Source organism: Rubrivivax sp. JA1026, assembly GCF_011065555.1.
Classification (GTDB): Bacteria; Pseudomonadota; Gammaproteobacteria; order Burkholderiales; family Burkholderiaceae_C; genus Rubrivivax; species Rubrivivax benzoatilyticus.
Genome location: NZ_JAALCQ010000010.1, coordinates 1 through 112,832, shown reverse-complemented (window position 1 = coordinate 112,832; position 112,832 = coordinate 1). Strand labels below are relative to the sequence as shown.

The following is a 112,832-nucleotide window of genomic DNA, read 5'->3' as shown; positions in this document are numbered from 1 at the left end:
GCAAGACCGACATCTCGTTCGACATCATCCGCTGACGGCCACGGCGGGCCGGTTCGCCCCGGCCCGCCGCCCTCACGAGGAGAACCCGCGATGACCGACCCCGACCGCGACAGCCCCGTGCTCGTGCGCCTCACGCGCGACGGCCGCCGCGTCGAGGTCATCGCCGGCGCCGTCTGCCTGGACGGCCGCCCCGAGGCGCACGAGCTCGTGCCCCTCTCAGAACATCCCAACCGCAGCGCGGTGCTCGCGCTGTGCCCCGACGCCAGCCACATGGCCGGCCGGCTGGCGCTGACGCTGGCCGAGGCCTCGGTCGCGCAGGCCGCGCTGCGCCGCGCCCGGGACGGCTTCGACGGCAGCGAGGCCGCGGTGCGCGAGCGCCTGCGCCAGGCCGTCTGGCAGCGCAGCATCGTCGGCCAGGGCGTCGACGAATGATCTACGTGCTCGAGTGCCCGCCCGCCGGCACGGCACGCGCCTGGTTCGCCTACGACGCCGAGGACCTGGTCGAGCGCGTCGCCGACCGCCGCGGACTGGCCGCCTGGGAGGTCTGGGACCGGCGCAGCCCGCGCGAACTGCTCGCGATGTGCGGCGAGCACCCCGAGGCCCCCGGCGTCGCCCAACGCCTGCCGGCGCTGTGCGCGCTCGGCGCCGAACACGGCTGGGACACGCCGCTGCACCGTGCCGACGCGCTGCTCGGCCGCGGCGTGATGACCGCCGTGGCGGTCGACACGCTGGAGGCCTGCGCCGCGACGCTGGACGCCGGCGGCTCGCCGGCCGTGATCTGGCCCGACGACACGAGCGCGATCCTGGCGTTCGAGGACGACACGCTGGTGCTGTGGCAAGGCGCCGGCTGGCGCGCACGCCACGCGCTGCGCGAACAGCTCGTCGCCACCGAGGCGCTGGCCGACGCGTGACAAAGTCCTGACGCGGTAACGGCGCTTGACGCCGGCCGCGAGCCGCGCATCATCGTTCCGAACGGGACGCCTGTCGGTCCGGTGCACCCGCCCGGGTGCAGCCGACGGCCCCCGCCGGGAAGGCGAAGACAAGGCATGCGTTTGCCATGGCGGTTCCTGATCGGGCTGCTGTGGGCCGCGGGCGCCCAGGCCCAGGGGCAGGTTTACGGGCTGGCCGGCAAGAGCACCGACGACCCCAACTACGTCGCCGCCTGGCGCGGCTGTGCCGCCGAGGCCCAGACCTGGGGCGACCGCTGCATCGCGCTCGGCGTGCGCGGCCCGGCCCGCGCACGCGCCCAGGACGCGGCCATCGTCGCCGGCCTGCAGCGCGGGCTCTCGGGCCTGGCCGTCGCGGTGACCAACTCGCGTTATCTCGGCGAGTCGGCCCTCGCGCTGGCGGCCGAACGCGGCGTGCCGGTCGTCACCTTCGAGACCGACGTCGACCCGGCGCAGCGCGCGCTGCGCCGCGTGCACATCGGCGCCGACAACGCCGACATCGGCCGCCAGCTCGCGGCCCTGGTCGCCGCGCGCCGCCCGGCAGGCGGCCAGCTCTGCCTGCTCGCCGGCGACTCGCACGACGCCGCCACGGCCGCCCGCGTGACGGCGCTGCGGCGCACGCTGGCGCAGGACCCGAAACTCGCCGAAGGCGCCCGCCTGTCAGGCGAACGCGGCTGGCGAGAGGTCGCGCGCTGCCCGTGGTTCAACGGCGACGACGCGCGGCGTGCGCTGCGCCAGCTCGCCACCGCGTTCCGCGACGAGGACACCGACGCCGTCGTGGCGCTCGGCGCCTGGCCCTTCGCCGACCCGGGCGCCTACCGCGCCGCCGTGCAGCCGCTGGCCGCGCAGGACCGGCAGCGTGTCGTCGTCGCGGCCACCGGCGCGCTCACGGCCGGGCAGAAGGCCCTGCTGGCCGACGGGCTGGTGCAGGGCTACGTGTCGGTCGACTACGAGCAGATGGGCCGCTACGCCTACCGGGCGATGAAGCGGCTGGCCACCGGCCACCCGGTGGAGCCGTCGATCCGGATCGGCGCGGTGGTGCGCCACGCGCTGTGAGCCGGCCCGCCGCGATGCCGCCGGCGATGCGCCGCCTGTCGCGTGAACTGCTGCTGCGCGTGGCCGCGGCCAGCGTCGTGCTGGTGCTGCTGGCGACGCTGGCCAACGCCTGGATCAGCCATCGCGACGAACGCGGCCGCCAGCGCGAGCAGGTGCAGGCGGTGCTCGGCGCCTACGGGCCGGCGCTCGCCAAGGCGGTCTGGGAACTCGACGACGCCTCGGTCCAGGTGCAGCTGCAGGGGCTGCGCAGCTTTCCGGCGCTGCTGTCGGCCGAGGTGCGCGGGCGCGGCATCGACGAACGCTACGCCAAGCCCGGCGCGAACCCGGTGCACGCCGGCGAGACGCTGCGCCACCCGCTGCCGGCCCCGGACGGCCAGGGCACGGTCGCGGTGCTCGAGCTGCGCCTGGACGAGGACTGGCTGAACGGCCAGGTCTGGCAGGCCTCGCGCCAGTTCGCGGCCGCGGCGCTGGTCGAGATGCTGCTGCTCGCGGCGCTGGTGTACGCGCTGGTCGCGCGCAGCGTCTCGCGGCCGCTGGAGCGGCTGCACGCCCACGTGCGCGCGCTGGACCTCAGCCGGCTGGGCGAACCGGCGCCCCGGCCGCCGGGCCCGGCCAACGAACTGCACGCACTTGCCGACGGCATCACCGGCCTGCAGCGCGCCCTGCAGCACCAGCTGGCGCTGCAGACGCGGCAGTTCGACGAAGTGCTGCGCCGCATGGCCGACGGCGCCGGCGTCGTCGACGCCGATGGCCGCATCGTCGTCTGCAACCCAGCCTGGGCGGCGATGCTCGGCGCCGCAGGGCCCGCGCAGGCGCTCGGGCTGCCGGCCACGGCCTGGCTCGCCGAACCGTCGTGGGACACGCTCGCTGCGCGGCTGGCGCAGGCGGGCACGCTGCCCGCCGAAGACCTGTCGCTGCGCCGCGCCGACGGCGGCACGCTGGCCACCGAGGCCAGCTTCGCGGTCTTCGCACGCGCCGACGCCGGCGCGCCGGTGCGCGTGCAGCTGGTGCTGCGCGACGTCAGCGCCCGGCGCGAGACCGAACGCACGCTGGTCGCCGCACGCGAGGCCGCCGAGGCGGCGACGCGCGCCAAGAGCGACTTCCTGGCCAACATGAGCCACGAGATCCGCACGCCGATGAACGCGATCCTCGGCATGACGGCGCTGGCGCTGCGCACCGAACTCGACCCGCGCCAGCGCGACTACCTCGAGAAGACCCGCGCCGCGGCGCAGTCGCTGCTGGGCATCGTCAACGTCATCCTCGACTTCTCGAAGATCGAGGCCGGCCGGCTGGAGCTCGAGCACGACGAGTTCGAGCTCGACGCGGTGCTCGACGGCGTCGCGGCCATCGTCGCGCTGCAGGCGCACGACCGCGGCCTGGGCTTCCTGCTCGACGTGTCCGAGCAGGTGCCGCGGCGGCTGGTCGGCGACGCGCTGCGGCTGTCGCAGGTGCTGGTCAACCTGTGCGGCAACGCGGTCAAGTTCAGCGAACGCGGCGAGGTGCTCGTGCGCGTCGAGGCGCTGGACGCCGCCGACCCGCACCTGCAGCGCCTGCGTTTCGTCGTGCACGACGAAGGCATCGGCCTGTCGCCGCAGGATCTGGAGCGCCTGTTCCGGCCGTTCAGCCAGGTCGACGCCTCGACGACGCGGCGCTACGGCGGCACCGGCCTGGGCCTGGCGATCAGCCGCCAGCTGGTGCAGGCGATGGGCGGGGACATCGCGGTGCGCAGCAGCCCGGGACGCGGCAGCGAGTTCGCCTTCGACGCGGTTTTCGGCCGCAGCGACCGGCCCGCCGCCGCGGCCCGGCGGGCGCCGCGTGAAGGCCTGCGCCTGCTGGCGGCCCACGCCAGTGCGCGCGCACGCACGATCCTGGCCGCCCGGGCGGCCGAGATCGGCTGCAGCGCAGCCGCGGCGAGCTCGGGCGACGAAGCCGCCGCCGCCCTGGCCGCCAGCGCCGTCGACCTGGTGCTGCTCGACGCGGCGCTGATCGCGGCGGACGCCGGCCTGCCCGCAAGGCTGCGGGCGCTGGCCGGCCCCGCCGCGCGGCTGGTGGCGCTGGTGCCCTACGGTGCCGACGACGCCGCGCGCCCGCTGCCGGCGGGTGTCGACACGCTGCTGGCCGCGCCGGTGACGACGGCGACGCTGCTCGCGCTGCTGGAGTCGCTGTTCGGTCGCGATGCGCCGGCCCCCGGCGAGCCGCTGCCGCGGCCGCCGGCGCCGCGCCGCCTCGAAGGCCTGCGCGTGCTGCTCGCCGAGGACAACCCGGTGAACCAGGAGCTGACGCTGGAGCTGCTGCGCCAGGCCGGCGCCAGCACGGCACTGGCCGGCGACGGCCTGGAGGCCCTGGCCTGGCTGGCGCGCGAACGTTTCGACGCCGTGCTGATGGACGTGCAGATGCCGGTGCTCGACGGCCTGGAGGCTACGCGCCGGCTGCGCCGACTGCCCGGGCTGGAGGCGCTGCCGGTGATCGCGATGACCGCGCACGCGATGGCCAGCGACCGCGAGGCCTGCCTGGCCGCCGGCATGAACGACCACCTGGCCAAACCCTTCGAGCCCGACGTGCTGATCGAGCGGCTGCGGCACTGGACCGGCATCGACGCCGCGCCCGCCGTCGCGCCGGCCGCTGCGCCAGCGGCGGCAGGGGCGCACGCCGTGCTGCCGCCCACGCTGCCGGGCCTGGACAGGGCCACCGGCCTGCGTTTTGCCGCCGGCCAGCCCGCGCTGTACCGGCGCGTGCTGGAACTCTTCGCGCAGTCGCGCGCCGGCATGCCGGCGACGATCGTCGAACAGTGTCGCGGCGGCGATCTGGCCGCCGCGGCTTCGGCGCTGCACATGCTGAAGTCGGAGTCGGCGACGATCGGTGCCACCGCGCTGCGCGAGGCCACCCGCACGCTGGAAGCCGCGGTGCGCTCGGGCGAACGCGCCGCGATCGACGCCGCGCTACCGGTCTTCGACGCCGAGCTGCGGCAGGTGCTGGACGGCCTGGCGGCGGCCTTCGGCACGCCGGCGGCCGAAACCCAGGCGTCGCGTTTGTCGTGATCCCGCCAACGCCGGCAACGCCGGCGCAGATCGCCAAGTCCTTGTCGGCGAAGGAGAAAACGCGCGGCGCACGACTGGCACCGATCGTGCAACACGGCATGGGCCGCCCACAGGAGCCCGCCGCATGTCCGCATCGCTCAACGCCAGGATCGCCCAGGTCTTCGACGAGCCCGGCTGCGACGTCAACCAGGCCAAGGGCGAGAAGGCGCGCAAGAAGGGCTGCACCAAGCAGCTGACGCCCGGTGCCGCCGCCGGCGGCTGCGCCTTCGACGGCGCCAAGATCGCGCTGCAGCCGATCGCCGACGTCGCCCACCTCGTGCACGGCCCGATCGCCTGCGAAGGCAACAGCTGGGACAACCGCCACAGCGCGAGTTCCGGCCCGAAGATCTACCGCACCGGCTTCACCACCGACATCGACGAGTTCGACGTCGTCTACGGCGGCGAGAAGCGGCTGTTCAAGGCCATCCGCGAGATCGCCGAGACCGTGCGCCCGCCGGCGATCTTCGTCTACCAGACCTGCGTGCCGGCGATGATCGGCGACGACATCGAGGCCGTCTGCAAACGCGCCAGCGAACGTTTCGGCCTGCCGGTCGTGCCGGTCGACGTGCCGGGTTTCGCCGGCCCGAAGAACCTGGGCAACAAGCTCGGCGCCGAGGCGCTGCTCGACTACGTGATCGGCACCGTCGAGCCCGACGTCAGCACGCCCTACGACATCAACATCATCGGCGAGTACAACCTGTCGGGCGAGCTCTGGCAGGTCAAGCCGCTGCTGGACGCGCTGGGCGTGCGCGTGCTGGCCTGCATCACCGGCGACGGCCGCTACCGCGAGATCGCGTCGGCGCACCGGGCCAAGGCCAACATGATGGTCTGCTCGAAGTCGATGATCAACGTCGCCACGCGCATGCAGCAGCGCTGGGGCATCCCGTACTTCGAAGGCTCGTTCTACGGCATCGCCGACATGAGCCGGACGCTGCGCGACATCGCCCGGCTGCTGGTGCAGACCGGCGCGCCGGCCGACATCGTCGACCGCGCCGAGGCCCTGATCGCCGCCGAGGAGCCGCGCGCCTACGAGCGCCTGCGCGCCTACCGCGAGCGCCTGGCCGGCAAGCGTGTGCTGCTGATCACCGGCGGCGTCAAGAGCTGGTCGGTGGTCTCGGCGCTGCAGGAAGCCGGGCTGGAGATCGTCGGCACCAGCGTCAAGAAGAGCACCAAGGAAGACAAGCAGCGCATCCAGGAGATCATGGGCGACGACGCCCACATGATCGAGGACCTCGCGCCGCGCGAGATGTACCGCATGCTGCGCGAGGCGCGCGCCGACATCATGCTGTCCGGCGGCCGCAGCCAGTTCGTCGCGCTGAAGGCGCGCATGCCCTGGATGGACATCAACCAGGAGCGCCACCACGCCTTCGCCGGCTACGAGGGCATCGTGACCATGGTCGCCGAGATCGACAAGGCGATCTTCAACCCGGTCTGGCAGCAGGTGCGGGCGCCCGCGCCCTGGGAAGCCCCGGCCGTGGCGCTGGCGGCCTGAACGGGAGCAGACGATGGCCCTCGTCACCGAAAGCAAGAAGTCCTGCAGCGTCAACCCGCTGAAGATGAGCGCACCGCTGGGCGCCAGCTTCGCCTTCATGGGGCTGGAGTCCTGCATGCCGCTGATGCACGGCTCGCAGGGCTGCACCTCCTTCGGCCTGGTGCTGCTGGTGCGCCACTTCAAGGAGGCGATCCCGCTGCAGACGACGGCGATGAACGAGGCGACGACCATCATGGGCGGCGACGACAACCTCGTGAAGGCGCTGCTCAACATCCGCCAGCGCGCCCAGCCGAAGATCATCGGCATCTGCTCGACCGGGCTCACCGAGACCAAGGGCGACGACGTCGACGGCACGATCCGCCTCGCGCGCCAGCAGCACCCCGAGCTGGCCGACACGGCCGTCGTCTACGCCTCGACACCCGACTACGTCGGCGCCTTCCAGGACGGCTGGGCGGCCGCCGTCACGGCGCTGGTCTCGACGCTGCCGCGCGTCGGCGAGCCGCGCCGCGACGGCGTCGTCGCGCTGCTGCCCGGCTTCCACCTGACGCCGGCCGACCTGGAGGAGCTGCGCGAGACGATCGAGGCCTTCGGCCTGCAGGCCGTCGTCGTGCCCGACATCTCGGGCTCGCTCGACGGCCACATCCCCGACACCTGGCAGGGCACGACGATCGGCGGCACGCCGCGCGCCGACATCGAGGCCCTGGGCGGCGTCATCGAGGTGCTGGCCGTCGGCGAGCAGATGCGCCCGGCCGCCGAGGCGCTGCAATCGCGCTGCGGCGTGCCCTACACGCTGTTCGACCGCCTGACCGGCCTGGCCGCCAGCGACGCCTTCGTGCGCCGCCTGGCCGAGCTGTCGGGCCGCGAGGTGCCGGCCAAGCTGCGCCGCCAGCGCAGCCAGCTGGTCGACGCGATGCTCGACGCCCACTTCCACACCGGCAACGCGAAGATCGCGCTCGCCGCCGAGCCCGACCTGCTGTGGGCCGCCGGCAGCTTTCTCGCCGAGATGGGCGCCGAACTCGCGACCTGCGTGACGACGACGCGCTCACCGCTGCTCGAACGCCTGCCGACCAGCGAAGTGCTGATCGGCGACCTGGAGGACTTCGAACGTTCGGCCGAAGCCACCGGCGCCGAGCTGCTGATGACGCATTCGCACGGCCGCCAGGCCGCCGAGCGCCTGGGGCGGCCGCTGTTCCGCCTGGGCATCCCGATGTTCGACCGCATCGGCAACGCCCACGTGCGCATGGTCGGCTACCGCGGCACACGCGACTTCGTCAACGCCGTCGGCAACGCGCTGATCGAGTGCATCGCTCACCACGGCCCTGACGACTGGCCGCTGCCGGCCGCCAGCCTGGCCGCCGTCGAAGCCGTGCCGCCGGCCGTGGCCCACGTCAGCGCCGTCATCCCGCGCCGCCGCCCGGCGGCCACCGATCCCGTCACTTCCCGGAGCGAACCATGAAAGTCGCCTTCGCCACACAGGACCAGCAGCGCGTGGACGCGCACTTCGGCTGGGCCCCGCATCTGGCGGTCTACGACGTCACCCCCGAGGGCTATGCCTTCGTGCAGGACTTCGCCTTCGGCGACGGCCTGGACGAGGACGGCGACGAGGACAAGCTGACACCGAAGCTGGCCGCGATCGGCGACTGCGCCATCGTCTACGTCGCCGCGATCGGCGGCTCGGCGGCGGCGCGTGTCGTCGCCAGCCGCATCCACCCGGTCAAGGTGACGCAGCCCGAACCGATCCTGGACATCCTCGACAAGCTGCAGAACGTGCTGCGCGGCACGCCGCCTCCGTGGCTGCGCAAGGCGCTGATGAAGGGCCAGGAACGCTCCTTCGACTTCGAGGACGATGCCGAGGTGAAGCGATGAGCGCCGCCGTCGAGAGCCCGGCGGCCGACGAGGCCGCGCTGCAGGACGGCTTCGTGCGCGAGCTGATCAAGCAGATCCGCGCCCAGGACACGCACGGCACCTGGGACGGCAAGAGCGACACGACGCTGCTCGAGCCCTTCATCCTGAGCGCCGAGCAGCGCCGCGCGCTGCCGATCATGGGCGACCCCGACCCCGACACGCTGTGGCGGCTGGACCTGTTCCACAACGCCGTCGGCCTGGCGATCGAACGTGCCACCGGGATCATGGTCAGCCCGATGACGAAGATGAGCCACGAAGGTTTCGGCCGCACGGTGCTGACCGCCGGCCGGCTGGTCGTCGTCAACCGCCATCTGCGCGACGTGCACCGCTTCGGCTACCCGAGCCTCGCCAAGCTGGCCGAAGCCGGCAGCAAGCTGGTCGCCGAAGGCGTGTCGATGATCAACGCCCACCGCGACGTCGCCACCTGGGGAGCATGAGATGGCCGACCTCGAAACCCTGAAGGCCGAGATCAAGAAGCTCAACGCCCGCGCGACGCAGGCCAAGATGGACCTGCACGACCTGTCGGAGGAACTGCCGACGAACTGGGAGCGCATCCCCGAGGTCGCCCGGGTCGCCCACGAGGCGCATGCGGCGCTGGTCGCCGCACGCGCGCAGCTCGCCGCGGCCCAGGCCGCCTGACGGAGAACACCGTGTCCGACTTCAGCATCACCCTGCCCTCGGGCGCCACCTGGACGCCCTCCTTCGTGCAGAAGATCGACGAAGGCAAGTGCATCGGCTGCGGCCGCTGCTTCCGTGTCTGCCCGCGCGGCGTGCTCGAACTGATCGGCCTCGACGAGGACGGCGAGCGGGTCTCGCTGGACCCGGACGGCGACGACGACGAGGAGTACGAGAAGAAGGTCATGACGATCGCGCACGGCGAGCTGTGCATCGGCTGCACCGCGTGCTCGAAGATCTGCCCGAAGAAGTGCTACTCGCACGCCCCGGTGGCCGCCTGATGGAGCCGCGGCCGGTGCCCGAGGCGCTGGCGCGGCGCGCGGCGCGTGCCGACGAGGTCGAGGACCTGGTCGCGCTGCTGCTCGACCACGCCGAGGGCCCGCGCGAAGCCGCGGCCGCCATCGCCGAGACGCTGGCCGTCGCCTGCCTGGGCGACAACCACCTCTGGCAGGACCTGCAGCTGGGCTCGCGCGCCGAGCTGTCGGCGCTGATGACCTGGTGGTTCCCGGCGCTGGTGCGCAAGAACAGCGCCGACATGAAGTGGAAGAAGTTCCTCTACAAGCAGCTGTGCGAGCGCGAGCAGCTCTTCGTCTGCAAGGCGCCGAGCTGCGCCGTCTGCTGCGACCACGCGCTGTGTTTCGGCCCCGAGGACGGCGCGCGCCGCGCCGTGGCCGTGGCCGCCTGAGCACGCCGGCACGATGTTCACCGCCGCGCTGCTGGACCTGGTGCAGCAGTCCGGGGACGGTGTGCTGATCCTCGTCGACGGCATCGACGAGTCCGACTTCCGCCATTCGCGGCTGACACGCGCCGAGGTGCGCCGGCTGCTGCTCGTCGTCGCACGCACGCTCGACGCGCTGCCGCCCGAGGCGCGGCGCACGATGCCCGAGATCGACCTCGACGGCTGGCGTGTCATCGGCAGCGCGCTGATCGACGACGGCCCCGGCGCCGACGACGCCGCCTGGTTCGCCGCCAGCTCGCTGCTGCCGGCGACGCTGGGCTGGCTGAAGCTGTACCGGCGCGAGGCGCCGCAACTCTTCGACTACCGGCCCTGAGGCGGGCGCGCCTGACGGATCACTCGTCGGGCGTCGCGCGCAGCAGCGCGCTGACGACCTCGTCGCCCAGGCGCGCGTGCGGGGCCACCCGCTCGATCAGCTCCAGCCGCTCGCGCGCCGTGTCCAGGTCGCCGGCTCGCAAGGCGATGAAGGCCAGCGCCTTGTGCATGAAGAGCCAGAAACGCGCCGGGCCGTCGGCGTTGAAGTCGGGTGCCGGCGCACCGTCGAGTGCACGGCCGTCGTCGTCCAGCCCGGCGGCGCGGCCGGCTTCGAGCAGGCCGCGCGCCGCGGCGCGTTCGGCGAGCTCGAACTCGCGCCGCTGCGCGTGGTGCTTGGCCAGCGCGAAGTACAGCACCAGGGCCTGCGGCGCGATGGCCTGCGCCGTCCACAGCAGCGCGCCCCGTTGCGCGGGGCCGGCCACCGCGGCCTGGCGCAGCAGGCCGTGCACGGCGGCCGGCACCGGGCCGCCGAAGAAGGCGTCGGACGCGACACCGGTGAACAGGTTCATCTGCGCTCCCCTTGTCTGCCCGTGGGCACGGGCCTGCATCCGGGCAAGCACGGCAGGTGCCAGACCGCCCGCGTCGCAATGGCGACAAAAGCGACAGGCCCGGCCGTGCCGACGGCACCACCGACGATCCGGCCGAGGCCAGGCAAGTGTCTGATCCAGATCAGATTTTTCCTGCGGCACGGGTTGGCACGGTCCCTGCGTTATGGGGATGCCTCGCCACTTCCGCCGGAGCCTCGTGATGGATCCCAGCGCCAAGCCGATCTACCTGGACTACGCGGCCACGACGCCGGTCGACCCGCGTGTCGTGCAGGCGATGCTGCCCTATCTGTATGAACAGTTCGGGAACCCCGCGTCGCGCAGCCACGCTTTCGGCTGGGCGGCAGAGGAGGCGGTGGAGATCGCCCGCGAACACGTTGCCGCGCTCGTCGGCGCCGACCCGCGCGAGATCGTCTGGACCTCCGGCGCCACCGAGAGCAACAACCTCGCGATCAAGGGCGCGGCGCAGTTCAACCGCTCGCGCGGCCGCCACCTCGTCACCGTGAAGACCGAGCACAAGGCGGTGCTGGACACGATGCGCGAGCTCGAACGCGCCGGCTGGGAGGTGACCTACCTCGACGTCGGCGCCGACGGCCTCGTCGACCCGGCGGCCTTCGAGGCCGCGCTGCGGCCCGACACCGTGCTCGCCTCGGTGATGCTGGTTAACAACGAGATCGGCGTCGTGCAGGACGTCGTCGCGCTGGGCCGCATCTGCCGCGCCTGCGGCGTGCTGCTGCACGTCGACGCCGCCCAGGCCACCGGCAAGGTGGCGATCGACTTCGCGTCCTGGCCGGTGGACCTGATGAGCCTGTCGGCGCACAAGACCTACGGCCCCAAAGGCATCGGCGCGCTGGTCGTGCGGCGCAAGCCGCGTGTGCGCATCGAGGCCCAGACGCACGGTGGCGGCCACGAGCGCGGCATGCGCTCGGGCACGCTGCCCACGCACCAGATCGTCGGCATGGGCGAGGCCTACCGGCTGGCGCGCGTGTCGATGGCCGCCGAGAACGAACGCATCCGCACGCTGCGCGACCGGCTGCTCGCCGGGCTGTCGGACATCCCCGAGATCCGCGTCAACGGCTCGCTCGACGCACGCGTGCCGCACAACCTCAACGTCAGCTTCCAGTTCGTCGAAGGCGAGTCGCTGCTGATGGGCCTGAAGGGCATCGCCGTCTCGTCGGGCTCGGCCTGCACCTCGGCCAGCCTGGAGCCCAGCTACGTGCTGCGGGCGCTGGGCCTGTCCGACGAGGTCGCGCACAGCTCGATCCGCTTTTCCGTCGGCCGCTTCACGACCGAGGCCGAGATCGACGCCGCCGTCGAGCAGACGCGCCGCACCGTCGAGCGCCTGCGCGAGCTGAGCCCGCTGTGGGACCTGCACTGCGCCGGCGTCGACCTCGCCGCCGTGCAGTGGGCGGCGCACTGATTCCTTTGCACACCCGGAGGCCGACATGGCGTACAGCGAAAAGGTCATCGACCACTACGAGAACCCGCGCAACGTCGGCGGCTTCGCGGCCGGCGACGACACGGTGGCCACCGGCATGGTCGGCGCGCCGGCCTGCGGCGACGTGATGAAGCTGCAGATCAAGGTCGACCCGAGCACCGGCGTCATCGAGGACGCACGCTTCAAGACCTACGGCTGCGGCTCGGCGATCGCGTCGAGCTCGCTGGTCACCGAGTGGGTCAAGGGCAAGACGCTGGAGCAGGCGCTGGCGATCAAGAACACCGCCATCGCCGAGGAGCTGGCGCTGCCGCCGGTGAAGATCCACTGCTCCATCCTCGCCGAGGACGCGATCAAGGCCGCGGTGGCCGACTACCGCCAGCGCCACGCCGGCCCGGGCGGGCTGATCGAGGAGCGCGCCTGCTCGCCCTCGTCGCCCGATCAACAGCACAGCGAAGCGGCCTGAAGCGCCGCGCCGACCACCAGGAGTCCACGATGGCCTGCCAGTCTCAAGGAAACGCCGCCGCGCCCGCCGAACTCGTGCCGCGCGCCGACCCGCCGCTGCTGCCCGAAGGCGAGCAGCCGATCCGCATCAGCGACGCCGTCGTCGCCAAGGTCAGCGAGCTGCTGGCCGAGGAAGGCGACCCCAGCCTGCAGCTGCGCATCTACGTCACTGGCGGCGGCTGCTCGGGCTTCCAGTACGGCTTCGCCTTCGACGACGAGGTCAAGGAAGACGACGTGCGCGTCGCGCGCGAGCCGATCACCGTCGTCGTCGACGCGATGAGCCTGCAGTACCTCGTCGGCGCCGAGATCGACTACGAGGACCGCCTGGACGGTGCGCGCTTCGTCATCCGCAACCCGAACGCGACCAGCACCTGCGGTTGCGGCTCGTCCTTCTCGGTGTGACGCCATGGCCATCAGCGTCACCCCCAAGGCCGCGGCCCAGATCCGCAAGGCGCTGGCCAAACGCGGCAGCGGCGTCGGCCTGCGGCTGGACGTCAAGACCAGCGGCTGCTCGGGCTACGCCTACGCGCTGGAGTTCGCCGACGCCGCCGCGCCCGAGGACCTGGCCTTCGAGTCCGAAGGCGTGCAGCTCTTCGTCGCCGCCAACAGCCTGCCGCTGCTCGACGGCACGCGGCTGGACTGGGTGCGCGAAGGGCTGAACGAAGGCTTCAAGTTCGACAACCCGAACGCCGCCGCCACCTGTGGCTGCGGCGAGTCGTTCGCCGTCTGAGAACGCCATGGCGCTGCTGCAGATCGCCGAACCGGGCCGCGCCGCCGCGCCGCACCAGCACCGGCTGGCCGTCGGCATCGACCTGGGCACGACGAACTCGCTGGTCGCCACGGTGCGCAGCGGCCAGGCCGTCGTGCTGCCCGACGGCGACGGCCGGCGCCTCGTGCCCTCGGTCGTGCACTACGGCGAGGACGGCGTGCTGACCGTCGGCGCCGCGGCCACGGCCTTCGCCGCCGCCGACCCGCAGAACACGATCGCCTCGGCCAAGCGCCTGATCGGCCGCGCGCTGGAAGACATCGCCGCCGGCAGCCTGCCCTATGCGCTGGAGCGCCTGAGCGACAGCGCCGTCGGCGTGCGCACGCGCGCCGGCGTCAAGAGCCCGGTCGACGTCGGCGGCGAGGTGCTGCAGGTGCTGAAGGAACGCGCCGAGGCTTCGCTGGGCGGCGAGCTGGTCGGCGCGGTGATCACCGTGCCGGCCTACTTCGACGACGCCCAGCGCCAGGCGACCAAGGACGCCGCGGCGCTGGCCGGCCTCAACGTGCTGCGCCTGCTGAACGAACCCACCGCTGCGGCCATCGCCTACGGCCTGGAGTCGGCCAGCGAAGGCGTCTACGTCGTCTACGACCTGGGCGGCGGCACCTTCGACGTCAGCATCCTGCGGCTGTCGCGCGGCGTCTTCGAGGTCGTCGCGACCGCCGGCGACGCGGTGCTCGGCGGCGACGACTTCGACCACGCGCTGGCGCAGTGGTTCGCCGGCGAGACCGGCGGCTGGCACCCGGCCGACCTGGCGCGGCTGCACGCCGCGGCGCGCCACGCCAAGGAGACGCTGAGCGGGCTGGACCGCGTCGTCATGCACTGCCTGCGCGCCGACGGCACGCCGGCGACGGCGACGATCACGCGCAGCCAGTTCGAGACGCTGACGCGGCCGCTCGTCGAGCGCACGCTGGGCCCGGTCAAACGCGCGCTGCGCGACGCGAAGCTCAAGCCCGCCGAGGTCGACGGCGTCGTGCTGGTCGGCGGCGCGACGCGCATGCCGGCGGTGCGCGCCGCCGTGGGCGCGCTGTTCGGCCGCGAGCCGTACACCGGCATCGACCCCGACGAGGCGGTGGCGCTGGGCGCGGCGATCCAGGCCGACCAGCTGGCCGGCAACCGCGGCGCAGACGGCCTGCTGCTGCTGGACGTGAACCCGCTGTCGCTGGGCCTGGAGACGATGGGCGGGCTGGTCGAGAAGATCATCCCGCGCAACAGCACCGTGCCGACGGCGCGCGCCCAGGACTTCACGACCTTCAAGGACGGCCAGACGGCGATGGTGCTGCACGTCGTGCAGGGCGAACGCGAGCTGGTCAGCGAGTGCCGCTCGCTGGCGCGCTTCACGCTGCGCGGCATCCCGGCGATGGTCGCCGGCGCGGCGCGCATCCGCGTCACCTTCCAGATCGACGCCGACGGGCTGCTGTCGGTCAGCGCCGTCGAGCAGACCTCGGGCGCGCGCGCCCAGGTCGAGGTCAAGCCGAGCTACGGCCTGGGCACCGAGCAGGTGGCCGGCATGCTGCAGCAGGCGCTGGGCCACGCCGCCGAGGACGCCGCGGCACGCGCGCTGCGCGAAGCCGAGATCGACGCCCGCCGCCTGCTCGACGCCACCGAGGCCGCGCTGCACGAAGACGGCGAGCGCCTGCTGTCCAGCCCCGAGCTGTTCCAGATCCTGCGTGCGATGCAGGACGTCATCGACGCGCTGGCAGAATGCGCCGAGGGTGAAGGCACGACGCCGGAAGCCCACCGGGCGCTGCGAGAGCGCCTGCGTCGTGCGGGCGACGAGCTCAACCGGATCACGACGCCGTTCGCGGCGCGCCGAATGGACGAGCGCGTGCGCAGTGCGCTGTCCGGTCGCACGCTCGAACAGATGGCTGCATGAGCGACGACACCCCCACCCGCATCACCGTCCTGCCGCACGCCCAGCTCTGCCCCGACGGCCTCGTCTTCGAGGCCGGGGCCGGCAACTCGCTGGTCGACGAGCTGCTGATGAACGGCATCGCGATCGAGCACGCCTGCGACAAGGTCGGCGCCTGCGCCACCTGCCACGTCTACGTGCGCCAGGGCGCCGAACACGTGAACCCGGTCGACGACGACGAGGACGAGCAGCTCTCCGACGCCTGGGGGCTGGAAGCCGATTCGCGGCTGTCGTGCTGCGTGAAGGTTGGCGGGCCGGAGCTGGTGATCGAGCTGCCGCGCTACTCCAAGAACCACGCCAGAGAAAGGTGAGCCCCCAAGCTCGCTGGCGCTCGCTACCCCCGAGGGGGCTGAGCACGGACGGAGCCAGTCCGGTGGACTGGCCCCGCCATGCGAAGAGCCGGGCCATTGGCCCGGCGCGGCCTGCAAGGCCGTCCGCCAACGAACCGGCAAAGCCGGCCCGAGGCGGGAAGCTTGATCGCGCCGCACCACTTGTCCGCGATCGCACGCCGCTGAACATCGAGGCGCCCCGGCCCCTGGCCGCGGGCGCTTCGTCGTTTCGGGCGTCGCCGGAAGTCCGGGAAGTCCGGGGTCAGGTCTTGCGCGGAAGTCCGGGGTCAGGTCTCGTGAGACCTGACCCCGCACGCATGACCCCGCACGCAGAGACCTGACCCCGCACGCTGTCACCGGCCACGCGCAACTGTCGCCAACCGCACAAACGGCACAGCCCGAAGCGCAAGCCCAAAACCCTTCAAAAACAGTCACTTGCGCGCGACACACGGGTGGCACGCGGCTTGCGAAACCCTGCTCACAGCAGCAGGAGTCCGCCCGTGTCCCTGGCCTCGTTACCGCACCGACTGACGATCAACGACACGACGCTGCGCGACGGCGAACAGACCGCCGGCGTCGCGTTCACCGACGACGAGAAGCTGGCGATCGCAGGCGCGCTCGACGCCGCCGGCGTGCCGGAGATGGAGATCGGCATCCCGGCGATGGGCGCGCACGAGGTCGAGCTGATCCAGGCGATCACGCGCCGCGTGCGCCAGGCGCGCACGATGGTCTGGGCACGCATGGCCGACAGCGACATCGCAGCCGCGCTGCGCTGCGGCGCCGACATCGTGCACGTCTCGGTGCCGGTGTCCGACGTGCAGATCGAACGCAAGCTGGCACGCGACCGCGCCTGGGTGCTGCAGACCATCCGCCACCACGTCGCGCGGCTGGCCGACGGCGGCGTCTCGGTCAGCGTCGGCTTCGAGGACGCCTCGCGCGCCGACGGCGGCTTCCTCGCCGCCGCCGCCGCGGCGGCCCAGGACAGCGGCGCGCGCCGCGTGCGCTACGCCGACACGCTGGGCCTGCTCGACCCCTTCCAGACGCGCGAGCGCATCGCCGCGCTGCGCGCCGAGGTCGACCTCGAGATCGAGATCCACGCCCACGACGACCTGGGCCTGGCCACCGCCAACACGCTGGCCGCGGCGATGGCCGGCGCCACGCACGCCAGCACCACCGTCAACGGCCTCGGCGAACGTGCCGGCAACGCGGCGATGGAAGAGGTGGTGATGGCGCTGCGCCACGTGCACGGCATCGAGTGCGGCATCCGCACCGAGACGCTGCCGGCGATCAGCGCGCTGGTCGCGCACGCCTCCGGCCGGCCGGTGGCGCCGGGCAAGTCCATCGTCGGCGACGCGGTGTTCAGCCACGAGAGCGGCATCCACGTCGACGGCCTGCTGAAGGACCGCCGCAACTACGAGGCCTTCGCGCCCGAGGAGCTGGGCCGCACGCACCGGCTGGTGCTGGGCAAGCACTCCGGCAGCGCCGCGGTCATCGAACGCTACGCGCGCCTGGGCCTGCCGGTGGCGCCGCGCCAGGTGCCGCGGCTGCTGGCGCGCATCCGCGCCCACGTCGCCGACACCAAGCTCGAACCCAGCGCCGACGACCTGGCGCGCTTCTACCTCGACCTGTGCGAGGACACGCCGGCCCGCGCCCATGCCTGACCGTTCCGAGGAGACGCCGATGACCAGCCTCACCCACCGCCTGCAGGGTCTGTCCAGCGCCGAGGACTTCCTGCGCTTCTTCGGCGTCGCCTACGAGGAGCGCGTCGTGCAGGTCAACCGCCTGCACATCCTCAAGCGCTTCCACCAGTACCTGAACGCCGCGCCCGGGCTCGGAGGGCTCGACGAGGTCGAGACCTTCCGCCGCTACCGCGTGCTGCTGACGCAGGCCTACAACGACTTCGTCGCCTCCAGCGCCCAGCGCGAGAAGGTGTTCAAGGTCTTCCAGGACGCCGAGGGCGTGCGCGCGGTGCCGCTGGCCTCGCTGCGCCAGAGCCTGGCCGAGCGCCGCAACGCCGGCGTCTGAACGTTCACGCGAGGAACCCCATGCACATCGTCGTCTGCATCAAGCAGGTGCCGGACTCGGCGCAGATCCGCGTCCATCCGGTGACCAACACCATCATGCGCCAGGGCGTGCCGGCGATCGTCAACCCGTACGACCTGTTCGCGCTCGAAGAGGCGCTGCGCCTGAAGGACCAGTTCGGCGGCCGCGTCACCGTGCTCTGCATGGGCCCGCCGCAGGCCGAGGACGCGCTGCGCAAGTGCATCAGCTTCGGCGCCACCGACGCGATCCTCGTCACCGACCGATCCTTCGCCGGCGCCGACACGCTGGCCACCAGCTACGCGCTGGCCGCGGCGATCCGCAAGATCGGCCAGGAGCAGGCCGTCGACCTGATCTTCACCGGCAAGCAGACGATCGACGGCGACACCGCGCAGGTCGGCCCCGGCATCGCCAAGCGCCTGGGCGTGAACCTGCTGACCTACGTCAGCCGCATCGTCGAGGTCGACCTCGACGGCCGCCGCATCCGCGTCGAGCGCCGCGCCGAAGGCGGCGTGCAGCTGCTGGAGACGACGCTGCCCTCGCTGATCACGATGCTCGAAGGCACCAACGAGATGCGCTTCGCGACGATGGCCGACATGCTGCGCGCCGGCCGCTGCCCGGTGCGGCGCTGGAACAAGGACGACGCCGGCATCGAGGACGTCTCCAAGATCGGCCTGAAGGGCTCGCCGACCGTCGTCAGCAAGGTCTTCGGCCCGACGCCGCGCGCGACCAAGGCCGAAATGCAGGTCGTCGCCGACTCCAGCGTCAACGACGTCTGCCTGAACCTGCTGCAGAAGATCTTCACCACCCACCCGACTCTGGAAGAAGAGACGGTGGAGCGCCTGAGCGCCTGAAGGAGTCGAGATGAGCGAAGCCGCCAAGCCCGCGCCCGCCAAACCGGCCGGTCGCGCCGGGCGCAACACCGAACTGCCCGAACACCTGAAGGCCTACAAAGGCGTCTGGGTCTTCATCGAGCACGACCGCGGCCACGTGCACAGCGTCAGCTGGGAGCTGATGGGCGAGGCGCGCAAGCTCGCCGACACGCTGGGCGTGACCGTCAGCGGCGTGCTGATGGGCGGCCCGGGCGACGACCTGGATCGCTACGCGAAAGAGGCCTACGCCTACGGCGCCGACCGCTGCTACCTGGTGCGCGACCCGGTGCTGCAGGGCTATCGCAACGAGCCCTTCACCAAGGGCCTGACCGACCTCGTCAACACCTACCAGCCCGAGATCCTGCTGCTGGGCGCGACGACGATGGGCCGCGACCTCGCCGGCAGTGTCGCGACGACGCTGGGCACGGGGCTCACCGCCGACTGCACCGAACTGCGCATCGACGGCCGCGCTCTGGCCGCGACGCGGCCGACCTTCGGCGGCTCGCTGCTGTGCACGATCATGACGCTGGCCTACCGCCCGCAGATGGCGACCGTGCGCCCGCGCGTGATGGCCATGCCGCGCCGCGACGACACACGCAGCGGCGACATCGTCGAGATGGCGCTGGGCATGGTCGAGACCGACATCGTCACCAAGCTGCTCGACTTCATCCCCGACGCCAGCCGCAACACCGTCAACCTGGCCTACGCCGACATCATCGTCACCGGCGGCAAGGGGCTGAAGACGGCCGAGAACTTCAAGCTCGTCTGGGAGCTGGCGCGCGTGCTCGGCGCCGAGGTCGGCGCCACGCGCGCCGTCACCCAGGCCGGCTGGACCGAGACCGAGCGCCAGGTCGGCCAGACCGGCAAGACCGTGCGGCCCAAGCTCTACATCGCCGCCGGTGTCTCCGGCGCGATCCAGCACCGCGTCGGCATGGAGAGCTCGGACTGCATCGTCGCGATCAACACCGACCCCAATGCACCGATCTTCGACTTCGCCCACCACGGCATCGTCGGCAACGCGATGCAGGTGCTGCCGGTGCTGACCCAGACCTTCCGCAACCACCTGGCCAAGCGCGTCCGCAAGGTCGCCTGAAGGAGCCCACGATGTCCCACGAGAAGTTCGACGCCATCGTCGTCGGCGCCGGCCCGTCCGGCAACGCGGCCGCGCTGACGATGGCCAAGGCCGGGCTGAAGGTGCTGCAGATCGAGCGCGGCGAGTACCCCGGCAGCAAGAACGTGCAGGGCGCGATCCTCTACGCCGACGCGCTGGAGAAGCTGGTCCCCGACTTCCGCGACGACGCGCCGCTGGAGCGCCACATCATCGAGCAGCGCATGTGGGTGCTCGACGACAACAGCTTCGTCGGCAGCCACTACCGCAGCGACGACTACAACAAGCCGCCCTACAACCGCTACACGATCATCCGCGCGCAGTTCGACAAGTGGTTCAGCTCCAAGGTGCGCGAAGCCGGCGCGCTGGTGATCTGCGAGACCACCGTCGAGGAGTTGCTGATGGACGGCGAGCGCTGCGTCGGCGTGCGCTGCGACCGCATCGGCGGCGAGGTCTTCGCCGACGTCGTCGTGCTCGCCGACGGCGTCAACTCGGTGCTGGCGCGCAAGGCCGGGCTGCACGGCGAGATCCAGGCCAAGAACGTCGCGCTGGCGGTCAAGGAGATCCTCTTCATGCCCGAGGAGGTGATCCAGCAGCGCTTCAACGTCAAGGAGGAGGAAGGCGTCGTCATCGAGATGGTCGGCAGCGTCACCGAAGGCATGGTCGGCACCGGCTTCCTCTACACGAACAAGGACTCGCTGACGATCGGCGTCGGCTGCCTGCTGTCGGACTTCAAGGCCAACGAGAAGCGCACCTCGCCGTACGCGCTGCTGGAGAAGCTGAAGAAGCACCCGAGCATCGCGCCGATGCTCGAAGGCGGCGAGATGAAGGAATACGCCGCGCACCTGATCCCCGAAGGCGGGCTGCGCGCCGTGCCGCAGCTCTACGGCCACGGCTGGCTCATCGTCGGCGACTCGGCCGGCTTCGTGAACGCCGTGCACCGCGAAGGCTCCAACCTGGCGATGACCAGCGGCCGCCTCGCCGGCGAGACCGTCGCCGCGGCCAAGGCCGCCGGCAAGGCGATGACGGCGCAGACGCTGGCGGCCTACAAAGCGGCGCTGGACGCCAGCTTCGTGATGAAGGACCTGAAGAAGTACAAGCACCTGCCCGAGGTGCTGGAGCGCAGCCCGCACTTCTTCGACACCTACCCCGCGCTGGTCAACCGCGCCGCCAAGACCTACTTCACGGTCGACGGCGTCGACAAGACGACCAAGCAGCGCGAGATCCTGGGCAGCTTCAAGGCCGCCCGCCGCGTCACCGGGCTGGTCGGCGACGCGTTCAAGCTGTGGAGGGCGATGCGATGAGCACGACGGTCGTCAACGTCGAGGAGAAGCTGTTCCAGAACCGGTACAAGGTCGACCACGGCCGGCCGCACATCCGGATCCGGAAGCCCGAGGTCTGCGCCAACAGCTGCCAGTCGCAGGCCTGCACCTACGTCTGCCCGGCCAGCTGCTACAAGGCCGAGGGCAACGGCACGGTGACGCTGATCACCGACGGCTGCCTGGAATGCGGCAGCTGCCGCGTGATCTGCACCGAGCACGCCAACGTCGAGTGGGACTGGCCGCGTGGCGGCTACGGCATCCTTTTCAAATTCGGCTAGAGCGGCGATGAACGACGTCGAGAAATTCCTCGCCCACGCCGTCGCGCTGGAGCGCGACGCGGCCCGGCGCTACGAAGACCTGGCGGCTTCGATGGCCACCGACGGCAACGCCGAGCTGCGCGCCTTCTTCGCCCGCATGGCGCACTTCTCGCGCCTGCACCTGGCCGAGGCCCAGGCACGCGCCGGCTGGCGCACGCTGCCCGAGTTGTCGGCCGACGAGTTCGAGTGGCCCGACGGCATCCCGCCGGAAACCGCCGAATGGGCCGGCGTCGACCCGATGATGGCCCCCACCGACGCGCTGGCGCTGGCGCTGGAAAGCGAGCGCCGCGGCCACGCCTTCTACGCCGCGATCGCGGCGATCAGCCCCGACGCCGAGGTGCGTGCGCTCGCCGGCGACTTCGCCGCCGAGGAAGCGCAGCACGTCGCCGAGCTCGAGAAGCTCGCCGCCGCCGCGGCCCGCTGACCCGCCCCCCGCGCTCTGCAGGCAGGCCCTTTGCGCTGCCTCAAGCCGCCGTCGGCCTCCCTCGACTGTCGGCGCGATTCGGCGTGCTTCTTGCACTGACACCATAGACCGGCGGCGGCAAGGCGGGCGATGCCCGCCAACGATGCGCCGGGCGCCCCGAGGTGGCCCGCCGCACCGTCTCGCCCGCCGGTCAGACGCAGGAGGTGCGTGATGTCGAGTCGCACGGCGCTGAGCGAGCGCTATCAGGTTCAGCTCAGCACGGTTTACGAGGTCTGCCGCGTTCTGGGAGCGTCGCTCGACATCGAGCGCACCTTCCGCGTGGCCTTGAACACGCTGTCGGCGCAGCTCGGGCTGCAGCGCGCGATGGTCGTGATGCCGGCCGAGGACGGCGGCCATCTGCTGCGCATCCACAGCTGGGTCGGGCTGGACCGCGACCAGGCGGCGCGTGGCCACTGGCGCAGCGGCGAAGGTGTCATCGGCCGGGTCTACGCCAGCGGCATGGCCGCCGTCGTGCCCGACGTGCAGGACTCGCCCGAGTTCCTCGACCGCACCGGCGCCTTCGGCGCGCGCGACGACCGCCGCCTGGCCTTCATCGTCGTGCCGATGAAGACCGAGCGCGCGACCGTCGGCGTGCTCGCCGCGCAGCGCGAGATGGAAGACGGCGCGCGCCTCACCGACGACCAGCGCCTGCTGACGATGGTCGCGACGCTGCTGGCGCAGTCGGCGGCGCTGCACCTGGCGGTGGCCGAGGAGCATTCGCGCCTGCTGCAGGAGACGACGCGGCTGCAGAAGGCGCTGGCGCGCGAGCCGCGCGGCCGGCTGGCGCTGGACAACGTCATCGGCGAATCGCGTGCGATGCAGCAGGTGTTCACCGAGGTGCACCAGGCCGCGCCGTCGCGTGCCACGGTGCTGCTGCGCGGCGAGAGCGGCACCGGCAAGGAGGCGATCGCCCGCGCGATCCACTTCCTGTCGCCGCGCAAGGACGCGCCGTTCATCAAGGTCAACTGCGCGGCGCTGACCGAGTCGCTGCTGGAAAGCGAGCTCTTCGGCCACGAACGCGGCGCCTTCACCGGCGCCGTCGGCGAGCGCAAGGGCCGTTTCGAGCTGGCCCACGGCGGCACGCTGTTCCTCGACGAGATCGGCGACGTCTCGCCCGGCTTCCAGGCCAAGCTGCTGCGCGTGCTGCAGGAGCGCGAGTTCGAGCGTGTCGGCGGCAGCAAGCCGGTGAAGGTCGACGTGCGCCTGATCTGCGCCACCAACCGCGACCTCGAGAAGATGGTGCAGCGCGGCGAGTACCGCGCCGACCTGTACTACCGCATCAACGTCGTCTCGATCTTCCTGCCGCCGCTGCGCGAGCGCCGCAGCGACATCCCGCCGCTGGTCACGCACTTCATCGACCGTTTCAACAAGGAGAACCGGCGCCAGCTGAAGGTCACGCCGGAGGCGATGAAGGTGCTGACCGCCTGCTACTGGCCGGGCAACGTGCGCGAGCTGGAGAACTGCATCGAACGCACCGCGACGATGGTCCAGGGCGACCTGATCCGCGACCTCGCCTTCCCCTGCCGCAACAACCGCTGCCTGACGCAGACGCTGCACTTCCTCGACAAGGCCGACGCCGTGGCGGCCGTGGCCGGCGCCCACGGCTTCAACGGCCACGCGGCGCCACCGGCGAACGGCCACGCGCCCTCGCCGGCGGCGGCCGACGCGTCGTCGTGGTCGATGCCGGCCCCCGCGCCGGCCCCGCCGCTGGCCGAGGCCGGCGCGGCGGAGACGGCGGCCGACGGCGTCACGCGCATCGGCCCGACGCAGCAGCTGCCGCCGCCGGTCTCGCGCCAGGCCGGCCCGGCGCCCGACGGCGAGCGTGACCGCCTGATCTGGGCCATGGAGCAGTGCGGCTGGGTGCAGGCCAAGGCCGCGCGGCTGCTGCGCATCACGCCGCGCCAGCTCGGCTACGCGCTGCAGAAGCACCGCATCGAGGTGCGCAAGCTCTGAGCCGCACCGCCGCGCACGGGCCGGCGGCCGGTGCCGCGCCGCGGGCCGCCGGCCACGGCATAGGGAGATGCCCGGCCGGCTCTTGAAGCCCGGGAACCGACCCCTATAATCCGTTTGCTAGCACTCGCCACGGGTGAGTGCTAACGACCGAGGCAGATTCGCTGCCCCCCGGTTGCCGCATGTCAGCGAGCGCTGCCTGCGCGGCGCTCCAGTGCCATAACGTGACTCCCAAGGAGATGTGAATGAAGCTTCGTCCGCTGCACGATCGCGTGATCGTCAAGCGTCTCGAGAACGAGACCAAGACCGCCTCCGGCATCGTCATCCCCGACAACGCGGCCGAGAAGCCCGATCAGGGTGAAGTCCTGGCGGTCGGCCCGGGCAAGCGCAACGACAAGGGCGACTTCGTCGCGCTGAACATCAAGGTCGGCGACCGCGTGCTGTTCGGCAAGTACAGCGGCCAGACCGTCAAGGTCGACGGCGACGAGCTGCTGGTGATGCGCGAAGAAGACCTCTTCGCCGTCGTCGAGAAGTAATCCCCCTCCCCCCAGATTTCGAAGAGGTAGCACATGGCTGCTAAGGACGTGGTTTTCGGCGCTGACGCGCGCCACCGCATGGTCGAAGGCGTGAACGTTCTCGCCAACGCCGTCAAGGTCACCCTGGGCCCGAAGGGCCGCAACGTGGTGCTCGAGCGCTCGTTCGGCGCCCCCACCGTCACCAAGGACGGTGTCTCGGTCGCCAAGGAGATCGAGCTCAAGGACAAGCTCCAGAACATGGGCGCGCAGATGGTCAAGGAAGTCGCTTCCAAGACCAGCGACAACGCCGGTGACGGCACCACGACCGCGACCGTGCTGGCGCAGTCGATCGTGCGCGAAGGCATGAAGTTCGTCGCCGCGGGCATGAACCCGATGGACCTGAAGCGCGGCATCGACAAGGCCGTCGCCGCCCTGACGGACGAGCTGAAGAAGGCCTCCAAGCCGACGACGACGAGCAAGGAAATCGGCCAAGTCGGCTCGATCTCCGCCAACAGCGACGAGTCGATCGGCAAGATCATCGCCGACGCGATGGACAAGGTCGGCAAGGAAGGCGTCATCACCGTCGAAGACGGCAAGAGCCTGAACAACGAACTCGACGTCGTCGAGGGCATGCAGTTCGACCGCGGCTACCTGTCGCCGTACTTCATCAACAACCCGGAAAAGCAGGTTGCCGTCCTCGACAACCCGTTCGTGCTGCTGTTCGACAAGAAGATCAGCAACATCCGTGACCTGCTGCCGATCCTCGAGCAAGTCGCCAAGGCGGGCCGCCCGCTGCTGATCATCGCCGAGGAAGTCGAAGGCGAAGCGCTGGCCACCCTGGTGGTCAACACGATCCGCGGCATCCTGAAGGTCGTCGCCGTCAAGGCCCCGGGCTTCGGTGACCGCCGCAAGGCCATGCTCGAGGACATCGCCATCCTGACGGGCGGCAAGGTCATCGCCGAGGAAGTCGGCCTGACGCTCGAGAAGGCCACGCTGGCCGACCTGGGCCAAGCCAAGCGCGTCGAAGTCGCCAAGGAAAACACCACGATCATCGACGGCGCCGGCAAGGCCGCCGACATCGAGGCGCGTGTCAAGCAGATCCGCGTCCAGATCGAGGAAGCGACCTCCGACTACGACCGCGAGAAGCTGCAAGAGCGCGTGGCCAAGCTGGCCGGCGGCGTGGCCGTCATCAAGGTCGGTGCCGCCACCGAAGTCGAGATGAAGGAAAAGAAGGCCCGTGTCGAAGACGCGCTGCACGCCACCCGTGCCGCCGTCGAGGAAGGCATCGTGGCCGGTGGTGGTGTCGCGCTGCTGCGCGCCCGCGCCGCCGTGGCCGCTGGCCTGAAGGGCGACAACCACGACCAGGACGCCGGCATCAAGATCGTGCTGCGCGCCGTCGAGCAGCCGCTGCGCGAGATCGTGGCCAACGCCGGTGGCGAGCCCAGCGTCGTGATCAACAAGGTCCTCGAAGGCGCCGGCAACTTCGGCTACAACGCCGCCAACGACACCTACGGCGACATGATCGAGATGGGCATCCTGGACCCGACCAAGGTGACCCGCACCGCGCTGCAGAACGCCGCCTCCGTCGCCAGCCTGATGCTGACGACCGAGTGCATGGTCGCCGAGGCGCCGAAGGAAGAAGCCCCGATGCCCGCCGGCGGCGGCATGGGTGGCATGGGCGGCATGGGCATGGACATGTAAGTCCGGCCCGGCACGCCTGCCGAGCGAAAACCCGCCTCCGCCGGAGGCGGGTTTTTTTCGTTTTGAACCGCATCCCGGGCGCTTTACCGGCCTTCCGCCGGCGCTGCGGCGTCCGATAATCAGTGCTGATGTCCTCCGCCACGACCGTTTCGGCAGCGCTGCGGCAGTTCGTCGACGACGAACTTCTGCGCATGCCCATGCTCGTCGATCAGCTGGTCGACGGCACGGTCGACCGCATGCGCCAGAGCCTGCCGACGCTGGCGCCGCAGCCGCGCGCCTCGGCGGCCGACGTGCTGCATGCGCTCGGCACGCAGCGCGAGCTGATCAGCGACTACTACGTGCGCTCGCTGCGGCGCCAGATCGCCGAACGCGGGCCGGGTGCCCAGGGCGGCGGCCTGCCGACGACGCTGTCGCTGGTCGACGAGGACTCGGTGGCGATCGACGTCGAGATCTCGCACGTCATCGAGCTGATCCGCAGCACCGCCGAGTACGAGCTGCGCGAGCTGCAGACCTTCACCGCGGCGCTGGTCGGCGACATGGACCTGGCGCACGACCACAACCCCTTCGGCCCGGCCCAGCACGCGCGTGCGCTGTGGGCCGCCGCGCAGGCGCTGCCGCTGTCGCGCGGCCACCATCTGCTGTTCACGCGCAACGCCGCACCGGCGCTGGCGAGCGCGCTGCGGCGCGCCTATGCGGCCTCGTCGTCGCGCCTGGAAAGCCAGGGCGTCACGCCGGCGGCCTACCGCACGATGATCCTGCCGTCGGGCGCGCGGCGCACGCGCGGGCCGGAGATCAGCCACGGAGCCGGCCTCGACCTCGTCCGTTCGGCGATCGCCCCGACCAGCGAACTCGGTTTCAGCCTGGAAGGCAACGACTTCCCGACGCTGGCGATCGAACCCGCCGTGACGCCGACACGTGCCGACGCCGGCGCATCACCGGCCGACCACCGTGCGGTCGAGCTGCTGACCGGCCTGTTCGACGCGATGCTGTCCGACCGCCGGCTGTCGCAGGACATCGCGCTGATGCTCTCGCGGCTGCAGTCGGTGGCCACGCGGCTGGTGCTGCGTGAACCGCGCACGCTGGAAGACGAGACGCACGCGCTGTGGCGCTTCGTCGACGGCCTGGCTTTCCTCGGCGACGTGCTCCCGCCCCAGGGCGACCCCGAGCGCACGCAGACCCTGCGTTTCGCCCAGGGCCTGGTCGAGCACCTGGCCGCCGACCCGGCGCCGCAGGCGCCGCTGTTCGAGTGGGCGAGCGAGCGCCTGCAGCATCAGGCGCAGCACCGCTTCGCGCACCGCTGCACCGAGGCTGCGGCGCAGATCGCCGAGCTGCAGCGGCTGGAGGAGCGGCTGTGCTCGTCGATGGCGCCGCCGTCGACGCTGGGCGGCACCCTGGACATCGCCCAGCTCGATACCGTGCCCGCCGAGCTGATGCCGGCCGACGGCCCCGGCGAGCCGCAGGACGCGCAAGCCTGGCTGCTGGCGCGCCGCCCAGGCGAGTGGCTCAACATCTTTCTGCAGGGGCGCTGGGTCAAGGCCCAGATCCTGTGGCCCGGCGAACTGGGCGAGCTCTGGCTGCTCGGCGACGCCGGCAGCAGCGAGACCTGGGCCGTGCGCCGGCGCGCGATGCAGACGCTGCATGCCGAGCGCCTGCTCGGCACGCTGAAGCCGCGATCACTGGTGCGCTCGGCCGCCAAGCGCGTGATGCGCCGGACGATCAACCTCGGCTAGGCCGCAGGCGCGAGCCAGCCGCGCAGCGTCGTCGCGACATCGCCCAGGCCGCGACGCGACAGCGCCGAGAACTGCGCGACGCCGATCTCGGCGCTCTCGGTGGCGATCTCGGCCAGCACCTGCTGCGCCCCGGCGAGCGCGGCGTCGGCCTCGCGCCGGTTCAGCTTGTCGCACTTGGTCAGCACCGCCAGCAGCCGCACCTCGCCGTTGGCCACCCGCGGCGCGATCAGCGCCAGCAGCCGGCGGTCGAGGTCGGTGAAGCCCAGCCGCGAGTCGATCATCAGCACCACGCCGTGCAGCGCACGCCGCAGTTCGAGGTACTGCGCCATCACCTCCTGCCAACGCAGCTTGGCGCTGCGCTCGACGGCGGCGTAGCCGTAGCCGGGCAGGTCGGCGAACAAGGCATCCGGCGCGTCCTTCGGCCCGACCTCGAAGAGGTTGATGTGCTGCGTGCGCCCCGGCGTTCGCGACGCGAAGGCCAGGCGCCGTTGCTGCGCGAGCGTGTTGATCGCCGTGGACTTGCCGGCATTGCTGCGTCCGACGAAGGCGATCTCCGGCAGTTCGCCCTGCGGCAACTGGTCCAGGCGGCTCGCGGTCGTGAGGAATCGCGCCGTGTGCGCCCAGGCCAAAGCCGACTTTTCGGCATCGCTGGGCACATCTCGAAAGGTAGACGTCATGGGGCATTGTAAAATCCTGCGGTTTGACACCCGAACACCTGCCGACCGAGGCCCCCGCCGCATGAAGTTCGCCGTCGCCCTGACCATCGCCGCGCTCGCTGCCGGCACCGCCTTCGCCCAGGAAGCGAAGCCCGCCAAGCCGGATCTCGCCAAGGGCCAGATCACGGCGGCCACCTGCATGGCCTGCCACTCGGCAGACGGCACGCGCGGGATCCCGATCTACCCGATCCTGCAGGGCCAGCATCAGGCCTACATCGTCAAGCAGCTCACCGAGTTCAAGGCCGGCAAGCGCATGAACCCGATCATGATGGGCATGGCCGCGCCGCTGAGCCCGGAAGACATGGTCAACGTCGCCGCGTTCTTCGCCTCGAAGCCGCCGGTCAAGGGTGAAGCGACCTCCAAGGAGACGATCGCCCTGGGTCAGGCCATCTTCCGCGGCGGCATCGCCTCGAAGAAGGTCCCGGCCTGCTCGGGCTGCCACAGCCCGAACGGCGCCGGCATCCCGGCGCAGTACCCGCGCCTGGGCGGCCAGCACGTCGAGTACACGACGGCGCAGCTCAACACCTTCCGTTCCGGCGAACGCAACAACAGCGCCCAGATGACGGCCATCGCCGCCAAGCTGAGCGACGCCGAGATCAAGGCCGTGGCCGACTACATCGCCGGCCTGCACTGACCGCACGCAGCACCCATCACGACGGGCCGGCCATTCGCCGGCCCGTTTTGTTTGGTGTGCGCCATGCCCCACGGCAGACCCGTGATCTGCGGGCACGGCCGACGCGCCGAAGCGCTTTGCGCTACCTTGCGCCGTCGTCTTTCCCCGAGTTCCCGATGCTGTACCTGAAGGACCGCGGCCACGTGCACCCGCTGGCCAGCGAGATCACCCCGCGCGAAGTCTGGCGCCAGCGGCGCACGCTGATCCAGGGCCTGGCCGCAGGTGCGGCGGCCGCGGCGCTGCCGGCGCTGGCCGCGACCGCGCGGCCGGGCCAACGCGACGCACTGCCCGGCGCACGCAGCGCGGTGCCGGGCGCGGCGACGATGGAAGCGCCGACGACCTACGGCGACGTCACGAGCTACAACAACTTCTACGAGTTCGGCACCGACAAGGCCGACCCCGCGCAGCGCGCGCAGAAGCTGCAGACCCGGCCCTGGACCGTCGTCGTCGACGGCCTCGTGAAGAAACCCGGCCGCTGGGACCTGGACACGCTGCTGAAGCTCGCGCCGATGGAAGAACGCATCTACCGCCTGCGCTGCGTCGAAGGCTGGTCGATGGTCATCCCCTGGGTCGGCTATTCGCTGGTCGAGCTGATCCGCCGCGTCGAGCCGCTGGGCAGCGCACGCTACGTGCAGTTCGAGACGCTGGCGGACGCGAGACAGATGCCCGGGCTGCGTTCGAACATCATCCCCTGGCCCTATGTCGAGGGGCTGCGTCTGGACGAGGCGATGCACCCGCTGGCGCTGCTCGCCTTCGGCCTCTACGGCGAGCTGCTGCCGCCGCAGAACGGCGCGCCGCTGCGCCTGGTCGTGCCCTGGAAGTACGGCTTCAAGTCGGCCAAGAGCCTGGTCGCGATCCGCTTCGTCGAGCAGCCGCCGCGCAGCGCCTGGCAGCGCACGGCGCCGCAGGAGTACGGCTTCTACGCCAACGTCAACCCGACGGTCGACCATCCGCGCTGGAGCCAGGCCACCGAGCGCCGCATCGGCGAAGGCCTGTTCGCCAAGCGTAGGCCGACGCTGATGTTCAACGGCTACGAGCCGCAGGTCGGCCAGCTCTACGCCGGGCTGGACCTGAAGAAGAACTACTGAGCGTGTCCGCGCCGAACCAGCTGCTGGCCTCGCCGGCGGCCAAGCCGATCGTCTTCGTGCTCGCGCTGCTGCCGGCGGCGTGGCTGGTCTGGGGCGCCGTCGCGGACACGCTGGGCGCCAACCCGGCCGAGGCACTGATCCGCGCCACAGGCGACTGGACACTGCGTTTCCTGTGCCTGACGCTGGCCGTGACGCCGCTGCGCCAGGCCACCGGCTGGCACGCGCTGGCGCGGCTGCGGCGTTTGCTGGGGCTTTTCACCTTCTTCTACGGCGTCGTGCACTTCCTGTGCTTCGCCTGGCTGGACATGGGCCTCGACGTCGGCGCCATCGTGCAGGACATCGCCAAACGCCCGTTCATCCTCGTCGGCACGGCGGCGCTGCTGACGATGCTGCCACTGGCCGCGACCTCGTTCAATGCGGCGATCAAGGCGCTGGGCGGGCGGCGCTGGCAGTTGCTGCACCGCGCCGTCTACGCGACCGCCGGGCTGGCGCTGCTGCACTTCTTCTGGATGCGCTCGGGCAAACACGATTACGCCGAGGTCGCGGTCTATGCCGCGATCCTCGGCGTGCTGCTCGGCTGGCGTGTCTGGCGCCGGCTGCGGCCGGCGCCGCGCCCGGCGCTGCCTTAGCGCGCCAGCACCGGCGCCAGCGCGCGCCCGGTGTGCGTGCCGGCGGCCACCACCTGCTCCGGCGTGCCGGCGGCCACCACGCGGCCGCCCTCGCCGCCGCCTTCGGGGCCGAGGTCGAGGATCCAGTCGGCCTCGGCGATGACGTCGAGGTCGTGCTCGATGACGACGACGCTGTGGCCGGCGTCGACCAGCCGGTGCAGCACACGCGCCAGGCGTTCGACGTCGGCCATGTGCAGGCCGACCGTCGGCTCGTCGAGCACGTACAGCGTGTGCGGCAATCGGTTGCCGCGCCGCGTGACGTCGTCGCGCACCTTGGACAGCTCGGTGACGAGCTTGATGCGCTGCGCCTCGCCGCCGGACAGCGTCGGGCTCGGCTGGCCCAGCGTCAGATAGCCCAGGCCGACGTCCTTCAGCAGCTGCAGCGGGTGCGCGATCGCCGGCATGCTGGCGAAGAAGCCGACGGCCTCGTCGACCTCCATGCGCAGCACGTCGCCGATGCTCTTGCCGCGCCAGGTGACGGCCAGCGTCTCGGCGTTGAAGCGGGCGCCGTGGCAGACGTCGCAGGGCACCTTCACGTCGGGCAGGAAGCTCATCTCGATCGTGCGCATGCCCTGGCCTTCGCAGGCCGGGCAGCGCCCGTCGCCGGTGTTGAAGCTGAAGCGGTTGGCGGCGTAGCCGCGCGCCTTGGCTTCCAGCGTCTCGGCGAAGAGCTTGCGGATCGCGTCCCAGAAGCCGATGTAGGTCGCCGGGCAGGAGCGCGGCGTCTTGCCGATCGGCGTCTGGTCGACCTCGAGCACGCGGTCGACCGGCTCGAAACCGGTCAGCCCGCTGCAGCCGACGAGGCCGTGGAAGCCGTTGGCGATGATCGCGTCGCGTCCGGCCCGGGTCGACTTCTGCGTCACCGCGGCCTGCACGCTGGCCAGCAGCACGTCGCGCGCCAGCGTGCTCTTGCCCGAGCCGCTGACGCCGGTGACGGCGACCAGGCGCTTCAGCGGCACCGTGACGTCGACGTTCTTCAGGTTGTGCAGCGACGCGCCGCTGAGCGTCAGCGCCGGGGCGTCGGCCTCGACCGGGCGGCGCGGCTGCAGCGGGTGTCTCGGCGGCGTGGCGAGGAAACGCCCGGTCAGCGACTCGGGCGCCGCCGACAGGTCGGCCACCGTGCCCTGGGCAACGAGGCGGCCGCCGCGCACGCCGGCGCTCGGGCCGATGTCGATGATGTGCTCGGCGCGCCGGATCGTGTCCTCGTCGTGCTCGACGACGACCAGCGTGTTGCCCTGGTCGCCGAGCTTGTGCAGCGCGTCGAGCAGGATGCGGTTGTCGCGCGGGTGCAGGCCGATCGTCGGCTCGTCGAGCACGTAGCAGACGCCCTGCAGGTTGCTGCCGAGCTGCGCCGCCAGGCCGATGCGCTGCGCCTCGCCGCCCGACAGCGTCGGCGCCGCACGGTCCAGCGTCAGGTAGCCCAGGCCGACGTCCTCGAGGAACTGCAGCCGGCTGCGGATCTCGGTGACGATGTCGCGCGCGATCTCGGCGTCGCGGCCGGTGAGATCCAGCGCCTCGACCCAGGCGCGCGTCTCGCGCACCGACAGCCGGGCGATGGCGCCGATCGACTCGTCGTCGAAGGTCACCGCCAGCGCCGCCGGGTTCAGGCGCGCGCCGTGGCATTCCGGGCAGGGCTGGTCGGCCAGGCCCTCGACCTCGGGCTCCTCGGACGGGAAACTCTGCTCGCGGCCCTTGTCACTGTCGTCGCGCACCGAGTCGTCGAAGGCCTTGCGCTGCTCGCGTGTCAGCGCCAGGCCGGTGCCGACGCAGTGCGTGCACCAGCCGTGCTTGCTGTTGTAGCTGAACATGCGCGGGTCCAGCTCGGGGTAGCTGGTGCCGCAGACCGGGCAGGCGCGTTTGGTCGAGAAGACCTTCAGCTCGCCGATGCCGCGGCCATTGCCGCCGCCGTCCATCGCCGCGGCCAGGCCATCCAGCGGGTGCAGCAGGTGCAGCACGCCCTTGCCCAGCTCCAGCGCCTTGGCCAGCAGCGTGCGCAGCTCGGCTTCGCCGGCCGGGTCGACGACCAGATCGCCGACCGGCAGCTCGATCGTGTGCTCCTTGAAGCGGTCCAGGCGCGGGAACGGCGACACCGGCACGAACTCGCCGTCGACACGCAGATGCGTGTGGCCACGCGCCGAGGCCCACTTCGCGAGGTCGGTGTAGAGGCCCTTGCGGTTGACGACCAGCGGCGCCAGCAGCCCGACGTGCTGGCCGCGGTGGTCGCGCAGCAGCTGCGCGGCGATGCTCTCGGTGCTCTGCGCGCGCACCGGCGCGCCGTCCTTGACGCAGTGCTGCAGCCCCAGCTTCACCCACAGCAGGCGCAGGAAGTGCCACAGCTCGGTGGTCGTCGCCACCGTGCTCTTGCGGCCGCCGCGCGACAGGCGCTGCTCGATGGCCACCGTCGGCGGGATGCCCCAGACGGCGTCGACCTCGGGCCGTCCGGCCGGCTGCACGATGCTGCGCGCGTAGGCATTCAGGCTCTCCAGGTAACGCCGCTGGCCTTCGTTGAACAGGATGTCGAAGGCCAGCGTGCTCTTGCCCGAGCCGCTGACGCCGGTGACGACGTTGAACTTGCCGCGCGGGATGTCCACCGACAGGTTCTTGAGGTTGTGCTCCTTGGCGTTGACGATGCGGATCGTGTCGTCGTCGGCCTGGCGCTCGCGGCGGCGGGCGCGCACCAGCGTCTGCAGCGGCGTGCCGTCCGGGCCCTCGGCCGTGCGTTCGGCGGCCCGCGCGACACCCAGGCCCAGCGCGGCCTCGTACTCGCGCAGCGCGACGCCGGTGTGCGAGCGCGGGTGCGCCTTCAGGTCCTCGGGCGTGCCGGCGCAGACCAGCTCGCCGCCGGCTTCGCCGCCGTCGGGGCCGAGGTCGACGATCCAGTCGGCGGCGCGGATGACGTCGAGGTTGTGCTCGATGACGAGCAGCGAGTGCCCCGCCTCCAGCAGCTTGCGCATCGCGCGCATCAGCTTGGCGATGTCGTCGAAGTGCAGGCCGGTGGTCGGCTCGTCGAACAGGAACAGCGTGCCGCGGCGCAGCGCCAGGCGGGTGTCGCGGTCGGCGAAGGCACCGGCCCAGGCCGCGCTGCCGCCGCCGGCCGGCACCGCCGGGCGCTTGCCGGCCGCGGCCTCGGCGAGGAAACCGGCGAGCTTGAGCCGCTGCGCCTCGCCGCCCGACAGCGTCGGCACCGGCTGGCCCAGGCGCACGTAGTCCAGGCCGACGTCGACGATGGGCTGCAGGCGCTGCACCACGTCGCGGTCCTGCTGGAACCAGTGCACGGCCTCGGCGACGGTCAGGTCCAGCACGTCGGCGATCGACAACTGCATGGGCCCGCGCACCAGCTTCACGTCGAGGATCTCGGCGCGGTAGCGGCGGCCGTCGCAGTCGGGGCAGCGCAGGTAGACGTCGGACAGGAACTGCATCTCGACGTGCTCGAAACCCGAGCCGCCGCAGGTCGGGCAGCGGCCGTCGCCGGCGTTGAAGCTGAAGGTGCCGGCGGTGTAGCCGCGCTCGCGCGCCAGCGGTGCGTCGGCGAACAGCTTGCGCAGCTCGTCGAAGGCGCCGACGTAGCTCGCCGGGTTGCTGCGTGCGGTCTTGCCGATCGGGCTCTGGTCGACGAACACGGCGTCGCTGAGCCAGTCGGCGCCGAGCAGCCGGTCGTGCTCGCCGGGGGTCTCGGTGGCCTTGCCGAAATGGCGCGCCAGCGCCGGGTGCAGCACGTCCTGGACCAGCGTGCTCTTGCCCGAGCCGCTGACGCCGGTGACGACGACCAGGCGCTGCAGCGGCAGCTCGACGCTGACGTTCTTCAGGTTGTGCTGGCGCGCGCCTTCGAGGATCAGCTTCGGCGTGCTGGCGCCGACCGCGCGCCGGATGCCCATGCCGACCTGGCGCCGGCCGCCGAGGTAGGCGCCGGTCAGCGTGTCGGCCTCGCGCGCGGCGTCGGGCGTGCCGTCGAAGACGATGCGGCCGCCACGTTCGCCGGGGCCGGGCCCCATGTCGATCAGGCGGTCGGCGGCCAGCATCACCGCCGGGTCGTGCTCGACGACGACCAGCGTGTTGCCGGCGTCGCGCAGCCGGTGCATCGCGGTGACGATGCGCCCCATGTCGCGCGGGTGCAGGCCGATCGACGGCTCGTCGAGCACGAACATCGTGTTGACGAGCGAGGTGCCCAGCGCCGTCGTCAGGTTGATGCGCTGGACTTCGCCGCCCGACAGCGTGCGGCTCTGGCGGTCCAGCGTCAGATAACCCAAGCCGACGTCGACGAGGTACTTCAGCCGCGTGCGCACTTCGTCGAGCAGCAGCTTCAGCGCCTCGTCGAGCATCGTGCCGGGCAGCGTCAGGCCGTCGAAGAAACGCCGCAGACGCTCGATCGACAGCTGCATCAGGTCGTGCAGGCCCAGGCCCGGCAGCGCTTCGAGCTGCTCGCGGCTCCAGCCGACGCCGACGGGCAGGTAACGCTGCGACGGCGGCAGCACCGCGTCGGCGTCGGCCTTCGTGCCCAGGCGCCACAGCAGCGGCTCGAGCTTCAGCCGCGCGCCGCCGCAGGCCGTGCACGGCGTGTAGCTGCGGTACTTGGACAAGAGCACGCGGATGTGCATCTTGTACGCCTTGCTCTCCAGGTAGCCGAAGAAGCGGCGGATGCCGTACCACTGCTTGTTCCAGTTGCCGGTCCAGTTCGGCGAGCCTTCGATGACCCAGTCGCGCTGGGCCGGGGTCAGCTGGTTCCAGGCGGTGTCGCGCGGGATGCCGGCCTCGCCGGCGTACTGGATCAGGTCGTCCTGGCACTCGGCCCAGGCCGGGGTCTGCAGCGGCTTGATGGCGCCGTTGCGCAGCGTCTTGCGCCCGTCGGGGATGACGAGGCCGAAGTCGACGCCGATGACACGCCCGAAACCGCGGCAGGTGTCGCAGGCGCCGTAGGCCGAGTTGAAGCTGAACATCGCCGGCTGCGGCTCGGCGTAGCGGATGTCGCTCTCGGGGCAGTGCAGTCCGGTGCTGTACTTCCAGGCCGTGCCGTCGTCGCCGACGTGCACCGTGAGCCGGCCGCCGCCGCGCTTGAGCGCGAGCTCGATGGCCTCCATCACGCGCGCGCGCTCGGCGCCGGCGAAACGGAAGCGGTCGGCGACGACGTCGAGGATCTTGCGGTCGCCCGCGACCCGTTCGCCCTGAACGCGCGTGAAGCCGGCGGCCGACAGCCACTGCTCCTGCTGCTCGGGCGTGGTGTCGGCCGGCAGCTCGACCGGGAAGCTGAACACGAGGCGCGGGTCGCCGGCGGCGGCGGCGCGTGCCGCCAGGTCGTCGTGGATCGTCTCCGGCGTGTCGTGGCGCACCGGCAGCGCGGTCTGGCGGTCGAAGAGCTGGGCCGCGCGTGCGTACAGCAGCTTCAGGTGGTCGTTCAGCTCGGTCATCGTGCCGACCGTGCTGCGGCTGGTGCGCACCGGGTTGGTCTGGTCGATGGCGATCGCCGGCGGCACGCCGTCGACGCGGTCGACCGCCGGGCGGTCCATGCGGTCCAGGAACTGGCGCGCGTAGGCGCTGAAGGTCTCGACGTAGCGGCGCTGGCCTTCGGCGTACAGCGTGTCGAAGACCAGGCTGGACTTGCCCGAGCCGCTGGGGCCGGTCACCACCGTCAACTCGCCGGTGTGGATGTCCAGGTCGAGGTTCTTGAGGTTGTGCTGGCGGGCGCCGCGGATGCGGATGGAGCCGGACGACATCTTGGAGGGCTCGGCGGAAAGGCGAACCGGTCATTCTAGGAGTCGACCGCGACGCCTGCCGGACACCCCCGCCTTGCACGAGAGCGCGCCGGGTGTGAACTGTTGGGGCCGCGGCGCCCCCCTAGAACGAAGACGCTTCGCTATCCTCGACGGCTTCGCAACCTCCAGCGCCGTCCGTCATGCGTGAACTCCGGCGACTCGCCGCCGTCCTCTGCCTCGGCATCGTGACGAGCACCGCCGCCATGGCGCAGATCGTGGTGGGGCAGACGACCGGCCTCACCGGCCCGGCCGCCGCCGGCTCGAACGAGAACATGGTCGGCGCCCGGCTCTGGTTCGACCGCGTCAACGCCACCGGCGGCATCGGCGGCAAGCGCATCGAGCTGGTCACGCTGGACGACCGCTTCGAGCCCGCCCGCGCGGCCGAGAACGCGCTGCGGCTGATCATGGTGCGCCAGGTGATGGCGCTGTTCATGACCCGCGGCACGCCGCACACCGAGGCGCTGCGCCACATGCTGGCGCAGTACGAGGTGCCGCTGGTCGCGCCGTCGACCGGCGCGATGCTGCTGCACAAGCCGGTGGACCCGTGGATCTTCAACGTGCGCGCGCCCTATCAGCGCGAGGCCGAGAAGCTGGTGCAGCACCTGGCGACGATCGGCATGCGCCGCATCGGCCTCGTGCACGTCGCCGACTCGTTCGGCGAGGACGGCGCCGCCGGCGCGCTGCGCGGCTTCGAGAACACGAAGATCAAGCCGCTGTTCGTCGAGAGCTACGACCGCGCCAAGCCGGTGTTCACCTCGGTCGTGCAGAAGGCCAAGGCGGGCGACGCGCAGGCGGTGGTCTTCATCGGCACCGCCGACGCCGTCGTCGAGGGCACCCAGGCGCTGCGCGCCGCCGGCTCGCTGGCGCAGATCGGCACGCTGTCGAACAACGCCTCCAGCGGCTTCATCAAGGCGCTGGGCGAACACGCCAACGGCACGATCGTGACCCAGGTCTTCCCCAGCGAGCGGGCGCTGTCGACGACGCTGGTGCGCGAGGCCAGCGAGCTGGCGCGCGCCGCCGGCATCGCCGAGCTGACGCCGGCGATGATCGAGGGCTTCGCCGGCGCCAAGGTGCTGGTCGAGGGCCTGCGCCGCGCCGGGCCGAACCCGACGCGCCAGACGCTGCGCCAGGCCCTGGAGGGCCTGCGCAACGTCGACCTCGGCGGCCTGGAGCTGAGCTACGGCCCGAACGACCACTCGGGGCTGAACTTCACCGAACTGTCGATCATCAGCGGCGGCTACTACCGCCGCTGAGGCCGGTTCAGCGCGGCACCACCAGCGTGCCGTCGCCGAAGACGATGCGGTCGCCCGCGGCCGGCTCGGCCAGGATCGGCGGCACATTGCCCGCCGCCAGCGCCGGCGCGGCGCCGGGGCTGCCGCCGCGCGGCAGCGTGCGCACCACCTGGCTGGGCGGCAGCGGCGCGCCCTGCGTCAGGTGGGCCCACATCAGGTCCATCGCGCGGTTGAAATAGACGTGCAGTGGGACGAAGCGCGTGTCGTAGCCGAGCAAGGCGCCGAGCGCGATGAAGCCGTCGAAGTGCTGCGCGTTCGTCACCTCGACGTAGCGAACGCCGTCGGCGCCGCCGTGGGCCTGGGTGCGCGCGTAGAAGGCCCGCGCGGTGTGGTTGACCGGCAGCAGCGCGTCGCTGCGGCCGGCGACGATCAGCACCGGCTTGCCGCGCAGGCGGCCATCCAGCCGCACCTCGGCGACGCCGCGGCGCACACGCTGCGAGGCCTCGCGCATCGCGCCGCCGAGCAGCCGGCCGGCGGTGTCGCGGCCGGTGAGCAGCGAACGCTGGCACAGCGCACCGTCGAGCGCGAAATCGGCCAGCCCGCTGCCCGGCGACACGGCGAGGAAGTCCAGCTTCGCACCGCCCGACGAGGCGTCGTAGACGATGTTGACGCCGGTCGTCGGCGGCACGCCGTTGCCGGTCGAGAAGATCGACGCGACGCCGGCCGCCGACGGTGCGGCCGGCGCGCCCGACGAGTCGGTGTTGGCGAACGTGAAGCCGCAGAGCCGGTCCTCGACGCCGAAGCGGCCGTAGGCGTTGGTGTAGGTCGTCGCGATCGAGTTGGTGGCGAAGCGGTAGTGCGACTGGTGCAGGAAGTCGGCCTCCGCCGTCCAGCCGTAGGCCCGCAGCCGGGCGAGCGCGTCGGCGGCCTGCTCGGCGGTCGTCGCGCCGGCGACCAGCCCCCGGGCGGCCAGCGCGCTGCAGCGGTTCTGCGCCGCGGCGGTGAAGGCCGCGGGCCAGAAGGCCGGCGCCACCGCGGTGCCGCCGCCGGCGGCCGGCGCCAGCAGCGCGCAGGGCTGGTAGAGGTTGGCGAACGTGAAGTAGTCGGCCAGCGGCCGGCCGATCGTCGCCACCGGCGTGTCGCCTTCGCGGATCGACAGACCGTGCATCCAGCGCGGCTGGGCATTGGGCTCGCTGACCGCGACGCCGTCGATCAGGCCCTCGCGGTCCTGCTCGGCGGCGGCGAGCGCGGCGCCGCCGCCATTGGAGACGCTGCTGGCGATGACGAGGGTGTTGCGGGCGTTCAGCGTCGCCTCGCGGCGGCCGTCCCGGCCGAGCTTGCCGTAACGCTCGTTGAGCACCCAGAACGCGAAACGCACCGCCTGCAGCGTGTGCCGGCCCCAGTCGGCCTCGGGGTTCTGCCCCGAATGCGCGTGCTTGTAGGCCACGCGGTGCGGCGCCTGGGCCAGCAGGGCCTGGCGCTCGGTGTCGGCCAGCGGCGCGCGGAACAGCGCCTCGGCGCCGGCGGCGGCGGCATCGACGACACGGCCGTCGCGCAGCGTCACCCGGTCGGCACCCAGCTCGTGCAGGCCGTTGCCGCTGCCCTTGTCGGTGTAGGCGACGGCGCAGCCGCGCTTGAGCCCCCACTCGCCGGCGGTGCCGATGGCGCCGTAGATGCCGCGCGAGCCCGAGGAGGTGGCGGTGACGATGCACGGCCGCGCCAGGTCGAAACGCTCGGGCACCTGCACCATCAGCGTGACGTTCTCGCGGCCGCTGCCGTCGTCGAGCCAGGCGAAGGTCTCGCGCCCGGCGACCTTGCCTTCGCCCAGCGTGTCGCGGCCGTCGGCGTCGATGTTGGGGCCGTAGAACACGCCCATGCCGCCGGCGGCGGTGTAGTCGACCAGCGCGCGATAGTTCACGTAGATCGCGTTGCGGCGCAGTTCGGCGGGTGTCGGCGCCAGCGGGTCGGCGAAGGCCGGCGTCGCGCCCATCAGCCCGGTCTTGCCGAGGCCGGCGGTCAGCAGGTCGTCGGCGACACCGTCGTAGACGGCCTCGGTGACCGGCCCGCGCACGCCGGCCGGCAGGGTGTTGGCCGGGGCGGCCCAGGCGGCGGCGCCGGACAGCAGGCAGGCGGCCGCGGCGGCCGTCCAGGTCGGGGTGTGCTTCACGGTCGGTTCTCCTGACGGGGGAGCGGGCCGTCGCCTCGCCCGGCGCTGGAGGCGCCGGCGCGCAGGATGCCCCGTGGCCGGCAGCCGGCGGCAGCGGGCAAACCCGCCGCCCGGAACGCGGGGGGCTCCGCTGCGGGTATGCCCCCGGGCTTCACCCGGGCGTCATCGGCACCGGCCGATGGCAGCATGGCCCGGCCCGCAGTCCGCGGGACACATGAGGAGGAGACAGATGCCGCCTTGGTCCCGCCGCCGGCTGCTGGCCGTCGGTTCCGTCCTGCTCGCGCCGGCCTGGGCGCGTGCGCAGTCCGCGGGCACCCGCCCGGTGACCATCGTCGTGCCCTTCCCGCCCGGCGGCGGCACCGACGCCTTCGCCCGCCCGCTGTTCGGCGCGATGACCCGCGCCGCCGGCCGCCAGTACCTGATCGACAACCGCGGCGGCGCCGGCGGCAATCTCGGCGCCGGCCTCGCCGCCAAGGCCGCGCCGGACGGCAGCAACTTCTTCATGGGCGCGGTGCACCACGCGATCGCGCCGGCGATGTACCCCAAGCTGGACTACAGCCTGGAGGGCGACTTCGTGCCGGTGACGCTGGTGGCCAGCGTGCCGCAGGTCATCGTCGTCAACCCGCAGCGTGTCGCGGCGCGCACGCTGCCGCAGCTGCTGGCGCTGCTGCGCGCCAAACCCGGCGGGCTGAACTACGGCTCGGCCGGCAACGGCACCTCGCACCACCTGGCCGGCGAGCTGTTCAAGCAGCAGTCCGGGACCTTCATCACCCACATCCCCTACCGGGGCGCGGGGCCGGCGCTGCAGGACCTGATCGCCGGCCAGGTCGACCTGATGTTCGACGGCCTGGCCTCGTCGGCGGCGCACATCAAGTCGGGCAAGCTGCACCCGATCGCCGTCGCCGGCACACGCCGCGCACCCGGTTTCCCCGACGTGCCGACGGCACGCGAGCAGGGCCTGCCCGACTACGTGGTCTCGACCTGGTACGCGTTGTTCGCGCCCAAGGCGACACCGCGTGACGCGGTCGAGCGTTTCGGCGCCGACGTCAGGCGCGCCATCGCCAGCGACGAGCTGCGCACCACCTGGACCGGGCTGGGCGCCGAGCCGCCGGACCTGCAGGGCGAGGCGCTGGGCAAGTTCGTCGCCGCCGAGACGCGGCGCTGGGCCGAGGTCGTCAAGCGTTCCGGCGCCAAGCTCGACTGAACACGCTGGGAACGTCGGCCCGGAAAGCCTAGGATCGGCGAGCCCTCCGCTCCCGACTGGATGACGATGTCCGACCAGAACCTGTTCGCCGCGCTGCGCGCCGCGTTCCCCGACGACCTGGACTCGATCGCGATCGACTGCGGCGACAGCCCGCAGCCGCTGGCCTACACCTGGCGCGACCTGGACCGCGGCACCGCGATGCTGGCCAACCTGCTGGCCTCGCTGGACCTGCCGCCGGCCTCGCGCGTGCTGATGCACGTCGACAAGAGCGTCGAGGCGCTGATGCTGCACCTGGCGGTGCTGCGTGCCGGCCACGTCGTCGTGCCGCTGAACATCGCCTACCAGGCCGCCGAGATCGAGTACTTCATCGGCGACGCCGAGCCGGCGGTCGTGGTCTGCGCGCCGCGCCACTTCGGCTGGACCAGCCGCATCGCCTTCCAGGCCGGCACCAAGCACGTCTACACGCTGGGCGACGACCGCAGCGGCACGCTGCTGGACCGCGCCGCGTTCCAGCCCGACGTGCATGAGACGGTGGCACGCGCCGCCAGCGATCTGGCGGCCATCGTCTACACCAGCGGCACCACCGGGCGCAGCAAGGGCGCGATGCTCTCGCACGGCAACCTGCTGAGCAACGCGCGCGTGCTGCACGAAGCCTGGGCCTGGCAGCGCGACGACGTGCTGATCCACGCGCTGCCGATCTTCCACGTGCACGGGCTGTTCGTCGCCTCGCACGGTGCGCTGCTGGCCGGGGCGCGCATGATCTGGTTCTCGCGTTTCGACGCCCGAGCCGTCGTCGAGCGCCTGCCCGAGGCCACGGTCTTCATGGGCGTGCCGACGCTGTACGTGCGCATGCTGGCCGAGCCGGCGCTGGACCGCGAACGCTGCGCGGGCATGCGCCTCTTCGTCAGCGGCTCGGCGCCGCTGCTCGTCGACACCTTCCGCGCCTGGCGCAACCGCACCGGCCACGTCATCCTCGAGCGCTACGGCATGAGCGAGACCGTCATGCTGACCTCCAACCCCTACCGCCCCGAGGACGCGCGGCGCGCCGGCACCGTGGGCCCGGCGCTGCCGGGTGTCGAGCTGCGGGCGCGCGGCGAGGACGGCGAGCTGGTGCCGCCGGGCGAGATCGGCGGCATCGAGGTGCGCGGGCCCAACGTCTTCTCGGGCTACTGGCGTTTGCCGGAGAAGACCGCCGAGGAGTTCAGCGCCGACGGCTGGTTCAAGACCGGCGACGTCGGCCGCGTCGACGCCGACGGCTGGGTGACGATCGTCGGGCGCAGCAAGGACCTGGTCATCACCGGCGGCTTCAACGTCTACCCGGCCGAGGTCGAGGCGCTGATCGACGACCTGCCGGGCGTCGTCGAGTCGGCGGTCGTCGGCGTGCCGCACCCGGACTTCGGCGAGGCCGTCGTCGCCGCCGTCGTCGCACAGCCGGGCGCGACGCTGGACGGCGAGGCGCTGATCGCGGCACTGAAGGACCGCATCGCGCACTTCAAGGTGCCCAAGCGGGTCTTCGTCGTCGAGGAGCTGCCGCGCAACACGATGGGCAAGGTGCAGAAGAACCTGCTGCGCCAGACCTTCCAGCGCAGCTTCTCCGGCTGAGGCGCCGCATCGGCGGCCCCAGACCACCACGATGCGGGATCGCGCCGCACACGACGGGAATCCGGGATCGCCTGGCTTTGTCCATGACAAAGCCGAGAGCAAATTTCCGAGTGTCCTGGTTGATTGGGGTCATGTCCCCGCCATAATCACGGAAATGAACAAGACACAGCCGATCCGTCTGTTGCCTGAACCGGGCTGTGGCGGCTGCATGCCCAGCCATGCCGGCTGCGGCGGCGGCTTCGGCCGCCCGTGTCCCGCGCCCGAACTGCGTGGCAACCCGGCGCTGGTGCAAGGCGTGCTGGAGTCGCTGCGCGGCGTCGTCGCCGCCGACGGCGGCAACATCGTCGACCGCCAGCTCGTCAAGGCGCTGCACATCGGCGCCGATGAGGCCGAGCTGACCGTCAGCTTCCCGCCGAGCTGCGGCATCGGCCGCGACCTCGCCGAAGGCGCCTTCCAGGCCCTGCGCCGCGCGCTGCCCGACACCGACGTCTACGTCCGCCACGCGGTCTGAGGTTTCCGCTCCCCCAGACAAAAGCCGGGCATCGCCCGGCTTTTTGCATTCCATCCGGCGGCCCGTGCGGGCCGCCGGCGCGACGGAGGTGGTCGTCAGTCCGCGGCGTAGATGTCGCGGTCCTTGGTCTCGCGGATGAACAGCAGGCCGATGACGAAGCACACCGACGCGATGACGATCGGGTACCAGAGGCCGTGGTACATGTTGCCGTTGGCCGCCACCATGGCGAAGGTGATCGACGGCAGCAGGCCGCCGAACCAGCCGTTGCCGATGTGGTACGGCAGGCTCATCGAGGTGTAGCGGATGCGCGTCGGGAACAGCTCGACCAGCATCGCCGCGATCGGGCCGTAGACCATCGTCACGTAGATCACGAGGATGGTCAGGATGCCGACGATGGTCCACCACTGGCCGCCCATGAACTCGATCGGCTTGGCCTTGGCCGGGTAGCCGGCCTCGTTCAGCGTGTCACCCAGCGACTTCTTGAAGTCGGCGATGGCCTTGGTCGATTCCTCCGAGAACTTGTGGCCACCGGCGATCGTCGTCGCCGTCGGCGGCGTGATCGGCGTCTGGCCGATCATCACCACGGTCGGCGAGCCGGCCGGCAGGGCCTCGTTGACGTAGCTGGCCGAACGTTGCGTCAGCGCGCGCTTGGCGATGTCGCAGGCCGAGGTGAAGTCGACCTCGCGCGCGATCGGGCTGCCCTGGAACGAACAGGTGGCCGGGTCGGCCCGCACGACGATCTCCGAGCGTGCCTGCGCGGCGGCCAGTTCCGGGTTGGCGGTGTTGGTCAGCGCCTTGAACAGCGGGAAGTAGGTCAGCACCGCCAGCGCCATGCCGGCCAGGATGATCGGCTTGCGGCCGATCTTGTCCGACAGCGTGCCGAAGACGACGAAGAATGGCGTGCCGATCAGCAGCGAGGCGGCGATCATGATGTTCGCCGTCGCCGGGTCGACCTTCAGCGAGCTGGTCAGGAAGAACAGCGCGTAGAACTGGCCCGAGTACCAGACCACGCCCTGGCCCATCACCAGGCCGAACAACGCCAGCAGCACGATCTTCAGGTTCTTCCACTGGCCGAAGCTCTCGGTCAGCGGCGCCTTCGAGGTCTTGCCCTCTTCCTTCATCTTGCGGAACGCGGGCGACTCGTTCATCGACAGGCGGATCCAGACGCTGATCGCCAGCAGCAGGATCGAGACGATGAACGGGATGCGCCAGCCCCAGGCGGCGAAGGCCTCCTCGCCCATCAGCGTGCGCGTGCCGAGGATGACCAGCAGGCTCATGAACAGGCCCATCGTCGCCGTGGTCTGGATCCACGACGTGTAGGCGCCACGCTTGCCTTGCGGCGCGTGCTCGGCGACGTAGGTCGCGGCACCGCCGTACTCGCCGCCCAGCGCCAGGCCCTGCAGGATGCGCAGCAGGATCAGGATGATCGGCGCGGCGATGCCGATCGAGGCGTAGGTGGGCAGGATGCCGACGATGAAGGTCGACAGGCCCATGATCAGGATCGTCACCAGGAAGGTGTACTTGCGGCCGATCATGTCGCCCAGGCGGCCGAAGACCAGCGCTCCGAAGGGCCGCACGATGAAGCCGGCGGCGAACGCCAGCAGCGAGGCGATGAACTGCGCCGTGGGGTCCAGCGCGGCGAAGAAGTGCTTGCCGATGAAGACGGCGAGCGAGCCGTACAGGTAGAAGTCGTACCACTCGAAGACCGTGCCCAGCGAGGAGGCGAAGATGACTTTCTTCTCCTCGCGGGTCATCGGCGCTTTCGACGGCATCGCGGCGGTCGTGGCTGCCATGGGGGGTTGTCTCCTGTTGATTTCACGGTGCCGCACGCCCGACGGCGGCACGTGCGGCGCAATGTCGAATCGACCTCTGACCGCTTTCTGACGCCAAACTGAACGTTCGCTGACGATTTCCGGCCTTACCCGCAGCTTTCTTTTCGCATTGCAGAATTTCGGCCGCGGATTCGGGAAATTCCCCAGCGTTTTGCAGCGGTATCAAGAGGCAGTGGATTCCCTCGGTTTTGCACTCCAGCCACGCCCGCGAGGGCCGGAGATCCCGCACCAACCAAACGGTCACTTTGCGACCGTTAAGTAGTTCACGAAAACCTTTCGGTAACTTCCGGCCGCGAGCGATTGAGCTCGATCAAGGAGCACCGATGACCCGCTGGCTGAAGACCCTCATCGCCACGTCCTCCGTCGCCTTGCTCGCCGCCTGTGGCGGCGACGGCGGCGACGACCATCCCGGCACCATCGCCGAGGTGGCGACCGAACGGAACCTGAGCGCGCTCGTCGCCGCGGCCGACAAGGCCGGGCTGGTCGACGAGCTGAGCGCCGAAGACGCGGCGCTGACCGTCTTCGCGCCGACCGACGCGGCCTTCGACGCGCTGGCCACGACACTCGGCTTCGCCGACGCCGGCGCGATGGTCGCCGCGCTCGACGCCGAGACCCTGGGCCGCATCCTCGCCTACCACGTGCTGCCGGCGCGCCGCACCGCCGCCGAGCTCGCCGCAGGCGACGAGCCGACGCTGTACGAGTTCGAAGGCGCGCCGGCGACGCTGGACGTGGCGACCGCCGACGGCGTGACGCTCGGCGACGAGGTGCTGACCCGGGCCCGCGTGACGACGGCCGACGTCGCGGCGCGCAACGGCGTCGTTCACGTCATCGACAAGGTGCTGGTGCCGCCGGGCGTGCTCGACCTCGTGCAGATGGCCAGGCTGAACCCGGCGTTCTCGACGCTGGTGGCGGCGGTCGCCGCCGCCGGGCTGGACGACGACCTGGCCGGCACCGGCCCGTTCACGGTCTTCGCGCCGACCGACGACGCCTTCTCGGCGCTGCTCACGCGCACCGGCCTGAGCGCCGAGCAGCTGCTCGCCTCGCCCGGCCTCGCCGACACGCTGCTCTACCACGTCGTCGCCGGCGACGTGCGCGCCGCCGACGTGCTGGCGCTGCCGAACCCGGCCTTCGTCGACACCCTGCTCGCCGGCAACGACCTGGAGCTGCGCAACGACACGCTGACGCTGGTCGACGACGACGTCGACAGCCCCGACGCGACGATCGCCGCGACCGACGTCATCGCGCGCAACGGCGTCATCCACGTCATCACGCAGGTGCTGATCCCGGCGCCGAACTGAGCGCCGGCGCCGCCGCCCAGTGCGCTAGTAGGCGAGCCGGGCGAGCGCGCTGCGCCGCGAGGCCTCGAGCGCCTCGCCCAGCGTGCGGATGCCCGCGACCTGCAGCAGCGGGATCATCTTCAGGAAGACCTCGGCGGTGACGATCGCGTCGCCGAGCGCCGTGTGCCGGCCGAGCACCGGCACGCCCAGGCGTTCGGCGATGGCCTCCAGCGAGTGCCGCTCCTGGTTCGGGTGCAGCACCTGCGACAGCAGCAGCGTGTCGAGCACCGGCATGTCGAAACGCACGCCGGCGGCACGCTCCTTCAGCTCGAGGAAACGCAGGTCGAAGGCGGCGTTGTGGGCGACGAGCACGGTGTCGTGGGCGAAGGCGTGCAGCGCCGGCAGCACCTCGCGGATCGTCGGCTGGCCGGCGACCATCGCCGGCGTGATGCCGTGGATCGCGACGGTGCGTTCGGGGATCGCGCGCTGCGGGTCGACGAGCTGCTCGAAGCTCTCGTGGCGGCGCAGCTTGCCGGCGACGATGCGTGTCGCGCCGATCTGGATGATCTCGTCGCCGGCCGAGGGCTCCAGCCCGGTGGTCTCGGTGTCGAACACCGTGTAGGCGAGTTCGGCCAGCGTGCGGTCGGCCAGTTCCAGCGCCATCTCGCGGGTCTGGAACAGGTCGAAGTCGTAGAACTCCGGCCGGCTCTCGCGGCGCGCCAGCAGCCCGCTGTCCAGCGGCTCGGCGGCGTCGGCCAGCGGCAGCAGGAAACGGAAGAACGCCTCGGCACGCACCCGCTCGCGCTCGAACCAGAACGTGCCGCCGTGGCGCTGCACGACGTCGCGCACGGTCAGCGCGCTGGCTTCGCCGCCGACACGCATCGCCTCGGTCTCCCAGGCGACCGCGGTCTCGGTGCTGACGCCGGGGCCGATCCAGGCCAGGTCGAGCTGGGCGCGCGTGCCGGCACGCTGCAGCCGGATCTGCACGACCTTGACGCCGTATTCCTCGACGACGCGCCCGGCGAGGAAGACCAGCGCCTGGATCAGCGAGAAGCTGTCGAGCTTGAGCCACAGCGACGGGTCGACCTCGGTGCCGGCGGTGCGGCAGCGGTGCTCGGCCTCGATGCGGCGCAGCGCCGCGGTGACGAAGTCGGCGCCCTGCATGTCCTCCAGCGGCCAGCGCGTGCGCATCGTCTCGGTCGTGTAGTGCGCCAGCTCGCCGATGCGGTGGCCCAGCGCACGCACCTCGTCGCGGATCACGCCCTGCAGCCGCGCCGCGGTGGCCGCGTCCAGCGCCGGATCGTCGATCAGCTCGACGGCCGCCTGCAGGTTGGCCAGCGACGCGCGCCCGGCCTCGGTGTGCTCGTGCAGCCGGCGGTCGCGTTCGGACTCCTCGGCGAAGTCGCGCGTGATGTTGTCCAGCATCAGCACGAAGCCGGCGAGCGGGCCGCCGTCGTGCTCGCGCACCGGCGCCAGCTGCACACGCAGCAGCTGGCCGCCGCGTGTCGCGGTGACGAACTGCGCCGACGGGTGCGCGACACCGCGCTGCAGCCGCTGCTGCACCATCTCCAGCGCATGGGCGACGAGCGCGCGGTCGAAGACGGCGTAGATCGAGCGGCCGATGCCCAGGTACTCGGCGCCGCCGATCGCCGGCGCCGGCGACAGCGCGCGGAACTGCAGCCGCGCGCGGCCGTTGTAGAGCAGGATGCGGCCGTCGAGGTTGCAGACGACGACGCTCTGCGCCAGCTCGGACATCAGCGCCGCCAGCCGGCTCTTCTCCTGCTCGACCTGGCGGCTGGCCTCGCGCACCCGCGCCTCGACGTCGGCGCGCCAGGCGGCGCGCTCGCGCAGCAGGCGGTTGACGGTGTCGACCAGCGCGCGGCTGCCGGCGCTGCCGCGCGGCTCCAGCTCGCGCCCCGGCGCACCGGCCAGCAGCACCTGCAGCAGCTCGGCGATGCGCCCCGGCGCGGCGCCGAAGTGGTGCCAGGCCCAGCGCATCCCGACGCCGGCGGCGATGGCGACGACGACCAGCGCCAGCACCAGCAGCGCCGCGCGCGGCTCGAGCAGCGCGCCCAGCGCCGCGGCCTCGGCCGGCGCCAGCGTCAGCAGCAGCAGCGCCGCCACCGCCGCCGCCGCCAGCAGCAGGATCGCCGCCGGCGCCAGCGCGGCCAGCCACTCGTGGCGGTCGGGTTTCATGAAAGCAGCTGGCGCACCCGCTCGGCGAGCTCACGCGTGGAGAACGGCTTGGCGACGTAGGCGTCGGCGCCCAGCCCCAGGCCCTGCGCGACGTCGGTCTCGCCGCAGCGGGCGCTGAGCAGCAGGCACTTGGTCGTGGCGCAGGCCTCGTCGGCGCGCAGCGCCTGCAGCACCTCGAAGCCGCTGCGGCCGGGCATCACGACGTCCATCAGCAGCAGGTCGGGATGTTCGCGGCGCGCCGTGTCCAGCGCCTCGATGCCGTCGCGCGCGACCAGCACGCGCCAGCCTTCGCGCTTCATCAGGAACTCGAGCGGGATGACGCTGTTGGCCTCGGCGTCGGCCAGGAGCACGGTCTTCATCGGGAGTCTCCTCTCGTCGCGGCGCAGGCGGCCGGCGGGCGCGTCGTCGCGGCGCCCGGCGCGATGCTGCGCGATCCGGGCGCGCCGCGCCAGTGGCGGCGAACCCGCGGAGCCGGGACGACGGATTGCCGCGCCATCGTTCAGAGCTTGTCGAAGCGGAAGTGCTGGCGCAGGTAGGCGCGCAGGCGCTTGACGACGGCCAGCGAGTCGCGCAGCGGCTCGCGCTCGAGCAGGCCCAGCGACGCGGGCTGGATCTCGTTGCCGGCCACGCGCCCGGCGGCCTGCGCCTGCAGCTGGTGCTGCAGGCGCAGCGTCATCAAGAGGTGCAGCGCGTCCTCGAGGTCGCGTGCCAGCGTCGTGTCCAGCGCACCGGCGGCGACCAGCGCGTGCAGCCGCGCGACGGTGCCGGTCTCGCGCAGGTGGCGCTGCAGTGCCAGCGCGCGCACGCCCTGCACGATCGGGAACAGGCCCAGCTTCTTCAGGTCGAGCGCCGCCTCGTCGCGCCGGCCGGGCAGCCAGCCCAGCCAGTGGTGCGGCTCCTGGAACTGGTCGGCGGCGGCGGCGAAACGCGCGAGGTAGGCGTCGTGGTCGCCGAACAGGCGGTGCAGGTGCTCGCGCAGGCCGTCGAGCAGCGTCGCGTCGCCGGCCACCGCGACGGCGTCGCAGAAGATCGCCAGCCGCATCGGGCCCTCGGCGTCGCGACCCATCACCCAGTCGCGCAGCTGCTCGCGCCACTCGGCGACCGGGCGCCGCCACAGCGGGTTGGTGACCATGATGCCGCCGGGGCACGGCGGGTAGCCGAAGTCCGCCAGCGCGGCGCTGAAGCGCCGCACCGCGGCCTCGGTCTCGGGGTGCTCGAAACCGTCGCGCAGGATCAGCGCATTGTCCTGGTCGGTCTTCAGCACCTGCTCGCCGCGGCCTTCGCTGCCCATCACGACGAGGCAGCTCGCGGCCACCAGCTCGGCCGGCGCGACCAGCGACCAAAGGCGCTGGAACAGCCGCGCGTGCAGCTCGCCAACGAGGTGCGCGATGCGTTCGACGTGCACGCCGCTGGCGGCGAACAGGCCGACCATGCGGTCGATCTGCAGCGCCGCGGCCTTCAGCTCGTCGACCGAACCGGCCTCGTCGATCTGCAGCGCCGCCAGGTGCGAGTGGTTGGCGACGAAGCTCACCAGGTCGAGCTGGCCGAGCAGGCCGACGAGGCGTTCGCCGTCGCGCACCAGCACGCGGTGCACGCGATGCCGCACCATCAGCCACAGCGCCTCGAAGACCTCGGCGTCGGCCTGGACGGCGATCACCGGGAAACGCGCGACCTCGCGCACCGCCAGCGCCGCCGGCGGCTCGGACCGCAGCAGCGCGTCGCGCAGGTCGGTGGTGGTGAAGATGCCCAGGCGTTCGCCGTCCTGCACCAGCGCGTGGGTCAGACCGCGCTCGGACAGCTGGCGGCACAGCGACACGAGGTCGGTGCCGCCATCGACGACGAAAGCCTTGCGGACGTAGGCGTCGCGCACCCGCGCCGTGACCAGCGACAGCACTTCCTGCCGGGGGTCGGACACGGGTGCGGGCCTCGCGTCAGTGGCCGCTGGCCGCGGCGGCGCCGATGCCGGTCTCCGACCGCACCTGCTGCGCCAGGAAGCCGGCGCGGTCGGCCTTGGCGCGGGCGCTCTTGTCGAGCACCGAGAACAGCCAGATGCCGACGAAGCCGATGGTCATCGAGAACAGCGCCGGGCTGGTGTACGGGAACAGCGCCGAGCCCTTGGGGTTGCCCAGCGTCGCTTCCCACACCGACGGCGAGACGATGGTCAGGCCGACCGAGGAGATCAGGCCGAGGAAACCGCCGATCACCGCGCCCTTGGTCGTGCAGTCCTTCCACAGCACGCTCATGAAGAGCACCGGGAAGTTGGCCGACGCCGCGATCGCGAAGGCCAGCGAGACCATGAAGGCGATGTTCTGCTTCTCGAAGGCGATGCCGAGCACGACGGCGACGATGCCCAGGCAGACGGTCGTGATGCGCGACACCTTCAGCTCGGCGGCGCTGTCAGCCTTGCCCTTCTTGATGACCGTGGCGTAGAGGTCGTGCGAGACCGCCGAGGCACCCGACAGCGTCAGGCCGGCGACCACCGCGAGGATGGTCGCGAAGGCCACCGCCGAGATGAAGCCGAGGAAGACGTTGCCGCCGACCGCGTTGGCCAGGTGCACCGCGGCCATGTTGTTGCCGCCCAGCAGCCCGCCCTTGGCGTCGAGGAAGCCGGGGTTGGTCAGCACGAAGGTGATCGCGCCGAAGCCGATGATGAAGGTCAGCAGGTAGAAGTAGCCGATCCAGCCGGTGGCCCACATCACCGACTTGCGCGCTTCCTTGGCGTTGGGCACGGTGAAGAAGCGCATCAGGATGTGCGGCAGGCCGGCGGTGCCGAACATCAGCGCCATGCCGAAGCTGATCGCCGAGATCGGGTCCTTCACGAAGTTGCCCGGGCCCATGATCGACTGGCCCGCGGCCGCCGCCTCCTCGGCCGTCTTGCCGCCGCTGGCGGCCAGGTCAGCCTTGACGCGCACCGCGTCGGCGAACATCGCCTCCGGCGAGAAGCCGTAGTGCAGCATCACCATGAAGGCCATGAACGACGCGCCGCCCAGCAGCAGGCAGGCCTTGATGATCTGCACCCAGGTGGTGGCCGTCATGCCGCCGAAGAGCACGTAGACCATCATCAGCGCGCCGACGATGACCACCGCGATCCAGTACTCCAGGCCGAACAGCAGCTTGATCAGCTGGCCGGCGCCGACCATCTGCGCGATCAGGTAGAACGCGACGACGACCAGCGTGCCCGAGGCCGCGAACACGCGCACCGGCGTCTGCTCGAAGCGGAACGCGGCGACGTCGGCGAAGGTGAACTTGCCCAGGTTGCGCAGGCGTTCGGCCATCAGGAAGGTGATGACCGGCCAGCCGACGAGAAAGCCGATCGAGTAGATCAGGCCGTCGAAGCCGGAGGCCATCACCGCCGCCGAGATGCCGAGGAACGAGGCCGCCGACATGTAGTCGCCGGCGATCGCCAGGCCGTTCTGGAAGCCGGTGATGCCGCCGCCGGCGGTGTAGAAGTCGGCGGCGCTCTTGGTCTTGGACGCGGCCCACTTCGTGATGTAGAGCGTGGCGACGACGAACAGGCCGAACATGCCGATGGCCGTCCAGTTGGTCGCCTGCTTGGCGGCCTGGCCGAGGTCGGCCCCGGCGGCCCAGACCGCGGCGGAGACGCCGCCGAGCGCGGCCAGCGTGAGCAGACGGCGCAGATGGGTGGAGAGAGAGTTTGAACGCATCGTGTCAGCCCTCGATGGCGCCAAACGCCACTTCTTTTGCATGAATCTGGATCATCGAGCGGACGCCGCGGACGGGCTCCGACCGGCCGCTGGCGGCGCCCCCTTGAGGGGGAGCGCCGAAGGCGCTGCGGGGGTGGGTCATTTCAGCACCGCCTTGGCGACTTCGTCGGCCAGATCGTCGTAGGTCTTGTTGGCACGCTGCACGTAGATCGCCGTGATGACGATCGTGAAGACGATGACGCCGAAGCCGATGGGAATGCCCAGCGTCATCACGCCGTCGCCCAGGCGCTGGGCGAGAAACTGCTTGTCGAAGGCGACGAGCAGGATGAAGCCGTAGTAGACGACCATCATCGCCGCCGTCAGCCACCAGCCGAAGCTCGAGCGCTTGGACTTCAGTTCCTGGTACTTCGGGTGGCTCGCGATACGTCGTGCGAGTTCTGCGTCCATGGGTTGTCTCCGGAATTTGAGGACTTGGCACCCATGGTTCGTGCGCGGACTGACCGAGTTCTGACGGTTCGCCAACAGGGCCTGACGCCGAACTGAACGTTCGCTTACAAGAGCGCCGGCTCTCCTGGGAGCGTGGCCCCTGGGGATCACCTCTCCCGATTTGCCCTATCAGGGATAGTCCCGACCGGGGTTCCGACGCTGGTCAACCAGTGGCTCCGGGATGTCCCGGAGTGCGTTCAGCGCGTGGGGTTGCGCAGGCGGTCGGCGAGCATCGGCAGGCCGTCCAGGCCCCAGAACTGCTCGCCGTCGAACTCGACGGTCGGCACGCCGAAGACGCCGCGTGCGGCGGCCTCCTCGGTGTGGGCCCGCAGCGCGGCTTTCACGGCGTCGCCGGCCGGGTCGGCCGCCGGCGCCAGCGTCGCGGCCAGCGCCGCCAGGCGCGCCGGGTCGTGCGGGTCGCCGCCTTCGGCCCAGACATGGCGCAGCACGGCCTCGACGACACGCCGGTTGGGCCCGCAGGCGATGATCAGCCGCAGCAGCGCCAGCGAGCTGAACGGGTGCGGCTGCGGCATCTCGAACGGCAGCCCGTGCTGCGCCGCCAGCCAGCGCGTGTGGCGGTAGATCCAGTCGCGTTTGGGCGCCACGTCGACCGGCGCCTTCTGGCCCCAGTGCTGCAGCAGCGCGCCCAGCAGCACCGGGCGGTACTCGACCTCGACGTCCAGGCCTTCGAGCACGTCGGGCAGGCGCTCGAACGCCAGGTAGGCGTACGGCGAGACGACGTCGAAACGGAAGACCAGGCGGTTCATCGTGGTGCTGCGGGGCGCTGCTGCCAGACGACGCGGCGTTCGGCCAGGCGATCGAGCACGGCGCGGCGCTCGTCGTCGGCCATCGTCGACCAGGCGGCGATCTCGTCGAGCGTGCGCAGGCAGCCTTCGCACCAGCCGCTGGCGGCGTCCATGCGGCAGACGTCGATGCAGGGCGAGGGCACGCCGGAGCCGAAACGTGTGCTCATGGCTGCTGCACCACGTCGGCGACCGGCGCGCCGGTCAGGCGCTCCAGCTCGGCCGGCGACAGCTTGAAGACGCCGTGCGGATGCCCGGCGGCGGCCCAGATGACGTCGAAGCGGAACAGGTCGCGGTCGATCAGCGTGAAGGCCGGCGTCGCATGCGCCAGCGGCGAGACGCCGCCGATCGAGAAGCCGGTGCGTGCCTTGACGAAGTCGGCGTCGGCGCGGCCCAGCGCGCCGGTGATCGCCGCGACGCGCTTCTCGCAGACGCGCCGGTCGCCCGAGGTGACGACCAGCACCGCGCTGTCGTCGGCCTTGCGGCGGAAGATGACGCTCTTGGCGATCTGGCCGACCTCGACGCCCAGCGCCGCAGCGGCTTCGGCCGAGGTGCGCGCCGGCGTTTCCAGCCACAGCGGCGCATGCGGGTGGCCACGTTCGGCCAGGGCGCGCGTGACGCGCTGGAAACCTTCGGGACGGTCGAGCAGGGAATCGATGGCGTTCATGGTTCAGCAAGAAGCGGCAGCGGCGCGCCGCGCCAGCAGCGCCCGCGCGGCGCGCGAGGCCGTGGGCCGGCCGACGACGCCCGAGATGTAGGCGCCGGCGTCGACGAGTCGGTCCAGGTCCAGCCCGGTGTCGATGCCCAGGCCGTGCAGCAGGTAGACCACGTCCTCGGTGGCGACGTTGCCGGTCGCGCCCTTTGCGTAGGGGCAGCCGCCGAGGCCGGCGATGCTGGTGTCGAAGACGTGCACGCCGAGGTCCAGGCAGGCCAGGATGTTGGCCAGGGCCTGGCCGTAGGTGTCGTGGAAATGGCCGCTGACCTCGGCCAGCGGGTAGTGCTTCAGCGCGCGCTCCAGCGCCCGCTGCGCCGCCAGCGGCGTGCCGACGCCGATCGTGTCGGCGATGCCGACGTGGTCGACGCCGATGGCCTTCATGCCGACGACGACACGTTCGACCTCGTCCGGCGTGACCTCGCCCTGGTAGGGGCAGCCGAGCGCGCAGGACACGGCGCCGCGCACCTTGACGCCGGCGGCGTGCGCCGCCGCTACGACCGGCGCGAAACGCTCCAGGCTCTCGGCGATCGAGCAGTTGATGTTGCGCCGGCTGAAGGCCTCGCTGGCGGCGCCGAAGACGACGACCTCGTCGGGGCGCGTGGCCAGCGCCGCTTCCAGTCCCTTCAGGTTGGGCGTCAGCACCGAGTAGCGCACGCCGGCGCGGCGTTCGATGCCGGCCATGACCTGCGCCGCGTCGGCCATCTGCGGCACCCATTTCGGGCTGACGAAGCTGGTGACCTCGATCTCGCGGCAGCCGGCGTCCTGCAGTCGGCGCACGAGCTCGATCTTCTCGGCGGCGCCGACCGGCGCGGCCTCGTTCTGCAGGCCGTCGCGCGGGCCGACCTCGACCAGGGTGACACGGTCCGGTTTCATCGCCGGGCACTATAGCGAGCGGGCCATCGCCTCGACGGCCGCCGGGTCCGGACAGCGCTCATTCGTCCCCCGACAGGCGCAGCAGCTCGGTGCCTTCGGCCACCGTGTCGCCGGCGCGCACCAGCAGCGCCTCGACGACGCCGTCGCGCGGCGCGGCGATCGTGTGCTCCATCTTCATCGCCTCCAGCACCGCCAGCGCCTGGCCGCGGCGCACCGTCTGGCCGGTCTCGACGGCGACGGCGACGATCTTGCCGGGCATCGGCGCCGTCAGCCGGCCGGCTTCGCCGGCGTGGTCGCCGGCATGGGCGATCGGATCGTGCAGCGTGACGATCAGCTGGCCGGCCGGCGCGAAGACGGCGCGCCTGTCGCCGTCGCGGTGCACGGCCAGCAGCACCCGCTCGTCGCCCAGGCGCACTTCGTGGCGGCCGTCGCCCAGCGCACGCAGCGCCAGCGGCCAGCGGCGCTCGCCGAGTTCGAGCACGGCCTCGCCGTCGTGGCGGCGCTGCACGACTGCGACCTGGCGCTCGCCGCCGATCTCGAGCTCGAAGCGCCGGCGTGCGCCGCCGTGCAGGCGCCAGCCGTCGCGCCGCGACCAGGGGTCGGCGTCGACCGTCGCCGCCTCGGCGGCCCAGGCGTCGGCGACGACGGCGGCCGCGGCCCACTCGGGCGCCAGCCCCGGCGCGTCGAACAGCGCCGCGTGCTCGCGTTCGATCAGCGCCGTGTCCAGGTCGGCCTGGGCGAAGGCGCGGCTGGCGACGACGCGGCGCAGGAAGGCGACGTTGGTGGCGGGGCCGACCAGCTGCGTCGCCGCCAGCGCCGCGTCCAGCCGCGCCAGCGCCTGGGCGCGGTCCTCGCCCCAGACGATCAGCTTGGCGATCATCGAGTCGTACCAGGGCGTGATCGCGTCGCCTTCGCCGAAACCGCCGTCCAGGCGCGGCAGGTGTTCGTCGCGGCGGAAGGCCACGTGTTCGGGCCATCGCGCGACGACCAAGCGCCCGGTCGCCGGCAGGAAACCGGCCTCGGGGTTCTCGGCGCAGATGCGGGCCTCGATCGCGTGGCCACGCTGCACGATGTCGGCCTGGCGCGCCGGCAGCGGCTCGCCGGCGGCCACCCGCAGCTGCCACTCGACGAGGTCCAGCCCGGTCACGGCCTCGGTCACCGGGTGCTCGACCTGCAGCCGCGTGTTCATCTCCATGAAATAGAAACGCAGGTCGCCGTCGTCGCGCTCCTCGGCGATGAACTCGACGGTGCCGGCGCCGACGTAGCCGACGGCCTGCGCCGCGGCCACCGCGGCGGCGCCCATCTCGGCGCGGCGCGCGGCCGTCAGCCCGGGCGCCGGCGACTCCTCCAGCACCTTCTGGTGGCGGCGCTGCACCGAGCAGTCGCGTTCGCCGAGGTGGATGCAGTGCCCCTGCGTGTCGGCGAAGACCTGGATCTCGATGTGGCGCGGTTTGAGCACGTAGCGCTCGACGAGCACGTGGGCGTCGCCGAAGCTGGCCTGGGCCTCGCGCTGGCAGGAGACGAGCGCGGCGGCGAAGTCCTCGGCGCGGTCGACACGGCGCATGCCCTTGCCGCCGCCGCCGGCACTGGCCTTGATCAGCACCGGGTAGCCGATGCGCGCCGCTTCGTCGGCCAGGCGCGCCGGGTCGTTGTCCTCGCCGTGGTAACCCGGCACCAGCGGCACGCCGGCTTCGGCCATCAGCGCCTTGGCCGCGGCCTTGCTGCCCATCGCGCGGATCGCCGCCGGCGGCGGGCCGATGAAGACCAGGCCGGCGTCGGCGCAGGCCTGGGCGAACTCCTCGTTCTCGCTGAGGAATCCGTAGCCCGGGTGCACGGCCTCGGCGCCAGTGGCGCGTGCGGCCTCCAGGATGCGCGGCCAGCGCAGATAGCTGTCGCGCGGCGCGGCGCCGCCGATCGCCACGGCCTCGTCGCAGGCCATCACGTGGCGCGCGCCGGCGTCGGCGTCCGAAAACACGGCGACGGTGCGCACGCCCAGGCGGCGCGCGGTGGCGGCGACACGGCAGGCGATCTCGCCGCGGTTGGCGATCAGGATCTTGCGGAACATCGGCTCTCTCTCGGATGGGAGCGGGTTCAGGACGGGCGCGGCCGCCAGCGCGCCAGCAGCCCCTTGAGGACACGCCAGAGCACGGCGACGACGACGATGCACACGACGGTGGCCAGCGCGACGGCGGCGATCGCCGCCACCGGGTGCTGCCAGGCCAGCCACAGCAGCGCCGGCACCGCCGCGTCGCCGGCCAGCGACAACGCGACGTTGCTGAAGGGCTCGGGCGAGGTGTTGGCCGCGGCGCGCACGCTGGCCTTGGCGGCATGCGCGCTGGCCGCCAGCCCGCCGCCGAGCAGCGCCGCGAGCAGCGTCCATGTCGCCGAATCGGCGCCGATCGCCGCCGCGGCCAGCGCCGCGCCGGCGGGGATGCGCAGCAGCGTCTGCACGCCGTCCCAGACGGTGTCGACGGCGGGGATCTTGTCGGCCAGGAACTCGACCGCGCTCATCAGCCCGCTGGCGCCCAGCACCAGCGGCTGCTGCAGGATCTGCAGGCCCGGCGGCAGCTCGACCCAGCCGAGGAAACCGATGGCGCCGGTGATGAACAGCACCGCGTACAGACGCAGCCCGCTGGCCCAGCCGAGCGCGGCCGCCAGAGCGACGAGCTGCGTCGTGTCCAGGTTCATCGCCAGGCCGGATCGCGTTTGCCAAGGAAGGCCGAGACGCCTTCGCGGCCTTCACTGCCGGCACGTGCGTCGGCGATGCGGCGCGCGGTGTCGGCGCGCAGCGCGGCGTCGATCTCGCGGCCGGCGAGGTCCTGCACCAGGCGTTTGCAGGCGCGCACGGCCTGCGGGCCATTGGCGGCGATGGTGGCGACGAGTTCGGCGACCTTGGCGTCCAGCGCCTCGGGCGCGACGCATTCGTGCACGAAGCCCAGCGCCTTCGCTTCGGCGGCGCTGAATCGCTCCGCGGTGACGAAATAGCGCCGCGCCGCCTGCTCGCCGAGCGCGCGCACGACGTAAGGGCCGATCGTCGCCGGCAGCAGCCCGAGCCGGGCCTCGCTGAGGCAGAACTGCATGCCGTCGGCGGCGACGAGCACGTCGCAGACCGCCGCCAGCCCGACACCGCCGGCGTAGCAGTCGCCGTGCAGCCGGCCGATCACCGGCACCGGGCAGCGCCAGACGGTCCACAGCATCTCGGCCAGGCGCGCGGCGTCGGCCTGGTTCTCGTCCCAGGAGTAGCCGGCCATCGCCCGCATCCAGCCCAGGTCGGCGCCGGCGCAGAAGGCCTTGCCGCGGCCGCCGAGCACGACGACCCGCAGCGCCTCGTCGGCGGCGAAGGCGGCGAAAGCCGCCGTCAGCTCGGCGACGACACCGTCGTTGAAGGCGTTGCGCACTTCCGGCCGGTTCAGCCAGACCTCGGCGACCTGCGGCGAGGGGCGGCGGATCTCCAGCGTCGTCGGGTTCATCGCGCAGCCTCGGCCTGCAGCAGGTAGACCAGATCAAGCTCGGGCGCCGGGCGGCCCAGCAGGGTCAGCGCGGCGCTGATCTGGCCGCGGTGGTGCGTCGCGTGGTTGAAGACGTGGGCCAGCGTCGCCGCGAACGGCAGCGACACCGTGCCGCCGGCCAGGCGCAGATAGTCCAGCCGGCCGCCGAAACGCGCCGCCGGCCAGCCGGCGATCAGCGGCAGCCAGGCTTCGGCGCCGTCGAGCAGGCGCTGGCGCAGCCGGACGCGCTCGCTCTCCAGCTCTTCGTCCAGGCGCATCGGCGGCGTCGTGCCGTCGGTGAAGCGCGCCGACCACAGCCGGTGCTCGGCGACCAGCAGGTGGTTCAGCGTGCCGTGAATGCTGCGGAAATACAGCCCCAGGTCGCGGCGGTAGTCGGCCTCGGGCACGGCGTCGACGGCGTCGAGCAGGCGGCGTGTCGCCCAGACGTTGTAGCGCGCCAGGCTGGCGAGGTGTTCACGCAGCGCCTCGGCGCCGGAATCGGGGGTCGTCGTCATGCTCGTCACATGCGGAAGACGCCGAAACGCGGCGTCTCGGGGATCGGCGCGTTGAGGCTGGCCGACAGCGCCAGCGCGAGCACGCGCCGCGTGTCGGCCGGGTCGATGACGCCATCGTCCCAGAGCCGGGCGCTGGCGTAGTACGGATGCGCCTGGCGCGCGAACTGTTCCAGGATCGGCTGCTTGAATGCGGCCTCGTCCTCGGCCGGCCACTGGCCACCCTTGGCTTCGATCGCGTCGCGGCGCACCGTGGCCAGCACGCTGGCGGCCTGCTCGCCGCCCATCACGCCGATGCGGGCGTTCGGCCACATCCACAGCAGCCGCGGCCCGTAGGCGCGGCCGCACATGCCGTAGTTGCCGGCGCCGAAGCTGCCGCCGATGATCACCGTGAACTTGGGCACCGTCGCCGTCGCCACCGCGGTGACCATCTTCGCGCCGTGTTTGGCGATGCCCTCGGCCTCGGCCTTGCGGCCGACCATGAAGCCGGTGATGTTCTGCAGGAACACGAGCGGCACGCCGCGCTGGCAGCACAGCTCGATGAAGTGCGCGCCCTTCATCGCGCTCTCGGAGAACAGCACGCCGTTGTTGGCGACGATGCCCACCGGCAGGCCCTCGATGTGGGCGAAGCCGGTGACCAGCGTCGTGCCGTAGCGCGCCTTGAACTCGTCGAACTCCGAACCGTCGACCAGGCGTGCGATGACCTCGTGCACGTCGAAGGGCTTGCGCGGGTCGGTCGGGATGACGCCGTGCAGCTCGGCCGGGTCGAACAGCGGTGGCCGCGGCGGCTGCAGGCGCAGCGGGGCCGGCTTCTGCCAGTTGAGGTTGGCGACCACCGCGCGTGCGATCGCCAGCGCGTGCAGGTCGTTTTCGGCGAGGTGGTCGGCGACGCCCGACAGCCGCGTGTGCACGTCGCCGCCGCCCAGGTCCTCGGCGCTGACGACTTCGCCGGTCGCGGCCTTCACCAGCGGCGGGCCGCCGAGGAAGATCGTGCCCTGGTTCCGCACGATGATGGTCTCGTCGCTCATCGCCGGCACGTAGGCGCCGCCGGCGGTGCACGAACCCATCACGACCGCGATCTGCGGGATGCCCAGCGCCGACATCTGCGCCTGGTTGTAGAAGATGCGGCCGAAGTGCTCGCGGTCGGGGAAGACCTCGTCCTGGTTCGGCAGGTTGGCGCCGCCGGAGTCGACGAGGTAGACGCAGGGCAGGCGGTTCTCCTGCGCGATCTCCTGGGCGCGCAGGTGCTTCTTCACCGTGACCGGGTAGTAGGTGCCGCCCTTCACGGTGGCGTCGTTGCAGACGACCATGCACTCGACGCCGCTGACGCGGCCGATGCCGGCGATCAGCCCGCCGCCCGGCGCGGCGCCGTCGTACAGGCCCAGGCCGGCGAGCGCGCCGATCTCCAGGAACGGCGTGTCGGGATCGAGCAGCATCTCGACACGCTCGCGCGGCAGCAGCTTGCCGCGTGCCGTGTGCTTGGCGCGTGCGGCCTCGCCGCCGCCTTCGGCGATGCGTGCGAGCTGGGCGTTGAGGTCGCCGACGAGCTGGCGCATCGCCAGCGCGCTGGCCTGGAACTCCTCCGAGCGCGGGTTGAGCTGCGAGTTCAGGACCGGCACGGTGTCTCCCGCGGCCGTCAGGAACGGCCGATTGACGTTTACGTTAACGTCAATTCTGACAGCGCCCCCGTGCCGCCGCCTCAGGGACGGCCCGGAGACCGGGCGCCCCCGAGGCCGATCCTCGGATAAGCGCACGGACATGGGCCCGGGCGTAGCATGGGCCGCATGGTGTGGCTCGAAACGTCGCTGGCCGCCGCGGCCATCGCCGCGGCCCTGGCGATGCGGCCGTGGCGCGGCGTCGGCCCCGCAGGTCCGCCCTGGCCCTGGCTGGCCTGGGCCGCCATGCTGCCGTTGATGTGGGGCGCCGACCGCTACGCGGACAGCGCGGTGGCGCAGCCGCTGTCCGGCGCCTGCCTGCTGATGCTGATGATGGGCTGGCCGCTGGCCGTGCTGGCGCTGGTGCCGGTCGCGCTGGTGACGATGTTCGCCGGCGGGCTGACGCCCGAGGCCGGCCTCGAACGTTTCGTCTGGCTGGGCCTGGTGCCGGCGACGATGGCCGTCGTGCTCGGTGCCGCGGTGCGGCGCTGGCTGCCCAAGCACCTGTTCGTCTACATCCTCGGCCGCGGCTTCTTCGTCACCGCGGTCGCCGGTGCGCTGGCCGGCGCGCTAGCCGCGGCGCTGCACCCGCCGCCGAACGGCCTGGGCGGAGACGACCTGGCGCTGGCGCGCTGGCTCGCCGCCTGGGGCGACGCCTGGCTGGCCGGCATCCTGGTCGCGATCTTCGTCGCCTTCCGCCCGCACTGGCTGGCGACCTACACCGACCGGCTGTACTTACCGAGAGCTTGAGCCCCGGCCGCCTGGCGGCCGGAGCGCAATCCCCGCGGGGACAGGCCGCCAGAGGCGGCCAGGGGGAGCGGCGACGGCAAACGGGCCGAAGCCGATCCGGGTCCCCCGGTCGGCTTCGGTAGCCCCTCGGGGGCGGCCGCCAGGCGGCCGGGGCTCACAGTCAGTCCCGCCAGAAAGCGGGCATGAAAAGGACGAGGACGGCCAGCAGTTCCAGCCGCCCGACAAGCATCGCGAAGGCGCAGATCCAGGTCTGCACGTCGCTGAGGCCGCCGTAGTTGACCGCCGGGCCGACCTCGCCCAGGCCGGGGCCGATGTTGTTGACGCAGGCGACGATGGCGGTGAACGCGGTGACCGCATCCAGGCCGGTGAACAGCATCGCCATCGTCAGCCCGACCAGCACCGCGCCGTAGGTCATCATGTAGCCGACGACGTTGTTCATCACCCGGTCGCTGACGGCGCGCCCATTGAGCACCACCGGGTTGACGACGTTGGGATGCACGATGCGCACGAACTCGTGGCGCGCCTGCTTGAGCAGCAGGATCAGCCGGACCATTTTGATGCCGCCGCCGGTGGAGCCGGCGCAGGTCGCGAAACAGCCCAGCAGGATCATCAGCAGCGACGCGAACAGCGGCCAGCTGGCGTAGTCGTAGGCGGCGTAGCCGGTGGTCGTCGCGATCGAGACGACGTGGAAGGCCGAGTGGCGAAAGGCCGCACCGAGGCTGTCATAGGCGCCGGTGGCCCACAGGTAGACCGCGATCAGCGCGATGCTGGCGGCCAGCACGAGGTAGAAGGCACGCGCCTCGGCGTTGCGCCACAGCGGCGCTGGCGAACGCTCGCGCCAGACGACGTAGTACAGCGTCAGGTTCACGCCCGACAGCAGCATGAAGAAGATCGCGACGGCCTCGATGTCGGGCGAGTTCCAGTGGCCAAAGCTCGCGTCGTAGGAGGAGAAGCCGCCCAGGCTGACGGTCGAGCCCATGTGCACGAAGGCATCGAGCCAGCTCATGCCGGCAGCGCGGTAGGCCAGCGCGCAGGCCAGCGACAGCAGCACGTAGACGCCCCAGATCGCGCGCGCGGTGTCGGCGATGCGCGGCGTCAGCTTGCTGTCCTTCATCGGCCCGGTGATCTCGGCGCGGAACAGCTGCGAGCCGCCGACGCCCAGCATCGGCAGGATGGCCACCGCCAGCACGATGATGCCCAGCCCGCCGACCCACATCATCAGGCAGCGCCAGACGTGCACCGAAGCCGGCATCGTGTCCAGACCGGAGAGCACCGTCGCGCCGGTGGCGGTCAGCGCCGAGACGGCCTCGAAATAGGCATCGGTCGGCGACAGCCCGGGCAGCGCCAGGTACAGCGGCAGCGCACCGAAGGTCGGCAGCACGGCCCAGGTCAGCCCGACGAGCAGGAAGCCGTCGCGCGGCTGCAGTTCGCGGCGGAAGCGCCGCGTCATCAGGCTGGCCAGCCCGCCGATGGCCAGCGTCGTCGCGGTGGCCTTGAGGAAGTCGTCGGCCACGAGCTCGCCGGCGTAGATGGCGTAGACCATCGGCACCGCCATCAGCAGCGAGAACCCCGCCACCATGCGGCCGATCAGCGCGACAACGGCAAGCGCGTCCATCGCCGGGCTCAGAAGAAGAAGGTGGCCGACACCTGGAACAGGCGTTCGACCTCGCGCAGCAGGCGCTTGGTCGGCACGAAGACGATGACGTGGTCGCCGGTCTGCACCACCGTGTCGTGGTGGGCGATCAGCACCTCGGCGCGCGCACGCTGGCGTTTGCCGTCGGCGTCCTCCAGCCCGCGCACGATGGCGCCGACCTGCGCGCCGGCCGGCAGCGCGATCTCGTCGATGCGCCGGCCGGCCATGCGGCAGGTCTTGCGGTCGCCGCGCACCACGCCTTCGAGCGCCTCGGCGGCGCCGTGGCGCAGGCTGTGCACGGCCTCGACGTCGCCGCGGCGCACGTAGGCCAGCAGCTCGCCGATGACGGTCTGCGCCGGCGAGATCGCGATGTCGATCTGCCCGCCCTGCACCAGGTCGGCGTAGGCTTGGCGGTTGATCAGCGAGAACACGCGCCGCGCGCCCAGCCGCTTGGCCAGCAGGCAGGCCATGATGTTGTCCTCGTCGTCGTCGGTCAGCGCGAGGAACAGGTCCATGTCGCGCACGCCTTCGCTCTCGAGCAGCTCCTCGTCGGTGACGTCGCCCTCGAGCACCAGCACCGGCGCCGGCAGCTCGGTGGCCAGGTACTCGCAGCGCGTGCGGCCGCGTTCGATCAGCTTGATGCGGTAGCTGGCCTGCAGCTCGCGCGCCAGCCGCAGCCCGACCTTGCCGCCGCCGCCGATCATCAGCCGGCGCACCGGCTCGACACGCGGCGCCAGCGCGTGCAGCACGCGGCGGATGTCGGCGGTGGCGGCGAGCACGAAGACCTCGTCGCCGGGTTCGATGCGCGTGTCGCCATTGAGCGAGTCGATGACCTTGTCGCCGCGGTAGACGGCGACGACACGCATCGGCGCGCTCGGCGCCAGCGCCGGGATCTCGGACAGGCAGTGCTGGACCAGCGGCGCGCCGGGGCCGGCGCGCACCGCGATCAGGCTCACCAGCCCGTCGGCGAACTCCAGCACCTGCAGCGCCTCGGGGTACTCGATCAGCTTGCGGATGTAGGCGGTGACGCTCTGCTCGGGGCAGATCACCTGGTTGACGGCGAAGCCGCCCTCGTGGCCCAGCAGCGGGCTGCCGTCGACGAACTCGGGGCTGCGCAGCCGGGCGATCGTCGTCGGCACGTTGAAGGCGTCGTGCGCGACCTTGCAGGCGACGAGGTTGGTCTCGTCCAGCGGCGCGCAGGAGATCAGCATGTCGGCGTCCTCGATGCCGGCTTCGCGCAGCACGCTGGGCTGGATGCCGTTGCCGACCACGCCACGCAGGTCCATGCGGTCCTGCAGCTCGCGCAGCCGCACCGGGTCGGTGTCGATGATCGTGATGTCGTTGCGCTCCGACAGCAGACTCGCGGCGACGCTTTGCCCGACGCGCCCGGCGCCGAGGATCAGGATCTTCATGGCGGCGGATTATCGACAGCCGCCCAGGCGCCCGGATAGAGCCGTTCCAGCGACACGCGCAAGGCTGTGGTCAGCGGCGTGCGCAAGGCGCGCGCCAGGGACTCGGCGTCGCCGGCGTTGTCGGCGCGTGTGCTGCGCGCGGCCCACAGCGCGTCGATCTCCGGCGCCCGCGCGGCCAGCGCCTCGGCGACGACGGCGCGCCAGTGCGGCGGCGCCTCGCCCTGCGCCCACTCGCCGCGGCCGCGGCCGAAGTGGGCCACGGCCAGGTAGCGCAGCAGCGCCGCCTCGGCCAGCGGCGCCATGGCCTCGGCGCTCCAGCTGGCGAAACCGCGGTCGGTGCCGCGCACGACGTTGAGCCCGCGCGCGATGCCCGCGGCACCGAGGGCGCCGAGCAGCCCGCCGGCGAGCATGCCGCCGCCCAGCGTCAGGCCGCCGGTGGCGAGGTCGGCCTTGAGCCCGGCCAGCGCGCCGCTGAGCACGCCGCCGACCAGCGCCGCGCGGCCCTCGCCGACCCGTGCGTGCAGGTCCACCTGGGCCGCGACGCGGTCGAGGATCTCGCGTTCGGCACGCCCGTCCAGGCCGTGCAGCGCCAGCAGCCGGCCGGTGCTGGCGCGCACCTCGCGGTCCAGCATGTCGGCCAGCGCATGGCGCGCGGCGTCGGCATCCTGGCGGCGAGACAGCCAGCCGCCGTCAGGCAGCGGCGCGCGGGCGCAGGCGATGCGCGCCAGGCTGGCGGCGAGCTCGTCGACCGCGGCGTCGAAGGTCTCGCGCCGTGTCGCCGCCCAGGCCGCGGCCAGGCGCGACGCGGCGGCCCGCGCCTCGCCGTCGAGCACGCCGGCGATCGTGCGCAGCAGCACGCCCTCCTGCACCCAGCAGCGCGCAAACGCGTCCATCGGCAGCACCGCGCGCACCGGCGCCTGGGCAGCCAGGCGCTGTCGCCAGCGCTCGACGTCGGCGGCCTCGGCCTCGGGGCCGCGCGGCGGGCCGAGCTGGTTGAGCAGCACGACGACCGGCTTGCCGATCCAGGCCAGCAGTTCCATCTCGGGGCCGACGTAACCGGCGGCCTCGGGCGACTCGGCGGCGTTGACGAGGTAGAGCACGACGTCGCTGGTGTCGCGCACGTGGCGCAGCGCCTGCTGCGTGGCCCAGAACGGGCGGTCGCGCCAGCGGTCCCAGACCTCGCTGAGGAACCAGCCGAGCGCGCTGCCCTCGCGCCGCAGCCGGCCCACGAGGCGCACGGTGTCGCCGAAACCCGGCGTGTCCCAGAGTTCGAGCACGTCGCCGGCCGGGCTCTGCAGCAGCGGATGCATCTCGGCGAACTCGGTGACGTGCGGCGCGTCGCGCACCTCGCCGATGTCGCGGCCGAGCAGCGTGCGCGCCAGCGTCGTCTTGCCGACGTTGGTGTGCGAGACCAGCGACAGGCGGATGCTCGTCATCGCCCCAGCGCGCGTTTGAACGCCGCCTCGGCGGCGGCGGGTTCGCCGGCGTCCAGGTCGGCGCAGACCAGCGGCAGGCCCTGGGCCTCGGCCAGCGCCTGCCAGGCGGCGCGGCGCTGCGCCAGGCGCTCCGGGTAGGCGCCGAAGCGGCGGCGGAAAGCCGACTCGTCGGCCAGCAGCACCAGCGGCAGGTCACGGCCCAGCGCGGCAGCGAAACGGCCCTGGGCCTCGGCCTCGGGCGTGGCGCCGAGGTCGAAGACGGCGATGCGCAGCGTGTCGCCGGGCTCGGGGCGCAGCGCGCGCGCCGCGTCCTCGTCGCCGAAGGCCGTCAGCGGGCCGACGCGCAGCCGCACCTCGTCGCCGAAGACGGCGGCCAGCAGGGCGCGCAGGCCCAGCGCCGCCTGCGCGCCGAGGCCGGCGGCGTACGGCAGCACCTGGGCCTGGGCGCGGGCGCCGAGCTGGTGCAGGCGCAGGCGCTCGAAGTACGGGTCGCCGAAGGGCAGCGGGAAACGCCGCGCCAGCGCGCCGGCACGCAGCATGGCGACGGCCGCCAGCAGCAGCCGCGGCACGACGACGGCCAGCGCCAGCGTCGCGGCGTAGAGGTGGATCCAGTCGGCCGCCGGCGCGCTGGCGGCGGCGCCGGCCTGCAGCCGCAGCGGCACGGCGTCGGGCACGGCGATGCCGGTGACGAACGAGGCCGGCGCCAGCAGCGCCTGCAGCAGCGGCTGGACCACGCCGGGCTCGAGGAAGGTGCTCTGCCAGCCGGCGCGGTAGTCCAGCACCAGGCCGCGCAGGTACATGCCGGCGATGACGCCCGCCGCCAGCGCCGCGGCGGCGGCATGCAGCAGCGCCGTCGCACGCGCCAGCGACAGCGGCAGCGCCAGCCGGGCCCACAGCGCGCCGACGCCGGCGGTGTCGGCGACCCAGCGCCGCGCCAGCAGCGCACGCAGACCGGCCAGCGGGCGCGGCACCAGCAGGCCGAGGTAGATCACGAGGTTCCAGGCGACGACGGCCCAGACCGGCGGCACCAGCAGGTCGATGCGCTGCATCGAGCCGAGGTGGTCGACCGCCGCGCCGAGCACGAAGGCGGCGAGCAGCACGCCGAAGGCCAGCGCGCCGCGCCGCGTGCCACGCTCCAGCCAGCGCCGCGCTGCGGCGTCGCGCGGCAGCAGGCGCTCCAGCGCGTGGCGCGAGCGCTCGACAACGAAACGTTCAGGCGTCGCGTCGGCGCCGGCCGTCTGCTGTGCCAGCCGGGTGGCCCAGGCGCGGTCTTCCGCGGTCCACAGCGGCGAGTCCCCGGCCGTCTCGACGGCCTGGACCAGGACCACGCGGCGTGCCTCTTCTTCGGTCATTGCGCCGCACTGTAGCGCGGCCACGGGGGCCGCCCGCTCGGCCGCCGGAGGCGAGGGCTACAGCAGTTCGACCGCCATCGCCGTCGCTTCGCCGCCGCCGATGCACAGCGCGGCGACGCCGCGGCGCAGGCCACGCTGGCGCAGCGCGCCCAGCAGCGTGACGACGATGCGTGCGCCGGAAGCGCCGATCGGGTGACCCAGCGCGCAGGCGCCGCCGTGCACGTTGACGATCCCGTGCGGCAGCGCGAACTCGTGCATCGCGGCCATCGTCACCGCGGCGAAGGCTTCGTTGACCTCCCAGAGGTCGACGTCGGCGGCGGTCCAGCCGGCCTTGGCCAGCGCCTTGCCGATGGCGCCGACCGGCGCGGTCGTGAACCACTCCGGCGCCTGGGCATGCACGGCGTGCGAGACGATGCGCGCCAGCGGCGTGATGCCATGGCGGGCGGCGGTCGACTCGCGCATCAGCACCAGCGCGGCGGCGCCGTCGGAGATGCTGGAGGCACTGGCGGCGGTGATCGTGCCGTCCTTCTTGAACGCCGGCTTCAGGCCCGGGATCTTGTCCGGGCGCGCCTTGAACGGCTGCTCGTCGCGGCGCACGACGGTCTCGCCCCCCTTGCCGGCGATCGTCACCGGCGCGATCTCCCAGTCGAAGCTGCCGTCCTCGTTGGCCTTCTTGGAACGTTCGGTCGACGCGATGGCGAACGCGTCCTGGGCCTCGCGGCTGAAGCCGTACTTGGCGACGCACTGCTCGGCGAAGACGCCCATCGCCTTGCCGCGTTCGTAGGCGTCCTCGAGGCCGTCGAGCGCCATGTGGTCGTACATCGGCGCGGCACCGTACTTGACGCCCTTGCGCGCGAACACGAGGTGCGGCGCGTTGGTCATGCTCTCCATGCCGCCAGCGACGAGCACGTCGGCGCTGCCGGCGGCGAGCATGTCGTGCGCGAACATCATCGTGCGCATGCCCGAGCCGCACATCTTGCTGAGCGTGACGGCACCGGCCGAATCGGGCAGCCCGGCGCGGCGCAGCGCCTGGCGCGCCGGCGCCTGGCCCTGGCCGGCCATCAGGCAGTTGCCGAGCAGCACCTCGTCGACGGCGTCGCCGGGCACGCCGGCACGCTCGACCGCGGCCTTCACCGCGACGGCGCCCAGCTCCCAGGCCTGCAGCGCGGCGAAGTCGCCGAGCAGGCCGCCGATCGGCGTGCGCGCGGCCGAGGCGATGACGATGGAATCAGGCATCTCGTGTCTCCTGGTGTTGTCGTGGCTCGTCGCGCCGGCCGAGCGAAAACCGCTTGGACGGCTCGTAGGGGAAGACGTCGTGCACGTGGCCGGCGGCGATGCGTTCCTTGTGCGTCTGCCAGAACGCCGCGTCGAGCAGGTCGGCGTGGTGGGCCATGAAGACCTCGCGCACCGCCGGGTTGCCGAGCACGAAGGGGCCGAAGGTCTCGGGGAACACGTCCCTCGGGCCGACCGAGTACCAGATCTCGCCCGACATCTCGTCCTCTTCATTGCGCGGCGGCGGCACGCGGCGGAAGTTGCAGTCGGTGACGTACTCGATCTCGTCGTAGTCGTAGAAGACGACCTTGCCGTGGCGCGTGACGCCGAAGTTCTTCCACAGCATGTCGCCGGGGAAGATGTTGGCGGCCACCAGGTCCTTGATCGCGTTGCCGTACTCGACGACGGCGTGCGCCACCTGGTCGGGTGGCGCCTCCTGCAGGAAGATGTTCAGCGGGATCATCCGCCGCTCGATGTAGAGGTGGTGGATGATCAGCATGTCGCCGTCCTCCTCGAGCAGGCTGCCGCAGAAGCGGCGCAGCTCGGCGACCAGCTCGTCCTCGAAGCGGTGGCGCGGGAAGGCCACGCTGCTGTACTCCAGCGTGTCGGCCATGCGCCCGACACGGTCGTGCTGCTTGACGAGCAGGTACTTGGCCTTGATCTGCTCGCGCGTCGTCTCCTTCTGCGGCGGGTAGTAGTCCTTGATGACCTTGAAGACGTACGGGAACGACGGCAGATCGAAGACCAGCATCACCATGCCCTTGATGCCCGGGGCGATGCGGAACTTGTCGCTGCTGTAGCGCAGGTGGGCCAGGAAGTCCCGGTAGAACATGTTCTTGCCCTGCTTCTGCAGGCCCAGCGCGCTGTACAGCTCGGAGCGGTCCTTGTGCGGCATCATCGAGCGCAGGAACTGCACGCAGGCCGACGGCACCTCCATGTCGACCATGAAGTAGGCGCGCGCGAAGCTGAACAGCATCAGCAGGTCGTCCTCGCCGAACAGCGCGGCGTCGATGACCAGGCCCTGGCCGCGCTCGCCGTGCAGGATGGGCAGCGCGAACGGCGTCTCGTTGAAGCCGTTGATGATCTTGCCGACCAGGTAGGCGCCCTTGTTCCGGTAGAACAGGCTGGACAGCACCTGGATCTGGAAGTTGGCGCGCGGGCGGAAGCCCCCCAGCTCCGACAGCATCGCCTGCAGCACGCTCTCGACGTCGCGGTCGAGGTTCTCGAACGGCACGTCGAGCTGGAAGTTGTGCACGATGCGGTGCCAGGTCTCGGACAGCGTGCCGTGCGTCGGGTAGTAGGCGCGGTAGGTCGGGCGCGTGCCGGGCTCGTCGCTCTCGAGGTACTCGGTGCTGATCGCCGGGCGCACGAAGATGAAGTCGTTGTTGAAGTAGCTGCGGTGCAGCAGCTTGGCGGTCACCGAGTTGAAGAAGGTCTCGGCCAGCTCGGGCTGGCGGTGGTCGGTCAGCAGGCCGATGTAGTGCAGCTTGACCTGCTGCCAGGTGTTCATCGACAGCTCGGCGACGTGGAACTCGTCGCGCAGGCGCTGCACGGTCTCGGCCACGCGCAGGTCGTAGTACTCGATGCGCTCGCGCTGCGCGCGCTGCTGGCCGTGCCAGTCGGCGCGCTCGAAACGCTGCTTGGCGGCGGCGCTCGTCTCGCGGAACAGGCGGTAGTGGCGGTTGAAGCCGTCCAGCATCGCACGCGCGATCTCGTACGCGCGGCCGTCCCCGAGATGGCGCGGGAACATCAGCCGTCCCCGAAGCGGCGGTGCAGCGCCGCCAGTGCCGCCTCGTAGGCCGGCTCGACACCGTCGGGCCCCGAGGCGGTGATCGACAGGTCTTCCAGCAGCCCGTTGTGCAGGCCGTAGACCCAGCCGTGCACGACGACCTCCTGGCCGCGCTTCCAGGCGTCCTCGACGATGGTCGTGCGGCAGACGTTGCGCGCCTGCTCCAGCACGTTGAGCTCGCACAGCGCGTCGACGCGCCGGTCGGCGCTCAGCCCGTCGAGCAGGGCGCGGTGGCGGTCACGCACGTCCTGCACGTGGCGCAGCCAGTTGTCGACCAGGCCGACACGCAGGTTGCCGAGCGCGGCCATCACGCCGCCGCAGCGCGAATGGCCGACGACCATGATGTGGCGCACGCGCAGCTGGTCGACGGCGTACTGCAGCACCGACAGGCAGTTCAGGTCGGTCGGCACGACGACGTTGGCGACGTTGCGGTGCACGAACAGGTCGCCGGGCAGCAGGCCGACCAGCTCGTTGGCCGGCACGCGGCTGTCGGCGCAACCGATCCACAGGTACTGCGGCGTCTGCTGGTGCAGCAGCTTGGTGAAGAAACCGGGCTGGCGGCCTTCGATCTCGTCCGCCCAGGCTCGGTTGTTGGCGAACAGGTCGGACAGCGTCTGGGTCATGGCGGCGGGCGTCGATGGGATGCGGGGAAGTTTACGCAGCCATCCTGACGCGATCGTTCACATCGTCTCGGCGAACAGCTCGCGGCCGATCAGCATGCGGCGGATCTCCGAGGTGCCGGCGCCGATCTCGTAGAGCTTGGCGTCGCGCCACAGCCGGCCCAGCGGGTAGTCGTTGATGTAGCCGTTGCCGCCGAAGATCTGGATGCCCTCGCCGGCCATCCAGGTGGCCTTCTCGGCGCACCACAGGATGACGCTGGCGCAGTCCTTGCGCACCCGGCGCACGTGGCCCGTGCCGAGCGCGTCGAGGTTCTTGCCGATCGTGTAGCAGAACGAGCGCCCGGCCTGCAGCACGGTGTACATGTCGGCCAGCTTGGCCTGGATGAGCTGGAACTCGCCGATGCTCTGGCCGAACTGCTTGCGCTCGTGCACATAGGGCACGACCTCGTCCATCACCGCCTGCATGATGCCGATCGGCCCGGCGGCAAGCACCGCACGCTCGTAGTCCAGGCCGCTCATCAGCACCTTGGCGCCGCCGTTGAGCTCGCCGAGCACGTTTTCGGCGGGCACCTCGACGTCCTGGAAGACGAGCTCGCCGGTGTGGCTGCCGCGCATGCCCAGCTTGTCGAGCTTCTGCGCCACCGAGAAGCCCTTCATGCCCTTCTCGACGATGAAGGCGGTGACGCCGCGGCCGCCGAGCTCGGGCTCGGTCTTGGCGTAGACGACCAGCGTGTCGGCGTCGGGGCCGTTGGTGATCCACATCTTGCTGCCGTTGAGCACGTAGGCGTCACCACGCGGCACGGCACGCAGCTTCATCGACAGCACGTCGCTGCCGGCGCCGGGCTCGCTCATCGCCAGCGCGCCGACGTGCTCGCCGCTGATCAGCCTGGGCAGGTAACGCTGCCGCTGGGCTTCGCTGCCGTTGCGGCGGATCTGGTTGACGCACAGGTTGCTGTGCGCGCCGTAGCTCAAGCCCACCGAGGCGCTGGCACGCGAGATCTCCTCCATCGCCACCATGTGCGCGAGATAGCCGAGGCCGGCGCCGCCGTACTCCTCGGGCGCGGTGATGCCCAGCACGCCCAGCTCGCCGAGCTTGCGCCACAGGTCCATCGGGAAGCGGTCGCTGCGGTCGATCTCGGCGGCGCGCGGGGCGATCTCGGCGACAGCGAAGGCGCGCACCGCGTCGCGCAGCGCCTCGATGTCGTCGCCGAGCATGAAGTCCAGGCCGGGCAGGCTCATCCTCGTCTCCAGGGTGAGGCGGCCGGGGCGATGCCGGCCGCTCGATGACGTTTACGTAAACGTCAATCTACCCGGCCCGGCGGCGCGGCTCAACGAGGGCTGACCCGACGTCGTGGCGGCGGCGCCGCAGCGGCCAGCAGCGTGCGGCAGCGATCCTCGTGCTGCGCGATCTCGGCCAGCGCGAGCTCGAGGTCCTCGCGCTGCTGCTCGAGCTGGCGCCGGTGCGCGGCCAGCGTGGCGAGAAAGGCCTGCAGCTGCTGCGCGGTGTCCGACGGCGACTCGTACATGTCGACGAGCTGCTTGATCTCCTGCAGCGAGAAACCCAGGCGCTTGCCGCGCAGCGTCAGCTTCAGCCGCGTGCGGTCACGCGGCGCATAGACGCGGTTGCGGCCCTCGCGCGCGGGTGTCAGCAGGCCGACGTCCTCGTAGAAGCGGATCGCGCGCGGCGTGATGCCGAACTCCTGCGCGAGTTCGGTGATGGTGTAGGTGCGGGCGCCCGGGCGCGTCGGATCCATGGCGAGTGACGTTGACGTCAACGTAAAGCGGGACGCCGAACTGTAAGCCGCGGCGCCGGCCCGCGGCTCAGGGCCGGCCCGGAGCGCGGCGCCAGGCAGGACGCGAGCGCCGGCAGCGAAAACGGGGGATGGGGGAGGAGCGGGCCGACGGGATCAGGCCCGGTGGGCATCGAGCGGGCGGCGGCCCCCGGAAGGACCACCGCCTCTCGCCGGTTTCTTGGAACCGATTCCCTGCGCCGACGGTGATGACAGCGTGTAGCCAAGTGTGACGCAAGACCCCGCCGACGCCCATACGCCGAGGGACGGATTGCGCCCCCAAACGTTTGCAGGGTGCGGGCTTCGCGGCGCCGCCGTGAGCGCGGCAGCGCGTCAGTCGAAGACCGGCAGCACCTCGTGGCGCAGCGCGCCGCGTGCCTGCTCGTAATCGGGCAGCACCGAGCGCACGACACCCCAGAACGCCGCGCTGTGGTTCATCTCGCGCAGGTGCGCCAGTTCGTGCGTGACGACGTAGTCGACGACCGGCAGCGCGAAGTGCACCAGGCGCCAGTTCAGCCGGATCGAGCCGTCGGCGCTGGCGCTGCCCCAGCGTGTGGCCGCCGAGCTCAGCGTCAGCCGGCGGACCTTCACACCCAGTTGCGGCGCGAACATCGTGATGCGCTCCTCGAAGACCCGCCGGGCCTGGCGCTGCAGCCAGCTCTGCACCGCGTCGCGCCACTGCTCGCGGCTCGCGCCCTGCGGCAGGCCCAGGCGCAGCGTGCCACTCTCGGCGTCGAGCATCGCGCCGGTGGCCGCCGGGTCCAGCCGCAGCACGAGGTCGCGGCCGAGGAAGGGGATCGTCGCGCCGTCGCGCCAGTCCACGCGCGCGGCGGCCAGGCGCCGGCCGCGTTCACGCTGCTCGTGCAGCTTGCGCAGGATCCAGCCGGCCTTGGCGCGCAGCGCCGTGTCGATGTCGGCCGCGGCCACCCAGCGCGGCGCGCTGACGCTCAGGCCTTCGGCGCCGATGACGAAGCCGATGCTGCGCCGGCGTGCGCGTCGCAGCTCGTAGCCGACGAGGTGTTCGCCCAGGCGGATCTCGCGCTGGGCGCGGGGGTGCAGGAAACCACCCGGCGACGGCGCTGCCGCACGCGCGGCAGCAGGCGGCGCGGCGGGCGCGGGCGGCGCGTCGAACAACGAGAGCTGGTGCGTGGACGCGGCGTCGGGCACGGACGGCATGCCCGATTCTAGGAAAGCCGGCTCAGGTTTCGCGGTAGGGCGCGAACAGGTCGCGCAAGGGCGTCGGCGCGACGGTGTCGCCGACGCTCAGCGAACGTTCGATCTCCGACAGGTGGCGGCGCATCTCGCCGGCCGCGCCGCCGCCGGCGCCGGCCAGTGCCGTCAGCAGCCCGGTGTGGGTGTGCGCGGCGCAGGTGCGCGCGCTGCCGCCCTGGTACAGCGCGATAAGCAGCGAGGTCGTCGGCAGCAGTTCGTCAAGCAGGCGCACGAAGACCGGGTTGCCGGCGAAACGCGCCAGCGCGCGGTGGAACTCGCCCGACAGCCGGATCGCCGCCGGCGCGTCGCCGCGCGCCTCGGCCTCGGCTTCCTGGCGCACCAGGGCCTCGAGCTCGGCCCGCTGCTCGGCGCGCAGCTTGCCGGCCAGGCGCCGCGCCAGCTCGCACTCGACGACGCGGCGCGCGTCGAAGACTTGCGCCGCCTGCTCGCGTGTCGGCTGCGGCACGCGCGCGCCGCGGTTGTGCTCCAGCTCGACGATCTGGTCCTGGCCCAGCCGGTGCAGCGCCTGGCGCACGACGGTGCGCGAGACACCGAAACCTTCGGCCAGCTCGACCTCGCGCAGCCGCGTGCCCGGCGCCAGACGGTGCTCGACGATCGCGGCGTGGATCGTGTCGTAGACGCGCTGCGTCGCCGTCGCCGGCGTGGAGGCGATGCGGCGCCGGGCCGGCGAGGCAAGTTCCAGGTCGGTGCGCGGGCTCATCGGCGCCGCCGGACGCAACGAGCGTGCCAACACGGCGGCGCCGAGGCCGAGCTCGCCGACAGCCGGCGCCTACACCTCGCCGCGCTCCAGGCCCTGGGCCGACGACGCGGCGGGCCTGGCCGCATAGGCCTCGGGGTCCAGGCGGCGCATCTCGGTCTCGATCCAGGCTTCGACCTCGTGCATCAGCTCATCCGGCCGGCGGCCGGTGGCGTCGATCGGCGCGCCGATCGAGACCTCGACGCAGCCCGGCCGCAAGATCATGCTTTTGGCCGGCCAGCAGCGGCCGGCGGCCACCGCGATCGGCACGATGGGCACGCCGGCGGTGATGGCCAGGCGCGCGGCGCCGGTCTTGTAGGCGCCCTGGCTGCCGCGCGGCACACGCGTGCCCTCGGGGAACATGATCACCCAGTTGCCCAGGTCGAACAGGCGCCGGCCCTGCTTGGCGACCTTGTTCCAGGCCTCGGCGCGGCGCGAGCGGTCGATGTGGATCATGTCCAGCCGCGCCAGCGCCCAGCCGAAGAACGGCACCCACAGCAGTTCGCGCTTGAAGACGTAGGCGATCGGGTGCGGCATCAGCATCGGCAGCGCGAAGGTCTCCCAGGTCGACTGGTGCTTGGCGGCGAGCACGACGGCCGAACGGCGGTCGGCACGTGTCGGCACGTTCTCGATGCCGTGCACGCGCCAGTCGACGCCGCAGATGACCCGCGCGCTGTGGATCGCCAGCGTCACCCAGCCGACGCAGATGCGGTAGCAGACACGCTTGGGCGCGACGACCGAGGCCAGCACCAGCACCGTCGCCCAGGGCACGACGGTCAGCGTCAGCCAGGCCCAGTACAGCGCCGAGCGCAGCAGCCCGCCGGCGCGCATCAGCTGCGGTCCTCCGCGGCCGCCTCCTGCGGCTGGCTGCGGTCGCGCTGCAGGATGTAGTCGACGAAAGCCGCCAGGCTGGCATGGGCGCGCGCGCCCGGCACCTGGTGCAGCGTGTGGTGCAGCTGCTCGTCGTCGAGCGCCGCGGCGCGGCCGGAGAGGATCAGGTGCGGCTCGCAGCCGGCGGCGCGTGCGGCGACCAGGTCACGCACCGTGTCGCCGGCCATCGGCACGCTCTTCAGGTCGACGCCGTAGCGCCGGCCGACCTCCAGCAGCAGACCCGGCAGCGGCTTGCGGCAGTCGCACTGCTCCTCGGGCGTGTGCGGGCAGAAGAACACGGCGTCGAAACGCCCGCCCAGCGCGGCCAGCTGGCGCTGCATGTGTGCGTGCACGGCGTTGACCGAGACCATGTCGATCATGCCGCGGCCGATGCCGGCCTGGTTGGTGGCCAGCACGACGTGCCAGCCGGCGTGGTTCAGCCGCGCGACGGCCTCCAGCGAGCCCTTGATCGTGACCCATTCCTCGGGCCCCTTGACGTGATCCTCGCGGTACTCGTTGAGGATGCCGTCGCGGCCCAGGATCACGAGCTTGATCGACGGCGCGGGCATCGGCTTCTCCTCGTCAGGCCGCCAAACGCGACAGGTCGGCGACGCGGTTCATCGCAGCATGGAGCGTGCCCAGCAGCGCCAGGCGGTTGCGGCGCAGCGCCGGGTCGTCGGCGTTGACCATCACGGCGTCGAAGAAGGCGTCGACCGGCGCCTTCAGCGCCGCCAGCGCCTGCAGCGAGGCGGTGTAGTCGGCACGGGCGAAGGCTTCGTCGGCCTGCGGCGCGACGCGGCCCAGCGCGTCGAACAGCGCCGCTTCGGCCGGCTCGACCAGGCGCGCCGGCTCGACAGCGCCGCCGGCGGCCTCGTCGCTCTTCTTCAGGATGTTGCCGACACGCTTGTTGGCGGCGGCCAGCGCCGGCGCCTCGGGCAGCGCGGCGAAGGCCCGCACCGCGGCCAGGCGCTGCGGCAGCTCGGCCCAGCGTTCGGTGCGCAAGGCGACGACGGCGTCGACCTCGTGCGCGCTGTAGCCCTGCTCGCGCAGCCAGCCGACCAGGCGCTCGTCGAGGAAACGCAGCACCTCGGCCTGGGCCTGGCCGTGGCCCTCGGGGAAGGCACGGAAGGCCGCCGACACCAGCTCGGGCACCGACAGCGGCAGCGCCTTCTCGACCAGCATGCGGATCACGCCCAGCGCGTGGCGGCGCAGCGCGAACGGGTCCTTGTCGCCGGTGGGCAGTTGGCCGATGCCGAACAGGCCGGCCAGCGTCTCCAGCTTGTCGGCCAGCGCGACCGTGATGCCGGCCAGCCCGGCGTCGGTGCGCGGCAGCGCGTCGCCGGCGAAACGCGGGCGGTAGTGGTCCTCGACGGCCAGCGCGACGGCTTCGGTCTCGCCGTCGTGGCGCGCGTAGTAGCCGCCCATCACGCCCTGCAGCTCGGGGAACTCGCCGACCATGTCGGTCAGCAGGTCGGCCTTGGCCAGCAGCGCGGCGCGGTCGGCCTGCGCGGCCAGTGCCGAGCCGCCGAGCTGCTCGCCGATGTGGCGCGCGATCGTGCGCACACGCTCGACCCGTTCGCCCTGGCTGCCCAGCTTGCCGTGGTAGACCACCTTGGCCAGCGCCGGGATGCGCGACTCCAGCGTCTTCTTGCGGTCCTGGTCGAAGAAGAACTTGGCGTCGGCCAGGCGCGGGCGCACGACACGCTCGTTGCCGCCGACGACGCGGCTGGCGTCGGCCGGGCGGATGTTGCTGACGACGAGGAACCGTTCGGTCAGTCGGCCCTGGGCGTCGAGCAGCGGGAAGTACTTCTGGTTGGCCTTCATCGTCAGGATGAGGCACTCCTGCGGCACGGCCAGGAACTCGGGCTCGAAACGCGCCAGCAGCACGTTCGGGCGCTCGACCAGCGCCGTCACCTCGTCGAGCAGCGCGTCGTCGTCGATCGGCTTCAGGCCTTCGTTCGCGGCGGCCTCGTTCAGCTGGCGCACGATCTCGGCGCGGCGCTCGGCGAAGCTGGCGATGACGGCACCTTCGTCACGCAGCTGCGCGGCGTAGCTGTCGGCGTCGCGGATCTCGACGGTCGGCGCCGCCGCCTCGAAGCGGTGGCCGTGCGTCGTGCGGCCGGCCTGCAGGCCGAGCACGCCGACCGGCACGACTTGCGAGCCGTGCAGCGCGATCAGGCCGTGCGCCGGGCGCACGAAGTCGACGCTGGTCCAGCCGTCGGCGAGCTGGTACTTCATGACCTTGGGGATCGGCAGCTTGGCGACGGCGTCGGCCAGCGCCTTCTGCAGGCCCTCGGCCAGCGTCGCACCGGGCTGAACGCTGTCCAGGTACAGCGCCTCGTTCTTGCCTTCGCCCTGGCGCTTGAGCTGCGCCACGACCTCGGCGCCGTGGCCCAGCGCGGCGAGCTTCTTCAGCAGCGCCGGCGAGGCGCTGCCGTCGGAGGACAGCGCCACGGCCACCGGCATCAGCTTGGTGCTGACGGCCTGGTCGGGCGCCTTGGCGGCGACGGCGGCGACCTGCACCGCCAGGCGGCGCGGCGAGGCGTAGGCGGTGACGGCGGCGTCGGCCGCGGCGAGCTGCTGGGCGCGCAGGCCGTCGGCCAGCACGGCGGCAAACGCCTCGCCCAGCTTCTTCAGCGCCTTGGGCGGCAGTTCCTCGACGAAGAGTTCGACGAGCAGGTTCTTCTTGTCGTTCATGGTTCAGGCCGCCTTCTTCGCGAGTTGCGCGGCGACTTCGTCGGCCCACTCGCGCGGCGCGAGCGGGAAGCCCAGGCGGGCGCGGCTGTCGAGATAGCTCTGGGCGACGGCGCGCGCCAGGTTGCGGATGCGGCCGATGTAGGCGGCACGTTCGGTGACGCTGATCGCGCCGCGTGCGTCGAGCAGGTTGAAGGTGTGCGCGGCCTTCAGCAGCTGTTCGTAGGCCGGCAGCGCGAGCTGCTGCTCCATCAGGTACTTGCTCTGCTTCTCGTGCGCCGAGAAGGCGGAGAGCAGGAAGTCGACGTCGCTGTGCTCGAAGTTGTAGGTGCTCTGCTCGACTTCGTTCTGGTGGTAGACGTCGCCGTACTTCAGCGTGTCGGTCCACTGCAGGTCGTAGACGTTGTCCACGCCTTGCAGGTACATCGCCAGACGCTCCAGGCCGTAGGTGATCTCGCCGGTGATCGGCTTGCAGTCGATGCCGCCGACCTGCTGGAAATAGGTGAACTGCGTCACCTCCATGCCGTTGAGCCAGACCTCCCAGCCCAGGCCCCAGCAGCCCAGCGTCGGGTTCTCCCAGTCGTCCTCGACGAAACGCACGTCGTTGGACTTCAGGTCGAAGCCCAGCGCCTCGAGCGAGCCGAGGTAGAGGTCGAGGATGTTGGCCGGCGCGGGCTTCAGCACCACCTGATATTGGTAGTAGTGCTGCAGGCGGTTCGGGTTCTCGCCGTAGCGGCCGTCCTTGGGGCGGCGGCTGGGCTGCACGTAGGCCGCCTTCCAGGGTTCCGGGCCGATCGAACGCAGGAAGGTCGCGGTGTGGCTGGTGCCGGCGCCGACTTCCATGTCGTAAGGCTGCAGCAGGGCACAGCCCTGGGCGTCCCAGTAGGACTGCAGCTTGAGGATGATCTGCTGGAAGGTGAGCATGACGGCGCGCGCAAACGGAAAACCCGGAAGTTTACGCAGCCCGCCGCCTCCACCCCGCCGACAGGATCACGACCAGCGCCGCCAGCCCCGCCAGCGGCCACAGCCCGAAACGTGCCGCCCACCAGGCAAACGGCGTGACGCCGCTGCGGCCCTCGACCTCGGCTTCGAGCACGCCGCGCGTGCCGGGCGCGAGCTGCGCCGTCACCACGCCGCGGGCGTCGATGACCACCGTCATGCCGGTGTTCGTCGCGCGGATCATCGGCCGCTGGAACTCCAGCGCACGCAGGCGCGAGATGTTCAGGTGCTGCGGCAGCGCCACCGTGTGGCCGAACCAGGCGATGTTCGAGACGTTGGCGAAGATCGTCGGCGCGGCCGCCGGGTCGGCGAAACGCCGCGCCAGCTCCTCGCCGAACAGATCCTCGTAACAGATGTTCGGGCCGATGCGCTGGCCGAGCACGGCGAACGACGGCGGGTCGACGACGCCGCGGTCGAAGTCGCCGAGCGGGATGTTCATCGCCTCGGTGAACCAGCGGAAACCCGTCGGCACGAACTCGCCGAAAGGCACGAGGTGGTGCTTGTCGTAGCGGTAGCGCTCGCCGTCGGAGAGCCCGGCGACCGAGTTCGTGTAGCCGCGCTCGAAGTCGCCCAGCGGCACGCCGACCAGCGCCGCACGCCCCGGCGCGGCGAAACGCGCGACCAGACGGTCCCAGTAGCCGGGCGCGAAGTCGGCGAGCTGGAACGGCAGCAGCGGCACCGCGGTCTCGGGCGCGACGACGAGCTGGCCGCGTGCGCCGTCCAGCGCCTGCTCCAGCCAGGCCATCGCCTCGGGCATGCGCTCGACGGCGAACTTCTCGTCCTGGGCGACGTTGGTCTGCACCAGCGTCACCGTCAGCGCGCCGGCCGGGGCGTCGAAACGCTGCAGCGCCGCCAGCCCGGGCAGGCCGAGCAGCGCCAGCGCCGCGAGCACCGGCGCGACCCGCCCGCGCCGCGCGGCCGCGGCATGCGCCAGCAGCCCGGCGGCGAGAGCCAGCAGCGCACCCAGGCCGTAGACGCCGACCCACGGCGCCAGCGCCGCCAGCGGCGCGTCGACCAGCGCGTAGCCCGAGGCGACCCAGGGGAAGCCGGTGAACAGCACACCGCGCGCCAGCTCGGCCAGCAGCCACAGCGCCGCGAACAGCGCCGCGTCGGGCGCGGCACGGCCCCGCCGCCAGCGCGCGAAGGCGGCCATCGCCGCCGCGAGATACAGAGACAGCGCCGCCGCCAGCGCGGCGACGCCGGCACCGGCCAGCGGCGCCGGCAGGCCGCCGTAGCGGTGCATGCTGACGTACAGCCACCAGGTGCCCGCCACCAGCCAGCCGAAGCCGTAGGCCCAGCCCAGCAGCGCCGCCCGCCCCGGCGCGGCACGGCCGCAGGCCAGCGCCAGCAGCGCCGTCGACACCACGGCCAGCGGCCAGGCCGAGGTCTGCACGAAAGCCAGCGTCTGCAGCGCACCGAGCGCGGCCATCACCGCCGGCAGCGACCAGCGCCCACGCGCGGCCGGGCGCGCCGTCGTGAACATGATCCGGGTCACCGCCGCCCCTCGCGGGCGGCGTTCACGGCCGCGGCCCGCGTCATGCGCGAGCTTCGCCGGACTCGCCGATGCGCCAGACGCGGAACCAGCGCACGGCGCCGCCGCGCGTCAGCATCACCGTGAAGCGCAGGCCGCCGATCTCCAGCGACTCGCCGCGCCGCGGCACGCGGCCGAACTCCTGCGCGACGAGGCCGCCGATGGTGTCGAAGTCCTCGGTCGACAGCTCGACGGCGAAGGCGCGGTTGACGGCCTCGATCTCGACGTCGCCGGCGACACGCTGCGAGCCGTCGGCCAGCGTGTAGATGCCGGCGTCGCCGCGGCCGTCGTCGCGATCGTCGAACTCGTCCTCGATCTCGCCGACGATCTCCTCGAGCACGTCCTCGATCGTGATCAGCCCGGCGGTGTTGCCGAACTCGTCGATGACGATCGCCAGATGGTTTCGGTTGGAGCGGAAGTCGCGCAGCAGCTCGTTCAGGCGCTTGCTCTCGGGCACGAAGACCGCCGGGCGCAGCAGCGTGCGCAGGTTCAGCTCGGGCGCACGCTGCAGCTTCAGCAGGTCCTTGGCCAGCAGGATGCCGATGACGTTCTCGCGCTTGTCCTCGTAGACCGGGAAACGCGAATGCCCGGCGGCGATGACCGCCGACAGCAGGCTGTCGTAGCCGGCGTCGATGTCGAGCAGGTCCATGCGCGGCGCGGCGACCATCACGTCGCCGGCGCTCAGGTCGGCCATGCGCAGCACGCCTTCGAGCATCAGCCTGGACTCGGGCTCGATCAGCTCGCGCTGCTCGGCGTCGGCCAGGGTCTTCATCAGCTCGTCCTTGCTGTCGGGGCCGGGCGAGACGAACTCGACGAGGCGCTCGAAGAACGAGCGCTTGTCCGCGGGCGACGTCGTCGCGCCGCGCGCGGACTTGGGAGAAGGAGGTTCGGACACGAGGGTGTCGGCAGTGGGGGTAGCGAAGAATACCCCACGCGCTTGACACGGTCTGGGGCTTGCAAGACAGTCTGCCGCCCTCAACTGGGAAGGCCTCTCCCGGCATCCCCACTCCCCCCGACACCATGAGCAACGGACTGATCCCGGCCACCATCCTCACGGGCTTCCTGGGCAGCGGCAAGACGACGCTGCTCAAGCGCGTGCTGACCGAAGCACACGGCCAGAAGATCGCCGTCATCGAGAACGAGTTCGGCGAGGAGAACATCGACAACGACATCCTCGTCGCCGACACCGAGGAACAAATCATCCAGATGAGCAACGGCTGCGTCTGCTGCACGATCCGCGAGGATCTGCGCTCGACGCTGTCGGACCTGGCCGAACGCCGCCGCAAGGGCCTGATCGCGTTCGACCGCGTCGTCATCGAGACCACCGGCCTGGCCGACCCCGGCCCGGTGGCGCAGACCTTCTTCATGGACGACGAGATCGCCGAGAGCTACCTGCTCGACTCGGTGGTCACGCTGGTCGACGCGGTGCACGCCGACGAGCAGCTGAACACGCGCCAGGAAGCGCGCCGCCAGGTCGGCTTCGCCGACCGGCTGTTCATCAGCAAGGCCGACCTGGCGCCGGCCGCCGCGCTCGACGCGCTGCAGTACCGCCTGCGCCAGATGAACCCGCGTGCGCCGCAGCGCTCGGTGCATTTCGGCGAGGTCGCGATCGCCGAGGTCTTCGACCTCAAGGGCTTCAACCTCAGCGCCAAGCTCGACATCGACCCGGACTTCCTGGCCGACCAGGCACACGCGCACGACCATCATCACCATCACCACCACGACGGCGAGGCCTGCGACCACCCCAGCCACCACGCGCACGACGACGACGTGAAGTCCTTCGTCTTCCGCGCCAAGCGGCCGTTCAGCCCGGCCAAGCTGGAGGACTTCCTCGGTTCGGTGGTCCAGGTCTACGGCCCGAAGATGCTGCGCTACAAGGGCGTGCTGTACATGAAGGGCAGCGAGCGCAAGGTCGTGTTCCAGGGCGTGCACCAGCTGATGGGCAGCGACCTGGGACCGAAGTGGGCGCCGGGCGAGGAGAAGCTCAGCAAGCTGGTCTTCATCGGCATCGACCTGCCGCGCGACATCCTCGAACAGGGGCTGGAGCAGTGCCTCGTCTGAGGGTGCCCGCCGGGCCAGCTGCGCCTTGCGCGCAGCCGTCGGGGACGTGGCTACAATCCGCGCGCCTTGCGGCTGCCCAGCCCCGAGGACCCGACCCAGGGCAGCGGGTATAACCGGACATTCAGCGCGTCCCTGGACACAGGGCGAGGAGAGACTCCCGTGAGCAAGTCCACAGCCAAGCCCGCGGTCGCCGCCGCCAAGACGGCCTCCAAGGCCGGCAAGACCCCGGCATCGCCCGCCCCCTCGCCCGTTCCGGCCCAGCCGGAAAACCGTTTCACCGCCCGTTTCGCGCCGGCCCGCCCGGCGCCCAAGAATTCGCCCGAACCGATGGATGTGATCAAGCCGGCCACCAAGGCCGACCCGAAGCTGGCCGAGGCCTGGAAGAACAAGGCCGGTCGCGATCTGACCGAAGCCGAGCTGCTGGCGATGCCCGACAGCGAGTACATGAACGACAAGCAGATCGACTTCTTCCGCGCGCGGCTGCAGGCGCAGAAGGACGACCTGCTGTCCAACGCCGGCGAGACCACCGAGCACCTGCGCGAGGACACCTCGATCGTGCCGGACCCGGCCGACCGGGCGACGATCGAGGAAGAGCACGCGCTGGAGCTGCGCACCCGCGACCGCGAGCGCAAGCTGCTGAAGAAGATCGCCCAGTCGATCGCTCGCCTGGACAGCGGCGAGTACGGCTACTGCGACGAGACCGGCGAACCGATCGGCCTGGCGCGCCTGCTCGCGCGGCCCACCGCCACGCTGTCGCTGGAAGCGCAGCAGCGCCGCGAGCTCAAGCAGAAGATGTTCGGCGACTGAGGTCGCCGCCAGCAAGCGCCGCCGGAGCGCCACCGTCGCCGGCTACATTACGACCATGGCGGACACCAAGGACGGCGACAGCTTCTTCAAGAAGGTCGTGCGCTTCGTCGCCAACCCGACGACCGACTGGACCGAGCTGAACTCGCGCCAGGACGACCACCGCGAGCTCGAGATCGAGAAGACCGAGCTCAAGGCGATGATCGAGCGCAAGCGGCGCAACGACTTCGTCCGCAAGCGCGAGTTCGACATGCTGCGCCGCGTGCGCCGCGAGGGCCTGTCGCCCGAGCAGCTCGCGGCGCTGGGCGGCTCCTCCCGCCTGGACGACTCCGAAGCCCGGCTGCCCGAATCCTCTGGCGCCCGCGTCGACTCCGGCGTCAAGGAGAAGATCGACGCCATCGAACAGCAGATGGTCGGCGACCACTACGACGGCGGCCGCACCGGTGCACGCACGCCGTCGCCGCCGCCTGCGGCGCCCGCCCCGGCCCGTTCCGAGCCGACGCGTGTGGCCAGCCGAGGCCTGGAGTTCGCGCCGCTGACCCAGCCCACGCCGGGCCAGACGCTCGGCGAACTGCCGCCGCCCACGCTGCCGGCGGCCATCCCGACACTGACGCTGCCGCTCACCGTGTCGAGCCATCTGGCGGCCACGCCCAGCGAGTTCGGCAGCCCGTTCGCCGTCGAGGTCAGCGAGGTCGTGCACGACCCCGAGCTCGACGAGGCGGTGATCGCCTTCGCGAATGCCGACTTCAACACCTGCGAGCAGGCGCTGCAGCAGCTGACCGCGGCCGAGGGCTCGCGCGCCCAGCACGCCGAGACCTGGCTGGTGCTGTTCGACCTGTACCGGGCCACCGGCCAGCAGGCCCGGTTCGAGAGCCTGGCGATCGACTACGCGCAGCAGTTCGGCTGGTCGGCGCCGCAGTGGTACTCGCTGCCCAAGCTGGTGGCCGAGGCGGTGGCCGACGAGCGCCCGCGCCCGGGCGAGCCCACCACACGCGCCTCGGGCGAGGTCGGCTGGGCCTGCCCCGAGTCGCTCGACCTGGACGCGCTGGCGCGGCTGCGTTCGCTGACGCTGCAGATGCCGCTGCCCTGGGTCTTCGACTGGAGCCGGCTGCGCTCGATCGACCCCGAGGCGGCGATGCAGCTGTCGACGCTGTTCCGGCTGTGGGCCGGGCAGGCGCTGGAGATGCGCTGGATCGCCGGCGACCAGCTGTTTGCCGTGCTCGCCGAAGCCGCGCCGACCGGCGTGCGCGACGCCGACCCGGCCTACTGGCTGACACGTCTGGACGCGCTGCGCCTGGCCAATCGCGCCGACCAGTTCGACGAGGCGGCGATCGACTACTGCGTCACCTACGAGGTCTCGCCGCCGTCCTGGGAAGCGGCACGCTGCCGCGTGCGCATCAGCGGCACCGGCGCGTCCACGCGCACGCCGCCGATGTCGATGATCGGCGAGGTCTCGACCAGCTTCCTCGAGTCGGCGATGCCCGACGACACGGTTCTGCAGGTCGAGCAGGCCCACGTCGAGCTCTCCGGCCAGCTCGTCGGCGACATCGGCAAGACGCTGGCCCTGCTCGACGGCCAGCTCGGCGCGGCGCCGCTGGTCAGCGTCTCCTGCGCACGCCTGATCCGCGTCGACTTCATCGCCGCCGGCGACCTGCTGAACTGGGTCATCACCAAGGGCGAGACCGAGAAGCGCTCGGTGATGTTCGTCGACGCCCACCGCCTCGTCGCGCTGTTCTTCGGCGCGATGGGCATCAACGCCCACGCCAAAGTCCAGGTGCGCAAGGTCTAGGCGGGCAACGCCCGGACTTGAAGCGGCCTCGGCCGGCCTCACTTGCAACGGACCATGGAATCCTTTCACGGCACGACCATCCTCAGCGTGCGTCGCGGCCCGCTCGTCGCCCTCGGCGGCGACGGCCAGGTGACGCTCGGCACCATCGTCGTCAAGTCCAGCGCGCGCAAGGTGCGCAAGCTGTACCGCGACCAGGTGCTCGCCGGCTTCGCCGGTGCCACCGCCGACGCCTTCACGCTGTTCGAGCGCTTCGAGGCCAAGCTCGAGAAGCACCAGGGCCATCTGCAGCGTGCGGCCATCGAGCTGACCAAGGACTGGCGCACCGACCGCGTGCTGCGCCGCCTGGAGGCGATGCTGGCCGTGGCCGACACCACCAACTCGCTGATCATCACCGGCAACGGCGACGTGCTGGAACCCGAACACGGCATCGTCGCGATCGGCTCCGGCGGCGCCTACGCCCAGGCCGCGGCGCGTGCGCTGCTGCAGCACACCGAGCTGGCACCGCAGGACATCGTCAAGCGCTCGCTCGAGATCGCCGGCGACCTGTGCATCTACACCAACCAGTCGCACACCATCGAGGTGCTGGGCGCCTGAGAGCCGGCCCGCACCCCGTCCCACCGCACCACCTCCGCCGGGCCCACGCGGCCGGCGCCCCCGCGATGACCCACTCGATGACCCCGCAGGAGATCGTCTCCGAGCTCGACCGCCACATCGTCGGCCAGAACGCCGCCAAACGCGCCGTCGCGATCGCGCTGCGCAACCGCTGGCGCCGCCAGCAGGTCGACGAGAAGCTGCGCGGCGAGATCACGCCGAAGAACATCCTGATGATCGGCCCGACCGGCGTCGGCAAGACCGAGATCGCACGTCGCCTGGCCAAGCTGGCCGACGCGCCCTTCGTCAAGGTCGAGGCGACCAAGTTCACCGAGGTCGGCTACGTCGGCAAGGACGTCGACACCATCGTGCGCGACCTCGTCGAGGTGGCGGTCAAGCAGGAGCGCGAACGCGCCATCCGCCGCCAGCGCGCCAAGGCCGAGGACGCCGCCGAGGAGCGGGTGCTCGACGCCCTGGTGCCGCCGCCGCGCGACCTGCGCGAGAGCAGCGACAACACCGCCCGCCAGGTGATGCGCAAGCGCCTGCGCGAAGGCGCGCTGGCCGACAAGGAGATCGAGATCGAGGTCGCCGACCCGAAGCCCTCGCTCGAGATCCTCGGGCCCCAGGGCATGGAGGAGATGGCCGAGCAGCTGAAGGGCCTGTTCTCGCAGATGGGCCAGGGCAAGCGCAACGTGCGCAAGCTGAAGATCGCCGAGGCGCTGGAGAAGCTGACCGAGGAGGAAGCCGGCAAGCTGGTCAACGAGGAGGAGATCCGCGCCGCCGCGCTGGCCAACGCCGAGGGCAACGGCATCGTCTTCATCGACGAGATCGACAAGGTGGCGGCACGCGCCGAGCACGGCGGCGCCGACGTCTCGCGCCAGGGCGTGCAGCGCGACCTGCTGCCGCTGGTCGAGGGCACGGCCGTCAGCACCAAGTACGGCATCGTCAAGACCGACCACATCCTGTTCATCGCCAGCGGCGCCTTCCACCTGGCCAAGCCCAGCGACCTGATCCCGGAGTTGCAGGGGCGTTTCCCGATCCGCGTCGAGCTGGGCTCGCTGTCGGTCGACGACTTCGAGGCCATCCTGACCAGCACCCACGCCAGCCTGGTCAAGCAGTACCAGGCGCTGCTGGCCACCGAAGGCGTGACGCTGGAGCTGGCACCCGAGGCCGTGCGCCGCATCGCCCAGATCGCCTACGACGTGAACGAGCGCACCGAGAACATCGGCGCGCGCCGCCTGGCGACGGTGATGGAGCGCCTGCTCGACGACATCAGCTTCGACGCCCCGAACCGCGGCGGCCAGACGGTGACGGTCGATGCCGCCGAGGTCGACCGCCGCCTGGGCGAGCTGTCGCGCGACGAGGATCTGTCGCGCTACATCCTCTGATCGAGACTGGGGTCAGGTCTCGCGACAAGCCTGGGGTCAGGTCTCGCAAGACCTGACCCCGACTGCCGCTGGGGCCTTGGGGTCAGAGGCCTTGGGGTCAGGTCTCACGAGACCTGACCCCAACAGCCGCGAGACCTGACCCCGACAGCAGCGGGGTCGCGAGCGAATGCGAGCTTGGGGGCGCAATCAGCGCCGGGACTGCAGCGCCAGCAGGCCTTCGAAGATCAGCGAATCGACGATCTCGAACGGCGGTTGCACCAGCGGCGCGAGCTTGACGGCCGCGCCGCCGGTCATCAGCAGCAGCGCCGACGCGCCGGTGACCTGCACCAGGCGCCGGTGCTGGCGCTCGATGGCGCCGGCCAGCGCCGCCGCGCCGCCGCTCATCAGCGCGTCGCTGGTGTTGCGGGGGAAGTCGACGACCTCGCCGGTCGGCACCTTCAGCCCCGCGGTGCCCATCTCCAGCGCACGCAGCATCAGGCCGAAGCCGGGCAGGATCAGACCGCCGAGGAAACGGCCGTCGGCGTCGAGCGCGTCGACGGTCACCGCGGTGCCGACCATCACCACCAGCGCCGGACGGCGGCCGCCGTCGGCCAGCGCCCGCTGGCGCGCGCCCACCAGCGCCGCCCAGCGGTCGGCGCCCAGCCGGCTCGGGTGCTCGTAGCCGTTGATCACGCCGCAGTCCTGCACCGTCGGCACCACCCAGCGCGGCTCCAGGTCCCAGATCTCGAGCTGCTCCTCGGCGCGGCGGCGCACGACGTCGCCGGCCACCGCGCAGCCCAGCATCGTGGTCGGCGCCGGCAGCGCCTTCCAGTCGGTGTCGGCCAGCGTGTCGATGGTTTCGAGGAACGCGGCCCCATGCGCCAGCAGCGTCGCACCGGGCCGCGGGGCGTCGTACAGGCCCCACTTCAGGCGCGTGTTGCCGATGTCGATGGCGAGAAAAGTCATGGTGAACAAGGGGCCGGGCGGCACGAGGGCGCGAGCGTAACAGCGCCGGGAAAGTCGCGCCCCCGATTCTGTCGAGCGGGATAACCCCGACGGCATCGCTGCGCCGCGGCGCCGGCCGCGCGGCATGATTCACCATTGACGTTGACGTAAACGTCAACCGCGTGCCACCGCCTCCACCGACGACCGCCATGACCGAGCTGTCCGCCGACTACCAGGCCCTCGCCGCCTACCGCCCGACGCACAAGGTGCGTTTCGTCACCGCCGCCAGCCTGTTCGACGGCCACGACGCGTCGATCAACATCATGCGGCGCATCCTGCAGAGCATGGGCTGCGAGGTGATCCACCTCGGCCACAACCGCTCGGTCGACGAGGTCGTCACCGCGGCACTGCAGGAGGACGCGCAGGGCATCGCGATCAGCAGCTACCAGGGCGGCCACGTCGAGTACTTCAAGTACATGGTCGACCAGCTGCGCGCCCGCGGCGGCGAGCAGGTGCAGGTCTTCGGCGGCGGCGGCGGCGTCATCGTGCCGGCCGAGATCCGCGAGCTGCAGGCCTACGGCGTCACGCGCCTGTACAGCCCCGAGGACGGCCAGCGCATGGGCCTGGCCGGCATGATCGGCGAGATGGTGATGCGCTGCGACCGCGACCTGTCGCCGCTGGCGCCCACCGACGTCGCCGCGCTGCAGGGCCACGGCGACGCCGCCTGGCGTGCGCTGGCGCAGGCCATCACCGCGCTGGAGAACGGCCGCGCCGACCCCGGCTTCAAGGCCGCGCTGGCCGCCGCCGGGCGCAAGGCGCCGGTGGTCGGCATCACCGGGACCGGCGGCGCCGGCAAGTCCAGCCTGACCGACGAGCTGATCCGCCGCCTGCGCCTGGACCAGGACGACGCCTTGCGCATCGCCGTGATCTCGATCGACCCCAGCCGGCGGCGCACCGGCGGCGCGCTGCTCGGCGACCGCATCCGCATGAACGCCATCGCGCCGTGGCAGAACGGTTCCCGGGTCTTCATGCGCAGCCTCGCCACACGCGACTACGGCAGCGAGATCAGCCAGGCCCTGCCCGACGTGCTGCTGGCGGTGCAGGCCGCCGGCTTCGACCTCGTCGTCGTCGAGACCTCGGGCATCGGCCAGGGCGACGCGGCCATCGTGCCGCACGTCGACGTCCCGGTCTACGTGATGACGCCCGAGTTCGGCGCCGCCAGCCAGCTCGAGAAGATCGACATGCTGGACTTCGCCGAGTTCGTCGCGATCAACAAGTTCGACCGCAAGGGTGCGGCCGACGCCTGGCGCGACGTCTGCAAGCAGGTGCAGCGCAACCGCGGCGCCTTCGGCGACAAGCCCGAGACGATGCCGGTCTTCGGCACGATGGCCAGCCGCTTCAACGACGACGGCGTCACCGCGCTGGCCCAGGCGATGAAACCGCGCCTGGCGGCGCTGGGCCTGCCGCTGGCCGAAGGCCGGCTGGCGGCGGTGGCCACCCGCGTCTCGACCGGCCAGCACGCCATCGTGCCGGCCGGGCGCACGCGTTACCTCGCCGACATCGCCGACGCGGTGCGCGGCTACAAGCGCCGCGCGCGCGAACAGGCGGCGCTGGCGCGCGAGATCCAGCAGCTGCGTGCCGCCTCGGCGATGCTGCGGCTGGACAAACCCGGGCGCCAGCGCGCCGCGGAGGCCACGGCCGACCTCGCCGAGCAGCGCGAGGCGCGACTGGACCCGCACGCCCGCAAGCTGCTGGCGCAGTGGGACGAGATGCAGCGCGCCTACTCCGGCGCCGAATACGTCGTGAAGATCCGCGACCGCGAGATCCGCACCGCGCTGACGCACACCACGCTGTCGGGCAACACGATCCGCAAGGTCGCGCTGCCGACCTGGGAGGACCACGGCGAGCGCCTGAAGTGGCTGCTGCTGGAGAACGTGCCGGGCTCGTTCCCGTACACCGCCGGCGTCTTCGCCTTCAAGCGCGAGAACGAGGACCCGACGCGCATGTTCGCCGGCGAGGGCGACGCCTTCCGCACCAACCGGCGCTTCAAGCTGCTGTCCGAGGGCATGCCGGCCAAGCGCCTGTCCACCGCCTTCGACTCGGTGACGCTGTACGGCCACGACCCGGAGCGCCGGCCCGACGTCTACGGCAAGGTCGGCAACTCGGGCGTGTCGATCGCCACGCTCGACGACCTGAAGGTGCTGTACTCGGGCTTCGACCTGTGCAGCGCCAGCACCTCGGTCAGCATGACGATCAACGGCCCGGCGCCGACGATCCTGGCGATGTTCATGAACACCGCCGTCGACCAGCAGCTGGAGAAGTTCCGCGCCGACAACGGCCGCGAGCCCACCGACGACGAGGCGGCCAAGATCCGCGCCTGGGTGTTCGAGAACGTGCGCGGCACGGTGCAGGCCGACATCCTGAAAGAGGACCAGGGCCAGAACACCTGCATCTTCTCGACCGAGTTCAGCCTCAAGGTGATGGGCGACATCGCCCAGTGGTTCGTGCACCACGGCGTGCGCAACTTCTATTCGGTGTCGATCTCGGGCTATCACATCGCCGAGGCCGGCGCCAACCCGATCAGCCAGCTCGCGTTCACGCTCGCCAACGGCTTCACCTACGTGGAGGCGTATCTCGCGCGCGGCATGCACATCGACGACTTCGCGCCCAACCTGAGCTTCTTCTTCAGCAACGGCATGGACCCGGAGTACACGGTGATGGGCCGTGTCGCGCGCCGCATCTGGGCGCTGGCGATGAAGGAGCGTTACGGCGCCAACGAACGCAGCCAGAAGCTGAAGTACCACATCCAGACCAGCGGCCGCAGCCTGCACGCGCAGGAGATCGCGTTCAACGACATCCGCACGACGCTGCAGGCGCTGATCGCCGTCTACGACAACTGCAACTCGCTGCACACCAACGCCTACGACGAGGCGATCACCACGCCCACCGAGGAGAGCGTGCGCCGGGCGATGGCGATCCAGCTGATCATCAACCGCGAGTGGGGCCTGGCGAAGAACGAGAACCCGAACCAGGGCGCCTTCGTCATCGACGAGCTGACCGAGCTCGTCGAGGAGGCGGTGCTGGCCGAGTTCGAGCGCATCAGCGAACGCGGCGGCGTGCTCGGCGCGATGGAGACCGGCTACCAGCGCGGCCGCATCCAGGAAGAGAGCCTGCACTACGAGACGCTGAAACACGACGGCCGGCACCCGATCATCGGCGTCAACACCTTCCGCAACCCGCACGGCGACCCGGTGCCCGAGACGATCGAGCTCGCGCGCTCGACCGAGGACGAGAAACAGAGCCAGCTCGCGCGGCTGGCCGACTTCCACGCCCGCCACGCCGCCGAGGCGCCGGCGATGCTGCGCCGGCTGCAGCAGGCGGTGATCGCCGACGCCAACGTCTTCGAGGTGCTGATGGACGCGGTGCGTGTCTGCTCGCTGGGCCAGATCACGAACGCGCTGTTCGAGGTCGGTGGCCAGTACCGTCGCTCGATGTAAGCGCGGCGTGCGGCACCCGGGCCGGGTGCCGGCGTGGTGGCGCTCGGGCTTCAGACGCCCGACAGCACGACGTCCAGGGCCGCGACCAGCACGCTGGCCTGCTCGGCGACGTTGTCCACCGGATGGCGGAGCAAGCGGGCAGGCAGCGGCGACGCGTAATGCGCCAGCGCGTTCAGGCGCTGGCCCTTGACCGTGACGACCGGGCACAGCTTGGCCGGCACCTTGCCGGCGAAGTCCAGCCGCGCCAGCGGCAGCGTGAGCCGGGTCGCCAGCCCGTCCAGCAGCTCGCTCTGGATCACCACGACATACGGAATGCCGGCGGCCGAACTCGCGCTGGGGTTGGCGAAGACGTCGTACTGCGCCACGGCTTCACCAGGGCCGCAGATCGTCACCGGGAATGCCGTGGGCCTCCACCCAGGCGTTCTGCGCCGCGATCCAGTCGCCGAACTCGGCTTCGAAGGCCTGTCGGCGCGTGCCGAGCCCGGCATGCGCCTGGTTCGCCTGCAGCGCCTGATAGTGCTCGACCGACACGATGACGGTGTCGATCTGGCCCGCCTTCTCCACGAACACCGGTTCGCGTTTGGCCTGGGCGCAGATGCTGCCGAACCGGTTCTTGGCCTCGGTTGCGGTGACACGCATCGTGGTTTCTCCTCGCAGATTAGCCATTTTAGCCAACAACAGAAGCCTCGGCGCCGGGCATGCCGGCCCCCGCCCGGTCCAGTGGCCGGAGGCCCCCAAAGCGATGGACGGTGCCAATAATCGAGCATGACCACGGCCGCCGTCCGTCCGAAGGCACGCACCCAGGCCCGGCACCTGGGCCGTCGCGCCTGGGCGCTGCTGCACGAAGACTCGCAGCGGGCGGCCCAGTTGGCCACGCAGGCCTTGGCCGGCGCCGGCGACGACCCCGTGGCCCGCGGCTGGGCGCTGCTGACCCGCGGTTTCCACGAACTCTTCTTCGCCACGCCGGCCGAGGCCCGGCCGGTGCTTGAAGCGGCGCAGGCCGCGTTCGCCGAGGCCGGCGACGCCGCCGGCCGCATCCTCGCCGGCACCGGGCTGGCGCGCGCGGCCTGGCGCGCCGGGCGCTACGACGACGCGCTGGGGCTGGCGCTGTCGCTGCGTGGCGAAGGCCTGCGCGTGCTGCGCGGCGAACAGCGCGGCGTGCTGCTCAACGCCATCGCCGGCTGCTACTCGGCGCAGGGCCGCAGCGACCTCGCCTTCGCCTACATGTACGAGGCGCTGCGCGACGCCGGCAGCACACGCTGCCACGGCCTGGACGCGGTGCTGCACTGCAACCTCGCGCACGAACTGCTGCAGATCGGCGACTGCCACGAGGCGCTGCGCCACGTCGACACCGGCATCCAGCGCTGCGCGCGGCTGCACAACCCGCGCCTGGCCAGCGTCTTGTGGATCAACCGTGTCATCGGCCTGACCGAGCTCGACCGCACGCACGAGGCCGTCGCCGACATCCACCGCATCTGCGCCCTGCCCGCCGACGCCTCGGGCCGCGGCCGGCTGGCGACGCATTACGAGACGCTGGCGATCGCCGCGCTGCGTGCCGGCGAGACGGCGCTCGGGGCAGAACTTGTCGCCCTTGCCAAGAGCGCCTACCGTGCCGGCATCCCCGACGAGCAGGTCGAACTCGCCGTCGCCAGCGCGCTGCTGGCACGCGCCCAGGGCCGGCCGCAGGTGGCGCTGGCGGCCCTGGACGGCGTGCGCGGGCTGGCCGGCGAGCCACCGGCGCAAGGGCTCAGCCTGCGCGTGCGCGGCCTGTACCTGCTGACCCGCGCCGACCTGCTGGAAGCCCAGGGCGACGCCGCCGGTGCGCTGGCGACGATGCGCGAGTGGCAGCACGTGCACCTGCAGCGCGCGGCGCTGGCCTCGCGCGCCCGCTACCAGGCCGCGGCGCTGCAGACCGAGCTGCTGCGGCTGCAGCAGCAGGTCGACGAACACGACGCCCGCCGGCGCGAGATCGAGGCCGTCAACGAACAGCTCTCGCGCCGCGTCGCCGAGGTCCAGGCGCTGCAGGAGCAGCTGCGCCAGCAGGCGACACGCGACGAGCTCACTGGCCTGTTCAACCGCCGCCACCTCAACGAGACGCTGCCGCAGATGCTGGCGCTGGCGCACCGCGAGGGCCAGCCGCTGGCCGTGGCGATCATCGACCTGGACCATTTCAAGACCGTCAACGACCGCCACGGCCACCCCTGCGGCGACCGATTGCTCGCCGCCTTCGGCCGGCTGCTGGCCACCGGCTGCCGGCGCAGCGACGTCGCCTGCCGCTACGGCGGCGAGGAGTTCTGCCTGCTGATGCCGCGCACCGACGCCGCCGCGGCGCGGCGCAAGGTCCAGGCCTTGCTGCGGCGCTGGCGCAGCACGTGTTTCGAACTCGGCGGCGCACAACTGCAATCGCTGTCGTTCTCGGCCGGTGTCGCCGACTCGCTGCGCTGCCCGGGCCACGAGACAGCGCTGCTGAAGGCCGCCGACGACGAGCTGCTGGCCGCCAAGCGCCAGGGCCGCAACCGCGTGCTGGCCGCCGGCGGCGCGGCCGAGGTCCAGGCCGCCGCCTGACGCCGGTCACGGGCCCAGGCGATACTCGCCTGGCGGCGGCATCCCGACCGCCGGCTTGCAGGGATCCATGCCGAACGCCCCGTTCATCGCCCCCGCCCGCTTCGACGACCCGGCCGCGGCCCTCGCCCGGGTGCGCGAGATCTACGACGCCGGCACCGCCTATCTGCGCGAGCAGCTGCGCGCCTACGTCGGCGGCGCCACGCTCGACGGCCACGTGCGCGCCTGCTACCCCTTCGTGCGCGTGCGCACCAGCACCGTCGCGCGTGCCGACTCGCGCCTGTCCTACGGTTTCGTCGCCGGCCCGGGCGTCTACGAGACGACGTTGACGCGGCCCGACCTGTTCGAGCGCTACTACCTCGAGCAGCTGACGCTGCTGATGGCGAACCACGGCGTCGACCTGGAGGTCGGCACCAGCACCCAGCCGATCCCGCTGCACTTCGCCGTCGGCGAGGGCGACCACCTCGAAGGCACGCTGGAGCCGGCGCGGCGGCTGCTGCTGCGCGACCTGTTCGACCTGCCCGACCTCGGCGCGATGGACGACGGCATCGCCAACGGCACCCACGAGCCGGCACGCGGCGAGCCGCAGCCGCTGGCGCTGTTCACCGCGCCGCGCGTGGACTACTCGCTGCAGCGCCTGCGCCACTACACCGGCACGACGCCGGGGCACTTCCAGAACTTCGTGCTGTTCACGAACTACCAGTTCTACATCGACGAGTTCATCAAGCTCGGCCGCGAGGCGATGGCCGATCCGGCCTCGCCCTATGTCGCCTTCGTCGAACCGGGCAACGTGCTGACGCGCCGCGCCGGCCTGCCGGCCGAGCCGGGTGACGACGCCGGCGTCGCGCCGCCGCGGCTGCCGCAGATGCCGGCCTACCACCTCGTCGGCGCCGGCAACGCCGGCATCACGATGGTCAACATCGGCGTCGGGCCGTCGAACGCGAAGACCATCACCGACCACGTCGCGGTGCTGCGCCCGCACGCCTGGCTGATGCTCGGCCACTGCGCCGGGCTGCGCAACACGCAGCAACTGGGCGACTACGTGCTCGCCCACGGCTACGTGCGCGAGGACCACGTGCTCGACGAGGAACTGCCGCTGTGGGTGCCGATCCCGCCGCTGGCCGAGGTGCAGCTCGCGCTGGAGCAGGCCGTCGCCGAGGTCACCCGGCTGTCGGGCTACGAGCTGAAGCGCGTGATGCGCACCGGCACCGTGGCCAGCACCGACAACCGCAACTGGGAGCTGCTGCCCGGGCGCAACGCGGCGACGACACCCGAGCGCCGCTTCAGCCAGAGCCGCGCCGTGGCGCTGGACATGGAGAGCGCGACGATCGCCGCCAACGGCTTCCGCTTCCGCGTGCCCTACGGCACCTTGCTGTGCGTCAGCGACAAGCCGCTGCACGGCGAGATCAAGCTGCCCGGCATGGCCAACACCTTCTACCGCGAGCGTGTCGACCAGCACCTGCGCATCGGCATGCGCGCCGTCGAACTGCTGCGCGAGGAAAAACCGGGCCGGCTGCACAGCAGAAAGCTGCGCAGTTTCGCCGAGGTCGCGTTCCAGTAAGCGTTTCTTTACACGGGAGCCGCAGACTGTCGGCAACCGTGTCTTACAACCTCACCGTGACGAGCCGACACCGATACCGGCTGGCGCCGCTGGCGCTGGCCGCCCTGCTGGGCGCCTGCGCCAGCACCATGCCCCCCACGCCCGCCGACCGGGCGCAGATCGCGCCGACGCTGCCGGCCGGCTGGAGCCGTGCACCGGCCGGCGCCGTCCACGACGGCGACTGGTGGGCCGGCTTCGGCGACCCGCTGCTGCTGGCGCTGGTCGACGAGGCGCTGGCCGCCAACCTGGACCTGGCCTCGGCGCGCGCCAACGTCGAGCGCGCCCGGGCGCAGCGCGACCTGGCCGACGCCGGCCGCCTGCCGCAGCTGGGCAGCTCGGCCAGCGGCGGGCGCGTGCGCTCCGGCGAGAACTACTCCCGCCAGCTCTCGGCGGGCCTGGACGCGAGCTGGGAGCCTGACTTCTTCGGCGCCAACGCCAGCACGGCCACCGCCGCCGCGGCCGATTTCGCCGCCGCCGGCGCGACGCTGCAGGCCACGCGCCTGGCCGTTGCCGCCGAAACCGCCATCGCCTACCTGCAGTGGCGCGGCACACGCGAGCAGTACGCCATCGCGCGCGAGTCCGCCGCCAGCCAGGCGCAGACGCTGCAGCTGGTGCAGTGGCGCGTGCAGGCCGGGCTGGCGAGCGCCGTCGACGCCGAACAGGCGCGCGCCAGCCTCGAGCAGACACGTGCCCAGCTGCCGGCGCTGCAGACCACGCTGCAACAGACCGAGAACGCGCTCGCGATCCTGCTCGGCCGCGCCCCGGCGACGCTGGGCGAACGCCTGGCCACCGCGCCCGAGGCGGCACCGTCGCTGCAGGCGCTGCCGGCCGGCGTGCCGGCCGATCTGCTGCGCCGCCGCCCCGACCTGCTGGCCGCCGAATGGACGCTCGCCTCGGCACTGGCGACGCTGGACGCGCGGCGAGCCGACCGCCTGCCCGACCTCAGCCTCAGCGGCAGCCTGGCGCTGCGCGCCGCGACCTGGTCGGGCCTGGGCGGTGCCGGTGCCGTCGCCGCCAGCGTGCTGGCCGGCATCAGCTGGCCGGTCTTCGACGGCGGCGCCGCGCGCGCCCGCGTCGAGGCCCAGCAGGCAACGCTGGACGCGGCCCGCGCGAGCTACCGCGCGGCGGTGCTCGCGGCGCTCGGCGACGTCGAGGACAACCTCGTCGCGCTGGACCGCGGCGGCGAACGGGTCGCCGCGCTGGAGCGTGCCGCCGAGGCCGCCGCCAACGCCGCCGAACTGGCGCGCGCGCGCTACCGCAGCGGGCTGATCGACTTCGGCACGCTGCTCGACGCCGAGCGCAGCCTGCTGTCGGCACGCAGCTCGCTGGCCGGCGCCCGCACCGATCTCGCACTCGCTGGAGTGCGTCTGTACAAGGGCCTGGGCGGCGGCTGGACCGCCGAGGCGACGAGACCATGACCGAACCGAAGACCGATCCGAACGACGTCCAGGCCCTGCTGGGCGCCGAGGCCCACCGCCCCTGGTGGCGCCGCCGCACCGTCTGGCTGCTCGCCGGCGCCGCGGTGCTGGTGGCCGCCGGCATCGTCGTGGCGCAGAAGCGCGCCGCGAGCAACGCCGCGCCGCGTTTCGTCACCACGCCGCTGGCACGCGGCACGCTGGCCATCACCGTCACCGCCACCGGCACGCTGCAGCCGACACGCTCGGTGGCCGTCGGCAGCGAGCTGTCGGGCACCGTGGCGCGCGTGCTCGTCGACGTCAACGACCGTGTCAAGAAAGGCCAGGTGCTGGTCGAGCTGGACACCGCCAAGCTGCGCGACTCGGTCAACGGCTCGCGCGCCAACCTGCAGGCCGCGATTGCCCAGCGCCGCCAGGCCGAAGCGACGCTGGCCGAGGCGCGTGCCAACCTCGCGCGCTACGAGGAGGTGTCGCGCCTGTCCGGCGGCAAGGTGCCGTCGGCGGCCGAACTCGACAGCGCGCGCGCCACGGCGCTGCGCGCCGAAGCCGACCTGGCCGCCGCGCAGGCCAGCGTGGCCCAGGTGCAGACGGCGCTGTCGACCAACGAGACCAACCTCGCCAAGGCCTCGATCCGCTCGCCGATCGACGGCACGGTGCTGGCGCGCAGCGTCGAGCCGGGCAACGCGGTCGCCGCGTCGCTGCAGGCGGTGACGCTGTTCACGCTGGCAGAGGACCTGACGAAGATGAAGCTCTCGGTCGACGTCGACGAGGCCGACGTCGGCCAGGTGCGCCAGGGCCAGAAGGCGCGCTTCACCGTCGCCGCGCAACCCGGGCGCCAGTACCCGGCGCGCATCACGCGCGTGGCCTTCGGCTCGACCAAGACCGACAACGTCGTCACCTACACCACCGACCTCGAGGTCGACAACGCCGACCTGTCGCTGCGCCCGGGCATGACGGCGACGGCGACGATCGCCGCGACCGAACGCGAGAACGTGCTGCTGGTGCCCAACAGCGCGCTGCGCTTCAAGCCCAACCTGGCCGCCGCGCCGGGCGCCGGCGGCGGCAACGACGGCATCATGTCCAAGCTGATGCCGCGCCCGCCGGGCATGAGCGGGCCGCGGCGTTCGCTGGGCGGCCCCGGCCGCAGCTCCGACAGCGGCAAGGGCACGATCTGGGTGCTCAAGGACGGCCAGCCGGTGGCGCTGGAAGTCCGCAAGGGCCTGTCCGACGGCCGCATGACCGAGGTCTCGGGCGACGGCGTCGCCGAGGGGCTGGCGGTCATCACCGATCAGGCGAGCGCGGCGCCATGAGCGCGCAGGACTTGACCGGGACCGATGCCCGCCTGGCGGGCGCGGTCGCAGGCCGGAGGCTGAGCCGATGACCGCGCTGATCGAGCTGGCCGGCATCACCAAGACCTACGGCGAAGGCAGCGCCGCGTTCCGCGCGCTGCGCGGCGTCGACCTGTCGATCCCGGCCGGCGAGTTCACGGCGGTGATGGGCCCCAGCGGCTCGGGCAAGTCGACGGTGATGAACCTGATCGGCTGCCTGGACACGCCCACCGGCGGCAGCTACCGCTTCCGCGGCGTCGAGGTCACGGGCCTCAGCCGCGACCAGCGTGCGCTGCTGCGCCGCCGCCACATCGGCTTCGTCTTCCAGGGCTTCCATCTGCTGGCGCGCACCAGCGCGCAGGAGAACGTCGAGCTGCCGCTGCTGTACCGCGGCGAAGGCGCCAAGCAGCGCCACGCCGCGGCGCGGCGTGCGCTCGCACAGGTCGGCCTCGCGGGCTGGGAGCACCACACGCCGGCCGAGCTCTCGGGCGGCCAGCAGCAGCGGGTGGCGATCGCACGCGCCATCGTCACCGAGCCGACGCTGCTGCTCGCCGACGAGCCGACCGGCAACCTCGACAGCGAACGCGGCCGCGAGGTGATGTCGCTGCTGGTCGCGCTGAACCGCGATCACGGCATCACCGTCGTGATGGTCACGCACGAGCCCGACATGGCCGCCTACGCGCAGCGCATCGTGCGTTTCCGCGACGGCCTGATCGCCGGCGACGAACGCGTCGCGGAGGCCGAACGATGCTGCTGAACACGCTGCTGCTGGCGCTGCGCGCGATCCGGCGCAACCTGATGCGCTCGGTGCTGACGACGCTGGGCATCGTCATCGGCGTGGCCGCCGTCGTGACCATGGTCACGGTGGGCAACGGCGCGACCAAGGCCGTGCAGACGCAGATCCAGAGCCTGGGCAGCAACCTGCTGATGGTGCGCCCGGGCCAGCGCCTGGGGCCGGGCGGCTTCTCCGGCGGGCCGTCGTTCAAGCTCGCCGACGCGACCGCGATCGCCACCCAGATCGGCGGCGTCGCCGCAGTCGCGCCCGAGGTGCGCTCCAGCGTCACCGTCGTTGCCGACAACCGCAACTGGGCCACCACCGTCACCGGCAGCAACAACGACTACTTCCCGGCCGGCAACTGGAAGATCGCCGCCGGCCGCATGTTCGAGCAGGCGGAGCTGGACGCCGGCGCGGCGGTCTGCATCATCGGCCAGACGGTGCGGCGCGAGCTGTTCGGCGCCAACGCCGACCCGCTGGGGCGCAGCATCCGCGTCAAGCAGTTCAGCTGCAGCGTCATCGGCCTGCTGGCGTCCAAGGGCCAGGGCGCGATGGGCATGGACCAGGACGACATCATCATCGTGCCGGCCTACACCGCTCAGCGCCGGCTGACCGGCAGCACACGCGTGCAGACCCTGCTGGTGTCGCGCCGCGACGGCAGCGACGCCGAACGCGTGAAGGCCGGCATCACCGAGCTGCTGCGCGAGCGCCGCAAGCTGGGCCCCAACGACGACGACAACTTCAACGTGCTCGACACCCAGCAGGTGGCCGACACGCTGTCGGGCACGACCAAGCTGCTGACCTCGCTGCTCGGCGCGGTGGCCGCGGTCAGCCTGCTCGTCGGCGGCATCGGCATCATGAACATCATGCTGGTCAGCGTCACCGAGCGCACGCGCGAGATCGGCCTGCGGCTGGCGATCGGCGCGATGGAGCGCGAGGTGCTGGCGCAGTTCCTGATCGAAGCCGTGGTGCTGGCGGCGCTGGGCGGGCTGGTCGGTCTGGTGCTGGCGACCGGGGCGTCGATCGGCATCTCGGCGCTGCTGTCGGTGCCTTACGAGTTCCAGCTCGGCATCAACCTGCTGGCTTTCGGCTTCTCGGCGGCGATCGGCGTCGTCTTCGGCTTCGTGCCGGCGCGGCGTGCCGCACGGCTGGACCCTATCGAGGCCCTGCGCCACGAGTGAGCAGCGGGCGCAGCGCGATCAGCCCCAGCGCCGGGCCGATCGCCAGCGCCGGCAGCACCGCGTCCAGCGGCCAGCGCGCCGCCGCGGCGACGAAGAGCTGGATGCTGGCGATCGAGATCGCGAAGCCGACGCTGTTGGCCAGCGTCAGCACGCTGCCGACCAGCGCCGGCGGCGCGTTCGTCGCCGTCAGCGCCGAGAACTGCGGCGAGTCGCCGGCCACCGTGATGCCCCAGAGCACGAGCCAGGCGCCAAACAGCGGCGCCGGCGCGTGCAGCAGCCAGGGTGCAATCAGGCAGCACAGGCCGCTGGTCGCGAGCTGGCTGCCGGCGACACGCGCGCTGCCCCAGCGCGACGCCGCCCAGCCGCCGCCGGCGCAGCCGATCGCCCCGGCACCGAGCACGACGAAAGCCGCCCAGGACAGCGAGGCGCCGGCCAGCCGCGTCGCCAGCACCGCCGGCACCAGCACCCACATCGTGTAGAGCTCCCACATGTGGCCGAAGTAGCCGAGGATCGACGCACGCACGCGCCGGTCGGTCGCCGCGGCCCACAGCGCACGCAGCGGCAGGCCAGAACCAGAGGCGCGTGGATGCGGCGGTTCGGGCACGAGCAGGAAGACCAGCAGGCCGGCGGCCGCCGACGCCAGCGCGACCCCGTCGAAGACCACGCTCCAAGGCCAGCCGGCGGACAGCGCACGCAGCGCATGCGGGCTGGCGCTGCCGAGGATCAGCGCGCCGATCAGGAGCCCCAGCGCCGGTCCCAGCCCGCGCGGGAACCACAGCGCCGCGAGCTTCATGCCCACCGGGTAGATGCCCGCCAGGCAGAAGCCGCCCAGCGTGCGCCAGACGAGCAGCGTGTCGAAGTCGGCCGCATGCCGCCGCGCCATCGCCGCGCAGCCGGCGCCGGCCAGCGCGCAGACCAGGAACACCAGCCGCGCCGGGAAACGGTCGGCGACCGCCAGCAGCGCGAACAACAGCGCCCCGGCGATGAAGCCCAGTTGCACCGCTGACGTGAGCGTGCCGACGGCCGTCGACGGCCAGCCGTAGGCCGATTGCAGCTCGGGCATCACGGCGTTGGCGGCGAACCAGGTCGAGGTGCCGGCCAGCTGCGCCAGCACGATGACCGGCAGCACGCGGCGCGGCGCGTGCACGGCGGCGCGGGCGGGCTCGTGCGTCATCGTCGCAGGGAGGCTAGTGCCTGCCGCGCGGCGGCCACAGCGCGGGCGAACCCGGGGTTGACGGCTTGCGCCGGCTCAAGCGGCCGGCAGGTGACCGGCTTGTGTCGCCTGTGGCGATCCCTTAACCTGAACTCGGCCTATCCGTTGACAAAACTCAGGCCGCCAAGCGGCCGAACGCGAAGGAGAAGAGCATGCCCAGCACCCTGTCTGGCGCAAGCGTAGGCATCGAGTCGATCCGCACGCTGGCTTTCGTCGGCCCCTCGGCCGCAGGCAAGACCACCCTGGCCGAGGCCCTGCTGCAACGCAGCGGCGCGATCGGCGCCGCCGGCAGCATCGAGCGCGGCAGCACCGTCAGCGACCACGACCCGCTCGAGAAGCGCATGCAGCACTCGCTGAACGCCAGCGTGATGCACCTGACGCACGCCGACACGCGCATCCACTTCATCGACACCCCCGGGGGCCCGGACTTCCTCGGCCAGAGCCTGCCGGCGCTGGAGGCGGTGGAGACCGCCGCGATCGTCATCAATGCCAGCACCGGCATCGAGCCGATGGCCCAGCGCATGATGGACTACGCCGCGTCGCGCCATCTCGACCGGATCGTCGTCGTCAACAAGATCGACGCCGCCGGCGTCGACCTGCCGGGCCTGCTGGCGCAGATCCAGGCCACCTTCGGCAAGGAGTGCCTGCCGCTGAACCTGCCCGACGCGGGCGGCACGAAGGTCGTCGACTGCTTCTACAACCGCGAAGGCCACAGCGATTTCGGCTCGGTCGACGCCGCGCACCGCGCGCTGGTCGAGCAGGTCGTCGAGGTCGACGGCGACTTCGTCGACCGCTACCTGAACGACGGCGACGTCGACGCCTCCGAACTGCACAAGCCGCTGGAGCAGGCGCTGCGCGAAGGCCACCTGATCCCGGTGTGCTTCGTCTCGGCGCGCACCGGCGCCGGTGTCGCCGAGCTGCTGGACGTCATCGTCAAGCTGCTGCCCAACCCGACCGAAAGCAACCCGCCGGAGTTCCTGAACGGCGAAGGTGCGGCCGCGGTGCCGATGCAGGCCGAGCCCGACCCGGCCAAACACGTGCTGGCGCACGTCTTCAAGGTCACGGTCGACCCGTACGTCGGCAAGATGGGCATCTTCCGCGTCCACCAGGGCACGGTGCAGCAGAACCAGATGCTCTACGTCGGCGACGGCCGCAAGCCGTTCAAGGTGACGCACCTGTACCTGCTGCAGGGCAAGGAGCACGTCGAGGTGGCGCGCGCGCTGCCCGGCGACATCGTCGCCGTGCCCAAGGTCGACGAGCTGCACTTCGACGCCGTGCTGCACGACGCCGCCGAGGACGACCACATCCATCTCAAGCCGCTGGACTTCCCGGTGCCGGTGCACGGCCTGGCGATCGGCCCCAAGCGCCACGGCGACGAGCAGCGCATGTGGGAGATCCTCGGCAAGCTGATCGACGAGGACCCTTGCCTGAAGGTCGAACACATCGCCACGACCAACGAGACCGTGATCTACGGCCTGGGCGAGCTGCACCTGCGCACGCTGCTGGAGCGCCTGCGCGAGGTCTACAAGTTCGAGGTCACGACGCGGCCGCCGCGCATCGCCTACCGCGAGACGATCACCGCCAACGCCGAAGGCCACCACCGCCACAAGAAGCAGACCGGCGGCGCCGGCCAGTTCGGCGAGGTGTTCCTGAAGGTCGAGCCGCTGCCGCGCGGCGCCGGCTTCGAGTTCCTCGACCAGGTCAAGGGCGGCGTGATCCCGAACCAGTTCATCCCCGCCGTCGAGAAGGGCGTGCGCGAGGTGCTGGCCGGCGGCGCGATCGCCGGCTATCCGGTGGTCGACGTGCGGGTCATCGTCTACGACGGCAAGAGCCACAGCGTCGACAGCAAGGAGATCGCCTTCGCCACGGCCGGCCGCAAGGCCTTCATGGCGGCGATCCGCGAGGCCCGGCCGATCGTGCTGGAGCCGATCGTCACGATCGAGATCGTCGCGCCCGACTCGGCGATGGGCGACATCACCGGCGACCTGTCGGCCAAACGCGGCCTGGTGACCGGCACCGCCAATGCCGCCGCGGGCACGGTGGTGATCCGCGGCCAGGTGCCGATGTCCGAGCTCTCGGGCTACCAGTCGCGCCTGAACGCGATGACCGCCGGCCAGGGCCGCTACACGATCGAGCTGTCGCACTACGACCCGGTGCCGCCGACGGTGCAGCAGCAGTTGCAGAGCCAGCACCAGGTCAAGGAAGACGACTAAGCCTCCACGGGCGGGCCGCCGGGAGGCGCCCCGTCCGCTTCACCCCGCCGGCTGCGGGGTTTGCACGGCAGTTCCTAGAATCCGCCCCGTCGAAAGGGGAGTAGCCGGCGCCCACCGGGCGCCGCGGATCCCCGTCAATACGGAGCACCGGCTCACCGCCGCCCTGCTCCCGGGCCCGCACGGGATCTCCCGCGCAAGACCTTTCGGCACGAATCGTCCGTTCGTTGCCATTCCTGGAGGTCTCGTGGAGAGCATTGCGCCGCTGTGGTTGTGGGTCGTCTTCTTCGTCTCGGTCGTCGTCGCGCTGGTCGTCGACTTCGTCGTCATGCGCCATCAGGGCGCGCATGCGGTCGGTGTGCGTGAGGCGCTGCGCTGGTCGGTCGTCTGGGTGGCACTGAGCCTGGCGTTCAACGCGTTGTTCTGGTGGGCGCTGCAGGGCACCCACGGCCCCGAGGTCGCGAACACGCGCGCGCTCGAGTTCCTGACCGGCTACCTGATCGAGAAGAGCCTGGCGGTCGACAACATCTTCGTCTTCCTGATGATCTTCTCGTACTTCGCGATCCCGCCGGAGTTCCAGAAGCGCGTGCTGATGATCGGCATCGTCGGCGCCATCGTGCTGCGCACGGTGATGATCCTGCTCGGCGCCTGGCTGATCGCCGAGTTCCACTGGCTGCTTTACGTCTTCGGCGCGTTCCTGATCGTCACCGGCATCAAGATGTGGCGCCACGCCGGCGAGGCCCCGGACATGGAAGCCAACCCGGCGCTGAAGCTGCTGCGCCGCGTGATGCCGGTGAGCCCGAAGCTCGACGGCGAGAACTTCTTCACCGTCGAGAACGGCAAGCGCATCGCGACGCCGCTGCTGCTGGTCGTCGCGCTGGTCGGCATCACCGACGTGATCTTCGCGGTCGACTCGATCCCGGCGATCTTCGCGATCACGACCGACCCGTTCATCGTGCTCACGTCGAACATCTTCGCGATCCTGGGCCTGCGCGCGATGTACTTCCTGCTCGCCGCGGCGGCCGAGAAGTTCCACCTGCTCGGCTACGGCCTGGCGGTGATCCTGACCTTCATCGGCACGAAGATGGTGCTGATCGACGTCTTCAAGATCCCGGTGCTGGTCTCGCTGGGTGTCGTCGCGGCGATCCTCGCGGTGACGATGATCTGGAGCCTGAAGACGGCTCCCAGGATCAACCGCGACCGTCCCGCGGCGTGATGCCGCGCTGAACTCGGCCCCGCACGGCGCGGGGCCGGTCGGTCCCAAGCGGACCGCTGCCGGATACGAATCATTCGCATTCATGTTAGAGTCATCGCATGAACACGATGACCCTGGCACCGCAGCTGCCGCCGAGCCGCAGGCGGCCGGCGTTCAGCCTTGTCGTCATCGCAGCCCACCTCGGGCTGTTCTGGCTGGCCCTGGAGTTCGGCGTGCTCGAGCGCGCCGTGGCCAGCGCCGCACCGCTGGTGGTGCAGATCGTGGCCCCGGTGGCGCCTCGTGAACCACAACCCGAGCCGCTGATACCGCGGCCGGCGAACACGCCGCCCCCGCTGGCGACCGTGCCGGTGCCCGAGGTGGCGATCCAGCGCGAAGCGCCGGCCGAGACGATCCGGGTCGCCGCCGCACCCGCCGAGCCGGTGGCACCGCCGCCCGCAGCGGCGCCGGCCCCGGTCACGCCGAGCATCCGCCAGGTGCCGGCCAGCGCGCTGCGGTACCTGGCCGAGCCACCCGTGGCGGTGCCGCTGGCCTCGAGGCGTCTGCGTGAATCGGGCACCGTCGTGCTGAGGGTCGTCGTCGATGTGCACGGCCATCCACGCAGCGTGACGCTGCGGCGCTCCTCCGGGTTCCCGCGCCTGGACGAGCAGGCCCTGGGCGCGATGCGCCAGGCACGCTTCGTCCCGTGCACCGACAACGGCCGGCCCGTCGAGTGCGAATCCGACGCGCCCATCGTCTACGAGCTGCAAGGCTGAACGGCACGGGCGCCTGCTGAACCGGGCTTTATCATCCCGGGTGATGCAAACGGCCGCTCCCGATCTCGCGCAGGTGCGCCTGGACAACGCGCTCCGACTGTTCGAGGAGTTCGTGCGCCAGACCGCGCGCCACGCCGACGCCGCCACGCTGCGTGGGCTCGAACGCCGTTTCGCCGAGCGCGTGCAGATCCAGCCGAGCTACTGGAGCCAGATCAAGAGCCGCTCGCGGCAGATCGGCGAACGCCTGGCGCGCCAGTTCGAGCAGCTGTGCCAGAAGCCGCGCGGCTGGATGGACGTGCCGCACGAGAGCGGCGCCGAACGCGGCGCCGACGCCGCGATGCCCGCCGCCGGCGTGCTGCCGCCGCCGGCCGACAACCTGCCGCGCGACGACGACGAGCGATTCATCGTCGGCCTGGTGCTGACCTATTACCGACGGCATCCGCAGCGTGCACGCACGCGACTGCTCGACCTGCTCGGCGAGGTGCTGACGCCGCCGGCCCCCCCCGCACCCGAGGCGCCTGAACGCCCGCTGGCCCCCGGCGTCGTGCGGCCGCCGGCGCGCAGCACGCAACCCACCCCGGCGGACGATCCCGGCGAACTCTGGCGCCGCGCGCAGGCCGGTGTCGCGCCGCTGAAGCCCCGCAAGTAGCCCCGGCCGACAGGCCAGGAAGCGCCCGGCGCACACCAGCGCGGACCGCGCTGCTCGCGCCCGCCGCCGCCATGCGCACGGCGGCGGCATGGCGCCGGCGTTCCGGTCGACGCTCGTCGCCCCGAAGTCCCGATCGTCGGAGAACCCGCCCTGGGGCAAACGCTCCCCCCACGTTGAAGCACGACCGGCGCTTGCCCGTTTGATAACGTTGTCTTTATCATTGGCGCAAGTCCACTGCATCACGTTCCCCGTGCTGCGGTGCCCCGCGAGTCCTGGGCGTCGAAGCCCGCCCTTCGCGCTCGCCAAACCCAGCCTTTTGCCGAGCCCGTCCAGGGCCCTGCCCGCCACCTCGGCCGCTCGATGCCGAGGCCTGCGTCCCGTTGACGAGGAGATCCGAGATGAAGTCCCTGCCGACCTTGAAGCCGCGCCATCCGTTCGCCCTGGCCGCCTGCCGGCGCCGCGCCGGCGCACACCGCGCCGAAGCCGGCGCCCGGCGCCAGCGCGAGCGCCACGCACTGCGCCGCGAACTGCAGGCCGCGGCCTGCAGCCACAGCCCCTGAACAGAACGGGTCGCACGCCTCTGGCACGGCGGCCCGATGGAGACGACGATGAGAACCACCGCCCCGCTGCTGCTGCCCGCCGGCCCCGGGCCCATCCGACGCGCCAGCGCACGCACGCTCGAGGCCGCCAGCCGCGGGCTCGCCCTGCTGGCACGCTGGCTGCAGACCGAGGCCGCCCGCCCGGACGGCGACGCCGTGCTCGAGTTCCATGCCGAGGCCGACGCGCTCGAAGGTGCGCTCTACCTCGACGGCGAGCTCGTCGCCCGAATCCCGGGCGTCACGCGCCTGTGATCGTGCCGGCGGGGCTCAAGTGTCGGCACGACGCGACCGATAAGAACGCGTAGAGTGTCCTCATGACCACCCCGCCCGCTGCCCGCCCCCTGACGTACGCGACACCCGCGCACGACGTGGCGGGCTGGGCGCGGCGGTTCGACCCGATGGCCATGCCGATCCTCGCCGACACGGCCGCCACGCTGCAGAGCCTGCGCGAGAACGAGGACGAGGTCGACGCGCACCTGCTGACCGAGACGGTCGCGGCCGACCCGCTGCTGACGCTGAAGCTGCTGTCGCACGTGGCCAGCCTGCAGCGGCGAAGCCATTTCGACACCCGCGGCGACATCGAGACGGTGACCGCCGCGCTGGTGATGGTCGGCATCGCACCCTTCTTCCGCCTGTTCGCCGACTCCTCCGTCGTCGAGGACTGGCTGGGCGATCAGCCCGAGGCGCTCGAAGGCTTCAGGAAGGTGCTCATCCGGGCTCACCGCGCCGCCAACTTCGCCACCGCCTTCGCCGTGCACCGCATGGACCACGACGTCGCCGTGATCCGCGAGGCGGCGCTGCTGCACGACTTCACCGAACTGCTGCTGTGGCTGCACGCTCCGACGCTGGCGCTGGAGATCGCCCGCCTGCAGGCCGAGGACCCGGCCCTGCGCAGCGTGGTGGCCCAGGAGCGCGTGCTCAACATTCACCTGCCCGACCTGCAGCAGGCCTTGATGACGCAATGGCGGCTGCCGCCGCTGCTGGTGAAGATCACCAATGCGCGCCAGTCCGAGTCGGTGCAGGTGCGCAACGTGCTGCTGGCGATCCGCCTGGCGCGTCACACCTCGTCCGGCTGGGACAATCCGGCGATCCCGGACGATATCGTCGAGATCGCCTCGCTGCTGAACATGCGCATCGAGCCCACCTGGGCCCTGCTGCGCGACATCGACGAATAGCCGCTACAGCGGCAGCGCGGTCGTCGTCTTCAGACGCTGCAGCACGAAGCTGGTCTTGCAGTCCCGCACCGACGGGTGCTTGAGCAGCGTGTCCATCACGAAGCGCGAGTAGTGCGCCATGTCCTGAACGACGACTCGCAGCAGGTAGTCGATGTCGCCGCTGAGCGCCACACACTCCACGACTTCGGGCCAGACCTCGACCGCGGCCGCGAACTGGTCCAGCGGGCTGCGTGCCAGCGGGTCGCTGTGTTTCTCCAGCCGCACCGTCAGATAGGCGGTGAGTGCCAGCCCGACACGCTCCGGCGCCAGCAGCGCGACGTAGCCCGAGATCACGCCGCCGTCCTCGAGCCGCTTCACACGGCGCAGCGCCGCACTGGGTGACAGCGAGACACGCGCGGCGAGTTCGTCGTAGGTGATCCTGCCCTGCGACTGCAGCACCTGCAGGATGCGTCGGTCCACGGCGTCGAGCGGGTCGGAAGGATCCATCGGGGCATTCTTGCAGTTTTCGTGCGCCTTGACAGCCATCAAGACCCGAGAACGGCGACATCCTGCGTCGGCGGCCGTCTAGAGTGACGGTGCGGCATCCCGCCGCAGCCCTGGGGTCATCGCATGAGGCCAGTCGACGCCGCCCGAAACCCGGCCGGATGCGCTCCGGCGACCTACGGCGAGGGTGAGCGTCCGCCGCGGGGCGACTACACCCGCGCCGGCGCCGACTACTGCTGCGAGCAGGACTGGGCGTCCTACAGCGAAGCCGAGCATGCGCTTTATCAGCGTCTTCACGCCCGCCAGTGCGCGCTGCTCGACGGCCACGCCTGCGACGCCTTCGTGCGGGCGCTTGCTCACCTCGGCCCGGCGGAGCGCATTCCGCGGTTCGAGCGGGTTTCCGACCGGCTGGAAGCGGCCACCGGCTGGCGGCTCGTCGCCGTTCCCGGCCTGATTCCGGAGGAGGCGTTCTTCAGCCTGCTGGCGCGGCGTCGCTTTCCGGTGACCGACTGGCTGCGGCGTCCGGAGGAGTTCGACTACATCGTCGAGCCGGACCTGTTCCACGACCTCTTCGGCCACGTTCCGCTGCTGTTCGAGCCGGTCTTCGCCGACTTCATGCAGGCTTATGGCGCCGGCGCCATGAAGGCCTCGGGCCTCGGGGCCTGCGAACTGCTCGCCCGGCTGTACTGGTACACGGTGGAGTTCGGCCTCATCGCGTCGCCCGATGGCTGGCGCGCGTATGGCGCGGGCCTGCTCAGCTCGGGGAGCGAACTCGTTCACGCGGTGCGCGCGACCGGCCCGAGGCGGTTGGCGTTCGACGTGCATCGCATGATGCGCAGCCGCTACCGCATCGACTGCTTCCAGCCGACCTACTTCGTCATCGACAGCTTCGAGGACCTGTTCCGGGCCTGCGAGCCGGACTTCACGCCGCTTTACGAGCGCGTGAAGCAGTCGATCCGGGCAAGCGGCGAAATCGAGGCCGGACAGGCCGCCACCGGCGACCGGCCGGCGCTTCAGGCCTGATCGGCGAGCCAGCGCTGCAACTCGTTCCAGGGTTCGGCACGGTCGACCATGTCGACGTGGGCGACGCCCTCGAGGTGCCGGTTGTCGGCCCCTGGGTAAGTCGCCGTCGACGGCGGGAACACGATGTTGTCGCAATGGCTGTAGAAGCAGGTCAGCGCACCGGCGAGACCCGGCGGCTCGCGTTGCTGCAGGCTTTGCAGCCAGCCCGAGCCGATGCGCATCTGGCGGCCGTTGAGCGAGAACGCGAAACGCGCCAGCCAGGTGCCGCGGTGCGGTGTGCCCAGGGTGATCGCGCGGTGCACGCGCTGCAGATCGCCGCGCTCGGCCCACCATCGGCGCAGCGCCAGGCCGCCCATGCTGTGAGCGACGATGACAGGAGGTCGTCCCGTCGTTCGTTCGACGGCCTGGACGGCAAGCTCGATCGTCTCGACGTAGGCGTCGATCGAGCCGAAGACAGGCTCGAGGTCGATGGCGGCATAGGGCACGCCCGCGGCACGCAAACGCGCCAGCCAGCCATTCCAGACCCCCCGGTTGCACACGAAGCCGTGCACGAACACCACGCCGCGCCGGCCGGTGGCGTCGGCCGGCAGGTGATCGGGCCAGCGGCGGCTGCAAAACGGCTGCTGCCAGCAGAACACGCGCGGGGCGGAGCGAACCTCGCCCCACCACGCTCGCAGCAGTTGGCGATGGCTCGGCCTGGGCGCCGGATCGTCGCCGTGGGCCAGGCGCAGGCAGGCGAACTCCAGCGCCAGCACTGCGGCATACGCCAGAGAGATCAGCAGCGCGCCCCCGGCCGCCGCGAACGGGCGGCCCTCGGCCAGGGCATGCACCGCCCAGCCGAACGCCAGCAGAACGCCACCTATCGTCGTGGCTTGTTGGATTCTCGCGAGACGCATCTGGCGGCGGGTTCTATCGGCCGGCACCCGCGCCGCAACAGGTGTTGAGGTATCGAGGAAGGTCCATCTCCCGCCATGTTGCATCATCGGGGCGCTGCGGGTTTGCGCAGTGCAAACAAGATCCCCGTGTCACCCGACGGTCTTGCGATCCTGGAGAACCTGGAGAAGGTCGCCGCCGAGCGTCAGCGTCGAGAAGCCGATGCCGGCCTCGAGGCCAGCACGCTGGCGGTCAAGGCCTATCAGCACTCCCGGTTTGCACGAACCTACGCGGACCTTCTGAGCCAGCCGCGCTACGCCGAATCGGCGCGTTTTTTCCTCGACGAGCTGTACGGGCCCCAGGACTTCAGCGACCGCGACACGCAGTTCGCGCGCGTCGTGCCCGGTCTCGTGAGGCTCTTCCCCCAGGAGCTCGTCGGAACCGTGAAGGCCTTGTCCGAGTTGCATGCGTTGTCCGAGGAGATGGACTCGGCCATGGGTGCGGCCACCGGCTCCAACTCGCTGGACGCACGGCAGTACGCCAGCGCCTGGCAGACGGTCGGACGGCCGCAGGTCAGGGCGCGGCAGATCGAGCTGATGCTGCAGGTCGGCAGCGCGCTGGACCGCTACACCCGCAATCCGATCCTGCGTCACAGCCTGCGGCTGATGCGGGCACCAGCAAGGGCGGCGGGACTTCCGGCGCTGCAGCGTTTCCTAGAAGCCGGCTTCGACACGTTTCGAGCGATGAAGGGCGCCGACGCGTTTCTGCAGACCATCGCCGAACGTGAACGCGACCTTGCCGCGCTGCTCTTTGCCGTCGACCTCGCTTCGCCTCGTGCGGCGCGCGAGCTGTCGGCCCTGCCCTGAGCGCACGACTGCTCGTCCCTACCGAGGGCAGGATCGCGCCGGCCCGGGACAATGCCCGCGGATGGAGTCGGCATCGGTCATCGCCCCGGTCTTCGCGCAGCTTGGCCTCAGCCTCATCGAACGCGGCTGGCTGTCCTCGAACAATCTGCTTTTCGGTGCCACCCGGCACACCCCACCGACCTTGATCGACAGCGGGTATGTCAGCCACGCCGCGCAGACGCTGGAACTGCTCGAGCGAGTTCTAGCGAGCGCCCCCGTCGAACGCATCGTCAATACCCACCTGCATTCCGACCATGTCGGCGGCAACGCGCTGCTGCAGCGACGCTGGGGCAGCGAGGTCTGCATCCACGAGGCGAGTTTCGACGCCGCGGCTTGCTGGGACGAACGGCGCTTGAGTTATCTCGACACGGGGCAGTCATGCCCGCGATTTCGGCCTGATATCGGCCTTCGAGCCGGCGACTCGATCATGCTGGGAGCCTACCGCTGGACCCTGGTCCCGGCTGGCGGGCACGATCCCGACACGCTCATGCTGTTTCAACCCGACAGCGCGGTTCTGATCAGCGGTGACGCGCTGTGGGAGGAGCGCGTCGCGATCGTGTTTCCGTCACTCGACGGGGACGACACAGGTTATCTCGACGCCCTGGCGGCGCTCGAGTCGATCGAACGACTGGCCCCGCGCATCGTCATTCCCGGCCATGGCCGTGCATTCACCGACGTCGCCGGCGCGGTAGCACGCAGCCGGCAGAGGCTTGAAGCGTTCCGACGGCTTCCGGGGCGGCACGCTTCGTACGCGGAACGGGCTCTGTTGATGTTTCACATGCTTGAACATCGGCAGCGTCGTCTGGCCGATGTCATCGCATGGTTGAAACAGACACCGATCTTCGGACGAATCGTCCGCCGGAACGGTTTGCCGCCGTCTGAC

Annotated in this window: 103 protein-coding genes (1 of these 103 running past the window's edge); 61 read left to right on the top strand and 42 right to left on the bottom strand. The window is 71.6% G+C overall.

Features of this window, described 5'->3' with window-relative positions:
* The 13 genes from nifK to G5B56_RS16495 all read left to right on the top strand — a co-directional run.
* Positions 1-35: the 3' end of a nitrogenase molybdenum-iron protein subunit beta gene (gene nifK / locus G5B56_RS16555; RefSeq protein WP_009857504.1), read on the top strand. It extends 1,525 nt beyond the left edge of the window; only the last 35 of its 1,560 coding nucleotides appear in the window; its start codon lies beyond the left edge, outside the window; its stop codon occupies positions 33-35.
* A 55-nt stretch (positions 36-90) separates the two neighbouring features.
* Positions 91-432, top strand: a complete 342-nt coding sequence (locus tag G5B56_RS16550; protein WP_009857503.1) for a hypothetical protein — start codon at positions 91-93, stop codon at positions 430-432.
* On the top strand, positions 429-911 hold the full coding sequence (locus G5B56_RS16545; protein WP_164963930.1) for a hypothetical protein: 483 nt from the start codon (positions 429-431) through the stop codon (positions 909-911). The genes G5B56_RS16550 and G5B56_RS16545 overlap by 4 nt, the downstream gene beginning before the upstream one ends.
* Positions 912-1,046: 135 nt before the next feature.
* The gene (locus G5B56_RS16540) at positions 1,047-2,003 is read left to right on the top strand and encodes a substrate-binding domain-containing protein (protein WP_164963929.1); all 957 of its coding nucleotides are present in this window, start codon (positions 1,047-1,049) and stop codon (positions 2,001-2,003) included.
* Complete coding sequence (locus tag G5B56_RS16535; protein WP_164963928.1) at positions 2,000-5,041, top strand: response regulator; 3,042 nt, start codon at positions 2,000-2,002, stop codon at positions 5,039-5,041. Before G5B56_RS16540 ends, G5B56_RS16535 begins: the two co-directional genes overlap by 4 nt.
* 124 nt (positions 5,042-5,165) lie before the next feature.
* Positions 5,166-6,572, top strand: a complete 1,407-nt coding sequence (gene nifE / locus G5B56_RS16530) for a nitrogenase iron-molybdenum cofactor biosynthesis protein NifE (RefSeq protein ID WP_009856098.1) — start codon at positions 5,166-5,168, stop codon at positions 6,570-6,572.
* 13 nt (positions 6,573-6,585) lie between these two features.
* Positions 6,586-8,028, top strand: coding sequence for a nitrogenase iron-molybdenum cofactor biosynthesis protein NifN (gene nifN, locus G5B56_RS16525; RefSeq protein WP_164963927.1), 1,443 nt, complete (start codon positions 6,586-6,588; stop codon positions 8,026-8,028).
* Positions 8,025-8,438 carry a nitrogen fixation protein NifX gene (gene nifX / locus G5B56_RS16520; RefSeq protein ID WP_009856100.1) on the top strand — a complete coding sequence of 138 codons (414 nt, stop codon included), beginning with the start codon at positions 8,025-8,027 and terminating at the stop codon, positions 8,436-8,438. The genes nifN and nifX overlap by 4 nt, the downstream gene beginning before the upstream one ends.
* On the top strand, positions 8,435-8,914 hold the full coding sequence (locus G5B56_RS16515; protein ID WP_009856101.1) for a NifX-associated nitrogen fixation protein: 480 nt from the start codon (positions 8,435-8,437) through the stop codon (positions 8,912-8,914). The genes nifX and G5B56_RS16515 overlap by 4 nt, the downstream gene beginning before the upstream one ends.
* Before the next feature lies 1 nt (position 8,915).
* Positions 8,916-9,116, top strand: a complete 201-nt coding sequence (locus G5B56_RS16510; RefSeq protein WP_009856102.1) for a CCE_0567 family metalloprotein — start codon at positions 8,916-8,918, stop codon at positions 9,114-9,116.
* Between the two features lie 11 nt (positions 9,117-9,127).
* Positions 9,128-9,433, top strand: coding sequence for a ferredoxin III, nif-specific (gene fdxB, locus G5B56_RS16505; protein WP_009856103.1), 306 nt, complete (start codon positions 9,128-9,130; stop codon positions 9,431-9,433).
* Positions 9,403-9,837, top strand: coding sequence for a nitrogen fixation protein NifQ (locus G5B56_RS16500; RefSeq protein ID WP_237704853.1), 435 nt, complete (start codon positions 9,403-9,405; stop codon positions 9,835-9,837). Before fdxB ends, G5B56_RS16500 begins: the two co-directional genes overlap by 31 nt.
* Before the next feature lie 13 nt (positions 9,838-9,850).
* The gene (locus G5B56_RS16495) at positions 9,851-10,204 is read left to right on the top strand and encodes a hypothetical protein (protein WP_009856105.1); all 354 of its coding nucleotides are present in this window, start codon (positions 9,851-9,853) and stop codon (positions 10,202-10,204) included.
* A 19-nt stretch (positions 10,205-10,223) separates the two neighbouring features.
* Here G5B56_RS16495 and G5B56_RS16490 read toward each other — a convergent pair whose 3' ends face one another.
* The gene (locus G5B56_RS16490; RefSeq protein WP_009856106.1) at positions 10,224-10,712 is read right to left on the bottom strand and encodes a hypothetical protein; all 489 of its coding nucleotides are present in this window, start codon (positions 10,710-10,712) and stop codon (positions 10,224-10,226) included.
* A 238-nt stretch (positions 10,713-10,950) separates the two neighbouring features.
* On the opposite strand from G5B56_RS16490, the gene G5B56_RS16485 reads away from it, so the two are divergent.
* From G5B56_RS16485 to G5B56_RS16405, 17 genes are all read left to right on the top strand, one after another.
* Complete coding sequence (locus G5B56_RS16485) at positions 10,951-12,168, top strand: IscS subfamily cysteine desulfurase (protein ID WP_009856107.1); 1,218 nt, start codon at positions 10,951-10,953, stop codon at positions 12,166-12,168.
* Between the two features lie 25 nt (positions 12,169-12,193).
* On the top strand, positions 12,194-12,649 hold the full coding sequence (iscU, locus tag G5B56_RS16480) for a Fe-S cluster assembly scaffold IscU (RefSeq protein WP_009856108.1): 456 nt from the start codon (positions 12,194-12,196) through the stop codon (positions 12,647-12,649).
* 29 nt (positions 12,650-12,678) lie between these two features.
* Positions 12,679-13,089, top strand: a complete 411-nt coding sequence (erpA, locus tag G5B56_RS16475; protein ID WP_009856109.1) for an iron-sulfur cluster insertion protein ErpA — start codon at positions 12,679-12,681, stop codon at positions 13,087-13,089.
* 4 nt (positions 13,090-13,093) lie between these two features.
* Complete coding sequence (locus G5B56_RS16470) at positions 13,094-13,417, top strand: iron-sulfur cluster assembly accessory protein (RefSeq protein ID WP_009856110.1); 324 nt, start codon at positions 13,094-13,096, stop codon at positions 13,415-13,417.
* A gap of 7 nt (positions 13,418-13,424) precedes the next feature.
* On the top strand, positions 13,425-15,326 hold the full coding sequence (gene hscA / locus G5B56_RS16465; protein ID WP_009856111.1) for a Fe-S protein assembly chaperone HscA: 1,902 nt from the start codon (positions 13,425-13,427) through the stop codon (positions 15,324-15,326).
* A complete protein-coding gene (fdx, locus tag G5B56_RS16460) occupies positions 15,323-15,673 on the top strand; it encodes an ISC system 2Fe-2S type ferredoxin (RefSeq protein ID WP_009856112.1) in 351 nt (116 codons plus the stop codon). The genes hscA and fdx overlap by 4 nt, the downstream gene beginning before the upstream one ends.
* A gap of 518 nt (positions 15,674-16,191) precedes the next feature.
* The gene (gene nifV, locus G5B56_RS16455) at positions 16,192-17,352 is read left to right on the top strand and encodes a homocitrate synthase (protein ID WP_009856113.1); all 1,161 of its coding nucleotides are present in this window, start codon (positions 16,192-16,194) and stop codon (positions 17,350-17,352) included.
* Between the two features lie 19 nt (positions 17,353-17,371).
* A complete protein-coding gene (nifW, locus tag G5B56_RS16450) occupies positions 17,372-17,716 on the top strand; it encodes a nitrogenase-stabilizing/protective protein NifW (protein ID WP_009856114.1) in 345 nt (114 codons plus the stop codon).
* 20 nt (positions 17,717-17,736) lie between these two features.
* A complete protein-coding gene (locus tag G5B56_RS16445; protein WP_009856115.1) occupies positions 17,737-18,585 on the top strand; it encodes an electron transfer flavoprotein subunit beta/FixA family protein in 849 nt (282 codons plus the stop codon).
* A gap of 10 nt (positions 18,586-18,595) precedes the next feature.
* Positions 18,596-19,696, top strand: a complete 1,101-nt coding sequence (locus G5B56_RS16440) for an electron transfer flavoprotein subunit alpha/FixB family protein (protein ID WP_164963926.1) — start codon at positions 18,596-18,598, stop codon at positions 19,694-19,696.
* An 11-nt stretch (positions 19,697-19,707) separates the two neighbouring features.
* Entirely contained in the window at positions 19,708-21,015 is a 1,308-nt protein-coding gene (locus G5B56_RS16435; protein ID WP_009856117.1) for an FAD-dependent oxidoreductase, read from the top strand.
* Complete coding sequence (locus G5B56_RS16430) at positions 21,012-21,311, top strand: ferredoxin family protein (protein WP_009856118.1); 300 nt, start codon at positions 21,012-21,014, stop codon at positions 21,309-21,311. The genes G5B56_RS16435 and G5B56_RS16430 overlap by 4 nt, the downstream gene beginning before the upstream one ends.
* A gap of 7 nt (positions 21,312-21,318) precedes the next feature.
* Entirely contained in the window at positions 21,319-21,774 is a 456-nt protein-coding gene (locus G5B56_RS16425) for a ferritin family protein (RefSeq protein ID WP_164963925.1), read from the top strand.
* 210 nt (positions 21,775-21,984) lie between these two features.
* Positions 21,985-23,766 (top strand): nif-specific transcriptional activator NifA, encoded by a 1,782-nt coding sequence (nifA, locus tag G5B56_RS16420; RefSeq protein WP_164963924.1) that lies wholly within the window; start codon positions 21,985-21,987, stop codon positions 23,764-23,766.
* A 242-nt stretch (positions 23,767-24,008) separates the two neighbouring features.
* Positions 24,009-24,299, top strand: a complete 291-nt coding sequence (gene groES, locus G5B56_RS16415; protein WP_009856121.1) for a co-chaperone GroES — start codon at positions 24,009-24,011, stop codon at positions 24,297-24,299.
* Between the two features lie 33 nt (positions 24,300-24,332).
* A complete protein-coding gene (gene groL / locus G5B56_RS16410) occupies positions 24,333-25,979 on the top strand; it encodes a chaperonin GroEL (protein ID WP_029718547.1) in 1,647 nt (548 codons plus the stop codon).
* A 128-nt stretch (positions 25,980-26,107) separates the two neighbouring features.
* Positions 26,108-27,709, top strand: a complete 1,602-nt coding sequence (locus G5B56_RS16405) for a DUF1631 family protein (RefSeq protein ID WP_164963923.1) — start codon at positions 26,108-26,110, stop codon at positions 27,707-27,709.
* Here the strand turns inward: G5B56_RS16405 and yihA are convergent.
* Positions 27,706-28,386 carry a ribosome biogenesis GTP-binding protein YihA/YsxC gene (yihA, locus tag G5B56_RS16400; RefSeq protein WP_164963922.1) on the bottom strand — a complete coding sequence of 227 codons (681 nt, stop codon included), beginning with the start codon at positions 28,384-28,386 and terminating at the stop codon, positions 27,706-27,708. The genes G5B56_RS16405 and yihA overlap by 4 nt on opposite strands.
* 61 nt (positions 28,387-28,447) lie before the next feature.
* Between yihA and G5B56_RS16395 the strand changes: the two genes are divergently transcribed.
* The 3 genes from G5B56_RS16395 (at position 28,448) to G5B56_RS16385 (ending at position 30,815) form a co-directional block, all read left to right on the top strand.
* Positions 28,448-29,059, top strand: coding sequence for a cytochrome c (locus G5B56_RS16395; protein ID WP_009856125.1), 612 nt, complete (start codon positions 28,448-28,450; stop codon positions 29,057-29,059).
* 155 nt (positions 29,060-29,214) lie between these two features.
* A complete protein-coding gene (gene msrP / locus G5B56_RS16390) occupies positions 29,215-30,186 on the top strand; it encodes a protein-methionine-sulfoxide reductase catalytic subunit MsrP (protein ID WP_164963921.1) in 972 nt (323 codons plus the stop codon).
* Positions 30,187-30,188: 2 nt separating this feature from the next.
* Positions 30,189-30,815 carry a sulfite oxidase heme-binding subunit YedZ gene (locus tag G5B56_RS16385; RefSeq protein ID WP_164963920.1) on the top strand — a complete coding sequence of 209 codons (627 nt, stop codon included), beginning with the start codon at positions 30,189-30,191 and terminating at the stop codon, positions 30,813-30,815.
* Here the strand turns inward: G5B56_RS16385 and uvrA are convergent.
* Positions 30,812-36,562 carry an excinuclease ABC subunit UvrA gene (uvrA, locus tag G5B56_RS16380; RefSeq protein WP_164963919.1) on the bottom strand — a complete coding sequence of 1,917 codons (5,751 nt, stop codon included), beginning with the start codon at positions 36,560-36,562 and terminating at the stop codon, positions 30,812-30,814. The genes G5B56_RS16385 and uvrA overlap by 4 nt on opposite strands.
* A gap of 242 nt (positions 36,563-36,804) precedes the next feature.
* On the opposite strand from uvrA, the gene G5B56_RS16375 reads away from it, so the two are divergent.
* Positions 36,805-37,854 (top strand): ABC transporter substrate-binding protein, encoded by a 1,050-nt coding sequence (locus tag G5B56_RS16375; protein ID WP_009856129.1) that lies wholly within the window; start codon positions 36,805-36,807, stop codon positions 37,852-37,854.
* Positions 37,855-37,861: 7 nt separating this feature from the next.
* On the opposite strand, the gene G5B56_RS16370 is transcribed toward G5B56_RS16375, so the two are convergent.
* Positions 37,862-40,000 (bottom strand): D-(-)-3-hydroxybutyrate oligomer hydrolase, encoded by a 2,139-nt coding sequence (locus tag G5B56_RS16370; protein ID WP_164963918.1) that lies wholly within the window; start codon positions 39,998-40,000, stop codon positions 37,862-37,864.
* A gap of 229 nt (positions 40,001-40,229) precedes the next feature.
* On the opposite strand from G5B56_RS16370, the gene G5B56_RS16365 reads away from it, so the two are divergent.
* From G5B56_RS16365 to G5B56_RS16355, 3 genes are all read left to right on the top strand, one after another.
* Positions 40,230-41,204: a tripartite tricarboxylate transporter substrate binding protein gene (locus tag G5B56_RS16365; protein ID WP_164963917.1), complete on the top strand. Its 975-nt coding sequence runs from the start codon at positions 40,230-40,232 to the stop codon at positions 41,202-41,204.
* Between the two features lie 66 nt (positions 41,205-41,270).
* On the top strand, positions 41,271-42,806 hold the full coding sequence (locus G5B56_RS16360; protein ID WP_164963999.1) for a malonyl-CoA synthase: 1,536 nt from the start codon (positions 41,271-41,273) through the stop codon (positions 42,804-42,806).
* Positions 42,807-42,960: 154 nt separating this feature from the next.
* Positions 42,961-43,317 (top strand): iron-sulfur cluster assembly protein, encoded by a 357-nt coding sequence (locus G5B56_RS16355; RefSeq protein WP_164963916.1) that lies wholly within the window; start codon positions 42,961-42,963, stop codon positions 43,315-43,317.
* A 95-nt stretch (positions 43,318-43,412) separates the two neighbouring features.
* Here the strand turns inward: G5B56_RS16355 and G5B56_RS16350 are convergent, their stop codons facing one another.
* Complete coding sequence (locus G5B56_RS16350; RefSeq protein ID WP_029718551.1) at positions 43,413-45,110, bottom strand: MFS transporter; 1,698 nt, start codon at positions 45,108-45,110, stop codon at positions 43,413-43,415.
* 362 nt (positions 45,111-45,472) lie between these two features.
* On the opposite strand from G5B56_RS16350, the gene G5B56_RS16345 reads away from it, so the two are divergent.
* Positions 45,473-46,447: a fasciclin domain-containing protein gene (locus G5B56_RS16345; protein WP_164963915.1), complete on the top strand. Its 975-nt coding sequence runs from the start codon at positions 45,473-45,475 to the stop codon at positions 46,445-46,447.
* Positions 46,448-46,471: 24 nt separating this feature from the next.
* Here the strand turns inward: G5B56_RS16345 and G5B56_RS16340 are convergent, their stop codons facing one another.
* The 14 genes from G5B56_RS16340 to G5B56_RS16275 all read right to left on the bottom strand — a co-directional run bounded on the left by G5B56_RS16340 (position 46,472) and on the right by G5B56_RS16275 (position 60,783).
* Positions 46,472-48,622, bottom strand: coding sequence for an exonuclease domain-containing protein (locus G5B56_RS16340; RefSeq protein WP_029718552.1), 2,151 nt, complete (start codon positions 48,620-48,622; stop codon positions 46,472-46,474).
* Positions 48,619-48,981 carry a response regulator transcription factor gene (locus G5B56_RS16335; RefSeq protein WP_009855847.1) on the bottom strand — a complete coding sequence of 121 codons (363 nt, stop codon included), beginning with the start codon at positions 48,979-48,981 and terminating at the stop codon, positions 48,619-48,621. Before G5B56_RS16335 ends, G5B56_RS16340 begins: the two co-directional genes overlap by 4 nt.
* A 140-nt stretch (positions 48,982-49,121) precedes the next feature.
* The gene (locus G5B56_RS16330; RefSeq protein ID WP_029718553.1) at positions 49,122-50,537 is read right to left on the bottom strand and encodes a putative nucleotidyltransferase substrate binding domain-containing protein; all 1,416 of its coding nucleotides are present in this window, start codon (positions 50,535-50,537) and stop codon (positions 49,122-49,124) included.
* Between the two features lie 16 nt (positions 50,538-50,553).
* The gene (locus G5B56_RS16325) at positions 50,554-52,287 is read right to left on the bottom strand and encodes a cation acetate symporter (protein WP_009855845.1); all 1,734 of its coding nucleotides are present in this window, start codon (positions 52,285-52,287) and stop codon (positions 50,554-50,556) included.
* 138 nt (positions 52,288-52,425) lie between these two features.
* Positions 52,426-52,734, bottom strand: a complete 309-nt coding sequence (locus G5B56_RS16320; RefSeq protein ID WP_009855844.1) for a DUF485 domain-containing protein — start codon at positions 52,732-52,734, stop codon at positions 52,426-52,428.
* 236 nt (positions 52,735-52,970) lie between these two features.
* Positions 52,971-53,540 carry a 2-hydroxychromene-2-carboxylate isomerase gene (locus G5B56_RS16315; protein ID WP_164963914.1) on the bottom strand — a complete coding sequence of 190 codons (570 nt, stop codon included), beginning with the start codon at positions 53,538-53,540 and terminating at the stop codon, positions 52,971-52,973.
* On the bottom strand, positions 53,537-53,746 hold the full coding sequence (locus G5B56_RS16310) for a DUF1289 domain-containing protein (RefSeq protein WP_009855842.1): 210 nt from the start codon (positions 53,744-53,746) through the stop codon (positions 53,537-53,539). Before G5B56_RS16310 ends, G5B56_RS16315 begins: the two co-directional genes overlap by 4 nt.
* Entirely contained in the window at positions 53,743-54,243 is a 501-nt protein-coding gene (locus G5B56_RS16305; protein WP_164963913.1) for a YbaK/EbsC family protein, read from the bottom strand. Before G5B56_RS16305 ends, G5B56_RS16310 begins: the two co-directional genes overlap by 4 nt.
* Positions 54,244-54,246: 3 nt before the next feature.
* On the bottom strand, positions 54,247-55,164 hold the full coding sequence (locus G5B56_RS16300; protein ID WP_164963912.1) for a hydroxymethylglutaryl-CoA lyase: 918 nt from the start codon (positions 55,162-55,164) through the stop codon (positions 54,247-54,249).
* Positions 55,165-55,222: 58 nt separating this feature from the next.
* Entirely contained in the window at positions 55,223-57,229 is a 2,007-nt protein-coding gene (locus G5B56_RS16295; RefSeq protein ID WP_164963911.1) for a biotin carboxylase N-terminal domain-containing protein, read from the bottom strand.
* A 26-nt stretch (positions 57,230-57,255) separates the two neighbouring features.
* Positions 57,256-57,852: a DUF4126 domain-containing protein gene (locus G5B56_RS16290; RefSeq protein ID WP_164963910.1), complete on the bottom strand. Its 597-nt coding sequence runs from the start codon at positions 57,850-57,852 to the stop codon at positions 57,256-57,258.
* Positions 57,849-58,634, bottom strand: a complete 786-nt coding sequence (locus G5B56_RS16285; protein ID WP_164963909.1) for an enoyl-CoA hydratase/isomerase family protein — start codon at positions 58,632-58,634, stop codon at positions 57,849-57,851. The genes G5B56_RS16290 and G5B56_RS16285 overlap by 4 nt, the downstream gene beginning before the upstream one ends.
* The gene (locus G5B56_RS16280) at positions 58,631-59,167 is read right to left on the bottom strand and encodes a DinB family protein (protein WP_164963908.1); all 537 of its coding nucleotides are present in this window, start codon (positions 59,165-59,167) and stop codon (positions 58,631-58,633) included. The genes G5B56_RS16285 and G5B56_RS16280 overlap by 4 nt, the downstream gene beginning before the upstream one ends.
* A gap of 5 nt (positions 59,168-59,172) precedes the next feature.
* Positions 59,173-60,783 (bottom strand): carboxyl transferase domain-containing protein, encoded by a 1,611-nt coding sequence (locus G5B56_RS16275; RefSeq protein ID WP_164963907.1) that lies wholly within the window; start codon positions 60,781-60,783, stop codon positions 59,173-59,175.
* 165 nt (positions 60,784-60,948) lie between these two features.
* Between G5B56_RS16275 and G5B56_RS16270 the strand changes: the two genes are divergently transcribed.
* Positions 60,949-61,569 carry a hypothetical protein gene (locus G5B56_RS16270; RefSeq protein WP_240920831.1) on the top strand — a complete coding sequence of 207 codons (621 nt, stop codon included), beginning with the start codon at positions 60,949-60,951 and terminating at the stop codon, positions 61,567-61,569.
* A 160-nt stretch (positions 61,570-61,729) separates the two neighbouring features.
* On the opposite strand, the gene G5B56_RS16265 is transcribed toward G5B56_RS16270, so the two are convergent.
* From G5B56_RS16265 to G5B56_RS16185, 17 genes are all read right to left on the bottom strand, one after another.
* On the bottom strand, positions 61,730-63,184 hold the full coding sequence (locus G5B56_RS16265) for a TrkH family potassium uptake protein (protein ID WP_009855833.1): 1,455 nt from the start codon (positions 63,182-63,184) through the stop codon (positions 61,730-61,732).
* 8 nt (positions 63,185-63,192) lie between these two features.
* Complete coding sequence (trkA, locus tag G5B56_RS16260) at positions 63,193-64,614, bottom strand: Trk system potassium transporter TrkA (RefSeq protein ID WP_164963905.1); 1,422 nt, start codon at positions 64,612-64,614, stop codon at positions 63,193-63,195.
* On the bottom strand, positions 64,611-66,050 hold the full coding sequence (locus G5B56_RS16255) for a GTPase domain-containing protein (RefSeq protein ID WP_009855831.1): 1,440 nt from the start codon (positions 66,048-66,050) through the stop codon (positions 64,611-64,613). The genes trkA and G5B56_RS16255 overlap by 4 nt, the downstream gene beginning before the upstream one ends.
* Positions 66,047-67,402, bottom strand: a complete 1,356-nt coding sequence (locus G5B56_RS16250) for a DUF2868 domain-containing protein (protein WP_164963904.1) — start codon at positions 67,400-67,402, stop codon at positions 66,047-66,049. Before G5B56_RS16250 ends, G5B56_RS16255 begins: the two co-directional genes overlap by 4 nt.
* Before the next feature lie 57 nt (positions 67,403-67,459).
* Positions 67,460-68,638 carry an acetyl-CoA C-acyltransferase gene (locus G5B56_RS16245; RefSeq protein WP_164963903.1) on the bottom strand — a complete coding sequence of 393 codons (1,179 nt, stop codon included), beginning with the start codon at positions 68,636-68,638 and terminating at the stop codon, positions 67,460-67,462.
* Positions 68,631-70,424 carry a bifunctional isocitrate dehydrogenase kinase/phosphatase gene (aceK, locus tag G5B56_RS16240; RefSeq protein WP_164963902.1) on the bottom strand — a complete coding sequence of 598 codons (1,794 nt, stop codon included), beginning with the start codon at positions 70,422-70,424 and terminating at the stop codon, positions 68,631-68,633. Before aceK ends, G5B56_RS16245 begins: the two co-directional genes overlap by 8 nt.
* On the bottom strand, positions 70,424-71,086 hold the full coding sequence (gene can / locus G5B56_RS16235) for a carbonate dehydratase (protein ID WP_009855827.1): 663 nt from the start codon (positions 71,084-71,086) through the stop codon (positions 70,424-70,426). The genes aceK and can overlap by 1 nt, the downstream gene beginning before the upstream one ends.
* A 57-nt stretch (positions 71,087-71,143) precedes the next feature.
* The gene (locus G5B56_RS16230; RefSeq protein WP_164963901.1) at positions 71,144-72,322 is read right to left on the bottom strand and encodes an isovaleryl-CoA dehydrogenase; all 1,179 of its coding nucleotides are present in this window, start codon (positions 72,320-72,322) and stop codon (positions 71,144-71,146) included.
* A gap of 89 nt (positions 72,323-72,411) precedes the next feature.
* Positions 72,412-72,837 (bottom strand): MerR family DNA-binding transcriptional regulator, encoded by a 426-nt coding sequence (locus tag G5B56_RS16225; protein ID WP_009855825.1) that lies wholly within the window; start codon positions 72,835-72,837, stop codon positions 72,412-72,414.
* A gap of 369 nt (positions 72,838-73,206) precedes the next feature.
* Entirely contained in the window at positions 73,207-74,049 is an 843-nt protein-coding gene (locus G5B56_RS16220) for a M48 family metallopeptidase (protein ID WP_009855824.1), read from the bottom strand.
* A gap of 22 nt (positions 74,050-74,071) precedes the next feature.
* Positions 74,072-74,806 (bottom strand): GntR family transcriptional regulator, encoded by a 735-nt coding sequence (locus tag G5B56_RS16215; protein ID WP_009855823.1) that lies wholly within the window; start codon positions 74,804-74,806, stop codon positions 74,072-74,074.
* Between the two features lie 69 nt (positions 74,807-74,875).
* Positions 74,876-75,673, bottom strand: coding sequence for a 1-acyl-sn-glycerol-3-phosphate acyltransferase (locus G5B56_RS16210; protein ID WP_164963900.1), 798 nt, complete (start codon positions 75,671-75,673; stop codon positions 74,876-74,878).
* A complete protein-coding gene (gene gmhB / locus G5B56_RS16205) occupies positions 75,673-76,281 on the bottom strand; it encodes a D-glycero-beta-D-manno-heptose 1,7-bisphosphate 7-phosphatase (RefSeq protein WP_009855821.1) in 609 nt (202 codons plus the stop codon). Before gmhB ends, G5B56_RS16210 begins: the two co-directional genes overlap by 1 nt.
* 13 nt (positions 76,282-76,294) lie before the next feature.
* Positions 76,295-78,409 (bottom strand): glycine--tRNA ligase subunit beta, encoded by a 2,115-nt coding sequence (gene glyS / locus G5B56_RS16200; protein ID WP_164963899.1) that lies wholly within the window; start codon positions 78,407-78,409, stop codon positions 76,295-76,297.
* A gap of 3 nt (positions 78,410-78,412) precedes the next feature.
* Positions 78,413-79,330 (bottom strand): glycine--tRNA ligase subunit alpha, encoded by a 918-nt coding sequence (glyQ, locus tag G5B56_RS16195; protein WP_009855819.1) that lies wholly within the window; start codon positions 79,328-79,330, stop codon positions 78,413-78,415.
* A 31-nt stretch (positions 79,331-79,361) separates the two neighbouring features.
* Positions 79,362-80,888 carry an apolipoprotein N-acyltransferase gene (gene lnt / locus G5B56_RS16190; protein ID WP_164963998.1) on the bottom strand — a complete coding sequence of 509 codons (1,527 nt, stop codon included), beginning with the start codon at positions 80,886-80,888 and terminating at the stop codon, positions 79,362-79,364.
* A 52-nt stretch (positions 80,889-80,940) separates the two neighbouring features.
* Complete coding sequence (locus G5B56_RS16185) at positions 80,941-81,831, bottom strand: HlyC/CorC family transporter (protein ID WP_164963898.1); 891 nt, start codon at positions 81,829-81,831, stop codon at positions 80,941-80,943.
* Positions 81,832-81,956: 125 nt separating this feature from the next.
* Here G5B56_RS16185 and G5B56_RS16180 point away from each other — a divergent pair, with 125 nt between their 5' ends.
* The 5 genes from G5B56_RS16180 (at position 81,957) to hslU (ending at position 87,569) form a co-directional block, all read left to right on the top strand.
* Positions 81,957-82,997, top strand: coding sequence for a GTP-binding protein (locus tag G5B56_RS16180; RefSeq protein WP_009855816.1), 1,041 nt, complete (start codon positions 81,957-81,959; stop codon positions 82,995-82,997).
* 159 nt (positions 82,998-83,156) lie between these two features.
* Positions 83,157-83,804 (top strand): RNA polymerase-binding protein DksA, encoded by a 648-nt coding sequence (dksA, locus tag G5B56_RS16175; protein ID WP_009855815.1) that lies wholly within the window; start codon positions 83,157-83,159, stop codon positions 83,802-83,804.
* A gap of 55 nt (positions 83,805-83,859) precedes the next feature.
* Positions 83,860-85,590, top strand: a complete 1,731-nt coding sequence (locus G5B56_RS16170; RefSeq protein WP_164963897.1) for a hypothetical protein — start codon at positions 83,860-83,862, stop codon at positions 85,588-85,590.
* A gap of 54 nt (positions 85,591-85,644) precedes the next feature.
* Positions 85,645-86,184, top strand: coding sequence for an ATP-dependent protease subunit HslV (gene hslV / locus G5B56_RS16165; protein WP_164963896.1), 540 nt, complete (start codon positions 85,645-85,647; stop codon positions 86,182-86,184).
* Positions 86,185-86,249: 65 nt separating this feature from the next.
* Positions 86,250-87,569, top strand: a complete 1,320-nt coding sequence (gene hslU, locus G5B56_RS16160; protein ID WP_206023540.1) for an ATP-dependent protease ATPase subunit HslU — start codon at positions 86,250-86,252, stop codon at positions 87,567-87,569.
* A 186-nt stretch (positions 87,570-87,755) separates the two neighbouring features.
* On the opposite strand, the gene G5B56_RS16155 is transcribed toward hslU, so the two are convergent.
* A complete protein-coding gene (locus tag G5B56_RS16155; RefSeq protein WP_029718559.1) occupies positions 87,756-88,514 on the bottom strand; it encodes a type III pantothenate kinase in 759 nt (252 codons plus the stop codon).
* Between the two features lie 188 nt (positions 88,515-88,702).
* On the opposite strand from G5B56_RS16155, the gene icmF reads away from it, so the two are divergent.
* Positions 88,703-91,990, top strand: a complete 3,288-nt coding sequence (icmF, locus tag G5B56_RS16150; protein ID WP_164963895.1) for a fused isobutyryl-CoA mutase/GTPase IcmF — start codon at positions 88,703-88,705, stop codon at positions 91,988-91,990.
* A gap of 50 nt (positions 91,991-92,040) precedes the next feature.
* Here icmF and G5B56_RS16145 read toward each other — a convergent pair whose 3' ends face one another.
* Positions 92,041-92,355 carry a CcdB family protein gene (locus tag G5B56_RS16145; protein ID WP_009855586.1) on the bottom strand — a complete coding sequence of 105 codons (315 nt, stop codon included), beginning with the start codon at positions 92,353-92,355 and terminating at the stop codon, positions 92,041-92,043.
* A gap of 4 nt (positions 92,356-92,359) precedes the next feature.
* Positions 92,360-92,629 (bottom strand): type II toxin-antitoxin system prevent-host-death family antitoxin, encoded by a 270-nt coding sequence (locus G5B56_RS16140; RefSeq protein WP_009855585.1) that lies wholly within the window; start codon positions 92,627-92,629, stop codon positions 92,360-92,362.
* Positions 92,630-92,755: 126 nt separating this feature from the next.
* On the opposite strand from G5B56_RS16140, the gene G5B56_RS16135 reads away from it, so the two are divergent.
* The 6 genes from G5B56_RS16135 (at position 92,756) to G5B56_RS16110 (ending at position 100,851) form a co-directional block, all read left to right on the top strand.
* On the top strand, positions 92,756-94,555 hold the full coding sequence (locus tag G5B56_RS16135) for a GGDEF domain-containing protein (protein WP_009855584.1): 1,800 nt from the start codon (positions 92,756-92,758) through the stop codon (positions 94,553-94,555).
* Between the two features lie 67 nt (positions 94,556-94,622).
* On the top strand, positions 94,623-96,113 hold the full coding sequence (locus tag G5B56_RS16130) for an AMP nucleosidase (protein ID WP_164963894.1): 1,491 nt from the start codon (positions 94,623-94,625) through the stop codon (positions 96,111-96,113).
* A gap of 56 nt (positions 96,114-96,169) precedes the next feature.
* Positions 96,170-97,570, top strand: coding sequence for an efflux transporter outer membrane subunit (locus G5B56_RS16125; protein ID WP_164963893.1), 1,401 nt, complete (start codon positions 96,170-96,172; stop codon positions 97,568-97,570).
* Entirely contained in the window at positions 97,567-98,877 is a 1,311-nt protein-coding gene (locus G5B56_RS16120) for an efflux RND transporter periplasmic adaptor subunit (RefSeq protein WP_164963892.1), read from the top strand. Before G5B56_RS16125 ends, G5B56_RS16120 begins: the two co-directional genes overlap by 4 nt.
* Positions 98,878-98,944: 67 nt before the next feature.
* A complete protein-coding gene (locus G5B56_RS16115) occupies positions 98,945-99,652 on the top strand; it encodes an ABC transporter ATP-binding protein (protein ID WP_164963891.1) in 708 nt (235 codons plus the stop codon).
* Positions 99,643-100,851: an ABC transporter permease gene (locus G5B56_RS16110; RefSeq protein WP_164963890.1), complete on the top strand. Its 1,209-nt coding sequence runs from the start codon at positions 99,643-99,645 to the stop codon at positions 100,849-100,851. The genes G5B56_RS16115 and G5B56_RS16110 overlap by 10 nt, the downstream gene beginning before the upstream one ends.
* Here the strand turns inward: G5B56_RS16110 and G5B56_RS16105 are convergent.
* Entirely contained in the window at positions 100,826-102,025 is a 1,200-nt protein-coding gene (locus G5B56_RS16105) for an MFS transporter (RefSeq protein ID WP_164963889.1), read from the bottom strand. The genes G5B56_RS16110 and G5B56_RS16105 overlap by 26 nt on opposite strands.
* 191 nt (positions 102,026-102,216) lie before the next feature.
* Here G5B56_RS16105 and fusA point away from each other — a divergent pair, with 191 nt between their 5' ends.
* The 7 genes from fusA to G5B56_RS16070 all read left to right on the top strand — a co-directional run bounded on the left by fusA (position 102,217) and on the right by G5B56_RS16070 (position 108,665).
* The gene (gene fusA, locus G5B56_RS16100; RefSeq protein WP_164963888.1) at positions 102,217-104,277 is read left to right on the top strand and encodes an elongation factor G; all 2,061 of its coding nucleotides are present in this window, start codon (positions 102,217-102,219) and stop codon (positions 104,275-104,277) included.
* A gap of 244 nt (positions 104,278-104,521) precedes the next feature.
* On the top strand, positions 104,522-105,490 hold the full coding sequence (locus G5B56_RS16095) for a TerC family protein (protein WP_164963887.1): 969 nt from the start codon (positions 104,522-104,524) through the stop codon (positions 105,488-105,490).
* A 98-nt stretch (positions 105,491-105,588) separates the two neighbouring features.
* The gene (locus tag G5B56_RS16090) at positions 105,589-106,242 is read left to right on the top strand and encodes an energy transducer TonB (RefSeq protein WP_164963886.1); all 654 of its coding nucleotides are present in this window, start codon (positions 105,589-105,591) and stop codon (positions 106,240-106,242) included.
* A 43-nt stretch (positions 106,243-106,285) separates the two neighbouring features.
* On the top strand, positions 106,286-106,891 hold the full coding sequence (locus tag G5B56_RS16085) for a hypothetical protein (RefSeq protein ID WP_206026586.1): 606 nt from the start codon (positions 106,286-106,288) through the stop codon (positions 106,889-106,891).
* Positions 106,892-107,289: 398 nt separating this feature from the next.
* Positions 107,290-107,451 carry a hypothetical protein gene (locus G5B56_RS16080; protein WP_009855573.1) on the top strand — a complete coding sequence of 54 codons (162 nt, stop codon included), beginning with the start codon at positions 107,290-107,292 and terminating at the stop codon, positions 107,449-107,451.
* A 48-nt stretch (positions 107,452-107,499) separates the two neighbouring features.
* A complete protein-coding gene (locus G5B56_RS16075) occupies positions 107,500-107,742 on the top strand; it encodes a hypothetical protein (protein ID WP_009855572.1) in 243 nt (80 codons plus the stop codon).
* 62 nt (positions 107,743-107,804) lie between these two features.
* Positions 107,805-108,665 carry an HDOD domain-containing protein gene (locus tag G5B56_RS16070; protein ID WP_029718563.1) on the top strand — a complete coding sequence of 287 codons (861 nt, stop codon included), beginning with the start codon at positions 107,805-107,807 and terminating at the stop codon, positions 108,663-108,665.
* Positions 108,666-108,668: 3 nt separating this feature from the next.
* On the opposite strand, the gene G5B56_RS16065 is transcribed toward G5B56_RS16070, so the two are convergent.
* Complete coding sequence (locus G5B56_RS16065) at positions 108,669-109,151, bottom strand: Lrp/AsnC family transcriptional regulator (protein WP_009855569.1); 483 nt, start codon at positions 109,149-109,151, stop codon at positions 108,669-108,671.
* Positions 109,152-109,274: 123 nt separating this feature from the next.
* Here G5B56_RS16065 and phhA point away from each other — a divergent pair, with 123 nt between their 5' ends.
* Positions 109,275-110,171, top strand: coding sequence for a phenylalanine 4-monooxygenase (phhA, locus tag G5B56_RS16060; protein ID WP_164963885.1), 897 nt, complete (start codon positions 109,275-109,277; stop codon positions 110,169-110,171).
* Here the strand turns inward: phhA and G5B56_RS16055 are convergent.
* Complete coding sequence (locus G5B56_RS16055; RefSeq protein ID WP_240920832.1) at positions 110,162-111,067, bottom strand: alpha/beta fold hydrolase; 906 nt, start codon at positions 111,065-111,067, stop codon at positions 110,162-110,164. The two genes, phhA and G5B56_RS16055, sit on opposite strands and share 10 nt — an antisense overlap.
* 126 nt (positions 111,068-111,193) lie before the next feature.
* Here G5B56_RS16055 and G5B56_RS16050 point away from each other — a divergent pair, with 126 nt between their 5' ends.
* Both G5B56_RS16050 and G5B56_RS16045 read left to right on the top strand, forming a co-directional pair.
* Positions 111,194-111,910 (top strand): FFLEELY motif protein, encoded by a 717-nt coding sequence (locus tag G5B56_RS16050; RefSeq protein ID WP_009855566.1) that lies wholly within the window; start codon positions 111,194-111,196, stop codon positions 111,908-111,910.
* 61 nt (positions 111,911-111,971) lie between these two features.
* A partial coding sequence (locus tag G5B56_RS16045; RefSeq protein ID WP_164963884.1) for an MBL fold metallo-hydrolase occupies positions 111,972-112,832 on the top strand: 861 nt, incomplete at its 3' end.

Bases quoted from the DNA above. Each gene is read 5' to 3' on its own strand.
- G5B56_RS16485 (WP_009856107.1), top strand. From the start codon at position 10,951: ATGGATCCCAGCGCCAAGCCGATCTACCTGGACTACGCGGCCACGACG.
- G5B56_RS16230 (WP_164963901.1), bottom strand. From the start codon at position 72,322: ATGAGCCTGCCCGGCCTGGACTTCATGCTCGGCGACGACATCGAGGCG.
- can (WP_009855827.1), bottom strand. From the start codon at position 71,086: ATGACCCAGACGCTGTCCGACCTGTTCGCCAACAACCGAGCCTGGGCG.
- lnt (WP_164963998.1), bottom strand. From the start codon at position 80,888: ATGTTCACGACGGCGCGCCCGGCCGCGCGTGGGCGCTGGTCGCTGCCG.
- G5B56_RS16495 (WP_009856105.1), top strand. From the start codon at position 9,851: ATGTTCACCGCCGCGCTGCTGGACCTGGTGCAGCAGTCCGGGGACGGT.
- G5B56_RS16545 (WP_164963930.1), top strand. From the start codon at position 429: ATGATCTACGTGCTCGAGTGCCCGCCCGCCGGCACGGCACGCGCCTGG.
- phhA (WP_164963885.1), top strand. From the start codon at position 109,275: ATGAGGCCAGTCGACGCCGCCCGAAACCCGGCCGGATGCGCTCCGGCG.
- hscA (WP_009856111.1), top strand. From the start codon at position 13,425: ATGGCGCTGCTGCAGATCGCCGAACCGGGCCGCGCCGCCGCGCCGCAC.
- uvrA (WP_164963919.1), bottom strand. From the start codon at position 36,562: ATGTCGTCCGGCTCCATCCGCATCCGCGGCGCCCGCCAGCACAACCTC.
- G5B56_RS16360 (WP_164963999.1), top strand. From the start codon at position 41,271: ATGTCCGACCAGAACCTGTTCGCCGCGCTGCGCGCCGCGTTCCCCGAC.
- trkA (WP_164963905.1), bottom strand. From the start codon at position 64,614: ATGAAGATCCTGATCCTCGGCGCCGGGCGCGTCGGGCAAAGCGTCGCC.
- G5B56_RS16135 (WP_009855584.1), top strand. From the start codon at position 92,756: ATGACCACGGCCGCCGTCCGTCCGAAGGCACGCACCCAGGCCCGGCAC.
- G5B56_RS16315 (WP_164963914.1), bottom strand. From the start codon at position 53,540: ATGAACCGCCTGGTCTTCCGTTTCGACGTCGTCTCGCCGTACGCCTAC.
- G5B56_RS16285 (WP_164963909.1), bottom strand. From the start codon at position 58,634: ATGAACCCGACGACGCTGGAGATCCGCCGCCCCTCGCCGCAGGTCGCC.
- G5B56_RS16270 (WP_240920831.1), top strand. From the start codon at position 60,949: ATGGTGTGGCTCGAAACGTCGCTGGCCGCCGCGGCCATCGCCGCGGCC.
- G5B56_RS16130 (WP_164963894.1), top strand. From the start codon at position 94,623: ATGCCGAACGCCCCGTTCATCGCCCCCGCCCGCTTCGACGACCCGGCC.
- glyS (WP_164963899.1), bottom strand. From the start codon at position 78,409: ATGAACGACAAGAAGAACCTGCTCGTCGAACTCTTCGTCGAGGAACTG.
- G5B56_RS16255 (WP_009855831.1), bottom strand. From the start codon at position 66,050: ATGACGAGCATCCGCCTGTCGCTGGTCTCGCACACCAACGTCGGCAAG.
- nifW (WP_009856114.1), top strand. From the start codon at position 17,372: ATGACCAGCCTCACCCACCGCCTGCAGGGTCTGTCCAGCGCCGAGGAC.
- G5B56_RS16115 (WP_164963891.1), top strand. From the start codon at position 98,945: ATGACCGCGCTGATCGAGCTGGCCGGCATCACCAAGACCTACGGCGAA.
- G5B56_RS16180 (WP_009855816.1), top strand. From the start codon at position 81,957: ATGAGCAACGGACTGATCCCGGCCACCATCCTCACGGGCTTCCTGGGC.
- G5B56_RS16120 (WP_164963892.1), top strand. From the start codon at position 97,567: ATGACCGAACCGAAGACCGATCCGAACGACGTCCAGGCCCTGCTGGGC.
- G5B56_RS16055 (WP_240920832.1), bottom strand. From the start codon at position 111,067: ATGCGTCTCGCGAGAATCCAACAAGCCACGACGATAGGTGGCGTTCTG.
- groES (WP_009856121.1), top strand. From the start codon at position 24,009: ATGAAGCTTCGTCCGCTGCACGATCGCGTGATCGTCAAGCGTCTCGAG.
- G5B56_RS16445 (WP_009856115.1), top strand. From the start codon at position 17,737: ATGCACATCGTCGTCTGCATCAAGCAGGTGCCGGACTCGGCGCAGATC.
- G5B56_RS16110 (WP_164963890.1), top strand. From the start codon at position 99,643: ATGCTGCTGAACACGCTGCTGCTGGCGCTGCGCGCGATCCGGCGCAAC.
- iscU (WP_009856108.1), top strand. From the start codon at position 12,194: ATGGCGTACAGCGAAAAGGTCATCGACCACTACGAGAACCCGCGCAAC.
- glyQ (WP_009855819.1), bottom strand. From the start codon at position 79,330: ATGCTCACCTTCCAGCAGATCATCCTCAAGCTGCAGTCCTACTGGGAC.
- G5B56_RS16440 (WP_164963926.1), top strand. From the start codon at position 18,596: ATGAGCGAAGCCGCCAAGCCCGCGCCCGCCAAACCGGCCGGTCGCGCC.
- G5B56_RS16085 (WP_206026586.1), top strand. From the start codon at position 106,286: ATGCAAACGGCCGCTCCCGATCTCGCGCAGGTGCGCCTGGACAACGCG.
- G5B56_RS16510 (WP_009856102.1), top strand. From the start codon at position 8,916: ATGGCCGACCTCGAAACCCTGAAGGCCGAGATCAAGAAGCTCAACGCC.
- nifX (WP_009856100.1), top strand. From the start codon at position 8,025: ATGAAAGTCGCCTTCGCCACACAGGACCAGCAGCGCGTGGACGCGCAC.
- G5B56_RS16325 (WP_009855845.1), bottom strand. From the start codon at position 52,287: ATGCGTTCAAACTCTCTCTCCACCCATCTGCGCCGTCTGCTCACGCTG.
- G5B56_RS16215 (WP_009855823.1), bottom strand. From the start codon at position 74,806: ATGAGCCCGCGCACCGACCTGGAACTTGCCTCGCCGGCCCGGCGCCGC.
- G5B56_RS16280 (WP_164963908.1), bottom strand. From the start codon at position 59,167: ATGACGACGACCCCCGATTCCGGCGCCGAGGCGCTGCGTGAACACCTC.
- nifE (WP_009856098.1), top strand. From the start codon at position 5,166: ATGTCCGCATCGCTCAACGCCAGGATCGCCCAGGTCTTCGACGAGCCC.
- G5B56_RS16070 (WP_029718563.1), top strand. From the start codon at position 107,805: ATGACCACCCCGCCCGCTGCCCGCCCCCTGACGTACGCGACACCCGCG.
- G5B56_RS16340 (WP_029718552.1), bottom strand. From the start codon at position 48,622: ATGAAACCCGACCGCCACGAGTGGCTGGCCGCGCTGGCGCCGGCGGCG.
- G5B56_RS16350 (WP_029718551.1), bottom strand. From the start codon at position 45,110: ATGGCAGCCACGACCGCCGCGATGCCGTCGAAAGCGCCGATGACCCGC.
- G5B56_RS16490 (WP_009856106.1), bottom strand. From the start codon at position 10,712: ATGAACCTGTTCACCGGTGTCGCGTCCGACGCCTTCTTCGGCGGCCCG.
- G5B56_RS16140 (WP_009855585.1), bottom strand. From the start codon at position 92,629: ATGCGTGTCACCGCAACCGAGGCCAAGAACCGGTTCGGCAGCATCTGC.
- aceK (WP_164963902.1), bottom strand. From the start codon at position 70,424: ATGTTCCCGCGCCATCTCGGGGACGGCCGCGCGTACGAGATCGCGCGT.
- fusA (WP_164963888.1), top strand. From the start codon at position 102,217: ATGCCCAGCACCCTGTCTGGCGCAAGCGTAGGCATCGAGTCGATCCGC.
- G5B56_RS16550 (WP_009857503.1), top strand. From the start codon at position 91: ATGACCGACCCCGACCGCGACAGCCCCGTGCTCGTGCGCCTCACGCGC.
- G5B56_RS16265 (WP_009855833.1), bottom strand. From the start codon at position 63,184: ATGGACGCGCTTGCCGTTGTCGCGCTGATCGGCCGCATGGTGGCGGGG.
- fdx (WP_009856112.1), top strand. From the start codon at position 15,323: ATGAGCGACGACACCCCCACCCGCATCACCGTCCTGCCGCACGCCCAG.
- G5B56_RS16065 (WP_009855569.1), bottom strand. From the start codon at position 109,151: ATGGATCCTTCCGACCCGCTCGACGCCGTGGACCGACGCATCCTGCAG.
- G5B56_RS16425 (WP_164963925.1), top strand. From the start codon at position 21,319: ATGAACGACGTCGAGAAATTCCTCGCCCACGCCGTCGCGCTGGAGCGC.
- erpA (WP_009856109.1), top strand. From the start codon at position 12,679: ATGGCCTGCCAGTCTCAAGGAAACGCCGCCGCGCCCGCCGAACTCGTG.
- groL (WP_029718547.1), top strand. From the start codon at position 24,333: ATGGCTGCTAAGGACGTGGTTTTCGGCGCTGACGCGCGCCACCGCATG.
- G5B56_RS16540 (WP_164963929.1), top strand. From the start codon at position 1,047: ATGCGTTTGCCATGGCGGTTCCTGATCGGGCTGCTGTGGGCCGCGGGC.
- G5B56_RS16090 (WP_164963886.1), top strand. From the start codon at position 105,589: ATGAACACGATGACCCTGGCACCGCAGCTGCCGCCGAGCCGCAGGCGG.
- G5B56_RS16395 (WP_009856125.1), top strand. From the start codon at position 28,448: ATGAAGTTCGCCGTCGCCCTGACCATCGCCGCGCTCGCTGCCGGCACC.
- G5B56_RS16080 (WP_009855573.1), top strand. From the start codon at position 107,290: ATGAAGTCCCTGCCGACCTTGAAGCCGCGCCATCCGTTCGCCCTGGCC.
- G5B56_RS16355 (WP_164963916.1), top strand. From the start codon at position 42,961: ATGAACAAGACACAGCCGATCCGTCTGTTGCCTGAACCGGGCTGTGGC.
- yihA (WP_164963922.1), bottom strand. From the start codon at position 28,386: ATGACGTCTACCTTTCGAGATGTGCCCAGCGATGCCGAAAAGTCGGCT.
- icmF (WP_164963895.1), top strand. From the start codon at position 88,703: ATGACCGAGCTGTCCGCCGACTACCAGGCCCTCGCCGCCTACCGCCCG.
- G5B56_RS16300 (WP_164963912.1), bottom strand. From the start codon at position 55,164: ATGAAACCGGACCGTGTCACCCTGGTCGAGGTCGGCCCGCGCGACGGC.
- G5B56_RS16435 (WP_009856117.1), top strand. From the start codon at position 19,708: ATGTCCCACGAGAAGTTCGACGCCATCGTCGTCGGCGCCGGCCCGTCC.
- G5B56_RS16470 (WP_009856110.1), top strand. From the start codon at position 13,094: ATGGCCATCAGCGTCACCCCCAAGGCCGCGGCCCAGATCCGCAAGGCG.
- G5B56_RS16250 (WP_164963904.1), bottom strand. From the start codon at position 67,402: ATGACCGAAGAAGAGGCACGCCGCGTGGTCCTGGTCCAGGCCGTCGAG.
- G5B56_RS16305 (WP_164963913.1), bottom strand. From the start codon at position 54,243: ATGAACGCCATCGATTCCCTGCTCGACCGTCCCGAAGGTTTCCAGCGC.
- nifN (WP_164963927.1), top strand. From the start codon at position 6,586: ATGGCCCTCGTCACCGAAAGCAAGAAGTCCTGCAGCGTCAACCCGCTG.
- G5B56_RS16365 (WP_164963917.1), top strand. From the start codon at position 40,230: ATGCCGCCTTGGTCCCGCCGCCGGCTGCTGGCCGTCGGTTCCGTCCTG.
- G5B56_RS16295 (WP_164963911.1), bottom strand. From the start codon at position 57,229: ATGTTCCGCAAGATCCTGATCGCCAACCGCGGCGAGATCGCCTGCCGT.
- G5B56_RS16515 (WP_009856101.1), top strand. From the start codon at position 8,435: ATGAGCGCCGCCGTCGAGAGCCCGGCGGCCGACGAGGCCGCGCTGCAG.
- G5B56_RS16210 (WP_164963900.1), bottom strand. From the start codon at position 75,673: ATGCGCGCCGGCGGGCTGCTGCGCTCGGCGCTGTACTGGGCCTGGCTG.
- G5B56_RS16220 (WP_009855824.1), bottom strand. From the start codon at position 74,049: ATGCCGTCCGTGCCCGACGCCGCGTCCACGCACCAGCTCTCGTTGTTC.
- nifA (WP_164963924.1), top strand. From the start codon at position 21,985: ATGTCGAGTCGCACGGCGCTGAGCGAGCGCTATCAGGTTCAGCTCAGC.
- hslV (WP_164963896.1), top strand. From the start codon at position 85,645: ATGGAATCCTTTCACGGCACGACCATCCTCAGCGTGCGTCGCGGCCCG.
- G5B56_RS16245 (WP_164963903.1), bottom strand. From the start codon at position 68,638: ATGCCTGATTCCATCGTCATCGCCTCGGCCGCGCGCACGCCGATCGGC.
- G5B56_RS16345 (WP_164963915.1), top strand. From the start codon at position 45,473: ATGACCCGCTGGCTGAAGACCCTCATCGCCACGTCCTCCGTCGCCTTG.
- msrP (WP_164963921.1), top strand. From the start codon at position 29,215: ATGCTGTACCTGAAGGACCGCGGCCACGTGCACCCGCTGGCCAGCGAG.
- hslU (WP_206023540.1), top strand. From the start codon at position 86,250: ATGACCCACTCGATGACCCCGCAGGAGATCGTCTCCGAGCTCGACCGC.
- G5B56_RS16155 (WP_029718559.1), bottom strand. From the start codon at position 88,514: ATGACTTTTCTCGCCATCGACATCGGCAACACGCGCCTGAAGTGGGGC.
- G5B56_RS16225 (WP_009855825.1), bottom strand. From the start codon at position 72,837: ATGGATCCGACGCGCCCGGGCGCCCGCACCTACACCATCACCGAACTC.
- G5B56_RS16375 (WP_009856129.1), top strand. From the start codon at position 36,805: ATGGCGCAGATCGTGGTGGGGCAGACGACCGGCCTCACCGGCCCGGCC.
- G5B56_RS16335 (WP_009855847.1), bottom strand. From the start codon at position 48,981: ATGAAGACCGTGCTCCTGGCCGACGCCGAGGCCAACAGCGTCATCCCG.
- gmhB (WP_009855821.1), bottom strand. From the start codon at position 76,281: ATGCCCGCGCCGTCGATCAAGCTCGTGATCCTGGGCCGCGACGGCATC.
- G5B56_RS16290 (WP_164963910.1), bottom strand. From the start codon at position 57,852: ATGAACCTGGACACGACGCAGCTCGTCGCTCTGGCGGCCGCGCTCGGC.
- G5B56_RS16170 (WP_164963897.1), top strand. From the start codon at position 83,860: ATGGCGGACACCAAGGACGGCGACAGCTTCTTCAAGAAGGTCGTGCGC.
- G5B56_RS16105 (WP_164963889.1), bottom strand. From the start codon at position 102,025: ATGACGCACGAGCCCGCCCGCGCCGCCGTGCACGCGCCGCGCCGCGTG.
- G5B56_RS16320 (WP_009855844.1), bottom strand. From the start codon at position 52,734: ATGGACGCAGAACTCGCACGACGTATCGCGAGCCACCCGAAGTACCAG.
- G5B56_RS16405 (WP_164963923.1), top strand. From the start codon at position 26,108: ATGTCCTCCGCCACGACCGTTTCGGCAGCGCTGCGGCAGTTCGTCGAC.
- G5B56_RS16310 (WP_009855842.1), bottom strand. From the start codon at position 53,746: ATGAGCACACGTTTCGGCTCCGGCGTGCCCTCGCCCTGCATCGACGTC.
- G5B56_RS16075 (WP_009855572.1), top strand. From the start codon at position 107,500: ATGAGAACCACCGCCCCGCTGCTGCTGCCCGCCGGCCCCGGGCCCATC.
- G5B56_RS16430 (WP_009856118.1), top strand. From the start codon at position 21,012: ATGAGCACGACGGTCGTCAACGTCGAGGAGAAGCTGTTCCAGAACCGG.